The sequence below is a fragment of the Streptosporangium sp. NPDC004379 genome (assembly GCF_042873875.1).
GTDB lineage: Bacteria > Actinomycetota > Actinomycetes > Streptosporangiales > Streptosporangiaceae > Streptosporangium.
On the sequence record NZ_JBIAMC010000006.1, the window covers coordinates 56,436 to 171,778 of the forward strand.

General features: G+C 72.9%; 93 protein-coding genes, 2 tRNA genes and 2 pseudogenes (1 of these 97 only partly in view). 47 read left to right on the forward strand and 50 right to left on the reverse strand.

What is annotated here, in order from left to right; genetic code table 11:
• From hpt to dacB, 4 genes and pseudogenes are all read right to left on the reverse strand, one after another.
• Positions 1 to 444: the 5' portion of a hypoxanthine phosphoribosyltransferase gene (hpt, locus tag ACFYSC_RS14740; RefSeq protein WP_389961834.1), read on the reverse strand. It extends 99 nt beyond the left edge of the window; only the first 444 of its 543 coding nucleotides appear in the window; its start codon is at positions 442 to 444; its stop codon lies off the left edge, out of view.
• A gap of 26 nt (positions 445 to 470) precedes the next feature.
• Complete coding sequence (tilS, locus tag ACFYSC_RS14745) at positions 471 to 1,484, reverse strand: tRNA lysidine(34) synthetase TilS (protein WP_389961225.1); 1,014 nt, start codon at positions 1,482 to 1,484, stop codon at positions 471 to 473.
• A gap of 406 nt (positions 1,485 to 1,890) precedes the next feature.
• Positions 1,891 to 2,946, reverse strand: a pseudogene (locus ACFYSC_RS14750) (zinc-dependent metalloprotease); the annotation flags it as partial.
• A 191-nt stretch (positions 2,947 to 3,137) separates the two neighbouring features.
• Positions 3,138 to 4,481, reverse strand: a complete 1,344-nt coding sequence (gene dacB, locus ACFYSC_RS14755) for a D-alanyl-D-alanine carboxypeptidase/D-alanyl-D-alanine-endopeptidase (RefSeq protein ID WP_389961227.1) — start codon at positions 4,479 to 4,481, stop codon at positions 3,138 to 3,140.
• 141 nt (positions 4,482 to 4,622) lie between these two features.
• On the opposite strand from dacB, the gene ACFYSC_RS14760 reads away from it, so the two are divergent.
• Complete coding sequence (locus ACFYSC_RS14760) at positions 4,623 to 5,114, forward strand: inorganic diphosphatase (RefSeq protein ID WP_362933445.1); 492 nt, start codon at positions 4,623 to 4,625, stop codon at positions 5,112 to 5,114.
• 61 nt (positions 5,115 to 5,175) lie between these two features.
• On the opposite strand, the gene ACFYSC_RS14765 is transcribed toward ACFYSC_RS14760, so the two are convergent.
• The 5 genes from ACFYSC_RS14765 to ACFYSC_RS14785 all read right to left on the reverse strand — a co-directional run bounded on the left by ACFYSC_RS14765 (position 5,176) and on the right by ACFYSC_RS14785 (position 12,942).
• Positions 5,176 to 7,110, reverse strand: a complete 1,935-nt coding sequence (locus ACFYSC_RS14765; RefSeq protein WP_389961230.1) for an NlpC/P60 family protein — start codon at positions 7,108 to 7,110, stop codon at positions 5,176 to 5,178.
• Between the two features lie 126 nt (positions 7,111 to 7,236).
• Positions 7,237 to 9,090, reverse strand: a complete 1,854-nt coding sequence (locus ACFYSC_RS14770) for an RNA polymerase sigma factor (protein ID WP_389961232.1) — start codon at positions 9,088 to 9,090, stop codon at positions 7,237 to 7,239.
• Positions 9,091 to 9,314: 224 nt separating this feature from the next.
• Positions 9,315 to 10,118, reverse strand: coding sequence for a hypothetical protein (locus tag ACFYSC_RS14775; protein ID WP_389961234.1), 804 nt, complete (start codon positions 10,116 to 10,118; stop codon positions 9,315 to 9,317).
• 84 nt (positions 10,119 to 10,202) lie between these two features.
• On the reverse strand, positions 10,203 to 11,813 hold the full coding sequence (locus ACFYSC_RS14780) for an ABC-F family ATP-binding cassette domain-containing protein (protein WP_389961236.1): 1,611 nt from the start codon (positions 11,811 to 11,813) through the stop codon (positions 10,203 to 10,205).
• A 163-nt stretch (positions 11,814 to 11,976) separates the two neighbouring features.
• A complete protein-coding gene (locus ACFYSC_RS14785; protein ID WP_389961238.1) occupies positions 11,977 to 12,942 on the reverse strand; it encodes a hypothetical protein in 966 nt (321 codons plus the stop codon).
• Positions 12,943 to 13,306: 364 nt separating this feature from the next.
• Here ACFYSC_RS14785 and ACFYSC_RS14790 point away from each other — a divergent pair, with 364 nt between their 5' ends.
• The 3 genes from ACFYSC_RS14790 (at position 13,307) to ACFYSC_RS14800 (ending at position 15,030) form a co-directional block, all read left to right on the forward strand.
• The gene (locus ACFYSC_RS14790; protein ID WP_389961240.1) at positions 13,307 to 14,053 is read left to right on the forward strand and encodes an MBL fold metallo-hydrolase; all 747 of its coding nucleotides are present in this window, start codon (positions 13,307 to 13,309) and stop codon (positions 14,051 to 14,053) included.
• Positions 14,054 to 14,167: 114 nt separating this feature from the next.
• Positions 14,168 to 14,593, forward strand: coding sequence for an uL11 family ribosomal protein (locus ACFYSC_RS14795; protein ID WP_389961242.1), 426 nt, complete (start codon positions 14,168 to 14,170; stop codon positions 14,591 to 14,593).
• Positions 14,594 to 14,622: 29 nt separating this feature from the next.
• Complete coding sequence (locus ACFYSC_RS14800) at positions 14,623 to 15,030, forward strand: hypothetical protein (protein WP_389961244.1); 408 nt, start codon at positions 14,623 to 14,625, stop codon at positions 15,028 to 15,030.
• Between the two features lie 174 nt (positions 15,031 to 15,204).
• Here the strand turns inward: ACFYSC_RS14800 and ACFYSC_RS14805 are convergent, their stop codons facing one another.
• Positions 15,205 to 15,537, reverse strand: a complete 333-nt coding sequence (locus ACFYSC_RS14805) for a cupin domain-containing protein (protein ID WP_362933848.1) — start codon at positions 15,535 to 15,537, stop codon at positions 15,205 to 15,207.
• Positions 15,538 to 15,688: 151 nt separating this feature from the next.
• Here ACFYSC_RS14805 and ACFYSC_RS14810 point away from each other — a divergent pair, with 151 nt between their 5' ends.
• Entirely contained in the window at positions 15,689 to 17,290 is a 1,602-nt protein-coding gene (locus ACFYSC_RS14810; RefSeq protein ID WP_389961246.1) for a glycosyltransferase family 39 protein, read from the forward strand.
• Between the two features lie 156 nt (positions 17,291 to 17,446).
• On the opposite strand, the gene ACFYSC_RS14815 is transcribed toward ACFYSC_RS14810, so the two are convergent.
• Complete coding sequence (locus tag ACFYSC_RS14815) at positions 17,447 to 18,481, reverse strand: LacI family DNA-binding transcriptional regulator (protein WP_389961248.1); 1,035 nt, start codon at positions 18,479 to 18,481, stop codon at positions 17,447 to 17,449.
• Between the two features lie 189 nt (positions 18,482 to 18,670).
• Here ACFYSC_RS14815 and ACFYSC_RS14820 point away from each other — a divergent pair, with 189 nt between their 5' ends.
• From ACFYSC_RS14820 to ACFYSC_RS14845, 6 genes are all read left to right on the forward strand, one after another.
• Positions 18,671 to 20,317 (forward strand): ABC transporter substrate-binding protein, encoded by a 1,647-nt coding sequence (locus ACFYSC_RS14820; RefSeq protein ID WP_389961250.1) that lies wholly within the window; start codon positions 18,671 to 18,673, stop codon positions 20,315 to 20,317.
• 55 nt (positions 20,318 to 20,372) lie between these two features.
• Positions 20,373 to 21,320 carry an ABC transporter permease gene (locus tag ACFYSC_RS14825; RefSeq protein ID WP_389961252.1) on the forward strand — a complete coding sequence of 316 codons (948 nt, stop codon included), beginning with the start codon at positions 20,373 to 20,375 and terminating at the stop codon, positions 21,318 to 21,320.
• 46 nt (positions 21,321 to 21,366) lie between these two features.
• Positions 21,367 to 22,251 (forward strand): ABC transporter permease, encoded by an 885-nt coding sequence (locus ACFYSC_RS14830; RefSeq protein ID WP_389961254.1) that lies wholly within the window; start codon positions 21,367 to 21,369, stop codon positions 22,249 to 22,251.
• A gap of 106 nt (positions 22,252 to 22,357) precedes the next feature.
• On the forward strand, positions 22,358 to 23,359 hold the full coding sequence (locus ACFYSC_RS14835; RefSeq protein WP_389961257.1) for an ABC transporter ATP-binding protein: 1,002 nt from the start codon (positions 22,358 to 22,360) through the stop codon (positions 23,357 to 23,359).
• Positions 23,356 to 24,234 (forward strand): ATP-binding cassette domain-containing protein, encoded by an 879-nt coding sequence (locus tag ACFYSC_RS14840; RefSeq protein ID WP_389961259.1) that lies wholly within the window; start codon positions 23,356 to 23,358, stop codon positions 24,232 to 24,234. Before ACFYSC_RS14835 ends, ACFYSC_RS14840 begins: the two co-directional genes overlap by 4 nt.
• Positions 24,231 to 25,340, forward strand: a complete 1,110-nt coding sequence (locus ACFYSC_RS14845; protein WP_389961260.1) for a C45 family autoproteolytic acyltransferase/hydolase — start codon at positions 24,231 to 24,233, stop codon at positions 25,338 to 25,340. Before ACFYSC_RS14840 ends, ACFYSC_RS14845 begins: the two co-directional genes overlap by 4 nt.
• 177 nt (positions 25,341 to 25,517) lie before the next feature.
• Here ACFYSC_RS14845 and ACFYSC_RS14850 read toward each other — a convergent pair whose 3' ends face one another.
• A complete protein-coding gene (locus tag ACFYSC_RS14850) occupies positions 25,518 to 26,267 on the reverse strand; it encodes a response regulator (RefSeq protein WP_389961262.1) in 750 nt (249 codons plus the stop codon).
• On the reverse strand, positions 26,264 to 27,481 hold the full coding sequence (locus ACFYSC_RS14855) for a sensor histidine kinase (protein WP_389961264.1): 1,218 nt from the start codon (positions 27,479 to 27,481) through the stop codon (positions 26,264 to 26,266). The genes ACFYSC_RS14850 and ACFYSC_RS14855 overlap by 4 nt, the downstream gene beginning before the upstream one ends.
• A gap of 424 nt (positions 27,482 to 27,905) precedes the next feature.
• On the opposite strand from ACFYSC_RS14855, the gene ACFYSC_RS14860 reads away from it, so the two are divergent.
• Entirely contained in the window at positions 27,906 to 28,478 is a 573-nt protein-coding gene (locus ACFYSC_RS14860) for a hypothetical protein (RefSeq protein ID WP_389961265.1), read from the forward strand.
• A gap of 143 nt (positions 28,479 to 28,621) precedes the next feature.
• Here ACFYSC_RS14860 and ACFYSC_RS14865 read toward each other — a convergent pair whose 3' ends face one another.
• A complete protein-coding gene (locus ACFYSC_RS14865; RefSeq protein WP_389961267.1) occupies positions 28,622 to 29,131 on the reverse strand; it encodes a hypothetical protein in 510 nt (169 codons plus the stop codon).
• Positions 29,132 to 29,306: 175 nt separating this feature from the next.
• On the opposite strand from ACFYSC_RS14865, the gene ACFYSC_RS14870 reads away from it, so the two are divergent.
• Positions 29,307 to 30,083 carry a class I SAM-dependent methyltransferase gene (locus ACFYSC_RS14870; RefSeq protein WP_389961269.1) on the forward strand — a complete coding sequence of 259 codons (777 nt, stop codon included), beginning with the start codon at positions 29,307 to 29,309 and terminating at the stop codon, positions 30,081 to 30,083.
• 50 nt (positions 30,084 to 30,133) lie between these two features.
• Here ACFYSC_RS14870 and sigJ read toward each other — a convergent pair whose 3' ends face one another.
• Positions 30,134 to 31,018, reverse strand: coding sequence for an RNA polymerase sigma factor SigJ (gene sigJ, locus ACFYSC_RS14875; protein WP_389961271.1), 885 nt, complete (start codon positions 31,016 to 31,018; stop codon positions 30,134 to 30,136).
• A 104-nt stretch (positions 31,019 to 31,122) separates the two neighbouring features.
• Here sigJ and ACFYSC_RS14880 point away from each other — a divergent pair, with 104 nt between their 5' ends.
• Both ACFYSC_RS14880 and ACFYSC_RS14885 read left to right on the forward strand, forming a co-directional pair.
• On the forward strand, positions 31,123 to 31,908 hold the full coding sequence (locus ACFYSC_RS14880) for an SDR family oxidoreductase (protein ID WP_389961273.1): 786 nt from the start codon (positions 31,123 to 31,125) through the stop codon (positions 31,906 to 31,908).
• Between the two features lie 222 nt (positions 31,909 to 32,130).
• Positions 32,131 to 33,483 carry an erythromycin esterase family protein gene (locus ACFYSC_RS14885; RefSeq protein ID WP_389961275.1) on the forward strand — a complete coding sequence of 451 codons (1,353 nt, stop codon included), beginning with the start codon at positions 32,131 to 32,133 and terminating at the stop codon, positions 33,481 to 33,483.
• Between the two features lie 204 nt (positions 33,484 to 33,687).
• Here ACFYSC_RS14885 and ACFYSC_RS14890 read toward each other — a convergent pair whose 3' ends face one another.
• Entirely contained in the window at positions 33,688 to 34,836 is a 1,149-nt protein-coding gene (locus tag ACFYSC_RS14890; protein WP_389961277.1) for an alpha/beta hydrolase family protein, read from the reverse strand.
• A gap of 374 nt (positions 34,837 to 35,210) precedes the next feature.
• Between ACFYSC_RS14890 and ACFYSC_RS14895 the strand changes: the two genes are divergently transcribed.
• Together ACFYSC_RS14895 and ACFYSC_RS14900 are read left to right on the forward strand one after the other, a co-directional pair.
• A complete protein-coding gene (locus tag ACFYSC_RS14895) occupies positions 35,211 to 35,879 on the forward strand; it encodes a class I SAM-dependent methyltransferase (RefSeq protein ID WP_389961279.1) in 669 nt (222 codons plus the stop codon).
• A 206-nt stretch (positions 35,880 to 36,085) separates the two neighbouring features.
• On the forward strand, positions 36,086 to 36,526 hold the full coding sequence (locus ACFYSC_RS14900; RefSeq protein ID WP_389961281.1) for a nuclear transport factor 2 family protein: 441 nt from the start codon (positions 36,086 to 36,088) through the stop codon (positions 36,524 to 36,526).
• 80 nt (positions 36,527 to 36,606) lie between these two features.
• Here ACFYSC_RS14900 and ACFYSC_RS14905 read toward each other — a convergent pair whose 3' ends face one another.
• Together ACFYSC_RS14905 and ACFYSC_RS14910 are read right to left on the reverse strand one after the other, a co-directional pair.
• Entirely contained in the window at positions 36,607 to 37,242 is a 636-nt protein-coding gene (locus ACFYSC_RS14905) for a response regulator (protein WP_389961836.1), read from the reverse strand.
• 172 nt (positions 37,243 to 37,414) lie between these two features.
• The gene (locus ACFYSC_RS14910) at positions 37,415 to 38,641 is read right to left on the reverse strand and encodes a sensor histidine kinase (RefSeq protein ID WP_389961283.1); all 1,227 of its coding nucleotides are present in this window, start codon (positions 38,639 to 38,641) and stop codon (positions 37,415 to 37,417) included.
• A gap of 164 nt (positions 38,642 to 38,805) precedes the next feature.
• Here ACFYSC_RS14910 and ACFYSC_RS14915 point away from each other — a divergent pair, with 164 nt between their 5' ends.
• On the forward strand, positions 38,806 to 39,888 hold the full coding sequence (locus ACFYSC_RS14915; RefSeq protein ID WP_389961285.1) for a hypothetical protein: 1,083 nt from the start codon (positions 38,806 to 38,808) through the stop codon (positions 39,886 to 39,888).
• Positions 39,889 to 40,354: 466 nt separating this feature from the next.
• Here the strand turns inward: ACFYSC_RS14915 and ACFYSC_RS14920 are convergent, their stop codons facing one another.
• The 5 genes from ACFYSC_RS14920 to ACFYSC_RS14940 all read right to left on the reverse strand — a co-directional run bounded on the left by ACFYSC_RS14920 (position 40,355) and on the right by ACFYSC_RS14940 (position 45,193).
• Positions 40,355 to 41,395 (reverse strand): RDD family protein, encoded by a 1,041-nt coding sequence (locus ACFYSC_RS14920; protein WP_389961287.1) that lies wholly within the window; start codon positions 41,393 to 41,395, stop codon positions 40,355 to 40,357.
• Positions 41,396 to 41,513: 118 nt separating this feature from the next.
• Positions 41,514 to 41,590: transfer RNA gene (locus ACFYSC_RS14925), tRNA-Thr, on the reverse strand.
• Positions 41,591 to 41,837: 247 nt separating this feature from the next.
• Positions 41,838 to 42,182, reverse strand: coding sequence for a hypothetical protein (locus ACFYSC_RS14930; protein WP_362932777.1), 345 nt, complete (start codon positions 42,180 to 42,182; stop codon positions 41,838 to 41,840).
• 258 nt (positions 42,183 to 42,440) lie between these two features.
• Entirely contained in the window at positions 42,441 to 43,556 is a 1,116-nt protein-coding gene (locus tag ACFYSC_RS14935; RefSeq protein ID WP_389961289.1) for an NBR1-Ig-like domain-containing protein, read from the reverse strand.
• Between the two features lie 131 nt (positions 43,557 to 43,687).
• Positions 43,688 to 45,193: an alpha/beta hydrolase gene (locus ACFYSC_RS14940; RefSeq protein ID WP_389961291.1), complete on the reverse strand. Its 1,506-nt coding sequence runs from the start codon at positions 45,191 to 45,193 to the stop codon at positions 43,688 to 43,690.
• A gap of 495 nt (positions 45,194 to 45,688) precedes the next feature.
• Here ACFYSC_RS14940 and ACFYSC_RS14945 point away from each other — a divergent pair, with 495 nt between their 5' ends.
• On the forward strand, positions 45,689 to 46,966 hold the full coding sequence (locus ACFYSC_RS14945) for a DUF4407 domain-containing protein (RefSeq protein ID WP_389961293.1): 1,278 nt from the start codon (positions 45,689 to 45,691) through the stop codon (positions 46,964 to 46,966).
• A 70-nt stretch (positions 46,967 to 47,036) separates the two neighbouring features.
• On the opposite strand, the gene ACFYSC_RS14950 is transcribed toward ACFYSC_RS14945, so the two are convergent.
• From ACFYSC_RS14950 to topA, 11 genes are all read right to left on the reverse strand, one after another.
• Positions 47,037 to 47,813 (reverse strand): class I SAM-dependent methyltransferase, encoded by a 777-nt coding sequence (locus tag ACFYSC_RS14950; RefSeq protein WP_389961295.1) that lies wholly within the window; start codon positions 47,811 to 47,813, stop codon positions 47,037 to 47,039.
• Positions 47,814 to 47,882: 69 nt separating this feature from the next.
• Complete coding sequence (locus ACFYSC_RS14955; RefSeq protein WP_389961297.1) at positions 47,883 to 48,731, reverse strand: stage 0 sporulation family protein; 849 nt, start codon at positions 48,729 to 48,731, stop codon at positions 47,883 to 47,885.
• Between the two features lie 153 nt (positions 48,732 to 48,884).
• Complete coding sequence (locus tag ACFYSC_RS14960; RefSeq protein ID WP_389961299.1) at positions 48,885 to 49,568, reverse strand: permease-like cell division protein FtsX; 684 nt, start codon at positions 49,566 to 49,568, stop codon at positions 48,885 to 48,887.
• Positions 49,565 to 50,038 (reverse strand): SigE family RNA polymerase sigma factor, encoded by a 474-nt coding sequence (locus ACFYSC_RS14965; RefSeq protein WP_389961838.1) that lies wholly within the window; start codon positions 50,036 to 50,038, stop codon positions 49,565 to 49,567. Before ACFYSC_RS14965 ends, ACFYSC_RS14960 begins: the two co-directional genes overlap by 4 nt.
• A complete protein-coding gene (locus tag ACFYSC_RS14970; protein WP_389961840.1) occupies positions 49,999 to 50,097 on the reverse strand; it encodes a hypothetical protein in 99 nt (32 codons plus the stop codon). Before ACFYSC_RS14970 ends, ACFYSC_RS14965 begins: the two co-directional genes overlap by 40 nt.
• Before the next feature lie 133 nt (positions 50,098 to 50,230).
• A complete protein-coding gene (locus tag ACFYSC_RS14975; protein WP_389961301.1) occupies positions 50,231 to 51,385 on the reverse strand; it encodes a glycosyltransferase family 4 protein in 1,155 nt (384 codons plus the stop codon).
• Positions 51,382 to 52,125 carry a hypothetical protein gene (locus ACFYSC_RS14980; protein WP_389961303.1) on the reverse strand — a complete coding sequence of 248 codons (744 nt, stop codon included), beginning with the start codon at positions 52,123 to 52,125 and terminating at the stop codon, positions 51,382 to 51,384. The genes ACFYSC_RS14975 and ACFYSC_RS14980 overlap by 4 nt, the downstream gene beginning before the upstream one ends.
• A gap of 780 nt (positions 52,126 to 52,905) precedes the next feature.
• Positions 52,906 to 54,087 (reverse strand): DNA polymerase III subunit delta', encoded by a 1,182-nt coding sequence (locus ACFYSC_RS14985; protein WP_389961305.1) that lies wholly within the window; start codon positions 54,085 to 54,087, stop codon positions 52,906 to 52,908.
• Between the two features lie 21 nt (positions 54,088 to 54,108).
• Complete coding sequence (gene tmk / locus ACFYSC_RS14990; protein WP_389961307.1) at positions 54,109 to 56,202, reverse strand: dTMP kinase; 2,094 nt, start codon at positions 56,200 to 56,202, stop codon at positions 54,109 to 54,111.
• A 213-nt stretch (positions 56,203 to 56,415) separates the two neighbouring features.
• On the reverse strand, positions 56,416 to 57,762 hold the full coding sequence (locus ACFYSC_RS14995; RefSeq protein ID WP_389961308.1) for a metallophosphoesterase: 1,347 nt from the start codon (positions 57,760 to 57,762) through the stop codon (positions 56,416 to 56,418).
• A 360-nt stretch (positions 57,763 to 58,122) separates the two neighbouring features.
• Positions 58,123 to 60,786, reverse strand: coding sequence for a type I DNA topoisomerase (topA, locus tag ACFYSC_RS15000; RefSeq protein ID WP_389961310.1), 2,664 nt, complete (start codon positions 60,784 to 60,786; stop codon positions 58,123 to 58,125).
• Positions 60,787 to 60,943: 157 nt separating this feature from the next.
• Between topA and ACFYSC_RS15005 the strand changes: the two genes are divergently transcribed.
• Entirely contained in the window at positions 60,944 to 61,129 is a 186-nt protein-coding gene (locus tag ACFYSC_RS15005) for a DUF5703 family protein (protein ID WP_362932750.1), read from the forward strand.
• A 203-nt stretch (positions 61,130 to 61,332) separates the two neighbouring features.
• Here ACFYSC_RS15005 and ACFYSC_RS15010 read toward each other — a convergent pair whose 3' ends face one another.
• From ACFYSC_RS15010 to ACFYSC_RS15020, 3 genes are all read right to left on the reverse strand, one after another.
• Positions 61,333 to 63,594 carry a chaplin family protein gene (locus ACFYSC_RS15010; RefSeq protein ID WP_389961313.1) on the reverse strand — a complete coding sequence of 754 codons (2,262 nt, stop codon included), beginning with the start codon at positions 63,592 to 63,594 and terminating at the stop codon, positions 61,333 to 61,335.
• 239 nt (positions 63,595 to 63,833) lie between these two features.
• Positions 63,834 to 64,454, reverse strand: coding sequence for a hypothetical protein (locus ACFYSC_RS15015; RefSeq protein WP_389961315.1), 621 nt, complete (start codon positions 64,452 to 64,454; stop codon positions 63,834 to 63,836).
• Between the two features lie 111 nt (positions 64,455 to 64,565).
• Positions 64,566 to 65,873 (reverse strand): M20/M25/M40 family metallo-hydrolase, encoded by a 1,308-nt coding sequence (locus ACFYSC_RS15020; protein ID WP_389961317.1) that lies wholly within the window; start codon positions 65,871 to 65,873, stop codon positions 64,566 to 64,568.
• Between the two features lie 164 nt (positions 65,874 to 66,037).
• On the opposite strand from ACFYSC_RS15020, the gene ACFYSC_RS15025 reads away from it, so the two are divergent.
• Positions 66,038 to 66,123 (forward strand) — tRNA-Leu (locus tag ACFYSC_RS15025).
• Between the two features lie 206 nt (positions 66,124 to 66,329).
• Here ACFYSC_RS15025 and ACFYSC_RS15030 read toward each other — a convergent pair.
• Positions 66,330 to 68,180: an APC family permease gene (locus tag ACFYSC_RS15030; RefSeq protein WP_389961319.1), complete on the reverse strand. Its 1,851-nt coding sequence runs from the start codon at positions 68,178 to 68,180 to the stop codon at positions 66,330 to 66,332.
• Between the two features lie 360 nt (positions 68,181 to 68,540).
• Here ACFYSC_RS15030 and ACFYSC_RS15035 point away from each other — a divergent pair, with 360 nt between their 5' ends.
• The 10 genes and pseudogenes from ACFYSC_RS15035 (at position 68,541) to crcB (ending at position 76,161) form a co-directional block, all read left to right on the forward strand.
• Positions 68,541 to 69,524 carry an urea transporter gene (locus ACFYSC_RS15035; RefSeq protein ID WP_389961321.1) on the forward strand — a complete coding sequence of 328 codons (984 nt, stop codon included), beginning with the start codon at positions 68,541 to 68,543 and terminating at the stop codon, positions 69,522 to 69,524.
• 34 nt (positions 69,525 to 69,558) lie between these two features.
• Positions 69,559 to 69,867 (forward strand): urease subunit gamma, encoded by a 309-nt coding sequence (locus ACFYSC_RS15040; protein ID WP_389961323.1) that lies wholly within the window; start codon positions 69,559 to 69,561, stop codon positions 69,865 to 69,867.
• The gene (locus ACFYSC_RS15045) at positions 69,864 to 70,754 is read left to right on the forward strand and encodes a sirohydrochlorin chelatase (protein WP_389961325.1); all 891 of its coding nucleotides are present in this window, start codon (positions 69,864 to 69,866) and stop codon (positions 70,752 to 70,754) included. Before ACFYSC_RS15040 ends, ACFYSC_RS15045 begins: the two co-directional genes overlap by 4 nt.
• Positions 70,744 to 71,046, forward strand: a pseudogene (locus tag ACFYSC_RS15050) (urease subunit beta); the annotation flags it as partial. The gene ACFYSC_RS15045 and the pseudogene ACFYSC_RS15050, both read left to right, overlap by 11 nt.
• Positions 71,047 to 71,190: 144 nt before the next feature.
• On the forward strand, positions 71,191 to 72,912 hold the full coding sequence (ureC, locus tag ACFYSC_RS15055; RefSeq protein WP_389961327.1) for an urease subunit alpha: 1,722 nt from the start codon (positions 71,191 to 71,193) through the stop codon (positions 72,910 to 72,912).
• Positions 72,909 to 73,619, forward strand: coding sequence for an urease accessory protein UreF (locus ACFYSC_RS15060; protein ID WP_389961328.1), 711 nt, complete (start codon positions 72,909 to 72,911; stop codon positions 73,617 to 73,619). The genes ureC and ACFYSC_RS15060 overlap by 4 nt, the downstream gene beginning before the upstream one ends.
• A gap of 25 nt (positions 73,620 to 73,644) precedes the next feature.
• On the forward strand, positions 73,645 to 74,280 hold the full coding sequence (ureG, locus tag ACFYSC_RS15065; protein WP_389961330.1) for an urease accessory protein UreG: 636 nt from the start codon (positions 73,645 to 73,647) through the stop codon (positions 74,278 to 74,280).
• A gap of 5 nt (positions 74,281 to 74,285) precedes the next feature.
• A complete protein-coding gene (locus ACFYSC_RS15070; protein WP_389961332.1) occupies positions 74,286 to 75,227 on the forward strand; it encodes an urease accessory protein UreD in 942 nt (313 codons plus the stop codon).
• A 65-nt stretch (positions 75,228 to 75,292) separates the two neighbouring features.
• The gene (locus ACFYSC_RS15075; protein ID WP_389961334.1) at positions 75,293 to 75,808 is read left to right on the forward strand and encodes a fluoride efflux transporter FluC; all 516 of its coding nucleotides are present in this window, start codon (positions 75,293 to 75,295) and stop codon (positions 75,806 to 75,808) included.
• 8 nt (positions 75,809 to 75,816) lie between these two features.
• Entirely contained in the window at positions 75,817 to 76,161 is a 345-nt protein-coding gene (gene crcB / locus ACFYSC_RS15080; RefSeq protein WP_389961335.1) for a fluoride efflux transporter CrcB, read from the forward strand.
• A 42-nt stretch (positions 76,162 to 76,203) separates the two neighbouring features.
• Here the strand turns inward: crcB and ACFYSC_RS15085 are convergent, their stop codons facing one another.
• The 3 genes from ACFYSC_RS15085 to ACFYSC_RS15095 all read right to left on the reverse strand — a co-directional run bounded on the left by ACFYSC_RS15085 (position 76,204) and on the right by ACFYSC_RS15095 (position 79,286).
• A complete protein-coding gene (locus ACFYSC_RS15085; RefSeq protein WP_389961337.1) occupies positions 76,204 to 76,845 on the reverse strand; it encodes a YoaK family protein in 642 nt (213 codons plus the stop codon).
• 115 nt (positions 76,846 to 76,960) lie between these two features.
• On the reverse strand, positions 76,961 to 78,175 hold the full coding sequence (locus ACFYSC_RS15090) for an ammonium transporter (RefSeq protein WP_389961338.1): 1,215 nt from the start codon (positions 78,173 to 78,175) through the stop codon (positions 76,961 to 76,963).
• 193 nt (positions 78,176 to 78,368) lie between these two features.
• The gene (locus ACFYSC_RS15095; RefSeq protein WP_389961340.1) at positions 78,369 to 79,286 is read right to left on the reverse strand and encodes a LysR family transcriptional regulator; all 918 of its coding nucleotides are present in this window, start codon (positions 79,284 to 79,286) and stop codon (positions 78,369 to 78,371) included.
• A gap of 71 nt (positions 79,287 to 79,357) precedes the next feature.
• On the opposite strand from ACFYSC_RS15095, the gene ACFYSC_RS15100 reads away from it, so the two are divergent.
• On the forward strand, positions 79,358 to 80,374 hold the full coding sequence (locus ACFYSC_RS15100) for a YeiH family protein (RefSeq protein WP_389961342.1): 1,017 nt from the start codon (positions 79,358 to 79,360) through the stop codon (positions 80,372 to 80,374).
• A gap of 159 nt (positions 80,375 to 80,533) precedes the next feature.
• On the opposite strand, the gene ACFYSC_RS15105 is transcribed toward ACFYSC_RS15100, so the two are convergent.
• Positions 80,534 to 80,866 carry a hypothetical protein gene (locus ACFYSC_RS15105; protein ID WP_389961344.1) on the reverse strand — a complete coding sequence of 111 codons (333 nt, stop codon included), beginning with the start codon at positions 80,864 to 80,866 and terminating at the stop codon, positions 80,534 to 80,536.
• A gap of 296 nt (positions 80,867 to 81,162) precedes the next feature.
• Between ACFYSC_RS15105 and ACFYSC_RS15110 the strand changes: the two genes are divergently transcribed.
• A complete protein-coding gene (locus ACFYSC_RS15110; protein ID WP_389961346.1) occupies positions 81,163 to 82,023 on the forward strand; it encodes a 3-methyladenine DNA glycosylase in 861 nt (286 codons plus the stop codon).
• Positions 82,024 to 82,167: 144 nt separating this feature from the next.
• Here the strand turns inward: ACFYSC_RS15110 and ACFYSC_RS15115 are convergent, their stop codons facing one another.
• Both ACFYSC_RS15115 and ACFYSC_RS15120 read right to left on the reverse strand, forming a co-directional pair.
• A complete protein-coding gene (locus ACFYSC_RS15115; RefSeq protein WP_389961348.1) occupies positions 82,168 to 83,967 on the reverse strand; it encodes a glycoside hydrolase family 15 protein in 1,800 nt (599 codons plus the stop codon).
• A 206-nt stretch (positions 83,968 to 84,173) separates the two neighbouring features.
• Entirely contained in the window at positions 84,174 to 85,271 is a 1,098-nt protein-coding gene (locus ACFYSC_RS15120) for an enolase C-terminal domain-like protein (RefSeq protein WP_389961350.1), read from the reverse strand.
• A 197-nt stretch (positions 85,272 to 85,468) separates the two neighbouring features.
• On the opposite strand from ACFYSC_RS15120, the gene ACFYSC_RS15125 reads away from it, so the two are divergent.
• The 4 genes from ACFYSC_RS15125 to ACFYSC_RS15140 all read left to right on the forward strand — a co-directional run bounded on the left by ACFYSC_RS15125 (position 85,469) and on the right by ACFYSC_RS15140 (position 92,136).
• A complete protein-coding gene (locus ACFYSC_RS15125; protein WP_389961352.1) occupies positions 85,469 to 87,235 on the forward strand; it encodes a thiamine pyrophosphate-dependent enzyme in 1,767 nt (588 codons plus the stop codon).
• A gap of 5 nt (positions 87,236 to 87,240) precedes the next feature.
• Positions 87,241 to 90,279 carry an FAD-binding and (Fe-S)-binding domain-containing protein gene (locus ACFYSC_RS15130; RefSeq protein WP_389961354.1) on the forward strand — a complete coding sequence of 1,013 codons (3,039 nt, stop codon included), beginning with the start codon at positions 87,241 to 87,243 and terminating at the stop codon, positions 90,277 to 90,279.
• A 154-nt stretch (positions 90,280 to 90,433) separates the two neighbouring features.
• Positions 90,434 to 91,081, forward strand: coding sequence for a MarR family winged helix-turn-helix transcriptional regulator (locus tag ACFYSC_RS15135; RefSeq protein WP_389961356.1), 648 nt, complete (start codon positions 90,434 to 90,436; stop codon positions 91,079 to 91,081).
• Entirely contained in the window at positions 91,078 to 92,136 is a 1,059-nt protein-coding gene (locus ACFYSC_RS15140; protein ID WP_389961358.1) for a glucose 1-dehydrogenase, read from the forward strand. The genes ACFYSC_RS15135 and ACFYSC_RS15140 overlap by 4 nt, the downstream gene beginning before the upstream one ends.
• Here ACFYSC_RS15140 and ACFYSC_RS15145 read toward each other — a convergent pair.
• The 3 genes from ACFYSC_RS15145 to ACFYSC_RS15155 all read right to left on the reverse strand — a co-directional run bounded on the left by ACFYSC_RS15145 (position 92,120) and on the right by ACFYSC_RS15155 (position 94,648).
• Positions 92,120 to 93,103 carry a DUF5996 family protein gene (locus ACFYSC_RS15145; protein ID WP_362932692.1) on the reverse strand — a complete coding sequence of 328 codons (984 nt, stop codon included), beginning with the start codon at positions 93,101 to 93,103 and terminating at the stop codon, positions 92,120 to 92,122. The two genes, ACFYSC_RS15140 and ACFYSC_RS15145, sit on opposite strands and share 17 nt — an antisense overlap.
• 61 nt (positions 93,104 to 93,164) lie before the next feature.
• Positions 93,165 to 94,112: an NAD(P)-dependent oxidoreductase gene (locus ACFYSC_RS15150; protein ID WP_389961360.1), complete on the reverse strand. Its 948-nt coding sequence runs from the start codon at positions 94,110 to 94,112 to the stop codon at positions 93,165 to 93,167.
• Positions 94,113 to 94,246: 134 nt separating this feature from the next.
• Positions 94,247 to 94,648, reverse strand: coding sequence for a hypothetical protein (locus ACFYSC_RS15155; protein WP_389961362.1), 402 nt, complete (start codon positions 94,646 to 94,648; stop codon positions 94,247 to 94,249).
• Positions 94,649 to 94,850: 202 nt separating this feature from the next.
• Here ACFYSC_RS15155 and ACFYSC_RS15160 point away from each other — a divergent pair, with 202 nt between their 5' ends.
• Complete coding sequence (locus ACFYSC_RS15160; RefSeq protein WP_389961364.1) at positions 94,851 to 98,495, forward strand: BTAD domain-containing putative transcriptional regulator; 3,645 nt, start codon at positions 94,851 to 94,853, stop codon at positions 98,493 to 98,495.
• Between the two features lie 162 nt (positions 98,496 to 98,657).
• Complete coding sequence (locus ACFYSC_RS15165) at positions 98,658 to 100,226, forward strand: MFS transporter (protein ID WP_389961366.1); 1,569 nt, start codon at positions 98,658 to 98,660, stop codon at positions 100,224 to 100,226.
• A 575-nt stretch (positions 100,227 to 100,801) separates the two neighbouring features.
• Here ACFYSC_RS15165 and ACFYSC_RS15170 read toward each other — a convergent pair.
• Positions 100,802 to 101,164, reverse strand: a complete 363-nt coding sequence (locus ACFYSC_RS15170; protein WP_389961368.1) for a hypothetical protein — start codon at positions 101,162 to 101,164, stop codon at positions 100,802 to 100,804.
• Between the two features lie 43 nt (positions 101,165 to 101,207).
• Between ACFYSC_RS15170 and ACFYSC_RS15175 the strand changes: the two genes are divergently transcribed.
• From ACFYSC_RS15175 to ACFYSC_RS15205, 7 genes are read left to right on the forward strand one after another with little or no spacing between them, the layout of a single operon-like run.
• Positions 101,208 to 102,149, forward strand: coding sequence for a hypothetical protein (locus tag ACFYSC_RS15175; RefSeq protein ID WP_389961370.1), 942 nt, complete (start codon positions 101,208 to 101,210; stop codon positions 102,147 to 102,149).
• 30 nt (positions 102,150 to 102,179) lie between these two features.
• Positions 102,180 to 104,240 carry a hypothetical protein gene (locus ACFYSC_RS15180; protein WP_389961372.1) on the forward strand — a complete coding sequence of 687 codons (2,061 nt, stop codon included), beginning with the start codon at positions 102,180 to 102,182 and terminating at the stop codon, positions 104,238 to 104,240.
• Positions 104,237 to 106,303 carry a hypothetical protein gene (locus ACFYSC_RS15185; RefSeq protein ID WP_389961374.1) on the forward strand — a complete coding sequence of 689 codons (2,067 nt, stop codon included), beginning with the start codon at positions 104,237 to 104,239 and terminating at the stop codon, positions 106,301 to 106,303. Before ACFYSC_RS15180 ends, ACFYSC_RS15185 begins: the two co-directional genes overlap by 4 nt.
• A 50-nt stretch (positions 106,304 to 106,353) precedes the next feature.
• Entirely contained in the window at positions 106,354 to 107,346 is a 993-nt protein-coding gene (locus ACFYSC_RS15190) for a MinD/ParA family protein (RefSeq protein ID WP_362932676.1), read from the forward strand.
• Positions 107,346 to 108,122 (forward strand): hypothetical protein, encoded by a 777-nt coding sequence (locus tag ACFYSC_RS15195; RefSeq protein WP_389961376.1) that lies wholly within the window; start codon positions 107,346 to 107,348, stop codon positions 108,120 to 108,122. The genes ACFYSC_RS15190 and ACFYSC_RS15195 overlap by 1 nt, the downstream gene beginning before the upstream one ends.
• 46 nt (positions 108,123 to 108,168) lie before the next feature.
• On the forward strand, positions 108,169 to 109,980 hold the full coding sequence (locus ACFYSC_RS15200; RefSeq protein ID WP_389961378.1) for a hypothetical protein: 1,812 nt from the start codon (positions 108,169 to 108,171) through the stop codon (positions 109,978 to 109,980).
• Complete coding sequence (locus tag ACFYSC_RS15205) at positions 109,977 to 110,807, forward strand: glycoside hydrolase family 16 protein (protein WP_389961380.1); 831 nt, start codon at positions 109,977 to 109,979, stop codon at positions 110,805 to 110,807. Before ACFYSC_RS15200 ends, ACFYSC_RS15205 begins: the two co-directional genes overlap by 4 nt.
• Before the next feature lie 192 nt (positions 110,808 to 110,999).
• Here the strand turns inward: ACFYSC_RS15205 and ACFYSC_RS15210 are convergent, their stop codons facing one another.
• On the reverse strand, positions 111,000 to 112,760 hold the full coding sequence (locus ACFYSC_RS15210) for an ABC transporter ATP-binding protein (protein ID WP_389961382.1): 1,761 nt from the start codon (positions 112,758 to 112,760) through the stop codon (positions 111,000 to 111,002).
• Between the two features lie 134 nt (positions 112,761 to 112,894).
• Positions 112,895 to 113,407, reverse strand: coding sequence for a GNAT family N-acetyltransferase (locus ACFYSC_RS15215; protein WP_362932666.1), 513 nt, complete (start codon positions 113,405 to 113,407; stop codon positions 112,895 to 112,897).
• A 371-nt stretch (positions 113,408 to 113,778) separates the two neighbouring features.
• Between ACFYSC_RS15215 and ACFYSC_RS15220 the strand changes: the two genes are divergently transcribed.
• Positions 113,779 to 115,215, forward strand: a complete 1,437-nt coding sequence (locus tag ACFYSC_RS15220) for an LCP family protein (protein WP_389961385.1) — start codon at positions 113,779 to 113,781, stop codon at positions 115,213 to 115,215.
• Positions 115,216 to 115,343 lie beyond the last annotated feature (128 nt).

Genomic DNA, 115,343 nt, shown 5'->3' on the forward strand with positions numbered 1-115,343 from the left:
GGGGATGTCGAAACCGATGTATTTCACATCGATCGGAACCTTGACCGCGTCCGGCTTGCGCAGCGCGGCGCAGATCTCCACGGAGGCGGGGTTGCGCGACTTCAGGTTGTGGACCAGCCACGAAAGGGTCAGGCCGGAATCGATGATGTCCTCGACGACCAGCACGTGACGGCCCGCGATGTCGGTGTCGAGGTCCTTCAGCACCCGCACGACACCGGAGGACTTGGTGCCGGCGCCGTAGGACGACACGGCCATCCAGTCCATCTGGACCGGCAGGTGCAACGCCCTGGCCAGGTCGGCCATGACCATGACCGCCCCCTTGAGCACGCCCACGATCAGCAGGTCCTGGTCCGCGTAGTCCTCGTCGATCCGGGCCGCCAACTCCTTGATCTTGGCCTGGAGCTCGTCCTCGGAGATGAGGACCCGCGCGAGGTCCTTGTCCATGTCGGCTGCGTCCACCTGGGATTTCCTTACGAAGCGGGACTGGCTGGCTGTCTGGCGAACACCAGGGTGCCATACCGGCGGACCACCCCAATCCCCCCGGGGACCTCCACGCGCCGCTGCCCCCGCCAGCCGGTGACCAGGCCGTCGATCCGCAGGATGTGCCCGGCCGCGAGCGTGCCCGGGGGCGAGCCCGACTCGACCGCGGCCCGCCGCAGCACCCTCCGGCGGACCGCCGCGGGCGCCTTCTCCAGCTCCGGTACGGCCAGCGCGACCCCACCGATATCGCTAAGAGCGCAATCGGCGACGACGGCGCGGGCATAGACCTCGTCCGCCCAGCCGTCCAGGGCGTCGGCGTCGTCCCGGCACAGGGACGCGGTCCGGGCCAGCGCCTCGGCGACCCCGGGGCCGAGCTCCTCCTCCAGGGCGGGCAGCAGCCGCCGCCGGACCCGGACGCGGGCGTAGCGGTCGTCGAGGTTGTGCGGGTCCTCCCAGGGAGTGAGGCCCAGCGCGGCGCAGGCCGCCGCGGTCGTCCGCCTGCCCAGTTCCAGGAACGGCCGCCGGTACAGCCCGGCGCGGGCCGGCATGCCCGCCAGCGACCGGGTGCCGCTGCCCCTGGACAGACGGAGCAGCACGGTCTCGGCCTGGTCGTCCCTGGTGTGCCCGAGGAGCACGGCCGCCGCGCCCAGCCGCCCCGCCGCCTCAGCCAGCGCGCCGTACCGGGCCTCCCTGGCCGCGGCCTCCGGCCCCCCGGCGGTGCCGACGCGGACGGCCGGAGCCTCGGCGGGGTCGAGCCCGAGGGCGGGCGCCAGCCGTACGACGTCGGCGGCCCGCGCGGCGGAGCCCTCCTGCAGTCCGTGGTCGACGGTCACCAGACCGGCGCGCAGGCCCGCGCGGGGCGCGGCGAAACCCGTCGCGGCGGCCAGCGCCAGGGAGTCGGCGCCGCCGCTGCACGCGACGAGCACGAGGGAGCCGGGCGCGAGGTCGCCCAGCGCGTGCCGTACGGCACGGCGGACGTCGGCGACGGCCGGAGGCGGACCCATGCCCGCCATTGTCCGGCCTCGGGACGACCGGCGACGCCATCGGCCTCGCCGGAGTCCGCCCGGCGGGCCTGTCCCGCCGGAGCCGGCCTCGCCGGGTCCGCCGTCAGTCCTCGGCGCCGCCGGGCTTCTGGGCGTCCCCGGGCTTCTGGGCGTCCCCGGGCTTCGAGGCGTCCCCGGCGTCCGGAGCGCCGCCGGGCTCAGAGGTGTCCACGGGCTCCCGGGTGCTTTCGGGCTTCGGGATGTCGGCGGGCTTCGAGGCGCTCGCGGTGTCCGAGGTGCCTCCGCCGCCAGAGGCGCCGTCTCCGCCGCCCGGGGCGCTCACCCCGGTGTCGCCCGCCTCGGAGGCGGCGCCGTCGTCGCCCGCGGCAAGGGGCGTGACAGCGCCGGCCCCGGAGACGGCCCTCACCTCGGCCACCCTGGCGATCCACCGCTCGGGGTGGGCGATCTCGTCCGTGGTGGGGAGGGTCTCGGGAGACGTCCAGACCTTGTTGAAACCGTCCATGCCCACACGGTCGACGACCGCGCGGACGAAGGCGGAGCCCTGGGCGTACTGCTTCATCTTGAGGTCGATCCCGAGCAGCCTGCGAATCGTGCGATCGACCCGGGAGCCGCCCTCGCGGCGGTGGTGGAACTTGGCGCGGATCTCGGCGACCGAGGGGACCACCGACGGCCCGACGGCGTCCATGACGTAGTCGCCGTGCCCCTCGACCAGGGTCATCACCGCGGTGAGCCGGTCGAGGATCGCCCGCTGCTCGGGCGTCTGGATCGCGTCGATCAGGTTGCCCTCACCGCCCCGGACGGCGTCGGCCACCGCGTCGGCGGCCGAGCGGAACCGCTCCAGGAGCGTGCTCAGGTCGATGTCCGAGGCGAGCAGGAACTGCGTGGTCTGGGAGCGGACGTATTCGCGCAGCCACGGGACGCCGGTGAACTGCACCCGGTGGGTCTCCTCGTGCAGGCAGACCCAGAGCCGGAAGTCGTCCGGGTTGACGCCGAGCTCCTGCTCGGTGTGCACGATGTTGGGGGCGACCAGGGTCAGGCGGCCGGTGGGCGCCTCACCCCTGGGATCCGGCGGGAGGAACAGCTCGTACTGGCCGAGGACGCGGGACGCCAGGAAGGCCAGCACCGCGCCGACCTCGACGCCGGTGACGCGCGCGCCCATCGAGGTCACGATCGCCGGGGTCTGGGCGCCTCGGGCGGCCAGCCGTTCGGTCAGCGGCTCCAGCACCACCCGGAAACCGTCGACGTTGGCCTTGATCCAGCCGGGACGGTCGACGATCGTCGCGGGCTGCGGCGCGGTCTCGGTGTCGATTCGGGTGAACTCGCGGACGTGCCCCTCGGCCTCACGGGACAGCCGCCGCAGTTGCGCGACGGCCTGGCGGGCCTCCTCTCGGCTCACTTGCGGCCCGGGGCGCACCAGGCGCGTTCCGGTCGCTACGGCAAGATCCCAGTCGATCACCTGCATACCGTCCACCGTACGTGGTGAGCGTCCCGAGCGCGCCATCCGAGTCGTCCGCGCCGCGGGAAGCCGTGAAAGCCGGCCGCCGGCGTCGGCCCGGCCGTCCCCGGGCGGCCACGCACCGGCCGCCGGGGACGCCCCGGCCGCGGGAACACGGCCGGCGGCGGCAGGCGTCGGCCCGCGGCCGGCGGCGGGTGTCAGCTCGCGGCGACGGTCGCGGCGAGCCTGTCGAGGGCCGCCTCCGCCTTGCCCCATCCGGGCGGGACGTCGTCCGCCATGAAGGCGAACGCCACCAGCCGGCCCTCCCGCGTGGTGGTCACGCCGGTCAGCGCGTTGACGCCGTTGAGGGTGCCGGTCTTGGCGCGGATCAGGCCGTAGACGGAGTGGTCCTTGGTGAAGCGGTGGCCGAGGGTGCCCGTGAACCCGGCGATGGGCATGCCGCTGATCACCGAACGCAGGTGGGGGTTGGCCGGGGAGGCCGCCAGCGCGACCAGCCGGGCCAGGCTCGCCGGGGCGATGCGGTTCTTGGGCGACAGCCCGCTGCCGTCGAAGACCTGCACGCCCTCCACGCCCAGCCTGCCCAGCACCGTGCGCACGGCCTCCGACGCGCCGTCGACGGAGGCCGGCATGCCCTCCTTGAGGGCGACCTGCCTGGCCAGCGCCTCGGCGAGGTCGTTGTCGCTGAGCGTCAGCGCCCGTTCGACCAGGGCGTAGACGGGCGCGGAGTCGACCCTGGCGATCTCCTGGGCGCCGGCCTGGGCCCTGGCCCGCGTGGCGCCGCCGCCGGAGACCGCGACGCCGTACTTGGGCAGAAGGGCGGTGAACGCCTGGTACGCCGTCCGGGAGGGGTCGGCGACCCGCTGGCGGACGCCCGGCCTGACCCTGCCCTCGTCGATCATGAGGGCGGTGGTCGGGGCGGCCTCGCCGTCGGGGATGTAGTTGGGCTTCCAGGTCGGAGGGACGCGCGGGCCGGTGTAGAGGCTGTCGTCGTAGGCCACCGAGACCTTGGTGATCCCGGCCGCCTTGAGTGCCTTGGCCGTCCGCCGGGCGAGGACCGGCAGGGACGCCGGCACGGGGTAGACCGGACCGGCGAGCGGCTTGGGACCGGCGAGCGTGGGGTCGCCCCCGCCGACCAGGATGATCGAGTTCGCGGTCGCCCCCCGCACCACGCGCGTGCTCAGCCTGGTGTCGGGCCCCAGGGAGGCCAGTGCGGCGACCGAGGTGGCGACCTTGGTGGTGGACGCCGGGGTGACGCCCGCCTCGGCGTCGCCGTCGAAGATCACGCCACCGGTCCGGACGTCGAGGACCGCTGCACCCACCCTCTTGCCCAGTGCGGGGTCCCCCAGCGCCTCGGTGAGAGCCCCGGTCAAAGTACCCTTGGCAGGGAGAGGTCCGTTCCCCCCCGCGACCAACACCGGACCCGCGGTGACGACCGGGACGGGAGGCGGCTCGGCCGAAGCGGTCGATTCGGGCGCCTTCTTGGTCAGCAGGTCGCTGGTGAGCAGGTGGGCACCGGCCGCGACGACGAAAAGCTGCAGCAAGACGAGAGTGACCAAGGCCACTGACCGCTCGCGCCGCATCACGTCGCCGACCTTTCGCCAAACGGTACCCAACAGGTTCAACGCCTACGAGACACTAATGCCCATCCGGGTGTACCCGGGGGCTTGAGCGGAGGAACAGCGGTGGAGTTCGACGTTCTCGTTGAGATTCCCAAGGGACAACGGAACAAGTACGAGGTGGATCACGAGACCGGACGGATCAGGCTGGACCGGCTGCTCTTCACCTCCACGCAGTACCCCGCGGACTACGGCTTCATCGAGCACACCCTCGGTGAGGACGGCGACCCCCTCGACGCGCTGGTGCTGCTCCAGGAGCCGACCTTCCCCGGCTGCCTGATCAGGTGCCGCGCGGTCGGCATGTTCCGCATGACCGACGAGAAGGGCGGTGACGACAAGGTCCTGTGCGTCCCGTCCACCGACCCCCGGATGGAGCACATCCGCGACATCCACCACGTGGCGGAGTTCGACCGCCTGGAGATCCAGCACTTCTTCGAGGTCTACAAGGACCTGGAGCCCGGCAAGTCCGTCGAGGGCGCCAACTGGGTCGGCCGGGTCGAGGCCGAGGAGGAGATCGCACGCTCGATCAAGCGGGCCGAGACCTCCGGCGAGCACTGACCGGACGGCCGCCGGCCCGGCGACCACCGGGCCGGCGGCCGTCAAGCGTCACGCCGGGTCGTCACACCGGGCGGGTCACGCCGGACGAGCCGGCCGGGCGGGTCGCGCCGATGAGGTCACCGCGCCACATCGGCGCGATCCGCACGACGTCCCCGGTCTGCGGGGCGTGCACCATCAGCCCGCCGCCGATGTAGATCCCCACGTGCCGGACGTCCGCGGGGTTCCCGGTGAGCCGGCCGAAGAACAGCAGGTCACCCCGGTGGAGCCGGTCGAGCCGCACGCGCCGTCCCGACGACCACTGGGATCCCGTCCAGTGGTCCAGCCTGATCCCGGCCCGCTCCCACGCCCGCATGGCGAGCCCCGAGCAGTCGTAGCCGCGGGGCCCGCTGGCGGCCCAGACGTACGGCTTGTCGAGCTGTGTGAGCGCCCAGTCGGCGACGACGTCGCCCGCCGTCTGCCACGGAGCGGGGTCGAGCCACCAGTCCGGCTCAGGCCACCCGCCGTCCGCGCCCCGCCCCCAGGGGCCGCCCCCGGCACGCTCCCGCAGGCCACGGCCTCCGATGGCGCGTTCCCCGGCGACACGCTCCCCGGTCAGGCGGGTCCCGGCGAGGCGGCTTCCGGCGGCGTGGGCTCCGGTCACGCGGCCTCCCGCGAGACGGTTCCCGACGGCTCGGGCTCCGGCGGGACGTCCCGTCCTGAGCGCGCCCGCCGGCCGTCGGACCCACCGGTCCGCCCCGGCCCATCCGGCCGGACCCCCGGTACGGCCCAGCACCGCGCGCCGCACGAGCCTGATCCCGCCGTACGCCCACGGGCCCGCGGATCCACCCCGGACGAACCCCAGGGGACCCACCGGCCCCACGCCGGCACGGCCGCGCATCGCCGCTGCCGTGCCTCGGGCACCGCCGCGTGCCGCATGCCGTACGGTCCCGGTACGGCCCGGCCGCGCATGACCGGCGTGCCGGGTGCGGCCCGGGTCCACATATCCGGCATATCCGGTGTGCCCGGTGCGGCTCCGCGCGGCGCGCCACCGTCCGGAGAGGCGGGCCGCGGCGCTCCTGGCCGCGGAGGCCCGGTCACGCAGAAGGGTCCGCTCGGCGGCGATCCGCCGTACCTCCGCCAGCTGGGCGGCGGCGGCCGTCTCGGCCTCGGCCCGCTCCGCGGCGGTCCGGCTCGCCGCCGAGCGGTGCCGCGCGTGGACCTCCTCGGCGCGGGCTTCGAGCGCGAGGAAGAAGTCCAGGGCCCGCCGTAGCCCGTCGAGCCTCCCGGGCGACGACGGCGCGTCACCCGTCCCGGAGGGAAGGACCTCCCGGAGAAGGGGAACGGTGAACCCGGCCGGGAAGTCGTCCGCGAAGGGAGCGGCGGGCGACGTCGGAAGAGCCGCGCCGGTGGGAAGGGCACGCGCGGGGAGGTCCGCGCGGGAGGGGACGGGCCACGACGAGGGACCCGGACCCGAGGAGAGGGAAGGGCGCTGCGGGAAGCCCGCCGGAGGTGAGGCGGGGTCCGTCGGGGAGGCGACCGGGAAGGCGGACCGGGACGACAGGCCCACCGGGGGTCGGGCGGGGTCCGTCGGGGAGAGGGCCGGGAAGGCGGACCGGGAGGGGAGGAGAGCCGGGGCGAGAGCCCCGTACCGGTCGGGGAACCCGGCCCGTTCCAGCTCGGCCCCGGCCTCGCGGACCCGCTCGCCCGCCTGTTCGACCAGCGTCCGGGCCCGGGCCGCCTCGGCCAGCTCGCCGTCATGGATCTCGGTCAGCGTCTTCACCCTGGCGGCCAGTCCGGCGGATCTCTTCCGGGCGCTCGCGAGCCGGTCGGCGGCCGCGCGCGCCTGTTTACTTCGCTCGACGGCTCTGGACCGGGCCTCCGCCACCTCGTCGGCGGACGGGCCCGGCCTGCCCTGTCGCGCGTGGGCGGGCAGGCCCGCGCCGGTGATCAGGCAGCAGGCCAGGCCCGCCACGGCCACGGCGTGGCAGCGTCGTCGTCTCTTCCCCGCGGAACGCATGCGTCCAATCTCCGAATCACCGTGTGGCGCTGTGCGATGCACGTCACAGCGTGATCAGCGTGATCACCGATTGCCTCAGGATTCCCACTCGTCACTCTGTGCACACATTTCACTCACACACTGCGATCATTCCGGAGACCCGTGGGGCGGACCGGGGGCCGATGACCCGGGGGTGCCCGCGGGGCCCGCCCCGGACGGGGCCGGCGTGGCCGGGGTGGGCGGGGTGGGCGGAATAGGCGGAGTGGGCGGCGTGGACGGGGTGGGCCGGGAGCCGGGCGGGCAGGGCAGGTCGGGCCGGGCCGGGTGGTCATGCTCTCGCCGCTGGGGCTCCCGCGACCCGTCGTGGCGAGGAGGGCGTTCCCCGGACGCGGGAGGACCGGGCCGGTGAGGGCCGGACACGGGAGGATCGGGCCGCCCGCCCGACCCACCGGAGCCTCCCGGACCTCCGGGACTTCCGGGCCGTCCGCCCGAGCCGCCGTGGCCGCCAGAGCCGCCAGAGCCGCCCGGCCCGGTGACCGGTCCGCCGGCCGGGTCCTCACCGGACACGCCGGTCGGGGTGGGCCGAGCGGAGGGCGCCGCGGTGGGCCTTGTCGTAGGCCCTGTCGTGGGCCCTGTCGTGGGCCCTGTCGTGGGCGCCGAGGTGGGTCCGGTCGTGGGCGCGGGGACCGGCTCGCGGCCCCGGGTGGGAGCCGGGGTGGGGACCGGCGGCGGCAGGGGCTCCGGAACGGGGCCGCCGAGGTGCCGGCCGTCCGCTCCGCCGAGCCCGGTGAAGGCGATCGGCGCGATCGGCCGGGCCGGTTCGGATCCGGCCGGGTGCGCGACCTCCCGTCCGTCCAGGGAGCCCAGGGCCGCCGGGGGTCCGGCCTGGCCCGAGGCCCGCGGCAGGAGCAGTCCGGACGGCTCCCCGGTCACCGGCCGTGCCTCCGGGGCGCCGGCGGCGTCCTCCCGGAACTCACCGATGAGCTGGACGGACATCAGCGCCACGGCGGCCGTCGCCGCGAGCGCAGCCACCGCGCCGGCCACAGCGCGAGCCCTGCGGCCTTTCCGGAGATCCGGGCGGCCGGGAAACCCGGCGGCGTCGAGCAGGCCGGCCCTCCGGGCGACGTAGCGGCGGTAGGGGACGAGTTCGGGGTCGGTGAAGGAGCTCATCACCCGCACGCGCAGCGTCCCGGGCGGCACGACAGGCGGCAGGACCGCGAGGACCTTGCCCGCGGAGACCTGCCGGGCCCGGTGCGGGGCGCAGGCGTCGCAGCCGCTCACGTGGCGGGCGGCCCGCCGCCGGGCCTGCGGGGTGAGGCGGCCCGGCGGGCCGTCCAGCGACCGCGCCAGGTCCGCGCAGTCGTGGTGGTCCCGGCGGGCGAGGACCTCGATCGTGATCGCGTCGCGGAGCCGCTCCCGTGCCGCGTCGTCCATCGCGCCGGCTTTCCTGGCCGACACTCCCAGCACCCGCGCGAGGTCGGGGACGGACAGGCCGTGCCGGTTAAGGAGTTCGAGGACCTCCTGATCCTGCGGGGACAGACTCCGGACGGCGTTCCACGCCGACGCGGCCAGGCCGGCGGCGCCGTCTCCAGGGAGGACCGGAGCGGCGCCGCCGCCCGGGGACGCCGGAGCGGCCGTTCCGGGTCGGGGGGAGCCTGGCCGCGCGGTCTCCCGCCCCGGGGACGCCGGCCCGGAGGACGTCCGGTCCGCGGCCCCCAGACCGGGCATCCCCGGCTCCGGGACCGCCGCGGGGCGTCGCCGTACGCACTCCCCCCGAGCGAGTGCGTACAGCCACGCCCGCAGGCGGGCGGGGTCGGCGAGTTCGTGGATGCGGGCCTCCGCGGTGATCAACGTGTCGCGGAGCGCCACCTGAGTCCCGTCGGGGCCGCCGAGCATGAACCAGCAGTATTGGTAAAGGCCCGGGGCGTGGAAGTCGTACAGCGCGGCGAGAGCGCCGGGCTCGCGCCGGCGGAGGGCTTCGACCAGAACACCGTTGTCCATGTGACAGACGGTAAATGATTGGTAACTTAAAGTTCTACCGATTCTTGCACGTTGACGGCCGTTGTCAGCGTTCCGTCTGCGAGGCGGGCAGACGGTTCGCTCGGCACCGGGGTGGATTTCTCTGGCTTATGGGGGTTCACGGTGATCCGCCGGATCCGTGGCGCGGCCGGGCCCCGGTCACCGAGGCCGGGCCCGGACGGTCGGGACCGGGCCCGGCCCCGCGGTCAAGGGCGGGCGTCGGCGGTGAGCGTGGCGGGCCTGCCCCGGTCCTTGGCGAAGGGCGCCGTGGTCGGCTTGGCCGTGTTGACCGGGGCGATGCCACCGAGGGCCAGTACATCGTACGGGCGGCTGGTCGATCCCCAGGTGCCCGCGTGCACCTCGGCGCGGTCGATCTTCCCCGTGTCCGGGACGCTCTGGATGTTCAGGATGAACCTGCGTTTGGCGTCCGCCCGGACGTCGTCCACGAACGTGCTGCCCCCGCCGAGCAGCCTGCCGTTCCGGTCCCGCAGGAGCGCGGTGACCACCAGGTTCCCGGCCGGAAGGTGGTACGGCGAGCCGACGTACCCGGTGACGAGGTAGCCGTGTTCCTGCCGGGCCGTCAGGACGCCCGTGACGGGAAAACGCTCGAACGCCGAGGCGATCCGGGCGGCCGGGTGCCACTGGGCGGAGCTGTAGGTGACGCTGACCTGTGAGGGCTTGCGCGCGGCGGTCGTCTGGCCGCTGAAGGGGAGCGTCCCGCCCGGCGGCACCGCGTCGAGTTGCTGCTCGGTCCGCACGACCTCCCGGCCCAGGGCGTCCTTGGCGACCACCGTGGCCACCACGTGCTCCCCGAAGTGCCAGGGGTTGGCGTTGGAGAGCACGCCGGCCCAGTTCACGACGTAGCCGTCGTCGCCCTTGACGACGGAGGAGACCTGCTCCCTGACCGTGAGCGGCCGCAGAGGTGCCGCCTGCCGCTTCTCCGTGCCGGAGGAGCATCCGGCCAGGAGCAGCAGGGCTATAACGCCGACGATTCGGGTGCTGTGCGTCACCCCATGGTGATAACCCGTATTCGGGACGCACCCCCAGGGGACACGCGGGGAACGGCGGCATTCTTTACTCCGCCCCGGCGGCCCCTACCTCGCGCGGACCACCCGGCTCTCGTCCCAGACCGGCTCGGGGGTCTCGTAGACCTTGCCGTCGGAGCCGAACACCAGGTAGCGGTCGAAGTCATCGGCGAACCAGCGGTCGTGGGTGACCGCGACCACGGTGCCGTCGAAGGCGTCGAGCCCCTCCTGCAGCGCCTCGGCGCTGGCGAGGTCGAGGTTGTCGGTCGGCTCGTCGAGCAGCAGCAGCGTCGTGCCGGACAGCTCCAGCAGCAGGATCTGCAGCCGCGCCTGCTGACCGCCCGACAGCGTCTCGAACCGCTGCTCGGCGACGTCCCCGGCCAGCTCGTAGCGGGCCAGCGCCTTCATCGCCTCGTTCTTCAGCCGGGCGTGCTCGGTCATGACGATCTCGCACGGCGTCCGGCCGGTCAGCTCGGGACGGGCGTGGGTCTGGGCGAAGTGACCGGGCACGACCCGGGCCCCGAGCCTGGCCACGCCGGCGTGCCGGACGTCCTCACCGGCCATCAGGCGCAGGAAGTGGGACTTGCCGGAGCCGTTGGAGCCGAGGACGGCGACCCGCTCGCCGTACCAGATCTCCAGGTCGAACGGCTTCATCAGGCCGGTGAGCTCCAGGCCCTCGCAGATGACGGCCCGCTTGGCGGTCCGGCCGCCCGCCAGGCGCATGCTGATGAACTGCTCCTTGGGCGCGGCCTCGGGCGGCCCGGCCTCCTCGAACCTGCGCAGCCGGGTCTGCGCGGAGTGGTAGGCGGCGGCCATGGTGTCCATGTACTTCGCCTTGTTCTTCAGCGTGTTGACCAGCTGCCTGAGCTTGGCGTGCTCCTCGTCCCAGCGCCTCTTCAGCTCGTCGAGGCGCTCGTTGCGCTCCCGGCGCGCCTGGGCGTAGGTGCGGAAGCCCCCGCCGTGCACCCAGATGTTGCCCGACTCGACGGTGATGATCCGGTCGGCGGCGTTGGCCAGCAGCTCCCGGTCGTGGCTGACCAGCACCACGGTCTTGGGCGTCTCGCGCAGCGCCCGCTCCAGCCAGAGCTTCCCCGGCACGTCGAGGTAGTTGTCCGGCTCGTCCAGCAGCAGCGTCTGATCGGGCCCGCGCAGCAGCGCCTCCAGCACCAGCCGTTTCTGCTCGCCGCCCGACAGCGTGTTGACCTCGCGGTACTTGCACCGGTCGTACGGCACGCCGAGCGCGGCCATCGTGCAGGTGTCCCAGAGCACCTCGATGTCGTAGCCGCCCGCGTCGGTGTAGTCGGTGATGGCCTGCGCGTAGCGCATCTGGGCCTTCTCGTCCTCGCGCTCCATCATCACGAGCTCGGCGGCCTCCAGGCGCTCGGCGGCCCCCCGTACGCGTTCGGGGGCGACGCTGAGGAGCAGGTCGTGGACGGTCCGCCCGTCGCGGATGCCGCCGATGAACTGCCGCATGATCCCGAGCCCGCCGGAGCTCGCCACGCTTCCGTCGACCGGCTGGAGGTCGCCCGCGATCAGCCGCATGAGCGTGGTCTTCCCGGCTCCGTTGGGGCCGACGAGCGCGGCCTTGACCCCGTCGCCGATCCGGAACGACACGTCGTTCAGCAACGGCCGCCCGTCCGGCAGCACATACGTCAGATGCCCGACCTCGACGTGTCCCACGGCGTCTTCCCTCTCTCAAGTCCCCGGGAAGGGTACCCGCCAACCGGTCCGGCGGACATTCCGATTTTCGGCCGGTACGGCCTGACGGTCCGGTGGTCGCGCTCATGACGACACGGCGAGGGGTCGCCCGGACGACCGCGGCGGGCGAAGGGTTCCACAGAACCTAGCGGCCGCTGCCCGAGATGACGCCGCTGTAGGAACCGATCACCCTGACCTGGCCGGGTTCGGCGGTCTTCGGCGGAATGTGGGCGGCGACCTGGATCAGGTCGGTGAGCTTCATGTAGGTGTGGTACCTGCCGGGCAGGAGCCCGTTGTCGCGCTGCTGGACGTAGTAGCGCTCCGGCCCCTGGCGCACGTTGTAGAGCCTGGTCCGTTCGACGGTGGTGAAGGTGAGCGCTCCGCCGTCGGCCGTGCGCAGAGCGTAGGAGGGGTACGCGGTGGCCGGGCGGACGCTCTCGGTGAGCTTGGCGTACCGGTTCATCTCGATACGGCTGGACGCGGCGTTGGCGGTGAGCCGGTCGGCGGCGAAGCGCCTCTTGGACGTCGCGGTGCCCTTGCCGGCCAGGTGGACGGCGTAGCTCCTGGCGAACGCGGCGGGGGACATCATCAGTCCGGCGCTGTCGGACTGGGCCACCTCCGCGGTCGTTCCCGAGGCGTCCGTCCTGATCTCAGGGAGTTCGTCCGTGGTCAGGCCGTCGGAGACGTCGGGGGCGTACATCTGCCGCCAGGACTCTCCGTCATGGGCGAACAGCAGGTACGTCGGCTTCTTGGCGGTCTTGTCCTTGCTCTTCCAGTACGCCGTGGTCAGGAACCAGCGGCCCTTCTCGGCGGACGGCACGGTGTGGGTGAGCTTGGTGTAGGCGAACGGCAGATAGCCGCGGCCGCCGAGCTTGCGCTGGGAGGCGTAGCCCGCCTTGTCGATGGCGAAGCTGGATCCGCCTTCGTACCCGGCCAGCAGCTTGTCGCTCATGGCCTTGTTGGCGGCGTTGTTGCGCTTGATGTAGTTCTTCAGGACCGAGGCGGTCTCCTGTGCGGTGACGGGTGCGGCCGAGGGTGTCGGGGTGCCGGTGACCGGTGTGGGCGACGCCTGCTCCGGGCCGGCCCCCGGCAGGCCGGCGCATCCCGCCACGGCCAAGCATCCAACCAAACACACCAATCGCCGCATTAACTCCACCCCGTGTATTTAATGATTAAAGTGCACAAAGCTATCAGTTCTCGTCGGACGAAAACCCCGAGGACCGCACGGACGAAGAAACGCCGCCCGGCCTCGGCCCGTCCCACGGCGTCCGCCCTCCTGAGGTCTCCGAGCAGGGGACAGGCCGATCTCCCCGGGACGGAGGGCCGGTACCGCCATGGACCCGCGGTCCGCGGAGGGAGGCGCCGACGTCCCGCCACCGTCCAGGACACGGTCCGCGCCGCGCGCGAGGACATCTAACGCGCTTCCCGGCACCGGACCCGGCGGTCTTCCCAGAGATGCTTGTAGGGTCGGCGGAATGAGGATCACCGTCCTTGGAGCGTGCGGGGCGTGGCCGGAGGCGGGGTCGGCGTGCAGCGGACACCTCGTCGAGCACGACGGGTTCCGGCTGGTCATGGACCTGGGCTACGCCACGTTCCCCCGCCTGCTGGAGCACGTGGCGGCCGGGCGGGTGGACGCGGTGTGGATCAGTCACGGGCACCCCGACCACTGCGTGGACCTCAACCCCCTGCTCCGCGCCCGCGCCCTGGGGGACGAGCCGGTTCCCGCGCTGCCGGTGTTCGCGCCGCCCGGGGCGCTGGACGTCGTACTGGCACTGGACAAGCCGGGGATGCTGGCCGCCTCCTACGCCCTCCACGAGGTCGTCCCCGGCGACGCGTTCGAGATCGGGCCTTTCAGAGCCGGCACCCGCCCGCTGCCCCACCACGTTCCCAACGCGGGCATCCGGCTGGAGGCGGACGGCGCCGTCCTGGCCTACACCGGCGACACCGGGCCGAGCCCGGAGGTGGTCGAGCTGGCACGCGGCGCCGACCTGCTGGTGGCGGAGGCCACCTACGTCGACGAGGTGCCCGGCGGGGATGCGCCCTACCTCACCAGTGCCCGGCAGGCCGGCGCGCAGGCGGCCCGGGCCGGCGCGGGCCGCCTGCTGCTGACCCACCTGTGGCCGGGAACCGGTCGCGAGGCGGCCCGGCGGGCGGCGGAGGCGCGGTTCGACGGCGAGACCGGCGTCGCCGAACCCGGACAGGTCATCGACCTCGGCCGCTGATCCGGCGTGACGCGGCCGTTCCCCGCCCGGGTCCCCGGATTTCCCGCTTGAGTCTCCAGCGGCTGGAATTCGTAGCGTCCACCCGACGAACCGATCAGGACCGAGGGGTGGAGCATGCCGCCGAGAAACACGTTGTTCGAGACCACGATCCATCTCGACGCGGGCAACGCGGCCGTGGCCGAGCTGGGAAAGGCGCTCGGCCCGACCGGGGTGAACCTCGTCGCGGTCAAACGCGAGTACGACGAGAACACCGCGGCGCGGCGGGGCGAGGTCGTACCGGTCGTGATCACCGTGCTGGAGGATCGATCGTTCCGGCTGCGGTACAAGACGCCGCCGACGGCGTTCCTGATCCGGCAGGCGCTGGGGACGAAGGGCTCGGCCCGGCCCGGCCACGACCGGGCCGGCACGCTGACCGTCGAGCAGCTCAGGGCCATAGCCGTACGGAAGCTTCCCGATCTGAACACCACGGACGTCGAAGCCGCCATGCGCATCATCGCCGGTACGGCACGCTCGATGGGCGTGGCGGTCGAAGCGGGATAGCGGCCGTGCCCAGGAGGCCCCGGCCACCCGTGCTGCCGCCGTTCCGTGAACTGGACCCGGAGCTGGAGCGGGCCGAGCGGCTGCTGGAGGCCGGCTCCCTCGGCCGGGGCGGGCTGGCGTCCGTGCTGGCCGCACTGCCCGACGAGGACGCCGCCGCCGGCGAGCTGAACGAGACTCTGGCGCGCTACGGCGCGGTGCCGAGGCTGCGGAGGGAGGGCGGACGGTGGCGGCTGGTGGTCCTCACCGAGCGGTCGCCGTCCGGGGAGACGGCCGCGGCAGCCGCGGCGCTCGCCGCGCTGGTGGCCGCCGCCGGGTGGGAGCGGGTCAAGAGGTGTGTGGTGACCGGCTGTGGCCGGCCGTTCGTGGACCGCACCAACGGCCGCACCCGGCACCGCTGCGGCGAGCACGTCCGACATACCGGCTCCGGTCCCCTCTGACCGCCGCGCGACATGCCGCGAGACCGTCGGCTCCGGGTGGGACCGGCTGTGGCCGCAGGCGCGCCGCCACAGCCGACCCCGACCCATGGCGTGACCGGCCGCCCGTCCCACGGCCGTCCCGGTCCGTGCTCCGGCTCACCGGCGCCGGGAACCGGCCGCGAGGTGGCGGAAGGATCAGGGACGTTTGGCGACGGACAGCAGGGCCGCCGCGTCCTCCAGCGCCGTCACACTGTGCCGGGCCTGCGGGACGATGATCAGGTCGCCGGCGCTTCCCTCCCAGGAGGTCTCGCCGCTGTCCAGCCGCAGCCGTCCGCGCAGCACGAGCAGCGTCGCCTCGCCGGGATTGTCGTGCTCTGCCAGGGTGGTGCCCTCGGTCAGGGCGAGGACGGTCTGCCGCAGGACGTGTTCGTGCCCGCCGTACACGGTCGCGGCGCTGCGGCCGGTGGCGGCGGTCGCGGCGCGTTCGAGGTGTTCCCGGGCCAGGGCGTCCAGCGAGAGCTTCTGCATGGTCATCAGTCTGCCACCGGGGGGTGACGCGGCCGGGGACACGGCTCGCCGCGTCCGTGACCGGCCCGGCCTCCCGGCGCCTTCGCCGGGCCGGCCGTGCCCCGCGGTCATGACGGTTCCGGGGACGGGTCCGGGGGCGGATGATGGCGGGGTGCCGGAAACCCCCCGCTTCGCCCGCGTGCCCGTCGTCGTGACCGCCCTGGCCGTCTTCGCCGTGCTGCTGGCCGTGAGCCCCCGCTACGGCTACCACCGGGACGAGCTGTACTTCCGTCTGCTGGGCGAGCACCCGGCACTCGGGTACTTCGACACCCCGCCGCTGACCCCGATGATCGCCCGCGTCTCGATCGGGCTGTTCGGGGACGGCGTGACCTCGCTGCGCGTCCTTCCGGCCCTGATCGCGGCCCTCGTGGTGGTCCTGACGGCCCTGCTGGCCAGGGAGCTGGGCGGGGGACGGACCGCTCAGGTCCTCGCCGCGGCGGGCGTCGCCACCGCGACCATGGTCCTGGTCGCCGGGCACACCCTGCTCACCCTGAGCATCGACCTGCCGCTGTGGGTCTCGGCGGTCCTGTTCTGTGTCCGGGCACTGCGGGGTGACGGGCGCTGGTGGCTCGCGGTGGGGGCCGTCGCGGGCGTCGCGACCTACAACCGGCAGCTCGTCGTGCTGCTCCTGGCCGCCGTGGGCGTGGGCGTGCTGGCCGCCGGCCCGCGCGACGTGCTGCGGGACCGCCGGATCTGGTTCGGCGCGCTGCTGGCTCTGGCGCTCGCCGCGCCCAACCTGGTCTACCAGGCGACGCACGGCTGGCCGCAGGTGCAGATGGCCGCGGCGCTGGAAGCCGACGACGGCGCGGAGAACCGGGTCATGTTCGTGCCGCTGCAGGTCCTGCTGCTTGGGCCGGTCCAGGCGGTGCTCCAGGTGGCCGGCGCCGTACGGCTGTGGCGGGAGCCCCGCCTGCGGTGCCTCGTCCTGGCCTACGCGGTGGCCTGCGCGCTGATGCTGTACTCGGGAGGGCGCGCCGACTACGTCGTGGGCATGCTCGTGCTGCTCTTCGCGGCGGGCTGCGGCCCCGCCGAGCGGTGGATGTCCGGTGCGGGGCGTACGGCGGAGCATCCGGCGCGGCGGCCGGTGGAGCGGACGCCGGAGCGGACGGGGCGGCCGGCGGATCAGATGGCGGGGCGCCCGGTGGGGCGCCCGGTGGAGCGGGCGGTGGGGCGCCCGGTGGGGCGGGCGGGGCGGCGCGCGTTGCTCGGCGGGTCCCTGGCCGCCGGCGCGCTCGTTTCGGCCGTCGTCGCACTGCCGGTCGTCCCGCCCGCGTGGCTGGAGGGGAGCCCGGTCGCCGCGCTGAACGAGGTGGCGCGCGAGTCGGTCGGCTGGCCGGAGTTCGCCGCGCGGGTCGCCGCCGTGGTCCGGGATCTGCCGCCGGCGGACCGCGCGCGGGCCGTGCTCCTCACCGAGAACTACGGCGAGGCCGGGGTGCTGGCCCGCTATGCCCGGCAGTACGGTCTGCCCGCCGTCTACAGCGGCCACAACGAGCTGTACCGGTACGGCCCGCCGCCCGCCTCGGCACGGGTCGCGGTGGTCGTGACCGACGCCCCGGTCCGTTACGGGCGGTCGTTCGCCTCGTGCGAGCGGCGCGGCCGGATCGACAACGGCGTCGGGCTGTCCAACGAGGAGCAGCACCTGCCGATCCTCGTCTGCCACGACCCCGTGGCGCCGTGGGACCGGTTGTGGCCGCGGTTCCGCCACTACAGCTGACCCCGGTCCACGACCGCTCCGGGCCCGTGGCAGGGCCACCCGTCCACCGCGTGACCGTCCCGGGTGACCGGTCCGGGCGACGGGTACCGGCGACCGGCTCGGAAGCGACCGGACGGCGCGGCGGTCCGGCCGGTCCCGGCGGCGTGGGGACGGCGGTCAGGCCGGGCCGGTGGAGGCGCGGACGTGGAGCTGGGCGGGGACGACCACCGGCCCGGTGGCCGGCTCGCCGGACAGGCGGGCGATGAGCAGTTCGACGGCCGCCCGGCCGGTCTCCTCCGGCGCGAGGTCGAGCGCGGTGATCGCGGGAGAGGCGATGCGGGTCTGCTGCGCGTCCGACCCGGCCGTCACGAGCAGGTCGTCCGGCACGGCCACCCCGAGCAGCCGGGCCTCGGCGAGCAGGCCCGCCGCGTGGCGGCCCGTCTGGCAGTGGACGGCGTCCGGCCGCTCCCCCGTGCCGGTGAGCAGCCGCCGGGCGGCGTCGCGCCCGCCGTCCTCGCCGGCCGCCTCGGGGACGCGCAGCACCCGCGCCGCCATGGCGTGGCGGGCGGCCCACTTCCGGTAGGCGTCCTCGGAGTCGACGTTCCAGGCGTTGTCGTCCGTACCGGCCAGGAAGGTGACGCGCCGGGCGCCGCGCGAGCGCAGCAGGTCGAGCATGCGCCCGGTCTCGTCGGCGTCGTCGGTGCCGACCCAGTCGGTGAAGTCCGGCCGCCCGGGGTCGCGGCCCACCGTGACGACCGGCATGGACGCGTCGAGGAGCCGGGTGAGGACCGGGTCGTCGCGCGTCGGGTCGCCGATGACGTAGCCGTCCACGCCGAGGGCGGCCCGGGAGACGTCCGAGCGCGTCAGGTCGGGCACCAGCATGAGCCCGAGGCCGTGGTCGAGCGCGGTGACCGCCGCCGCGCCGGCGAACCGGACGAAGTAGTCGACGCCCTCGGGGATGTAGGAGCCGATGGAGTCGAGGGGGCGCATGTCGAGGCCGAGCACGCCGGTGCGCCCGCGGCGCAGGCCCCGCGCCATGGGGTGGGCGCGGTAGGCCAGCCGCTCGGCGACGGCGAGCACCTTGCGGCGGGTCTCCTCCGAGGCCGTTCCCTTGCCGTTCAGCGCGTGGGAGACCGTGGTGACCGAGACTCCGGCTTCGCGGGCGACGTCTCTGATCGTCGCGCGCACGGCGGGGAGCGCCTCCTTCGACATAGGTAAAGAGTAGGACACAAAACCTTTTACTAGGGGTTTTTCTCCGATACGGTCCAGTTTCCAAAACGTTTTGTGCGTGGTACCGCCGCCGATCGCGTCGCAGGGGCCACCCACCGCCCCGAGGCGCGGACGGTCACCCGCCGTCCCGCCGCGGGGCCAGACCCCCTTTGAAGTGTTCGGAGGACAAGGATGCGTATACGTGCGACGGCGGCCCTCGCCGTCACGCTCGGCCTGGGCCTGACCGCGTGCGGCGGCGGAGGATCCGGCGGCCCGGCCGCCCCCGCCGGTCCGGCGGCCGCGCAGAAGACCGGCGACCTGATCGTCACCACCCCCGCGGCGAAGGGCGAACTGGACAGGGCCACGTGGAACCTGCCGTTCGGCGAGCCCGCGTCGCTCGACCCGATCAAGGCGTTCAACTACCCCGAGAACACGGTCGTGGCCAACCTCTGCGAGGGCCTGATGCGGCTCGACCCCGACTACTCGGTGAAGCCCAACCTCGCCGAGAAGGTCGCCACCCCCGACCCGAAGACCTGGGTCTACACCCTGCGCGAGGGCGTGACCTTCTGGGACGGCGAGCCCATGACCGCCGACGACGTGGTGTTCAGCCTCCGCCGCCACCTCGACCCCGACGAGGGCAGTTACTGGGCGTCCGACCAGATCACCGGCAACATCGACTCGATCGGCAAGACCGGCGAGCACGAGGTCACGATCCGGCTGAAGAAGCCCGACGCAACGCTCAACTCCTACATGGCCACGCCCGTCGGCGTGGTCGTCGAGAAGGCCCAGCGGGAGAAGGCGGGCTCCAAGTACGGCACGCCCGAGGGATCGGTCATGTGCACCGGCCCGTTCAAGGCCGCCTCCTGGGAGAAGGGCTCCAAGATCACACTGGAGCGCAACGACGCCTACTGGGACGCGGCCCGCAAGGCCAGGACGAAGCAGCTCGACCTGCGGTTCATCGTCGACCCGGGCGCGATCGCGAGCGCGCTCGACACCGGCGCCATCGACGGGTCCTACGACGTGCCCGTCGGCGCGCTGGACCGGCTGTCGGCGTCGCAGAACGGAAAGCTCTACCTCGGCAGGTCGCTGCAGACGGTCGCCGTCATCAGCACCGGCAACGGCCTCCTCGGCGACCCCGCGGTACGGCGTGCGCTGGCGACGGCCACCGACCGCGAGGCGATCGCCCAGACCGTGTTCGCCGGGACCGCCCAGGCGTCGCGCTCGCTGGTGCCGCGCGGCGGCTGGTCCTACGGCGACGAGGTGTTCGGGCCCGCCTACGACGCCCTGCCGGACACGAAGAAGAACGTCGAGGAGGCGAAGAAGCTCGTCGCGGGCAAGACCGGCGGCGCGCCGATCACGATCGCCTACCCCAGCGAGCGCCAGTTCTACGCCGACATCCTGTCGGAGGTGGCCAACGCCGGCCGCGAGCTCGGCCTCACCATCCAGCCCAAGGGCGTGCCGAGCGCGCAGTACGGCGCCTTCTTCTCCGACGCCAAGGCGCGCGCCGGATACGACGGGTTCATGACGACGAACTACATGGACATCCCCGACCCGCTCGCCTTCCTGCGCACGATCGCCGCCAAGGGCGGGTCGCAGAACTTCAACGGCTACGAGGACCCGCAGGTGCAGGACCTCATCGGGAAGGCGGCGGCCACCGCCGACGACACCGAACGCGCGAAGATCACGGCGGAGATCCAGGCGAAGGTCATGGAGCAGACGCCCTGGATCCCGATCGCGGCCCCGGCCGTGCAGCTGTTCCTCAACAAGCGGGTGACCGGGGTCCCGGCCTCGTTCGTCTACCTCTACTACCCCTGGGCGGCGAGCCTGGGGGCGGCCTGACCACGACCGGCCCGGGGCGCGGCGGCGCGCCCCGGACCCCCGTAACGGAGTCCTCGTGCAACGCTTCGTGATCCGGCGGCTCGGTGCGCTGGCCGTCACCCTCCTGTTCTCCAGTTTCGTCATCTACGGTGCGATGTACCTCGCGCCCGGCACCCCCGAGAGCTTCCTCGTCCAGGGCCGGACGGTCAGCCCCGAGGTCCTCGCCTCCATCCGCGCCCAGTACGGCCTGGACGACCCCTTCCTGCTGCGCTACTGGCACTGGCTGACCGGCGTGTTCACCGGCGACCTCGGCGAGTCCCTCACCACCCGCCAGGACGTCGCCTCGCTGCTGGCCTCCCGCATCCCCACGACCGCCTGGCTCACCGCCTACGCCGCCCTGCTGATCGTGGTGTTCGGCGTCGTGGCCGGGGTGGTGGCGGGCCTGCGCGGCGGCCTCGCCGACACGGCCGTGCTGCTGGGCTCCAGCGTGGGCTTCGCGATTCCCACCTTCTTCGCGGCGCTGCTGCTGATGAGCGTCTTCTCCGTGACGCTGGGCTGGTTCCCGGTCTTCGGGGCCGGCTCCGGCCTCTCCGACCGGGTGCTGCACCTGACGCTGCCCGCGGTGGCGCTCGCGCTGCCCGCGGCGGCGGTGGTCGCCAGGATCACCCGCACCGCCGTGGTGGAGGAGCGCGACACCGAACACGTCTCCGTCGCGCTGTCCCGCGGCGTCCCCTGGCGTACGGTGGCCCGCCGGCACATCGTCCGCAACGCCATGCTGCCGGTGACGACGATCGTCGGGGTGAACATCGCCGCGCTCGTCGCGGGCGCGACGGTCGTCGAGCACGCCTTCACCCTCGACGGCGTCGGCGCGCTGCTCATCAACGCCGTGCAGCAGAAGGACTTCGCCGTCGTCCAGGCCGTCGCCCTGGTCCTGGTCGCGGTGTTCGGCGTGGTCAACCTCGTGATCGACGTCCTCTACGCGGTGATCGACCCGCGCGTCCAGCTCGGAGGTGAGAGCGCGTGAGCGCCGTGTCCCCCGTACCGGGTCCGTACGACGGAGGTGGGGCCGCGTGAGGACCACGACCCTCGCCCCACCCACCCGGCGGCCCGGCGGCCTGGTCGGCAGGCGGCTCGGCGGTCCGGCCGGGCGGCTCGGCCCGCTCGGCGTCGCCGCGGTCGCGGTCGCCGCGCTGCTCGTGCTGGCCGCGCTGCTCGCGCCGGTGCTCGCGCCGTACGACCCCGACATCGGCAGCATCGTCCAGCGCTACCTCCCGCCCGGTCCCGATCACCTGCTCGGCACCGACCAGTCGGGCCGCGACCTGCTGTCCCGGCTGCTGTACGGCGCGCGGACCAGCCTGCTCGGCGCGGCCGCCGTCGTGGTGATCGCCGGGGTCGGCGGCACCCTGCTGGCGCTCGTCGCCACCTGGTTCGGCGGGCGCGTGGACGCCCTCGTCGGCCGGGTGCTGGACCTGCTGTTCGCCTTCCCCAACCTGCTGCTGGCGATCATCGTCGTCGCGGTGTTCGGCACCGGCATGGCGCAGGCCACGGTCGCGCTCGCCATGGCGTACGTGCCCTACACCGCGCGGGTACTGCGCAGCGTCGCGCTGCGGGAACGGCGGCTCCCCTACGTCCAGGCGGCCGAGCTGCAGGGTCTGTCCGGGGTCACGGTGAGCGGGCGGCACCTGCTGCCCAACATCGCGCCGCAGATCCTCACCGGCGCCGCCATCAACTTCGGCTACGCGATGATCGACCTGGCCGCGCTGTCGTTCCTCGGCCTCGGCGTCCAGGCGCCGACCGCCGACTGGGGGCTGATGGTCTCCCAGGGGCAGGACTCCCTGCTGCAGGGACATCCGCAGCAGAGCCTGCTCGCGGGCACGTGCATCGTCGTCGCGGTGGCCGCGTTCAGCGTCATCGGCGAACGGCTCGGCGGCCGCGCCGCGGGAGGCAGGGCATGAGCGTTCTCGAACCCGGCACGGCGGAGCGCGGCACGCGCGTTCCCGAGCTCGGCACGGCGGGACGCGGCACGCGCGTTCCCGCACCCGGCGCCCCGGGAGGTGCGGCATGAGCCTTCTCGAACTCGATGACGTCCGTCTCGCCGTACCGCACCCCTCCGGGGACCGGACGCTGCTGCGCGGCGTCTCGCTGTCGGTGGCGCCCGGTGAGGCGCTCGGCCTGGTCGGCGAGTCCGGCTCGGGCAAGTCGATGACGCTGCGGACCGTGCTGCGTACCGAGCCGCGCGGCGCCCGCGTCACCGGCCGGGTGCTGCTGGACGGCCGGGACGTGCGCGGCCTCGGCCCGGCCGACCTGCGCCGGGTGCGCGCCGAGTCCATGGCGATGATCAGCCAGGACCCCCGGGCCGCGCTGAACCCGCTGCTGCGGGTCTCGCGGTTCCTCGTCGAGGGACTGTGCGACGCGCGGGGGCAGGACGAGCGGACGGCCACCCGCCTGGCCCGCGACCTGCTCGCGCAGGTCGGGATCACCGACGTGGACCGCTGCATGAACTCCTATCCCCACCAGCTGTCCGGGGGCATGCTCCAGCGGGTCGTCATCGCCGCCGCCGTGGCGGGCTCGCCGCGGCTGCTGCTCGCCGACGAGCCGACGACCGCGCTCGACGTGACCACGCAGTCGGAGGTCATGGCGATCCTCGACGAGCAGCGGCGCGAGCACGGCATGTCGATGGTCTTCGTGACCCACGACCTGGAGCTGGCCTCGGCGGTGTGCGACCGGATCGCCGTGATGTACGCCGGGGAGATCGTCGAGGTCTCGACCCCGGAACGGCTCCACGCGGCGCCGCGGCACCCGTACACGCGCCTGCTGCTCGACTCGCGGCCCAGCCTCACCGCGCGGGCCGCGGTGCTCCCGGTCATCCCGGGACGGCCGGTCGCCGCGTACGAGGCAGGCGAGGGCTGCGCGTTCGCCGGCCGCTGCCCCTGGTCGGAACCCGGGTGCACCGGCGGTGAGATCCCGCTCGTCCGGGACGGTGACCGCGCCGTACGGTGCGCGCGCGAGGAGGAGCTGGCGGGCGAGCTGGCCCACGCGACGGGGACGGAGGCGACGGCGTGAGCGCTTCGGACGGGAACGTCATCGAGATCAGCGGGTTGCGCAAGCGGTTCGCCACCGGCCGGGGCGCGGGACGCCGTACGGTCGACGCCCTCGACGACGTCAGCCTCACCGTGGCCGGCGGAAGCTGCCTGGCGGTGGTCGGCGAGTCGGGGTCGGGCAAGACGACCCTGGCCAGGATCCTCGTCGGGCTGGAGGCGGCGGACGAGGGAGAGGTCGTCCTCGCCGGGCGCCCGGTGGCCCGGCGACCGCGCCGGGCGGAGCGGCGGGCCCGCGCCCGGGACGTCCAGATGGTGTTCCAGGACCCCAACGGGTCGCTGAACCGCCGCCGCACCGCCGGATCGGCGATCGCCGAGGTGCTGACGGCCCACCACCGGGTCACCGGCGCCGAGGCGCGCCGCCGCGTCGAGGAGCTGCTGGAGCAGGTCGGCCTGCGCCCCGCGCACGCCCGGTCGCTGCCCGGTGAGCTGAGCGGCGGCCAGCGGCAGCGGGTGGCGATCGCGCGGGCGCTGGCCGCCGAGCCCCGCGTCCTCGTGCTCGACGAGGCGGTCGCCGCGCTCGACGTGTCGGTGCAGGCCCAGGTCCTGAACCTCCTGTCGGAGCTCCGGCGGGACCGCCGGCTCACCTATCTGTTCATCACCCATGACCTGTCCGTCGTACGGCAGGTGAGCGAGGAGGTCGTCGTCATGCGACAGGGCCGCATCGTGGAACGCGGGAGCACGGCCCAGGTGCTGGACGACCCGCGGCACCCCTACACCAGGCTGCTGCGCGACAGCGCTCCCCGGCCGGGATGGCGGCCGGTCCGCGCCGCCGGACGCGACGCCACGGACGGACGCGACGCCGCGGAGGGGCGTGACGCCACGGAGGTCGAGGCGTGAACCACCGCCCGCATCCGCTGCTGGAGGAGACCGGCCCCCGTGCCCGCGGCCGGGAGCGGGGACGCCGGACCGCCGCCGGGATGGCCCGGACATGGCGGACGTACGCCGACCTCTTCGACGCGACCGCCGCGACCGGCGGCAGGTCGCTCGACGTCCCCGCGCTCGCGCTGGCGAGCGTCGCGGCCACCCGCGCGTGGGCGCCGGACCTCGCCGAGGAGATGGAGGGCGTGGCCGAGGGCGCGGGTGTGCCGCTGTGGGTCGTCGCCGCGCTCAACGCCCGGACCGAGATCCTGTCCGAGGCCGCCGCGGTCCGCGCGGGCGAGTGCTCCACGCTGGTCCATGTGGGGACCTCCCGCACCGCAGGCGGGCAGAGCTGGGACTGGCACGAGGAGCTGGCCGGCGGCTGGCACCCGCAGTCGGTCCGCGGCGCGGCGGGCGACCCGGCGGACGGCGGCACGCTGGCGTTCACCGGCATCACCGAGTACGGCATCCTGGGGAAGATCGGGCTCAACGAGGCCGGGGTGGGCGTGCTGTTCAACATCCTCGGCCACACCGGCGACGGCGCGGGCGGCGTGCCCGTCCACCTCGTCGCCCGCAGGGTGCTCGGCTCCGCGGCGTCGTTCGACGACGCGATCGACCTCATCACCGGCGCCCCCGTCTCCGCCTCCACCGTGATGACGGTCGTGACCGCCGGCCGGGCCGCGTCGGTCGAGGTCAGCCCGGCGGGCGCCGCGGTGGTCCGTCCGGACGCCGGGGGCTGGCTGGTCCGCACCAACCACTTCCAGGACCCGGAGCTGGCAGCCGGGGAGCACCGGGGACGGCTGGAGCCGGAGACCTACGACCGGCTGCGCGTGCTGGGCGAGCGGGTCCGCGGGCGCGACGGGATCGGCGGCCCCGGGGACCTCGCCGCGCTGCTCACCGTCCACCCCGGCGACGGGGCCGAGGTCTGCTGTCACGCCCCGGCCGACGGACGGCTCGGCACCCGGTGGGCGACCCTCGCCACGGTGCTGGTGGAGCCGGCAGCCGGCCTGTTCCAGGTGCACGACGGCGGCCCCTGCACGGCGGGACCCGGGACATGGGAGACGCTCGCCGTCCCCGCGCGGTGATCCGGCCGGCCGCCCGTCCCGAGGTGATCGGTGCGGCGGATCACGCCGGACGAGCCGCCGTCCCGAGGTGATCGGCACGGCGGATCGCGCCGGACGAGCCGTACCGATCCGGCGGGAGCAGGCGGGCGGGGGCGGGACGAGCGGGAACGCGGTCGCCTGGACTCCGCCGGGGCGCGGTCAGGGGTTTCCCGGGCGGACCAGGCCACTGCGGTAGGCGATGACGACGAGCTGGGCGCGGTCGCGGGCGTCCAGCTTGGTCAGCAGCCGGCTCACGTAGGTACGGGCCGTGGCCGGACTGATGAAGAGCGCCTCCGCGATCTCGGCGTTGGAGCGGCCCAGCGCGATCTCGGCGAGCACCTCGCGCTCCCGCTCGGTCAGCCCCGCGACCAGGCCCGGATCGAGCCGCCCCGACGCCTCGGCCACCGCGTTCAGGACCCGCTGCGTCACCGCCGGGGACAGGAGCGCGTCACCGGACGCGACGGTGCGCACGGCCTCACGCAGTTCCTCGGGGCCGGTGTCCTTCAGCAGGAACCCCACCGCGCCCGCCCGGATCGCCGCGAACAGGTACTCGTCGGTGTCGAAGGTGGTGAGCACGACCACCCGGACCGGGCGCAGCCGGTCGTCCGCGACGATCCGCCGGGTCGCCTCGATCCCGTCCACACCGGGCATGCGCACGTCCATCAGCACGAGGTCGGGCCGTAGCGCCCGCGCCGTCGCCACGCCGGACGCGCCGTCGTCCGCCTCCCCCACGACCGTGATGTCCGGCGCCCGCTCCAGCAGCGCACTCAGACCGGTGCGGACGAGGTACTGGTCGTCGACGAGCACGACCCGGATGACCTGCCCACCGCCGGCCCGCCCGCCGCCGGCCCGTCCATCACCGGCCCGCCCATCACCGGTCTGCCCGCCGCCGGCCCGATCGGCGATCATCGGGCGGCCCCGGCGGCGTCCGCGCCGATCCGTCCCCGTGGCGCGAGCGGAAGCGTGACGGCCACCCGGAACCCTCCGTCCGGGCCGTTCCCGGTGCGCAGGGCGCCGCCGAGCACCGCCACCCGCTCCGCCATGCCGAGCAGCCCGCGGCCCTCCCCGGGCCTGCTCCCGTGCCCGGTGGCGCCCCGGCCGTCGTCGGTGACGGTTATCACCAGCTCGGCGCCGTAGCGGACCAGCACCTCGGCTGAGGCTGCGCCCGCGTGGCGCAGCACGTTGGTCAGCGCCTCCTGTACGACACGGTAGGCCGCCGTGTCGATGACGCGCGGCAGGTCCACCGGCTCGCCCGCGATCCGCAGCCGTACGGGCAGGCCGCTGTCGCCGGCCGTACGGACCAGCCGGTCGAGCTGGGCCAGCCCGCCGACCGGCGCGAGGACGCCGTTCCCGTCCGTCCCGCCGTCCCGGCCGTCTCCGGAGTCGCCGCGCAGCAGCCCGAGCGTCGCGCGCAGTTCCCTCATCGCCTCCCCGCCGGCCTCCCGGATCACCCCCAGGGCGGTGGCCGCCGCGGGCGGGTCGTCCTCCAGCGCCTCGGCCGCGACCGCGGCCTGAACCGAGATGACCGTGACGGTATGGGCGAGGACGTCGTGCAGTTCACGGGCGATCCGCAGCCGTTCCTCCTCCGCCCGCAGCGCCGCCGCGCGCTCCCGTTCCGCGGCGGCCCGCGCCTCCCGGTCGCGGATCTCGGCGCGCAGCAGCCGGCGCGCCCTGATGCCGTCGCCGAGAGCGATCATCGCGACCATCAGCGCCACGGTCGAGGCCAGTTCCAGCCCGAACAGGTAGGCGGGGTCGTCTCCCTCGCGGAACCGGAAGAAGGTGGACAGCGCGGTCACCGCCGCGGCCGTCCCGGCCGCCCACCTCCACCGGCCGTCCTCGGCGGCGGAGTACAGGGCGCCCGCCAGCGGCAGCGCCAGGCCGACCGGGGGGAACCGCAGGACGTAGTAGGCCACCAGCCCGGCGGCGGTGACCAGCAGGACCGCCACCGGGAACCGCCGGCGCGCGAACATCAGCGCGCCGAACGTCACCGCGAAGAGGTAGGCGGTCACGGGCGGCGCCGTCTCGCCGCCGACGTCGGCGCTGATCGCGACGGCGTTCACCGCGGCGACGGCCGCCCCGATACCGGCGTCGACGGCGACCGCGCGCATCCGGGATCTCCCCATGCGTGCAGTTTATGGAGGTCACTCCGGGTGCCGCCGCCGTCCGGAGGCGTATTCCGGCACCGGCCGGATACGCCGGGAGGCGACATCGGACGGCGATCGGAGCCGCCCGGAGGCGACACCCGGCGGCACTCCGAGCCGTCCGGGTGCGACACCGGCTGTCGCGTCCGGCCCGCTCGGGCACGACATCCGATGACGTTCCGATCCGCCCGGAGGCGACACCCGGCGGCGCTCCGAGCCGTCCGGACACGACACCCGATGACGCTCCGAGCCGGACGACCGCGAGCCCCGTGACGCCTAGGTTCTGTTCCGTGGGCCACCCGCCTGACCAGCCGTGACAGACGGAACGGGCCGGACGGCCCACGGACCCGGACCCGGCGTCCTCCCGTGCCGGAGACGCAGGCGAACACCACGAACGGAGCTCCCGATGACCCGCCTCTTCGACCTCCTGTCACGCGTCCCTCCGCGTGTCACGACGGTGATCCTGCTCGTCCTCGTATGGACGTCGCTGATCTCGTGGGGAGGCATCCTCGGCGAGACGGTGATGCTCTACCCGAACATCTTCCGCGATCCGCCCGCCTCGCTCGACCTCGCCCGCGAGTTCATCGTCGCCGGCGGGCCGTCCGACTTCTTCCCCCCGCTCGGGATGGCCTTCATCCTCGGCGCCGTGGTGACGTCGCTGCTCACCTGGCGGACGCCGGCGGTGCGCTGGTGGATCATCGGCGCCACCGTGGCGTTCGTGTGCGCGGAGTTCGTCTTCTCCGCCGTCTTCTTCTGGCCGCGCAACACGATCATGTTCGTGGACCCGGTCGGCACCCACCCCGCCGGCTACCTCCGCGCCGTCGCCGCCGAGTTCGTCGCCGGGCACTGGGTACGGGTCGCGGGCGGCGCGGTGACCTCGGCGCTGACGTTCACGGGGTTCCTGCGCTGGTACCGGAACCGGGTGACCGCGCCCACCGGAGGGACCGTCCGGGACCGGCGCGGAGTCCCCGCCGGGTGATCCGCGGGGGACCGGGGCAGGGTCGCCGCCCGAACGCGGCGTGAAGCCGTCGGCAGGAATCGGGGCGGAGCCGCCGCCCGGACTCGGCGCGGGGCCGCCGGCAGGACGCGGCCCGAGGTTTCACGTGAAACCTCGGGCCGTCCTCAGTCCTCCGCCTTCCTGCCGTTCACGCCGACGGCGTACCATTCGTCGCCGAAGCTCTCCACATCGTGACCGGTGACGTCACCCGGCCTCTGGTCCCTGACGTAGCGGTAGAGCGGGTGACCTCCGTAGGTCACCTGCCGCGTGCCGTCCGTCCGCCGGACGGTGCCGAGCAGCGACGCCCTGGCTCCGCTTCCGGCCCGCGGCCGGTCCCCGGTGAGGTACGGCGGCCACACCGTGGCGCAGTCGCCGTAGCAGGCGGACCTGCCCCTCCGGTCCTTCTCGAAGAGGTACAGGGTGCGGCCCCCGGAATCCGTCAGCACCTTCCCGAGCCTCGTGTCGCCCAGGCCGACCAGGGACCGGGTCGCCGGCGAGACGGACGGCCCGCCGTAGGTGGGTGACGCCTCGGCCCGTACCGCGGCGTCCGGCCCGGTCGCCCCGGCCTCGCCCGCGCCGCAGCCGGTCGCGAGCAGTCCGAGCGCGAGCACGCCGATGGGGAGTGTTCTCTTCATCTCCGGCCTCCAGGAGAGCGTGGTGGACACTCCCGCCAGGACACAGGTGATCATCCGTCTCCGGAGCCGCGACACGAACCGCTTGGCGATGCCTTTGCCCGGCCCCGCCACCGCTCCCCCGCGGATACGGCAATCGGCAAGCAACCCACGCGGCCTGCGCATCTACCCTGAATGCATGATCTCCAAGGCTGAGTTGTTCGCCGGTACCGCCGCCTACTACGCGCGACACCGTACGGACTACGGGCCGGAGGTCATCGACCACATCGCCGCCGCGTTACCCCTGGACGCCGCGTCGCGGGTTCTGGATCTGGGCTGCGGGCCCGGCACCCTGGCCATCCCCCTCGCGGCCGGGGCCGGCGAGGTCGTGGCCGTCGATCCCAGCGAGGAGATGCTCGCCGAGGGCGCCCGGCACGGCGTCCCCGGGATCCGCTGGGTGCGAGGCGACTCCTCGATGCTCGGCGGGCTGCCGCTCGGCCGGATCGACCACGTCGTCATGGGCCGCTCCTTCCACTGGATGGACCGCGAACGGGTGCTCGACGACCTCGACCGGCTCCTGCCCCCGCACGGCGCGGTCGTCGTCGTCGGTCCCGTCCACGACCCGGAGGATCCCTCCTGGGAACCGGTGGTGCGGGCCGTACGGCGGGACTTCGGGCTGGAGTGGCGGGCGAACAGCGAGTCGTACGAGCAGACCGGGCGGCACCACGACGACGTGCTGCGCGGGTCTCCGTTCCGCCGGATGGAGTCCCGGTGCTTCACCCGCGTGATCCGCCGTTCCACCGAGGACGTCGTGGGCCTGCAGCTGTCGTTCTCCTACTCCTCGCCCGCCCTCCTCGGCGACCGGCTGCCCGCGTTCACCGAGGCGCTGCGTGAGGCGCTGGCCGCGGCGAACCCGGGCGGTGCGGACTGGGAGGATGAGGACATCACCAACGTCCTCATCGCCCGCAGGCCCTGACGCGCCCCGCGGTCCCCGGCCGCCACGGTCCCTGCCGGGGATCCGGGGGATCAGCCGCCGAGGAGCGGAAGGTCGAGCCGGTTCAGCCGGTCGGGATCGGACAGCACGTCGATGGCGGCGACGCGCCCGCCGGTGACGGTGAACGCCATCACGGCCAGCGGCCGCCCGTTCGCGGCGACGACCACCCCGGCGGCCCCGTTGACCAGCGCCGGCCGTACGAACGGGGAGAACCGTCCGAAGGTGACCGCCTGCCCGGCCACGTTCCGCGCACCGCGGAACGTGACGGTGTGGCGGGTGCGTGCCGTGCCGCCGTCGGACCGCAACACGACCTCCGGGTCCAGCACGGCGACGAGCGCGTCGAAGTCGCCGTCGCGGGCGGCCGCGAAGAACGCGTCGACCACGTCGCGTTGCCGGGTGAGGTCGGGGTCGGGCGCCGGGGCCTGCCCGCGCACCCGGCGGCGGGCCCGGCTCGCGAGCTGCCGCGCCGCGGCCGGAGACCGCTCGATCACCGGGGCGATCTCCTCGAACGGCACGGCGAACATGTCGTGCAGCACGAACGCGAGCCGCTCGGCCGGTGACAGCGTCTCCAGCACGACCAGCAGCGCCAGCCCGACCGAGTCGGCCAGCACCGCCTCGCGTTCGGGATCGGTCCCGGACTCCGGGCCGACGATCGGGTCGGGCATGTGCGTCTCGAAGGGGTCCTCGCGCCGCTGCCCGCGTGAGCGCAGCACGTTCAGGCACACCCGCGCCACCACCGTGGTCAGCCACGCGCCGAGGTTATCCACGCCGTCGGCGCCGTCGCGGTCGAGGCGCAGCCACGCCTCCTGCACCGCGTCGTCGGCCTCGCTCACCGAGCCGAGCATCCGGTAGGCGGCCCCCCGCAACCTGGGCCGATGCTCCTCGAAACGCTCGGCCAGCAGATCGCGCCCGTCCACCGTGTCACATTCCTTCCTCGCGGCGTGTCACCACAGTAGACCCGCGGAAGCGGGCCGAAACGCCCGGGAGATCGCCTTCCGGACCGGACGAACGTGGAGAGATCATGACGTCACCCATCCTGGTCACCGGCGGCACCGGCACGCTCGGACGCCTCGTCGTGCCGCTCCTGCGCGACGCGGGCCGCGACGTGCGGGTGCTGAGCCGCCGCGACCGCGAGCCCGCTGACGGCGTCGAGTACGTGACCGGCGACGTGAGCACCGGCGAGGGGCTCGACGCGGCGGTGAAGGGGGGCGGGACCATCGTGCACTGCGCCGGGAGCGCCAAGGGCGACGAGGTCAAGGCCCGGAACCTGGCGCGGGCGGCGGCCGCGGCCGGCGCCGGGCACCTGGTGTACATCTCGGTCGTCGGCGCCGACCGGGTCCCGGTCGTCAGCGGCCTCGACCGCGCCATGTTCGGCTACTTCGCCGCCAAGCGGGAGGCCGAGCGCGTCGTGGCCGGGTCCGGCGTGCCGTGGACCACGCTGCGCGCCACCCAGTTCCACGACTGGATCCTGATGACGCTGGGGCAGATGGCCAAGCTGCCGGTGATGCCGCTCTGGGCCGGCGCCCGGTTCCAGCCGGTCGACGCGGGCGAGGTGGCGGCCCGGCTGGTGGAACTGGCGCTGGGCCGGCCCTCCGGTCTCGTGCCCGACATCGCCGGCCCCCGCGTGTACGGCATGGCCGAACTGGCCCGCGACTACCTGCGGGCCAGCGGCAAGCGCCGGTTGATCATGGAGGTCAGGACCCCCGGGAAGGCCGCGGCCGCCTACCGGGAGGGCGCCAACCTCGCCCCCGACCGAGCCGTCGGCCGCCGCACCTGGGAGGACTTCCTGGCGGAGCGGGTGGGTTAGGTGGGCTCCCGCCGGGGTCGGGCCGGGATCAGGTGGGCGGCGGCCGGGGGTGGTGCCTGCCCCACCCGGGACGCACCGGCCCGCCCGATCGAAAGACGCTGGTCAGCGTCATGGGAGGCGTGCTCGCACGCCCATACCTTCGACGTGTGGAGTCGGCCGTGAGGTCTGCTCCACCTCGATTGAGAACTCAAGCGAGAACACATACGTCAAGGGATGAACACCATGTCAGGTAACCGGAAACGCGTCAGCCGGCGGGGGCTGCTGGTCACGACCGCGATCGCGATGGGAGCGGTCCTCGCCCCCGTGGCGGCCCACGCGGCTCCGGCCGGCACGGCCGGCGGGCAGCAGGACCCGGTCCGCGCGCTGGAGCGGGCGGCCCACCCGCTGCGCTCGACCGAGCCCGGGAGGAACACGGCCGACCTGCGAGCCCTGGGCGCGATGATCGGTGACGCCGAGGTGGTCGGCCTCGGCGAGGCCACCCACGGCTCGCACGAGTTCTTCACCATGAAGGAGCGGGTCTTCCGCTACCTCGTCGAGAAGAAGGGCTTCACCACCTTCGCCCTGGAGCTGAGCTGGTCAGCGGGACTCCAGATCGACGACTACCTCCAGACCGGCAGGGGGAACGCACGCGAGATCGCGAAGAAGGCGCTGGCCGGCTCGCCGTGGGACCGGGAGGAGTTCGTGAGCCTCATCGAGTGGATGCGGGACCACAACCGCCGCCACCCCGGCCGCACCGTCCACTTCATGGGCGACGACCTCGGCGCCCCCAGGCTGGGCGACGAGTTCTTCGGCCGGGTGACCGGCTACGTGCGAAAGCACCACCCGGAGTCGCTGCCGCGGATCGACGAGCTCTACACCGGCCTGCGCCCGATCGACGACGTCTTCGCCTACCTGGGCAAGCCGCTCGCGGAACGACAGCGGCTCGCCGCCAGGGCACAGCGGGCTCTGGAACTGATCAGCAGCCGGAAGGGCCCCGGCGGGGACGAGTTCGAATGGGCCGAGCAGAACGCCCGATCCATCGCCCAGACCGCTGAATTCCTCACCATGGACGTCAAGGACCCGGGCTCGGTGGCCGCCTCCCAGCGTTTCCGTGACCAGGTGATGGCCCGGAACATCATCTGGTGGCAGCGGCGCACCGGCGACAGGATCCTTCTGTCGGCGCAGAACGACCACGTCGGATACGCGGCCGGCGATCCCAAGCTGTATCCCAAGACGCAGGGGTCGTTCCTGCGCGACACACTGGGCGGGAAGTACCTCTCCGTCGGCTTCACCTTCGGCCGGGGCTCCTTCCTGTCGAAGGACGCCGCTCTCGGCGGCGACTGGAAGAAGTTCACCGTGGGCGCGGCCAAGCCCGGCATGAACGAGTACACCCTCGACAAGGTCCGTCACCAGGACTACTACCTCGACATCCGCGACGCCCCGGCCGCGGCGCGCGCCTGGCTGGACGTCGCCCGCCCCACGCGCAACATCGGCACGCAGTACCCCTACCCGCTCGTCGACATCGCGGCCGCCCGCTCCTTCGACGCCCTCATCCACCTCCACGACGTCAGGGAGGCCGACAAGCCGAAGCCGTGACGGCCCGCTTCCGGATGAGCCGTCCGGCCCCTCCTGACGTGCGGGGAGAAGATCTCCCGCTTCGGGGGCGCGGGAGGCCGGGCCCCGCCGTACCGCCTCGGACCACGGCGGAGCCGGGCGGCGGCCGGCGCCGTTCCACCGGGCCGTTCAACCACTGCCGGACCGTTCAACCGTCGCCGGACCGTTCAACCGTCGCCGGACCGTTCAATCGCTGCCGGGCCGCTCCGCCGTCAGGTAGGCGCGTACCGCGTGGTCGTAGCGGGCCCGGTCGACGTTCCACGCCTCGGTGTGCTCGCCCCGCGCGAACTCCTCGAAGGTGATGTCCCAGTTCAGCCGGCGGCCCGTGGCCACCAGGCCCCGGGCCTCCTCGATCGGGTGATCGGTGTCAGGGGTGGTGTGGATCAGCAGCAGCGGCGGCCTGACCTTCGGCGGGTGGCGGATGAGGCTGAGCCGGTCCACCTCCACACCGGTCCTCCACCGGGTGACCTGGTTCGACAGCGGGACGACGAACGCGGGCAGGTGGTGGTTCTTCGCACCCTGCTCGGCCGTCATCCGCACATCGATCATCGGCGCGTCCATGATCACCTTGTTGACCAGGCCGGCCAGTCCCGACCTGGCCAGGAACTGGCCGATGATCTGTCCGCCCATCGACGTTCCGTACAGCACGAACCGCCTGGCCCCCAGCTGCCGCGCCCTGCGCAGCGCGGCCTCCAGGTCGCGCCACTCCGAGTCACCGAGGTGGAGGAGCCCGTCGGGGGAGGGCGGCGCGCCCTCGTCGTTGCGGTAGCTGATGTCCAGGAAGGGCAGTCCGAGGTCGTGCACGACGGGAAGGACCTTCAGTTCGGCCTTGCGCCGCCCGTTCTGCCCGTGCACGGCGACGAACCAGGTGGTCCCCCTGCCGGGCACGTACCAGGCGGGGGCGGGGCCCAGCTCGGTCGGGACCATGATCTCGGAGAAGCCGATGCCCCAGGCCACTTCGGGATCGCCCGGTGGGACGTTGCCGAAGTATCCCGGCGTCCCCAGGGAGGGCACGGGTCCGCGCAGCACCCGGCGCGTGACCTTCCCGGGTGACCGCGCCACGATGTCGCCCAGCATCGTGTGCGCGCCCGTCCACTCCAGCCAGTAGGTGCCGGGTTTGGTCGTCTGGTGCGTCTCGGTCAGCGTGACCGTCCCGCCCCCCACGGTTCCGTCCCCCACGGCGAGAACGCTGGTGTTGCTCTCGCCGTAGTGGACGACCTTCACGCCGGCCTCGCTGCCGAACCAGGCGCCGGACGCGACCGCGCCTGCCACCAGGACCAGCACGACGACCAGGGCCCCCCTGAACACCAGGGCCTTCCTAGACGCTGAGGCCATTGAGGTTCCTCCGTATGTTCCGCTCGCACAGGTCTTGCGAAGGCGGGCTCGTCCGGTCCGATGCGCCCCCCGAGGTAGAGCCGGACCAGCCCCTGGGTGGCCGAGGTCAATGCCAGGGCGGCCTCCAGCGGAACATCCGTACGCCGGGTTCCGCCATGTATACAACGTACACCATATGGTTAACGACGTATACCTCCGAGGGATCGGACGGCCGGGATCATGCGCCGCCACTCCGGCGGCCCGCCGCCGGCGCCCCGGCCCCCGCCAGGGCAGGAACCGGCACCGACGGCGGCACGTCCGCCCCGAGGCCGTTCCGTCCGCCCGCCGGAGTCGGAATCCTCGGTTCTGTCGGTGCCGCCTGCGAGGATCTCCCCATGCCGACGACAGACCTCGCACCCATCGCCGCCTTCTGGGACACCGTGGCGGACGCCTTCGACGACGAGGCCGACCACGGTCTCCGGGATCGGCGGGTGCGTGACGCGTGGACCCGGCGGCTCGCCGAGTGGCTTCCCGACGGCCCCGCCGACATCCTCGACCTGGGCTGCGGGACCGGCTCGCTGACCCTGCTCCTCGCCGAGCTGGGGCACCGTCCCACCGGGGTCGACCTGTCGCCCCGGATGATCGAGCAGGCCGGGCGCAAGCTGTCCGCGGCGGGCTTCGACGTGCCCTTCATGGTCGGTGACGCGGGCAACCCGCCCGTCGCCGCCTACGACACCTTCGACGCGATCCTCGTCCGGCACCTCGTCTGGACGCTCCCCGACCCGAGGGAGGCCCTCGACCGCTGGCTCGGCCTGCTCGCCCCCGGGGGGCGGCTCATCCTCGTGGAGGGCCGCTGGAACGCCTCGGGCGGCGACGCCCCCTACGCGTCCGACTCCCCGCCGCTGCCCTGGCTCGGCGGCGTCCCCGCCTCACGGCTGGTCGAGACGCTGGAGCCTCGGGCCCGGGTCGTCCACGTCGAGCAGCTCACCGATCCGGCACTGTGGGGCAAGCCGATCGACGACGAGAGGTACGTCGTGATCGCTCACCCGGGGCCCGCCGCATGAACCGGCCGGCGGGAGGGCCGGAAAAGGACTCCGCCGCGTGGGTTCCGGCCCTCATCCCCTCACCCGCGCAGAGCCGCACGATGACTTTCATCCGCGTACAGGCACCAGGCGCCCATGGGACCGAATTCTCGTTTGGGTAAAGGATCAGGTTCTGCCATGTTGGGGACGGCACACCGAACCAACCGTTCCACGATCGGGAGGCCCTCATGAGTCCCAGTCCGCGCGAGGTCTTCCTCCGTCTCGTCCACGGTGTGGCCGAAGGCCGCTCCGATGAACTGCCGGACCTGTATGCGGATGTCACCGACGTCCGGCACCCGATGGCGACACCTGAGTCCGAGCCGTTGACGAGCCGGAGTGCGCTCCGGGAACACTTCACCATCCCGGCCGGAGTGTCGCTCCCCGAGAGGCGGGTCGTCGACGTCGTCGTTCACGAGACCGCGGACCCCGAGGTGATCGTCGCCGAGTTCGCCTACGAGTTCCCGAAGGCCGACGGCTCGGCGACCAAGGTCCCCTGCGTCTTCGTCATGCGCGTCCGGAACGGCGAGATCATCGAGTCACGCGACTACATCGACCCGATCCGATCCGCCCGGGCGCGCGGTCGCGTCGACGCCCTGGCGGCGGCACTCCGTACGGACACGCCCGCGTAGCGGACGGCCGCCGGCCACCGCCCCGGCCCGCCGCTCATCGCGGCGGTCCGCGTGACCGCCGCGATGAGCGGCTGGTCATCCTATGAGGCGTCGTGGACGACCAGGGCCAGCTGGACGCGGTTGTCCAGGCCCGACTTGGTGAGGATGCGGGAGATGTAGCCCTTGACCGTGCCCACACTCATGTGCAGCTCACCGGCGATGACGGCGTTGGTCTTGCCCTGCCCGACCGCGAGCGCCACCTCTCGCTCGCGGTCGCTGAGCGTCGCCAGCACCCGCCGGGCGTCGGCCCGCCGGTGGTCGTCCTCCTCGGGCAGCAGACGGTCGATCAGCCGCCGGGTGACGCTCGGCGACAGGCTGGGCTCGCCCGCGACCACGCGCCGGATCGCCTCGACGATCCCCTCGGGCGGCGTGTCCTTCAGCAGGAACCCACTGGCTCCCGCGCGCAGCGCCCGGAAAACGTGCTCGTCGGCGTCGAACGTGGTCAGGATGATGACCTCCGGCGCGTCCTGACGGGCGCGCAACCTGCGGGTCGCGTCGATGCCGTCGACGCCGGCCATCCGGATGTCCATCAGCACCACGTCGGGAGAGTGCTCGCCGACCGCGGCCTGGACCTGCGCGCCGTCGGCCACCGCGCCCACCACCCGGAGGGAGGGTGCACCCCTGAGCATCAGCGCCAGCCCGGCGCGGACGAGCGCGTCGTCGTCGACGATGAGCACCCGGATCGCGGCGGGCTCGCCTCCAGGCCCGTCTCCGGGCCCGCCGGAGGACGCACCCGCGGATCCGCTCGCGGGCGAACCCACGGACGCACCGGCGGATCCGCTCGCGACCTCATCCACGGACCCGCTCGCATATCCGCTCCCGGACGAGACCGCGGGACCGTTCACCGGCTCACTCATGGGGCCGCTCACGTGGCCATGGTAACCGCGCCGCCAGCCGGAACCCGCCGTCGCCGGTGCGTCCCCGTTCCAGGCGCCCGCCCGCCAGCGAGACCCGTTCCTCCAGCCCGGCCAGCCCGGCTCCGGCCCCGGTGGCGGCCAGCCCCGCCGCCTCCCATCCGGCGGGCAGCGGGTTGCGCACCTCGACCGTCAGCTCGCCGCCGGCCGCGCCGGAGACCACGACGGTGACGGGCCTGCCGGGCGCGTGCTTGCGCGCGTTGGTCAGCCCCTCCTGCACGACGCGGTACGCGGTGCGCCGGGTCGTCTCCGGCAGGTCGGCGAAGCGTACGTCGTGTTCGCGCAGCTCGATGCGCATCCCGGCCCGCCGCGACTCCTCCACCAGCGGTGCGAGCCCGGTCAGCGGAAGCTCGGCCGACGGGCTCCCACGCAGCACGGAGATGACCGCGCGCAGCTCCTGTAGGGCCTGGTGGGCGCTGGCCCGGATCACTCCGGCCGCGTCGGCGACCTCGTCCGGCCTGGCGCCGGCGTTGAACTCCAGTGCCCCGGCGTGCACCGCCAGCAGCGACAACCGGTGGGCGAGCACGTCGTGCATCTCGCGGGCTATGCCGAGGCGTTCGGCGTGGCGGGCCTCCTCCTCGCGCAGCCGCTGGTCGGCCTCGGCGCGGCGGGCCCGTTCCGCCAGTGACGCCAGCAGTTCCCGCCGGGTCCTGGCCAGGATGCCCCAGCCGGTGATCGCCCCGCCGAACAGCACGCCGACCAGCGCCCACACCGGGTACGGCGCCAGCCCGGGTGGCCGCCAGGCGAACCTGACCAGCGTCGCCGCCACCCACGCCGCTCCCACCGCGACGGCCGCGGGCGGTCGCCGGTACAGCGCCGTGAAGATCGTGGCGATCCCCGCGGCCACCGACGCGGCCGCGGCCGGGACGGACAGCGCGATGACGGCCAGCGGGGCGGCCACCGGCCACCGGCGGCACAGCCATATCCCCGCGCACGCCAGGACCCCGCCGGCCACGTCGGCCCACAGGTGCCAGCCGGGTGCCCCCGGGGTCAGATCTCCCGACACCACCGCGACGGCCCCGGCCACGGCGAGCACCACGCCGCCGACCCTGACCGTCAGGTCACGCCGCGACCGCCCCGGCCCCTGCCGCCAGTCCTCCCCCGGGCGCAGGCGGCTCCCGGCCTCGCCGCGGCTCTCATTCCTGCCCTGCGCTGCGAACACAACCGCAGATCGTATTCGCCGCCCTTCCGCCTGGTAAGCAACCAAGGTCGCCGTCGCCGCCCCCGTCATGGCAACCAAAGTCACCGTCCGGGAACGACCGAAGAGGCCGAGGACCGGCCTGACGGCAGCAGCGCGCCGTACCCGCCGCGGGAGACCGTGGACGCATGGTCTCCTCACGAGCACGCGGCCGGTGGGCCGCACTCCTGCTGGCCGGGCTCACCCCGGTCGTCGCCGAGCTCACGCTCGGCAATCCGCCCCTCCGCCAGGCGTGGCTGCTCCTGCTGTGGGTGCCGATCTACGGCGCCGGCACCGTACTGATCCGCGAGCTGGTACGCCGTACCGGCCGGGGCCGGGCCGCCGTCCTGCTGCTCGGGGCGGCGTACGGGATCGTGGAGGAAGGGCTGGCGCTGCAGGCGCTCACCAGCCCCACCATCTACGGCGTGGCCGGCTGGGCGCCCAGGATCCTCGGCCTCAACAGCGCCTACATCGAACTGAACATCCCCTACCACGCGGTCTTCAGCGTGGCGCTGCCGATCCTGCTGGTGGATCTCGTCGTCCCGGATCTCCGCCGTCGGCCCTACCTGGGGCGTACCGGACTGGTCGTGGCGGGGGCGGTGTTCGTGCTGGGCGCCCTGCTGCTGCGGTGGACGACGGTCTTCATCGACCCCGGCTATCAGGCGCCGCCGCCGGTACTCGCGGCGTTCGCGCTGGCGATCGCGGTACTCACGCTGCTCGCGCTGCGGTTCGTCCCCCGCCCGCCGGGCCCGCCGCCCGCCGCGCCTCCGACGGTTTTCGCGTCACCGGCCGTCGCACCCCGGACGATTCCCGCGTCACCGGCCGTCGCGCCCCAGGTCGTTCCCGCGCCGCCGGCCGTCGCGCCCCGGGTCGTTCCCGCGCCGCCGATCGTGGCGTGCCTGGCGGGGGTGGCGGCGTTCGGATACCTCGCGTTGCTGTTCCCCTTCGGCGGCGCCCGGCATCCGGCCTTCACCGAGGGCGGCTGGGTGGTGGTCCCGATGGCGGCGGCGGCGCTCCTGGCGGTGGCGGCGGGGGTGCTGCTGCGTCGATGGACGGCGCGCGGCGAATGGCGCGACCGGCACAGCCTTGCGCTGGCCTCCGGGGCACTCGTGGCGCACACCGCGTTCGGAGTGATCGCCAACGGCGAGACCACCACCGACCGTGTGTCGCTGGCCGCGCTGGGACTCGTCATGGTCGGCCTGCTGGCCCTGCTCGCCCGGCGTACGCGGTGACCACTGCGACGGCGCCGGACACCCCGGACCCCGGGTGACGACCACCCCGCCAATCACGGCCTCGCGTCCCGCTCCGGATCAGGGCGTACGCCTGGATGGGATCTCCCCGTCGGCCGGCCGGGACGGCGCGGCGGTGACCGAACCGGTCCGCGGGAAGCGGGAAGCAGGTGCGGCCCCGTACCCCGGGAGAGCGCACATGGCCGGAGGTCGGACCCTCAGGAGATGAGATCAGAGGGTCTGAACGCCCAGAAGCCCCCCGCGATCCCGCGGAGGGCTTCTGGCCTGGAGCCGCCTTCGGGCTTCGAACCCGAGGTCCCTTCATCACGAGTTGGCACACGATCGTTCGGGAGCGTCCACCGCCGTCTTCCGGTCCTGGCCGGACAGGCTCTGTGAGGACTGTCGGTTCATGGCCGTCCAAACCTGCGGTCGGCATCCGCGTCAGCAAGGTCACGCAGATGATGTCGGGTCAGGTCTGAGGCTGAGCGTCCTTCACCCGGTCGCGCACCACCGCGGCGCCCAGCCAGCGGTCATGAAGAACCCGGCCTTCGGGATCGAAGAGCGTCCACAGCCCGACCGCGAGGAGACACCACAGCCCGACGTCGGGAACGAAGACGAGAAGGGGGAAGACCAGCGTGCGGAGCGCAGCTCTGCCCGCACCCAGCCGTCTGCCCGTCCGCGCGGCGACGACGCGAAGGCCCAGCAGTCGCTTTCCGAGCGTCCGCCCCCACAGAGCATGCTGCATCCAGACATAGAGGAACACTCCAGCCAGGACAGCCAGCTCCGCGGATCTCGGGTTGCTCCGGAACACGTACGCGTCGGCCCGCTCCAGAAGCCCGGCTCCCATATGGGCTTTGAAGCCCATGCCGATCAAGGGCCAGGCCGCCCCCACGACGACGCTGAGGAACAGGACAACGATCAAATAATCGGCCAGGGCCGCCACCGGTCGCCGCCACACCGTCCCGGCCTGCGACTCACCCGGCTCGTCCGCGGTGACGGACCGCACCGTCCGCGACGCGGCGAACACCAGCGCCGCGGCCACCAGAAGACACAGCTGGTTGATCCCCCACCCATCGGCCACCCCTGTGAACCAGTCGGCGCTGAACAGCGGGGTGTCATCACAGCCTCTCCGATCGCTGTGCAACGAGGCGAGAGGTTCGATGACCGCGATCAGGACGAGGAGCCCCGCAACCCGCCGGCCCGTCAACCCGGGTTCCCTGTGGCCCAGACACGCGAGGAGGCCGATAAGGATCACGAGGGCCGGAAACGCCCAGCCCTCCGTGATCTCCATGACCGCTTCGAGATCACGGCGCAGCGGAGCAAGCGGCGACAGCGTCGCTCCACCGTTGTACAGGCACACGAGCCCGTAGATGTCGTTTTCATGGGTCCGAGTGAGCTCTTCGAGCTCGAGCCGCTCAGACCGCAGCTCCCAGGTCGGGAAGGCGGCGATGGCGGCAGCCGTCACCCACGCCGACAGCGCTGGCCACGATAGCCGGGACAACTGCGGCAAGGTGATCCTTTCGCTCTGGGAGCGACACCTTACCGATGCGGCAGACATACGGTGACCGGGCCTGGCACCACAGTATTAGCAAGAGGCCCCCACCGGATACCGGTGAGGGCCTCTGACCTGGAGCCGCCTTCGGGATTCGAACCCGAGACCCCTTCATTACGAGTGAAGTGCTCTGGCCGACTGAGCTAAGGCGGCATGTCACGCAGGGATCGCATGACCTTTGACAGTCTACAGGTTTCGCGGAGCTCTCGCGCCCGCCGATTCGGCCGGCTCTCACGCGTCGTCGACGCCGTCCGGGCCGGTTCGGCACGGATGGCGGATCCTCCGGCCGCGCCGGTCCGGCGCGGGGGTGGGCCCGCGGCGGACCGGCGCGGTGTCCGGGTGCGGTGGGAGGCATCCGGACGCCGCCGCGACAGGCATGTGTCGCGAGAACCGGGAGGAATCAGCCGATCTGGAAGTAGGGGTTACGAGCCTTGAAGGTGCACTCGCCCACGAACTTGACCGTCTTGCCGGGCTTAATGCTCTTCCACCCGGTGTGGTACTGCTTCGAACCGTTGCCGATCGCGTTGACGCACCAGTAGACCAGGCGCGCCTTGCCGGTCTTGTTCCCCTTGTTCTTGCACTTGCCCCAGACGGTGGTGTTGCCGGTCCCGGGGGAGTTGCAGGACACCTTCGCGGCCCTGGCGGTGGACGCGCCGGTCTCCGCGGCCTGGGCGGTGCCGCCGAGCGGCACCAGCACGGAAATGACACCCGCCGCGACGGCCAGCGAACGGATCTTCTTGGTCATGACAGATTCTCCTTCGTGGTCGGATGACGACGTCTGCGATCCGGAGGCGCTCGATCTCACACGACCGGTGGAACGGCCGGGAACACGGCGGGAAGCACGGCCGGGAGCACGCTCCGGGTCACGTCGCACGGCATCCCGGAAACCTTGGGGTCCGGGATGCCGACCATCGTGGCACGCGATCCGCCGCCCACGGGAAGGATCTTTGTCCAATTCGGCCCCGCCACCGGACCGTGGACATTGGACAAAAGAAGCCGCAGGTCAGGAGCCCTCCACCTGGACATCCAGGAAGATCGGCCGCTTGGCCGGAAACAGCGCCCGCCCCTGCGCGTCGACCACCTTCCAGTAGATCCGGCAGTTTCCCGGCTCCTCCGGGGCCCGCACCCGCACCGCGATGTCCACGCTCTGTCCGGGAGCCGTGAACGGCATGTCCACCGTCTCCGGGGTCCGGCACGGCCCGGAGTTGATCCGCACCAGGCGTCTCCCCTTCCAGGGGATCCGCCCGGTGTTCCGTATCCGCCACACCTTCCTGAAGGAGGAGCCCCGCCGTACCGTCGAGCCGTCCGGATAGGTGATGTCGCCCATGAACGCGGAGTCGTCCCCGGCGATCGCGCCCTCCGTCGGGACCATGGTCGGCGGCGCGGCCGGTGCCGAGGTCGGAACCGGCGGAGGGTCGCCGTCGCCGCCGTTCGTCGCCGGCCGGGAGACCACCAGGTCGATCACGAAGGCGACGGCGGCGACGGCCGCGGCGACGGTGAGCGCGGCCACGACCCGGATGACACGGCCGCGCCGCGCGAGCCTCGGCGAACGCGTGGACGCGGCCGGAGCCGCCGCGTTCATCACGTCCTCCGCGTCCCCCATATCCCTCGTGTCCTCCGCGAACCCGTCGTCCGCCCCCCTCACGGATCCGCCGTCCGCCCTCACGAGCCCGTCAGCCGCCCGCACGGACCCGTCAGCCGTCTCCGCGCCGGCCGCGTCATCGGCGGCGCCGTCATCGGTGGCATCGGCGCCGGAACCGCCGGTGCCGCCGGCTTCATCGGAGTCGGCATCCCGTGCGCGCTCCCAGAGTTCCCGCCACTCGCGTTCGGTCTCTCCGGGGTCGCGTCCCAGCCGGTCGACCGCGAGGACCCGCACGAACTCCCAGGTCGTCTCCCAGCTCGGCAGCTTCCGCCCCTGTACGGCGCTGGCCAGCGACGACTTCGAAGCCGCCGCCCCGAGCCGGGCGGACATCTCCGCGTAGGAGGGGTCGCCCGCCTCCCGCCTCAGCCGCCAGAGCCGGTCGGCGAACGCCCCCGCCGCGCCCGCACCGGGATCCGGTCGCCTCGCCTGCCGCCCTCGCCGCTTCCCCCGGCCCTGGTCCCGTTCCTCCGGCTTCACGCTCCACCCCGTTCACCGCCGACCATCCGCACCCATACTCGCCGACGCGGCTGCGGCCGCCCCGGCGGGGAATGCCTCCAGAGCACTACAGCAGATCACCGCCGACCGGTTGAGGGCGGGCGCTCCCGCGTTCAGCCGATCCGCGGGCAGCGCGTCCCGTCCCGGGGGACCTTCAGGTCGATCAGGTAGTCGTCCACCAGACGGTCGACGCAGGACGAGCCGGTCAGGTAGGCGGTGTGCCCGTCACCGTCGAAGCCGACCAGCACGCCCGAGGAGAGCTCGTCGGCCAGTGCCCTGGCCCATTCGTACGGCGTGGCCGGGTCGCGCTCGGTGCCGATGACCATGATGGGGGCGGCGCCGGGGGCGTCGGTCCGGTCCAGGGGTTTCCCCTTGACCGGCCAGTAGGCGCAGGGCAGCGACCCCCACGTGACGTAGCGGCCGAACAGCGGCGCCTTCTCCGCCGCCCGGTCCGCCGCCCTGGCGAACGCGGCCGGACCGGCGGGGTAGCGGGCGTCGACGCAGTTGACGGCCATGTTGGCCTCGGTCTGGTTGGAGTAGTCGCCGTCCTCCTTGCGGTCGATCAGCAGATCGGCCATGCGCAGCAGCAGGCTCCCGTCACCCCTGCGCGCCTCGCCCAGCGCCTGGCGGAGCACCGGCCACGCCTGCCGGTCGTAGAGGGGGGTGATCAGGCCCAGTACGGCCCACGCCTCGTTGACCTGGCGGTCGTCGCCGTTCCGGTTCGCGAGCGGATGCCGGTCGGCGCGGTGCAGCAGGTCGGCGACCTCCCGCCGGGCGGACTCCGCCGTACCGGTGAACGGGCAGTCGTCGGCGGTGAGGCAGTCGGCCAGGAAGGCGTCGAGGGCGACCTCGAAGCCGTGGGCCTGGGCGGCGCTCATCGCCATCGGGGACAGCGAGGTGTCCACGGCGCCGTCCAGCACCAGGGCGCGGACCCGGGTGGGGAACAGGTCGGCGTAGACCGCGCCGAGCTGCGTGCCGTACGACTTGCCGAGGTAGGTGAGGCGGCTGTCGCCGAGTACCGCGCGCAGGCGGTCCATGTCGCGGGCCGCGTCGGCCGTGCCGACGTGCGGCAGGAGCCGTCCCGACCTGGCCCGGCAGCCGGCCGCGAACTTCCGCGAGCCCTCCTCCAGGGCCGCGACCTCGGCCGGGGAGTCGGGCGAGGCGTCCAGGCCGGTGTAGGCGTCGAGGTCGCCCGACGACAGGCACCGTACGGGTGAGGAACCGCCGACCCCGCGCGGGTCGAATCCCACCACGTCGAACCGGGCGCGGACCGCGTCGCTCAGCACGGAGCGCGCGCTGCGGGCGTACTCGACGCCCGAGGCGCCCGGACCGCCGGGGTTGACGAGGATCGAGCCGATGCGGCGGCCGGTGGCGGGGAGCCGGATCACACTGATCTCGATGCGCTCGCCGCCCGGCTTTCCGTAGTCCAGCGGCACGGGCAGCTTCGCGCACTCGAAGCCGTCGCCGCAGTCGTTCCACGCGAGGCCGGTGTCCGGCCTGGTCGTCCCGGCGCAGCCGGTGGCGAGGACGGCCAGCGCCGTGAGGACCGCGACGACGGCGGTGGCGGCGCGGGAGGCGGCTGGAACCTCGAAGGGCGGGCGCCCGGCGCGTCTACGCACTGCTTCGTCCTCCAGAACTGGGACGCCGGGTCACCCGGCGAGCCGCGCCCGCCCTCGGGGAAGGAGGATCGCCGCGCCGCGTCCGCACCCGCCCGGACGGGCGGCGAGGACCACGCTAACCCCGCCCGCGACGCCATGGAACACCCGCCCGCGCACCCGCCTTCCGGACCACCCCTTGAGAGGGCGCCGTACGGCGGGCCGGGCGGAGCCCACCACGGCGACGAACGCGGCGCCGTACGGCGGGTATCCCGGCCGATCCCCTGTTTGTCGAGCGATGAGGCGCTTGTTCGGCCCAAAGTAAGGTTTTCCCCAGCCACGCGGGTCACCCTGGGCCGATAACGATGACCGTGGTACGAACATGAACTAATGCATTCTGAGCCTCATTCTTCATAACCGGCGGGACACATTCCCCCTGACGCGGAGCGTCCCGCCCGTCACCCCATCCGGGTGACTCCGACCAGGCAGCGGCGGCGCGCGGGAAACCGGAAAGAGTCCATGGGAAGCAGCCATTTCACACGCCCCCTCGCCACTCCGGGCGGTTCGAGGGCCGCGGAAGAGGTGGTCCCCGGACGGCGCGGCCTGGGCCGGCGGCTGCGGACGCTGGCGGGTGTGGACGAGGGCGTCCTGAGCCAGATACCGCTGGAGCGGACCCGTTACGTCGGCCTCGGCGGCGTGGTCCTGGGAACCGCGGTCGTCGCCGGGATCTCGATGTGGTTCGCGCTGAGCCAGGTCCTGGGCGGCGCCCACGTCGCCATGCTCATCCCCGTCGTGGTGTGGGCGCTCATCGTGCTCAACCTCGACCGCTGGCTCGTCTCGACCGTCACCGGCACCTGGCGGGCCAGGCTGATGCTGCTGGTCCCGCGACTGCTCGTCGCCGTGGTGCTGGGCTTCATCATCGCCGAGCCCCTGGTCCTGCGGGTCTTCGAGACGGCCGTGGTCCAGCACGTGATCAGTGGCCGCGAGGCCGCGCTGGTCGCGGAGCGCGCCCGGCTGCTGGAGTGCAACTCGCGGGTGCCCGGCAGGACGCCCGGCCGCCGGGACTGCGCGAACGCCAGGCTTCTGACCTCGACGGCCGACGCCGACCTCACCCGGCTGAGCAACCTGGAGCGCGACGCCGACACGTTGCGGACGCAGGTCGCCGCCGACCGGAAGCGGTACGACAGGCTGGTGGACCAGGCGACGGCCGAGTGCGCCGGGGAGAGCGGTGAGGGCCTGAGCGGCAGGAAGGGCATGGGACCGCTCTGCAGGCGTCTCGACGCCGCCGCCAAGCGATTCATGGACCGCAGCGGGCTGGCGGAGAACCAGAAGAAGCTCCAGAAACTGGAGGGCCGGGTGTCGGCCCTGCGCGGCCCGCTCGCCGAGCGGCAGTCCGACTTCGAGCGGCGGCTGGACGCGCGCGTCGGGGAACGGCTGGCCGCGATGCCCGGCAAGGACGACCCCGTCGGCCTGCTGGAGCGCATGCGGGCGCTGCACGAGGTCACCGCGGCGAACATCTATCTCAGGCAGGCGACGTGGCTGCTCCGTCTCTTCCTGATCCTCGTCGACTGCCTGCCGGTCCTCGTCAAGATCATGAGTGGGACGACCGCCTACGACCGCATGGTGGACCGGACGAACCAGGCTCAGGAGACGGTCTACAACAGGCGTGTCCGGCTCGACACCGAGGCGCGCCTGGAGGAGCTGGAGCTGCGCGCGCGACGCGGCGCGGACCGGCGCCGCCGGGAGCACCGCGCACTGGACGCCGTCGCCGGCACCCGCGCCGGACTCCTCCCCTGACCCCTGCGGCCTTCGGGCTCCATGTCGGGTCCCGGGGTCGACCGGCCGGCTCGGCTCGGCGGGACGTTCCTCAGGCCGGAAGGGGCTTGCGGGCCTCGATGAGGAAGCGGGTCGCGTACGCGACGAAGGGCCCCTCGTCCTGGATGCGGTCGTGGAGCCGCCGGAGCTCGGCGCGGTAGCGGTCGGCGGAGAAGCCGGGGACGATCCAGATCACCTTGCGGAGGAAGTAGATCACCGCGCCGACGTCGTGGAAGACGGTGAGCAGCCGCTCCGGCCGGAGGTCGAGCACCGTGAGGCCGGCGTCCTCGGCGCGGGCCCGGGTCAGTTCGTGATCGCGGGCGGTGTCGCGCGGCTGCGGCCCCAGGAAGAACTCCGTCAGCTCCACGACGCTCCGCGGACCGACCTGCTGGGAGAAGTACGTCCCGCCGGGCCGGAGCACGCGGGCGATCTCCTCCCACCAGGTGGTCACCGGGTGGCGGCTCGTCACCAGGTCGAAGGCGCCGTCCCGGAACGGGAGCCTCGGCTCGTCGTCGTCGGCGACGACCGCGACCCCGCGCGGGCGCAGCCTCGCCGCGGCGCGGGCGATGTTCGGCGGCCAGGACTCGGTGGCGACCGTCACGGCGGGCAGCCGCGGAACGCCCGCGAGCACCTCGCCCCCACCGGTCTGGAGGTCCAGCGCGGCGTCGGCGCGCGCCATGCGCCCGGCCATCAGCCGCGAATATCCCCAGGAGGGCCGTTCCTCGGTCGCCCGGCCGTCCAGCCAGGAGAAGTCCCAGCCGTCGACCGAGACCGACTCGGCCTCCGCCACCAGATCGTCGAACGACCGCTTCGCCGCCTCCGCAACCATGGTTCGAGGCTGACAGGCTTCCGGGCGGATCGTCCAGCGGATTTCCCGCGCCGGCTTCCGGGACGCGCCTCAGCCGCCGGAGCCCGGCTCCGCCGCCGTGCCGTACATCGCGTCGTGCTGTTTGCGAGGTGAGCAGACCGAGGCCGACGGGCAGGCGCAGCGGCGGCCGCCCTCGTCCAGGCGGACCGTCACCGAGTCGGAGGGGACGTTGCGCCCGACGACGGTGCCCGTCCCCTCGGGGGTGTCCACCTTCGACCCGACCCGGGGCATCGTGCGGTTGGCCTCCATGTAGAGGGGGTGCTCGTACTTCAGGCAGCACATCAGCCGCCCGCACGCCCCCGCGATCCGCATCGGGTTGACCGGGAGGCCCTGGTCCTTGGCCATCCGCACCGAGACGGGCTCGAAGTCCTTCAGGAAGGTCGCGCAGCACAGGTCGCGGCCGCACGGGCCGATGCCGCCCTGCAGGCGGGCCTCGTCGCGCGGGCCGATCTGCCGCAGCTCGACCCGGGCGCGCAGGTTGCGGGCCAGGTCGCGGACGAGGGCGCGGAAGTCGACGCGGTGCGGGGCGGAGAAGTAGACGGTGTAGACGTTGTCGGCGTCGAGGTAGTCGACGCCGACGACCTTCATCGGCAGGGCGTGCCGCTTGATGAGCCGTTTGGAGACGCTCCTGACCTCGGCGCGCCGCCTTCTGTTGTTCTCGTCGCGCGCCAGATGCTCCTCGCCGGCGATGCCCGCGCACACCGGCAGGTCGCCGATCTCCTCGCTGGTCCACTGCGGAGCCCACACGCATTCGGCCACCTCGGGCCCGGCGTCGGTCGGCACGAGCACCTTGTCGCCGATCTTGGGGCTGTGCTCGCCGGGGTCGAGGTAGTAAAGACGGCCGTAGCGGGTGAAACTCACCGCCATGATCATGCTCATGTGGCTCCAAACGGCAGGGGGTACGGCTGGCGCCCACTCACGCCACCCTACGCGCCGCACCGCCGCCGCGGACCCCCGGATCCCCCGCGCCGCCGGTCTCGCCAGCGGCTTGGGGGCGCGGGCCGTACTCCTCCGTTCAGCCGGGACGGACGATCACCCACCGCCCAGAGGAGGGGAGTCCGGGAAGAAGCACTGCTGCGGACCGTCCGACCACGGAAGCCTGCTCTTGATCGCCTCCCACCGGGAGGTCCTCCTGAGAAGGCAGGGCTGGTCGATGGCATTGGACACTCCGGGCATTTCCCCCGCGGCCCTGGCCACGGCTCCGGAGTCCGCGTCCTCCCTGATCCCGACCCGGAAGGACTCCGGCATGTCCTCGGGGCGGATCGCGTCGATGAGCGCGGTGTCGTTCGTGTTCTGCCGCCGGAAGTTCTCCCACGCCTTCTGCTGATCCTCGAAGATGACGCCCTCCACCTCGGGCCGGCCCGCCAGCGTCCGGCGCAGTTCCTCCCGCTCCGCCTCGGTGATCCCCTTGCCCCCGCAGGAGGGGAACGGGTCCTGCCTCTTGCACAGGAAGACCGAGACCTCGGCCCTCCCCCACGGCCCGGCGCCGCCCGCGGCCATGGCCAGGACGACGTCATCCCCCGGCTGGGAAACGGGAGCGGCGAGGTTCGTGACGCCGACGGCGACGGCCGCGACGGCCAGCGCGGCGGCGCTCACCCGCAGCGGGAGCCGCGTGCGCCGGCGGGCGGGAACGACCAGCGGGGGGACGTCGGTGACGGTGTCGCCGGCAGCGGACAGGGCGCCTCGCAGGCGCTCCTCGGTGGTCTTCATGGTCATGACTCCTCCCCAAGCGTCCGGGCGAGGGCGGCCAGCCCGCGCGCGATGGTGGACCGGGCCGTACCGGCTCGGATGTCCATGACATCCGCGATCTCCTGGTCGGGCAGGTCGAGGTAGTAGCGCAGGATCAACGCCTCGCGCTGCCGCTTCGGCAGCCCGAGCAGCGCCGTCAGGACCTCGCGGCGCTCCTCGCCGAGCAGCGCCGCGTGCTCGGCCGACCAGACGGGCGGCTCGTACGGCACGGCCCGCCGGAACGCCACCGCCCGGCGCCGCAGCACGGAACGGGCCCCGTTGAGCACCGCCGAACGGACGTAGGTCAGCGCGCGCCCGGGGTCGCGCAGGCGGCGCCGTCCCGCGTGCGTCCGGGCGAACGCCTCCTGCACCACGTCCTCCGCCGTGGCCTGGTCACCCACCATGAGCAGGGCCAGCCTCACCAGGCCGAGGTGGTGTTCGGCGAACAGTCCCGCGATGTCGACACGGTCCCTCGCCAGGCGCTCCGCGTGCGGAGAGGCCTCGATCTTCGGTTCAGGGGTCGTCCCCGAGAATGACACGATCACATCACAGAGACGCCGGACCGAGCCGTCTGCTGCTCGGTCCGGCGCACGTTCTCCGGCGTTCTTCCCGGCGGGTCCCCGGCGGACCGCCCGCCGTACGGCTCCGTGTCACCCGGTGAGCTCGGCGAAGGCCCGCTCCCAGCGTTCGGCGACCACGGACATGTCGTAGCGCGCGGCCGTCTCCAGCGCGTTGCGGGCCATGCGGTGCCGGCCCTCCTCGTCGTCGATCATCCGGAGCAGCCCCTCGGCCAGCGCGTCGACGTCGTCGGGCGGGACGAGCAGGCCGTCGTGACCGGAGGTGATGATCTCACGCGGTCCCCTCGGGCAGTCGAAGCTGACCACCGGCACCCCGCAGGAGAACGCCTCGATGATGGTCATGCCGAAGCCCTCGAACCGGGAGCTGACCGCGTGAATCGACGCCTTGGCGAGCTCTCCCTCGATGTCCTCGGTCGGCCCCATGAACGTGACGTTGTTGTGCAGGCGCAGCTTGACCGACTGCCGGACCAGCTTGTCGCCGGAGCGGCCCTCGCCGTAGATCCGCAGCTTCCAGTCGGGCCGTTTCTGGACGACCTGGGCGAACGCCTTCAGCAGCCGGTCGTAGCCCTTGACCGGAACCAGCCGCCCAGCGGCCAGCACGATCCTGTTCTCCTGCCGGGAGCGGGGCCGCGGCGCGGCGGGCAGGCCGTTGCCGATGGTGATCACCCGTGTCCGGCCTTCACCAAGCATGTCGCGGTAGTCCCGTTCGTCGGCCTCGGTGAGGGTGACGACCGCGTCCAGGCTGGGGTACCACTCCCGGATCTCCTGGAAGATGCCGGGTCTGTGCGCCTCGAAGTGCAGGTGCTCCTGGGCGATGGTGACGACCTTCCGGCGCGCGAACCTGGCGGCCATGATGTTCAGCCCGGCCCGGGTGGTGACCAGCACGTCGGTGCGGAGCCGGCGCAGCTCGCGCCTGAGCACGTCGTCGCTCCAGGCGGTGAAGGAGGCGTAGGCGCGCTCCTCCGGGTGGATCAGCTCGCTCTCCTGTCCGCTCAGCCGTTCCGCCCGTTTCGTGTACGGCCAGCGGACCCTGGCCCCCTCCCGCAGGTCCACCAGCGAGCGCAGCCGCACCCGCGGGCCGAGCCGCAGGAAGGGCCGGTCGGCGTGCTGGAAGACGCTGATCACCTCGACGTCGTGACGGAGGGACAGCTCGGTGGCGAGGTCGAAGGTGGCGCGGATGGTCCCGCCCATGCCGTAGGCGTTGAGGATCAGGAAGGAGATCTTCACGCTTCCTCCTCCTCGATGGTCAGGGCCACGGCCAGGCTGTCGGTGTCGGTGTAGTACGGCCGCACCCGCACCCGTTCCACGTGCTGGGCGGGGAAGCGCACCTTGGTCTTCTTGTCGGTGACGTCGTCGAGGCGGGCCGCCAGCGGCAGCCGCGCCCCGCCGGCCTCGGCGTACAGGTCCCAGAAGGTCCGGCGCCGGCTCTGTCCCTCGGCCATCGGCTCGATCCGGACGCTTCCCTCGAAGCTCCGGCCGTGGAACGCTCCCGGACCGGAGACCGGCTCGGCCCCCTTCCTCGGCACGGCCACCAGCCGGGCCGGGCCCTCGACCGGCTCACCGTAGGCGATCACGCCCGTCACCCCGACCACGCCGTCGTCGGAGACGACACCGGTCACCTCGACGTACGGCAGGACCTCCCTGACGGCCAGCGCGAGCGTGCCGACCGAGGTGCGGAAGGCGCGGACCTCCCGTTCGCGGGGCATGGCGGCGTAGTCCATCAGGCCGTCCAGCGAGAAGCCCGGATCGTCGGTGGCGATGGGCTCCCCCCGGTACGACGCCACCCAGATGCCCGGCGCCAGCCCTGCCAGGACGGTGCCGGCACGCTCCTCACCGGTCTCCGCGTGCCGCAGGACGATGTCCCCGTCCTCCGCCGCGGACCGTCCGCCGTCCGGGCCCGGCCACTCGACCCTCAGGACGTCGTCGCCGTCCACCCTGCCGGTGACGGCCCTCCTGACTCCGGCCAAGGCCGCTCCGCCCCGTGTTCCCGTACCCACTGAGGAACCCCCGTCTTGCCCGCTCACCCCGTAGAGCACGCATAGAGATTAAAATGACAACAAGTCTGTATAAATTCGCTGGGAATTCTAACGATCCATGCTTCCCCTTCGAGGGGATTCGACGCGAAAAAATGCCGTCGAACAGTACGGCGCCGCGAACCGGTCCCCTGCCTGCGCGGAACCCCGAAGCCCGGATGCGGAATCCCGAAGCCCGGATGCGGCACCCGGACCACCAGGCCGCACACCGTGGAGCCGCACACCGCCGCGCCGCACACCGCGGGGCGGCGCCGTGCCGCCGGGCGTCTCGCGTCGAGGCCGGGTGCTCCCCACGGCACGGCACGCGCCGGCCGCGGCCCCGGTTTCCCGGGGCGGGAAGCCCGGAAAGTCATGCTGCATACCCTTAAAGACTCATAAACCATCCATAACGTTGCACGTCCCGGCGAACTTGAAACGGACGTCACCCGGCCACACGATCAGCCCCAGCCGCTGACCTGCGAAAACGATGACGAGACCGCCTGAATCACAGCGAAACCGTCTCAGCTCGAAAATAACGAGCAAGCCCGACATAGATAGAAAAACCGGAAATATGGTCAAAAACGGAGAGACGCTCCTGAGACGACCGCCGGGCGGCGGGATCGGCGACCGAACCGGAGACCCGGGACCGGCACCCGGATGGGGGCGGGGGTAGGGATCAGGACCCCGCTCCGGTCCCGAGCCGGGATCAGGATCCGGTTCGAGACCCGGACCGGATCAGGGAACGGGACGGCGCAGCGAGAGGGTCATCGCCTCGACCGCCATCTGCGGGTTGACGTTGGCCGCCAGCCGCTCCCGGCACAACATGATCGCGTCGATCCTGCGCAGGGTGTCCTCGGGGGCGGCGGAGCGAGCCTGGCCCTCCAGGTCGGCGCGGCGGTCGTCGTTGGCCAGCTCGACGGGGGCGCCCAGCTGCAACGCCAGCACGTCGCGGTAGAACACCACCAGGTCGAGCAGGGCCGTGTCGATGACGTCGCGCTTGGTCCGGGTGGCCCGGGACTTCTGCCGGTCCTCCAGATCCTTGAGCGCCCCGGCGCCGCCGCGGATCAGGCCCCTGTTGAGGCCCTTGCCCGAGGAGCCCTCGCCGTAGGCCTTGCGCAGCTCGGCGGTCTCCGACTCGTTCAGCGCCGAGGTCACGGCGGCGGCCTCCTCCTCGGCCGTCTTGACCAGCCGCTCCGCGGCCGTCACGCACTCCCCCACGCCGGTGAGCGAGGCGGGGATGGACAGCACCGCCTCGCGGCGCCCGCGCGCCTCGGCGTCCAGGGCCAGCCTGCGGGCCCGGTCGATCTGCCCCTGGGCGGCCCTGGCCGCGAACTCCGCCGTCGCGGGCGGCACGTTCTCGCGGGTGACCAGCATGTGGGCGACGGCGGCGGTGGGCGGGGTGACGAGCGTGACCACCCGGCAGCGGGACCTGATGGTGATCATCATGTCGTCCGGGGAGGGCGCGCACAGCAGCCAGACCGTCCGCGGCGGCGGCTCCTCGATCGCCTTGAGCAGGGCGTTGGAGGCGCCCTCGGTGGCACGGTCGGCGTCCTCGAACAGCACGACCCGCCAGCGGCCCAGCGTCGGGGCGCCGGCCGCGCGGAGGATGAGCCGGCGGGTGTCCTTGATCCCGTAGGAGAGCCCCTGCGGGCGGACCACCTCCAGGTCCGGATGGGAGCCGACGGCCACCTGGTGGCACATGTCGCAGTGGCCGCACCCCTGGTCGGGGCAGAACAGCGCGGCGGCGAACGCCCGCGCGGCCTCCTCCTTGCCGGACCCGGCCGGACCGGTGAACAGCCAGGCGTGGGTCATGCCCGCCCCGCGGCCTCCGGTCAGGACCTCGGCCGCCGAAGCGGCGACCCTGCGGAGCGTCTCGACCGCCCGCTCCTGGCCCACCAGGTCATCGAAGACTCCCACCCGGACAACCTACCGCCGGGGTCAGTCGTGGATGACCGGGATGGTGCTCGTGGCGTCCTCCGCCTCGCGGGGAACCGGGTCGGGCAGGATCTCGCGCACCCGGTCGTGCACGATCTCGGAGATCATCCTCTGGTCGAGGGTGCCGTCGACGACGAGGTAGCGGTCCGGGTGGGCGGCGGCCAGCGCGCGGAACTCGCGGCGCACCCGCTCGTGGAACTCCAGAGGCTCCGACTCGATCCGGTCGGCGGCCCCGCCGAGCCGGGTCAGCCCGATGGACGGCGGGGTGTCGATGAGCACGGTCAGGTCGGGGACCAGCCCGCCGGTGGCCCACTCGTTGACCCTCGCCACGTCCTCCTGCTTCAGGGACCGCCCGGCGCCCTGGTAGGCGAGCGAGGAGTCGACGTAGCGGTCGCAGACGACCATCGACCCCCGGTAGAGGGCCGGGCGGATGACCTTCTCGACGTGCTCGGCGCGGTCCGCCGCGTACAGCAGCGCCTCGGAGCGGGCCGACAGCCCCTGGTGCACGGCGTCCAGCAGGATCGCCCGCAGCCGCATGCCGACCTTGGTGGAACCGGGCTCGCGGGTCTGCACGACGTCGTAGCCCTGGTCGCGCAGCCAGATCGCCAGCAGCCGGGACTGGGTGGTCTTGCCCGAGCCCTCGCCGCCCTCGAACGCGACGAACATCCCGCGCGGCTGCTCGTGGGCCCCGGAGGCCTCGGGGACGAACCGCTCGCCGCGCACCGCCGCCAGCAGGTCGGTCAGGATCGGGACGCCCCTGCGGTCGTCCATCTGGCGCAGCGCGAGGAACCCGACGACCGTCGCGAGCAGCCCGCCGACCAGCAGCACCAGGTTGGAGCCGTCGAACTGGTACACCGTCTCGCCGCGCACCCGGACCACGTGCCTGCCGAACAGGCCGGCCAGGGTGGGCGCCACCGCGACCACCAGCAGCAGGGTGACCCGGGCGAGCGACTGCAGGAACGAGAACGTACGGCCCCGCAGGCCGTCCTCCACGTCCATCCCGATCATGGTGTAGCCGATGATCCAGGCGGTTCCGGCGCACGCCCCGAGGACCACGGTGAGCAGCACCACGATCACCAGGTTGTGGACGACCGCGATCGCGGCGAGCACCAGCCCCGCGACGACGATCGACAGCCCGAACAGCCTCGGCCGCGACAGCTCGCGCAGCAGCCTGGGCCCGAAGAACATGCCGCCGGCCATGCCGAGGAAGACCGCGCCGAACACCACGCCGTAGGCGGCGTCGCCGCCGCCCAGCGCCCCCACGTATATCTTGGCCACGCCGACCACCGCGCCGCCGGCCGCGAACGCGCCCAGCATGCCGATGATCAGCCCCCGGATGGCCCGGTTGCCGCCGACGAACCGCCAGCCCTCGACGATCTGCCGCAGCACCGACGGCGTGGAGATCACGATGTCCCCGGAGGGGACCTTCCGGATCTCCTTGAGCGTGAAGACGATGACGGCCGACACCAGGTAGGCGACGGCGTTGATGAACAGCGCCAGGTAGGTGTCACGGCCGGAGAAGTACGGGATGAACCGGCCCAGCGCGTCGTCGGCGACCGACAGCACCGCGAACAGCAGTGCGGCGACCGGGGCGGTGCCGTACGTGACCAGGAGGTTGAGCTGGTTGGCCGACTCCAGCCGGTCCTTGGGCACCAGGTTGGGGACCGTGGCGTCCTTGGCCGGGACCCAGAAGAGGTTGACGCACTCGACGAGGAGGGTGGCGATGAGCACCCACTGGTAGTTGCCGACCGAGGTGAGCGACAGCACCAGCGGGATCGACAGGATCAGCCCGAACCTGAGCAGGTCGCAGGTGAACATCGTCAGGCGGCGGTCGAACCGGTCGGCGAACGCGCCCGCGACGGGACCGAGCAGGACCGCCGGCAGCATCTTCGCGACGAACACGCCGCCGATGGCCAGGCTCTGCGTGGTGTACCCCTGCCCGGCGGTGAGGTTTCCCGCCAGGGCGGTCAGCGCGATGATGTTGAGCCAGTCTCCCAGGCTGCACACCGACATCGCCGTCCACAGCTTTCGGAACGGCGTGTGGGCAAGCACATGAGGCGGCTTGCGTCGTGCGGTGCTCGGGCCAGGGGTGGTCATGGTCCCAGCGTATCGAGGCGCCCGCCTGGCTGGGGCGAACACCGGTCGAGCCGATATGCCCATCTGAGCGATGAGCCGGGCGATACGCACCATTCGTCCGCCGCGGCCGCTTTCGCCCCGCCCAGCGTGACCGTTCTCGCCCCGCCCGCCGCGACCGCTTCCGCCCCGTCCGTCCCGTCCGCCGCGGCCGCTTTCGCCCGTCCGGCGGGCCGTTCAGGCGCGGAGCTCCAGCAGCGTGATCTCCGGCGGCGCTCCCACCCGGACCGGCGGCCCCCAGAAGCCCGCGCCCCGGGTGACGTACACCCGGGTGCCGCCCACCTGGCCGAACCCGGAGACGATCGGCTGCTGGAGGGAGACGAGCAGGTTGAAGGGCGCCATCTGCCCGCCGTGGGTGTGACCGGACAGCTGGAGGTCGACACCGTACCGGGCCGCCTCGGTCGCCTGGACCGGCTGGTGGGCCAGCAGGATCGTGGAACGGGAGCGGTCCCGGCCGCCCAGCGCGCGCTCGAAGTCCGGGCCGCCGGACGCGCCGGACGCCGGGCCGCCGGAGACGTCGTTGACCCCCGCGAGGTCCAGTACGGCCCCCGCGTGGGCGATCTCGACGCGCTCGTTCTGCAGCGGCCGGACGCCGAGCTGCCGGAGCTCCTCGATCCACTCGCCGGGGCCGTTCGCGGTGTAGTACTCGTGGTTGCCGGTGACGAAGTAGGAGCCGTAACGGGATTCGAGGCTCCGCAACGGCCTGGCCTGCGGGCCGAGCTCGGCCACCGTCCCGTCGACCAGATCGCCGACGATGGCGACCACGTCGGCCTCCAGCGAGTTGATCATGCGGACGATGCGTTCGGTGTGCCCGACCCCTGTGAGCGGTCCGAGATGGATGTCACTGACCACGGCCAGACGCAGCCCGCTCAACCGCGGGTCGAGCCGGGGCAGCCCGACCCCGGCGGTCTCGATCACCGGGTCGCCGAGCGCGGTGCGGACGCCGCCTCCGACGGCGGCCAGCGCGCCCACCCCGGCGACGGCGGCGACGGTACGGCCGATGAAGAGCCTCCGCCCCACCGGCGCCCCGCCCGGACCGCGAGCCCCGGCCGCGTCCCCCTCGGCATCCGGAACGCCCGCCGCGCCGGGCTCCCGCGCCGCGCCCGGGTGGCCTGACGCGTCCCGAGCGTCCCGAACGTCCGCGGACCCCGTGGACCCCGCGGCCGCGGACCCCGTGCTCGCCGGTACGGCCACGCGCTCCGGCTCCCGCTCCGGCTCCGGCGCTCTCCGCCCGGCCCGCCGTACGGTCAGCAGCGCCAGCGCCCGCGGGATCTCCAGCACCACCAGGAAGACGAACAGGTAGAACATCACGGCGAGCCAGAGGTAGCCCGGCCAGGCCAGCAGGTGGCCCCACGACAGCCGTTCACCGGCGCGCATCACGATGATGAGGGCGGCCAGACCCAGCAGCACCGCGGTGAGTGCGACGCGTGCCCGCCCGGGGGTCGTGGTGTCCCTGACCAGACGGCGCCACAGGTAGTAGTGGACCAGCACGACCACCGTCACGATCATCGCTATGAAACCCACGCCCGCCACCGCTCGCCCTCCGCGCCCGCCGCGCCGCCGTACTCCGCCGTGCCCGCACCGGGTCACATCGTCCCGGCAGCGCCCGCCGTGCCCACGCCGGGCCGCACCGTGACCGGCACGCCCGGCGGGCCCGCGCCGTACCGCACCGCGACCCGGGCGGCCATCGCGTTCGCACCGGATCGCGCCGCGGCTCGGCGCGCCCGGCGTGCTTTCGAGAACGCCGGGCGCGGGCGGCGCGTTCCCGCTTACCTGAGAACCCCCTCAGGTAAGCGGCGACCCCCGATGCGGCGGAACTCGGTGAGCGAGGGCGCGGAGAGCCCCCTCAGGTACGCGGCGGCCCCGGTGGCGCGACCCAGGCCGTCAGGTCTTGGTCTTGGCCTTCGGGCGGGCGGCGGGGCGCTTCTTCGGCGCCGGGCCCCGGGCACGGCGGTCCGCCAGCAACTCGGCGGCCCGCTCGGTGGTGATCTGCTCGACCTCGTCGCCCTTGCGCAGCGAGGCGTTCGTCTCGCCGTCGGTCACGTAGGGGCCGAACCGCCCCTCCTTGACCACGATCGGCTTGCCGGAGACCGGGTCCGCGCCGAGCTCGCGCAGCGGCGGCGCGGCGGCGGCGCGGCGCCCCCTGGTCTTCGGCTGGGCGAACAGCTCCTTGGCCTGCTCGATGGTGACCGTGAACAGGTCGTCCTCCGACGTCAGCGACCGCGAGTCGGAGCCCTTCTTCAGGTAGGGCCCGAACTTGCCGTTGTGCGCCCTCACCTCCTCGCCGTCCAGCTCACCGACGAGTCTGGGCAGCGTCAGCAGGCGCAGGGCGTCGTCGAGGGTGACGGTGTCGAGGGACATCGTCTTGAACAGCGACTCGATGCGCGGCTTGGGAGCGTCGGCCTTCTTCGTCCGCTTCTTCGCGCCCTCGGCCGGGGGCTCCTCGGGGAGGATCTCCGTCACGTACGGTCCGAACCGGCCGTCCTTGGCCACGATCGGGTGGCCGGTGACCGGGTCCCGGCCCAGCTCGCGGACGCCGGTCGGGCGGGAGAAGAACTCCTCGGCCATCTCGGCGGTGAGCTCGTCGGGCGCCAGGTCCTCCGGCACGTTCACCCGGACGCCGTCGCGGTCCAGGTAGGGACCGTATCGGCCCACCCGGATCATGATGTCGGTGCCGGAGATCGGGAAGGAGCTGATCTCCCTGGCGTCGATCTCACCGAGGTCGGTGACCAGCTCCTTGAGCCCCTCGTCGCCCTCGCCGCCGTCGCCGTAGTAGAAGCGGCGCAGCTCCGGCACCCGCTCCGCCCGGTCGTTGGCGATGTCGTCGAGGACCTTCTCCATGTCGGCCGTGAAGTCGTAGTCGACGAGGTGACCGAAGTGCCGCTCCAGCAGGTTGACCACGGCGAACGCCAGGAAGGACGGCACCAGCGCCGTGCCCTTCTTGAACACGTAGCCGCGGTCCAGGATCGTTCCGATGATCGACGCGTAGGTCGAGGGCCGGCCGATCTCCCGGTCCTCCAGCTCCTTGACGAGCGTGGCCTCGGTGTACCGCGCCGGCGGCTTGGTGGCGTGCGTCAGGGCCTTGAGCTCGGCCACGGTGAGACGGTCGCCCTCGGTGAGGTTGGGCAGGCGCCGCTCGGCGTCGTCGCGGGCGGCGGCCGGGTCGTCGGCGCCCTCGACGTAGGCCTTGAGGAAGCCGTGGAAGGTGATCGTCCGGCCGGAGGCGCTGAACTCCACCCGCTCGCCCGCGCTGGACGTGCCGCCCACCTTGACGGTGACCGACTCGCCGACCGCGTCCTTCATCTGCGAGGCGACGGTCCGCTGCCAGATCAGCTCGTACAGCCGGAACATGTCACCGGTCAGCCCGGTCTCGCCCGGCGTGCGGAACACCTCGCCGGAGGGGCGGATCGCCTCGTGCGCCTCCTGAGCGTTCTTGACCTTGCTGGTGTAGACGCGAGGCTTGTCGGGGACGTAGGCGGCGCCGTACAGGTTGATCGCCTGGTTGCGCGCCGCGGCCACGGCCGTCTCCGACAGCGTGATGCTGTCGGTGCGCATGTAGGTGATGAAGCCGTTCTCGTACAGGCGCTGGGCGATCTGCATGGTCGACTTCGCCGAGAAGCCCAGCTTGCGGCTGGCCTCCTGCTGCAGCGTCGTCGTCCGGAACGGCGCGTACGGCTTGCGGGTGTACGGCTTGCGCTCGACGGACCCGACCCGGTAGGCGGCGCCGTCCAGCCGCGCGGCCAGGGCGCGGGCGGCGGCCTCGTCCAGGTGGACCACGCCGGCGCTCTTGAGCGTGCCGTTGGATGCGAAGTCACGCCCCTGGGCGACGCGCTTGCCGTCCACGCCGGTCAGCGTGGCGGTGAACTCGTTCGGCGACTCGTCGCGGCCGGTGCCGAACAGCGCCTGCAGGTCCCAGTAGGTCGCGCTGGTGAAGGCCAGGCGCTCGCGCTCGCGCTCGACGACCAGCCGGGTCGCCACGGACTGCACCCGCCCGGCGGACAGGCGGGGCTTGACCTTCTTCCACAGGACGGGGCTGACCTCGTAACCGTAGAGGCGGTCGAGGATGCGCCGGGTCTCCTGGGCGTCGACCAGCCGGAGGTTCAGCGTCCTGGGGTTGGCCACGGCCTCCTGGATCGCCCGCGGAGTGATCTCGTGGAACACCATGCGGTGCACAGGGACCTTGGGGTTGAGCACCTCGCGGAGATGCCAGGCGATCGCCTCGCCCTCCCGGTCCTCGTCGGTGGCGAGGTAGAGCTCGTCGGCGTCCTTGAGCAGCTGCTTGAGCTTGCTGACCTGGGCCTTCTTATCCGGGTTGACCACGTAGAGTGGTTCGAACTCATGCTCCACGTTGACGCCCAGGCGGGCCCACGACTTGCCCTTGTACTTCTCAGGGATGTCATCGGCCTTCTCGGGGAGGTCGCGAATATGCCCGATGCTGGACTCCACGACGTAGCCGCGGCCGAGGTACCCGGCGATGGTCTTCGCCTTGGAAGGCGACTCGACGATCACCAGGCGGGTTCCGCCGGCGTTGCCGTTCTTGGCTGGCACGCTGCTTCCTACCTCGCTGTTCGCATTCGTTCCCCGTTCACTTCCCCTCGGGTTACCCGATCCAGATCGGGCGCACTCCCAAGGAGAGCCGCAAGGACGCACAATAAAGCCCTATGAGTGCTGACGTCCCCCAGCCCATCCTCGGAGACTAATCGCTGTGCTCGACTACTCCTACTTGGTTCTCCACCTTCCGCGCGGTACGACCCGGGACACGGCCCGCCAGATCCTGACCGAACACGCAGAATACGGCGGCTGGGAGCTCGACCGCCTGAGACTGTATCCCGACGGCCGCAGGGACGTCCGGCTGCGTCGCAAGATCATACGTGCGACCAGGACGATGTGACCGGCCGCGGCCCGCGAAGGCCGTGGACGGACATGGCTCTGCCCGCCCCGGGCCGCGCCCCCGGAACGGGCAGAGCACTGCCGCTCCGCCCGGCGACCGGAACCCGGGCCACCTGGGCCCGCGGTCCCTCTCACCGGCGGCGGAGCGCCTGCGCGTCTCCCCCGGTGGCTCCGAGGGGACATGACCAAAGAGTTACTGATGTATTACCTGTCGGCTCGACCGAGCCGGAAGCGGCGGGTGGCCGCGAACAGGGTGGCGGAGAGGGCGGCCATGGCGCCGACCAGAAGGGCGGCCAGCGCGCCGGAGTTCATGCCGGCCACGCCCGCCGGTCGGGCGGCGCTCATCAGGCCGAGGTCGCCGACGGGCAGCGTACGGCCGACCGGCGCGGAGGTGACCTCACCCGGAGCGGAGGTGACCGCGCCCGGAGCACCGGCCTTGCGGCCCGGGTGCTGGGCGACCTCGCGACCCGTGTTCAGCTCGGACCCGCGTCCCGCGTTCAGGCCGGTCCCGCGGCCCGGACGCGCGGCCCCGCGGGCGCCCGGCAGGACCGGGATCTCCGGCAGGAGCGCGGTACGGCCCGCCCGGCCGGCGGTCGGCATCGCGACGGCCGCGGAGCGCCCCGGCCCGCCGGCGTGGGAGCCGCCCAGGCAGCCTGCGGCGGCGTCACCGAGGACGGCGACCGCGTTGCCGCAGATGTTGATCGGAGCGGTGATCGGGGCCACGACCTGGTTGCCGCCCAGCACGGACCCGCGCCCGGAGGTCACATTGCCCCCCGCGCCCCCGGCCCCACCGGAACCGTGGACGGACGCACCACCCTGACACCCCGACACCGCCCTGCCCACGACCGCGACGGAGTTGCCGCACACGTTGACCGGAGCGGTGATCGGCGCGACCACCTGGTTACCACCTGCCACACTGTGATCACCGTTCGTACGGTTGCCACCCGCACCACCGCCACCACCGCCCGTGACGGAGGAGCCGCCCTGGCATCCGGCGAAGGCCCTGCCGATGACGGCGATCGCGTTGCCGCACACGTTGACCGGAGCGGTGATCGGGGCGACCACCTGGTTGCCGCCCAGCACGGACCCGCGCCCGGAGGTCACGTTGCCCCCCGCGCCCCCGGTGCCGCGGTCCCCACCGGAGCCGGGGACGGACACCCCTCCCGGGCAACCGGCCGTGGCGTTGCCGACGGCGTTGCCGCAGGTCTCGATCGGAGCGGTGATCGGCGCGACCACCTGGTTGCCGCCGCCGACGCCGGACCGGCCATCGGTGTGGTCACCGCCGGAACCCGGACGCGGACCGGAGCCGCCGTCACCGCCCGGAAGCCCCGGCTCACCGGGACGCCCAGGACCACCCGGCTGACCGGGGCCGCCAGGGCGACCCGGACCACCGGGCTGACCCGGACCGCCCGGCTGACCCGGACCGCCAGGGTGACCGGGACCATCGGGCTGACCCGGACCACCGGGACGGCCGTGCCCGCCCGGCTTACCGGGACCGTCATGCTCACCCGGGTAACCAGGCTTGCCGTGGCCGCCAGGCTTACCTGGACCACCGTGCCCACCCGGGTAACCGGGCTTGCCCGGACCGCCGGGGTGACCGGGACCACCGGGCTGACCCGGACCGCCCGGCTGACCCGGACCGCCCGGCTGACCCGGACCACCGGGCTGACCCGGACCACCGGGCTGACCCGGGTGACCGGGACCACCGGGACGGCCGGGTCCGCCGCCCACCTCGGCGCCGCCGGCACAACCGGCGAAGGCTCCGCCGAGGACGGCGACCGCGTTGCCGCAGATGTTGATCGGAGCGGTGATCGGGGCCACGACCTGGTTGCCGCCCAGCACGGACCCGCGCCCGGAGGTCACATTGCCCCCCGCGCCCCCGGCCCCACCGGAACCGTGGACGGACGCACCACCCTGACACCCCGACACCGCCCTGCCCACGACCGCGACGGAGTTGCCGCACACGTTGACCGGAGCGGTGATCGGCGCGACCACCTGGTTACCACCTGCCACACTGTGATCACCGTTCGTACGGTTGCCACCCGCACCACCGCCACCACCGTGCGAGACCGACGCGCCGCCCCGGCAGCCGGCCTCGGAGCGGCCGAACAGGGAGAGCGCGTTGCCGCAGGCGTCGACCGGCGCGGTGATCGGGGCGTTGACCTGGTTACCGCCCAGGACGCTGCCCCTGCCGGACGTCTCGCCGGGGACGCCGCCGGAACCGGAACCCGGGGTGCCCGCGGTGCCGGCGGACGCACCGCCCATGGAGCCCGCCCGGGACTTCCCGGCGACCGCGGCGGCGTTGCCGCTGATGTCGATCGGCAGGGTGATCGGGAGGTTGACCTGGTTGCCGCCGCCGATCGAGTGGTCGCCGGAGGTGTCCGCGAAGGCCGTACCGCTGCCGAGTGTCATGACACCCAGCGCGAGCAGTGCCGCGGGGGTCGAGCCCTTAACCCACGTACGCATGTTTGATGCTCCTTGCGGTTGTTCGGGGGGAATACCTGACGTCTCGTGGCGGGCATGCGAGGCCGCGCGAGAACCTGACGGGAACGCGTGCAGCGGAAAGCCCCGACGGCCGTCACGAGGAACTGGAGATCGCCGGTCATCCGGCGTGCGGAGCGACTCCCCACCGGGGGGAGGCCATGACGCGCTCCGCGACCAATGAGCGTGTCCGGTGGGGAAACCCGGGCACGCGGGACACGGCGTCAGTCAGGAGAGAAGGAGGGATCGTCCGCCGCTGTGCGGACGACAGGGGGAAGCACGCACGCCAGTGGGGCGCGCCGCGCCATCGGCCGCGGGTCGTAGACGAACCTCGCGACATCCCCCATGCCCGGCCCGGAGGGGCCGGAGCCACCATTGCCCTGGGGCAGGAACCCGTCGGTACCTGAGCCGTGGTCAACGACGGCGGGAGCCGGGGACACCGGCCCGGACTGGCTGGTGAGCCCGTCCACGCCTCGCCCGGCCATCGCTTCGGCGTCACCCGACGCCGACGGCACGCCGCTCTCCGCGGGGAAGACACCGGCCCTGACGGCCGGTCCGGAAGCGGCGGGGACGGGGGCAGGGGAACCGTCCGCTCCGGCCACCGCGGTGGTGTCCGCAGCGGCCGGAGCGGCGCCGAGAAGTCCGAAGACGACCGCGAGCAGCCATCCTGCGGCCAGCAGGCCGCCGATGGAGAGCAATCGTCTGACGATCAGCCGGGAGCCGGCCGCGAACCGCGCCATCCGGTCATCCCGCGCGAAGACCGCGCCGTCGGCGGAGACGGCCGCGGGCACGCGCCGGGCGGCGGGCGAGAACGCCCCCCACCGCCCATACGGCACGCGTGCCACGCAGCCTCCTCGAAGCCCTGGTGGGCCTGCTTTCCGCATGGCCCGCCCCCATCAACGGAAAGCTACGTTAGCACTACGCAGTGTCATCGCAATGCTTTTCCAAGGATCGGATCAGCAGGCGTCCAGGAAACGGTCAAGGACCCGCACCCCGAACCGCAGGGAGTCGACCGGCACCCGCTCGTCCACTCCGTGGAACATCCCGGAGAAGTCCAGGTCCGCCGGGAGCTTCAGCGGCGCGAAGCCGAACCCCCGCATGCCCAGCCTGCTGAACGCCTTCAGGTCCGTGCCGCCCGACAGCGTGTACGGCACCGCCAGCGCCCCCGGGTCCTCCGCGGCCAGCGCGTCGGCCATCGCGCGCACCAGCGGCCCGTCGAACCCGGTCTCCAGGGCGATGTCGTGGTAGACGAACTCCCTGGTCACGTTGGGGCCGAGCAGTTCGTCGATCGTCTTGAAGAACTCGTCCTCGTAGCCGGGCAGGAAGCGCCCGTCCACGTGCGCGGTCGCGGTCTGCGGGATGACGTTGGCCTTGTAGCCGCCCTGCAGCATGGTCGGGTTGGCGGTGTTGCGCAGCACCGCGCCGATCATCCGGGCCAGCGGTCCGAACTTGGCCACGGTCGCCTCGGCGTCGTCGAGGTCGAGTTCCACCCCCAGCACCCGGGAGGTCTCGGTGAGGAAGGTCTCGACCGTGGGCGTGAGCCGTACCGGCCACTCGTAGCGGCCGATCCGGCCGACGGCCTCGGCCAGCTCGGTGATCGCGTTCTCGGCGCTGAGCATGGAGCCGTGACCGGCCCGGCCGCGGGCGGTCAGCCGCATCCAGGCGATGCCCTTCTCCGCCGCCTCGATGAGGTAGAGCCTGCGGTCGCCGTCGATGGAGACGCTGAACCCACCGACCTCGCCGATCGCCTCGGTGCAGCCCTCGAACAACTCGGGGTGCTCGTCGGACAGCCACTGCGCGCCGTACGCGCCGCCGGCCTCCTCGTCGGCGGTGAACGCCAGCACCACGTCCCGCGGCGGGCGGCGGCCCTCGCTGAGCCGCTGCCGGACGACCGCGAGGATCATCGCGTCCATGTTCTTCATGTCGACCGCGCCGCGTCCCCAGACGCAGCCGTCGGCGATCTCCCCGCTGAGCGGGTGGTGGGTCCAGTCTTCGGCGTGGAAGGGGACGACGTCGAGGTGTCCGTGCAGGAGGAGCGCGCCGCGGGAGGGGTCCTCCCCCTCGATGCGGGCGATCACGCTCGCCCGCCGGTCGTCCGACTCCAGGATCCGGGGCTCCAGCCCCACCTCGGCCAGCTTCCCGGCGACGTACTCGGCGGCGTCCCGCTCCCCGGGGCCGGTGTTGTCCCCGGTGTTGGTCGAGTCGATCCGGATCAGGTCACGACACAGCCCGGCGACCTCGTCCTCACCATTGAGCACGGTCATGTCGGCTCCTTACGCTTGGTACGGCTTGCCCTCCCCATCCTGCCGCCGCCGGGACGCCAGGGCACCACCGGGAGGGCCGCCGGACAACCGATATGACGCACGCCCAAGAGTTTGCTAACCTAAGTCCGCCGACGAGCGATGACGGTCTCTCGTGCAGGCACCACGTCCGGGTGGCGGAATAGGCAGACGCGCTAGCTTGAGGTGCTAGTGCCCTTTGCGGGGCATGGGGGTTCAAGTCCCCCCTCGGACACATTCGATGGCTCAGGAGTCCTGGTCGCTGGAAGAGCGACCAGGACTTCGTGTTTTCCGGTCGTGAACCGGTCGAGGACCCGGGATGCCGTGGGTCACGGTCTTTCCGACGAGGCCCGCCGCCCGGAGCGTTTCCGGCGGCGTCCGGCGGGGCGGGCGCACCGGAAGGGGCGGCTCATGGCGGGAAGCCGCCGGCTCTCCGTCCGGTCACATCCTGAGCCGGAAGGGCAGCAGGGCGACGACCACGTCGAGGTGCTCCCGCAGCACGAGGGCCATGAAGAGGCCGCGCTGGTTGTGCAGTATCCGGTAGCGGAAATGCCTCGGCTCGATGAGAGGGATGAGGACGATCACCCGCCTGCCCGTGGCGTCCGCCGCGCGGACGTACTCCAGAACGGGATGCACCACCGTGCGGTGGGGGTTCACGATGGTCTCGAGCCGGACGCCCGGATCCCACCTCGCCCACTGTTCGCGCATGCGGTCCGCGCCCGCGGAGTCGAAGCACACCGTGACGGCGACGACCTCTCCGCCGAGCGCCAGGGCCGCGCTCAGTGCCCGCTCCGTCATGGCGGTGACGGCGGCGACCGGGATGATGACCAGCTTCTCAGGGCCGGCCGTCCCGGCGGGTCCGGAGGGTTTGGCCGGTGTCCGGCCTGTCCCCAGTTCGGCGCCGACCTCGGTGTAGTAGCGCTGGATCCGGGCGAACAGCAGCATGAGCAGGGGGACGACGATGACGACGACCCAGGCGCCCTCCCGGAACTTGGAGACGAGCAGCACCAGGGCGGCGACGCAGGTGAGGATGGCGCCGATGCCGTTGAGCACCGCGTTGCCGAGCCAGCGGGGCGGACGCAGGCGCCACCAGCGCTCGACCATGCCGACCTGGCTGATGGTGAAGCCGATGAACACCCCGATGGCGAACATCGGGATGAGTTTGTGGGTCAGTCCGCCCACCGCGATCAGCAGCACGGCGGCCAGGACCCCCACGACCGCGACGCCGTAGCGGTAGACGGGGCGTTCGGTCCGCAGTGCGAACAGATGCGGGAGGCGGTTGTCGCGGGCCAGCAGGCTCAGCAGGACCGGCAGTCCTCCGAAGCTGGTGTTCGCGGCCAGGGCGAGGCCGAGTGTGACCACGATGTTGGTCGCGTAGTACGCCCAGCCGGTGCCGTAGGAGCCGGCCACGAGCTGGGAGAGGATGGTGACCCCTTCGCGAGGCTGCACGTGGTCCCGGCGGATGAGCAGTGCCAGCCCGAGCAGCATCGAGCCGAGCAGCAGTCCGAGGATCAGCTCGGCCCGCCGTGCCCGCCCGGTCCTGGGCTCGCGGAACATGGGGACGCCGTTGGCGATGGCCTCGATGCCGGTCAGTGAGGAGCAGCCGGAGGAGAACGCCTTCAGGACCAGCAGCACCCCCAGCGTCTCGGTCACGGGAACGGCCATGGGCGCCCCCACCACCGCCGCCGACTGGGAGCGGGCCAGTCCGAGGATCACGACGCCGACGACGCACACCACGAACAAGGCGGTCGGCAGCATCAGCACCCGTGCGCTGTCGGAGATCCCGTACAGGTTGACGGCCGTCAGCAGCGCCAGCCCCACCAGGCAGGTCTCCGTGAGGTACGGGGCCAGGACGGGGAAGGCCGAGGCGAGGCTGGCGGCCCCGGCCGCGAGGCTGACCGCCACGGTGAGCACGTAGTCGACGATGAGCGCCGCGGCGGCCAGCATGCTCACCCGTTCTCCGAGGTTCTCCTTGGCCACCCCGTAGGAGCCGCCGCCCTGGGGGTGCGCGGCGATCACCTGCCGGTAGGAGAACACGAGCACCATGAGCAGCCCCACGATGACCAGGGTGATCGGCAGTGTGGCGCCCACCGCGAGCGCGCCGGCGCCCGCCAGGACGAGTGCGATCTCCTCTGGCCCGTAGGCGACCGAGCTGAGCGCGTCGAGTGACAGCGCGGCCAGTCCCTGCAGGCTGGTCAGATGCCGCCTGTCCCCTTCGCCGTGGCGCAGTTGGAGCCTGCGGGCGACCGGGGTCCTGGAGTCCCGGCGTTTCCACCGCGGGAGTGAGGACATGTCACGAGGCCTTCATGACGCCCCCGGAGCCCGTCCCCCGGCCGGCCGTTCTCTTGGCCGTGGAACCAGCGGCAGAGGAGGACCGGGAAGAGCTTCCGTTTCCCACCGGCACGGGCGTTCCTGAATTCTCACTGGTTGACATTTTCCCACTTACGTTTCGACGTCCGCCCGGATTCTCTGAATTCTTCGGCTACTTCAGTCGGGGTTAATACCCGCATATCCGGTCAATGCAGTGAATAAAATGGTTGACCAGATCATGACGTTTTACGGTTTTGTTGATCCGAAGGTCCGGGAATCATCGCCGCAGCGTGCGGGGCCCCATGCCCTGGCACACCGTCGGAACTCAAGGGGTTGGCGTCTTTGTCCTCGGTACCCGCACCACCGGATCCGGCGGAGCAGACGACCCACCCGGATAGGCCGCGAGGCCTCGACTTCCTGCTCACCGTTCCGAAAGGTGTCGCGCAGGTCGACTTCCAGTCGAATCTCTGGACCGGCCTGGTGTTCATCATCGCGTTGTTCGTGGGGGGCTGGCAGTTCGGCGTCTTCGGGCTGCTGGGGACGGTGGTCGCCACGCTCACCGCCTACCTGTTCGGCGTCTCCTGGACGGACCGGGTCTGGCCGGGCCTGGAGGGCTTCTGCGGCACGCTGATCGGTGTCAGCCTGGTGCTCTATCTGGATGTCCGCTGGATGACGGTGGCGCTCGTCGTCGTCGGCGCGATCGCCGGAAGCGTGCTCACCTCGGCGCTGAACGTGCTCCTCACGCCGTATCGCCTGCCGACCCTCACAGCGCCCTTCTGCGTGATCACCAGCGTGATGGTGATCGGAGGACCGTCCTTCCACCGGATCTGGGCGAGCCACGCGGGCGCGGCCCCGCCGTCCGCCACCGCTCCCGGCACCGGGATGACCTGGAACCACTTCTGGCAGGGCACGTTCAACGGCGTCGGCCAGGTGTTCTTCCAGAACAAGTGGTACGTCGGCGTGATCTTCCTGGTCGGGCTGTTCGTCAGCGGATGGATGACCGGACTGGTGGCGCTCGTGTCCAGCGTGATCGGCCTGCTCACCGGCTGGGCGCTGGGCGCGCAGGCCGCGGACCTGGGAGCGGGACTGTACGGCTACAACTCCACGCTGACCGGGCTCGCGTTGTTCGGCACCTTCGTCGCGGTCGCCCCGGCGAGCGCCGTCTACGCCGTGATCGGCACGGTGTCGGCGGCGGGGCTGACGGCCGGTGTCGGCAATCTGTTCCAGGTGGTCGGAGGCCACACCCTCACCTGGCCGTTCGTACTCGTGACCTGGGCTTTCCTCGCCGCCATCCCGATGCTCAACAAGATCAAGCGCGCCGGGTGACCGTCGATGGCCGCGGCCGCGGAAAGGACCGTCAATGAACCTCACACCGCGAGAGATGGACAAGCTGATCATCTTCACCGCCGCGCAGATGGCGCAGCAGCGCCGGGACCGGGGTCTGAAGCTCAACTACCCCGAGGCGGTGGCGCTGATCAGCGCGGCGATCGTGGAGGCGGCCCGGGACGGCAAGACCGTCGCGGAGTGCATGGAGCTGGGCAAGCAGATCGTCGGGCCCGACGACGTCCTGCCCGGCGTGCGCGGCATGCTGAAGCTGATCCAGGTGGAGGCGGTCTTCGACGACGGCACCAAGCTGGTCTCCTGCCACGATCCGGTGGGCGGGAAGTGAGGCCGGACCGTCGCAGGGTCCTGCTGATCGGCGGGCACGAGAGCCGGGACGGCCGGTGCCTGCCCGGCCTGGTGGGGCCGGACGGTCCCGAGGTCCGCGCCGTGGGCCGCGATCTGCACGCGGCGCTCACCGGCCGCGACCGGATCGTGGCGGTGCCGATGACGCTGGGGCGGGACCCGGAACTGCCGGCCGTCGCCGCGCAGACCCTGAGGTGGGCGGCTCGTGAACGTGCGCCGGGGGACCTGCTGCTGGCCGGGCCGCTGGGCACGACCGGGCATCTGGTCGGCTGGATCAGGGGGGCGGTGACCCGGGCGCTGCGCGACGGGCCGCCGCGGCAGGCGGTGCTGCTGGTGGCGCCGGCGGCCGGGCCCGAACCGGACGCGGAACTGTTCAGGGTGGCACGGCTGGTGCGGCAGTACACCTCCGTGCGCTGGGTCGAGGTCGCGCTGACCGACGGTGACCCGGACGTGGACGAGGGCGTGGAACGCTGCCTGCGGCTGGGAGCCGACGGTGTCGTGCTGGTGCCCGCCTCGTTCGTTCCGGTGGCCCCGCGGCCCGGCGTCCGGACCGCGGGGCCGCTCCTGGGGCCCGCCCCGCTCGCCACGCTGATCCGTGAACGGGTGACCGAGGCGGAACAGCGGTGGGACCGGTACGGCGACGACGGGCTGGCGACCGTCCACCACGGGCACGGGCACGGCCACGGCAACCGCGACGGCCACGAGCACGAGCACGGCGATGTCCACGGCCGAGGTCACGGCCATCGCGACGAGCGCGAGCGCGACCACGACCACGAGCACGAGCACGAGCACGAGCACACAGATCGTCACCGGAACCCGTCCGTGCCGGTGGCGGCGAACCTGAAGGGGGCGGCATCCCATGTCGGATGACGTTTACATGTACGGCGAAGGGCAGATCGAGCTGAACGCCGGCCAGCCCAGGGTGACCATCACGGTCCACAACACCGGCGACCGCGCCGTCCAAGTGGGTTCACACTTCCACTTCTTCGAGGTCAACCGGGCGCTGAGCTTCGACCGTGACGAGGCGTTCGGCAAACGCCTGGACATCCCCGCCGGGACGGCCATCCGGTTCGAGCCCGGGGACACCAAACAGGTGACCCTGGTCGAGTACGGCGGCGGTCAGCGGCTGGTGGGCTTCGGCGGTCTCCTCAACGGCAGCGTCCGCTCCGGCGAGGCGCACCGCGAGGCGCTGAAGAGGATGCGCGAACGCGGCTACCACGACGAGCCCGGCACGTCCGGCACGTCCGAGGAGAAACCGGCCAGGAAGTCGAAGTCCCAGAGCTCCAGGAAGAAGGGCTGAACCGCCATGGCCACGATGAGCCGCAAGCAGTACGCGACGATGTACGGGCCGACGGTGGGCGACAGGCTCCATCTCGGGGACACCAACCTCATCGCCGAGGTGGAGAAGGACTACACCGAGGGGCACTACGGGGACGAGACCCAGTACGGCGGCGGCAAGACCGCCCGGGACGGGATGTCGGCCGACCCGGCCTCGGACAGCTCGGTCGCCCTGGACCTGGTGATCACCAACGCGGTGATCATCGATCCGGTGCTGGGCATCGTCAAGGGCGACATCGGCGTCAAGGACGGGAAGATCGCCGGGATCGGCAAATCCGGCAACCCGCACACCCAGAACGGGGTCGACCGGCGCCTGATCGTCAGCGCCAGCACCGAGGTGCTCTCCGGCGAGAACCTCATCGCCACGCCCGGAGGGATCGACACGCACGTCCACTTCCTCACCCCCCAGCAGGCCCAGCACGCGCTGAGCAACGGGATCACCACGCTGGTCGGCGGCGGCACCGGCCCGGCGGACGGCTCCCGCGGCTGCACCACCACGCCCGGCCCGTGGAACATCTCCCGCATCCTCCAGGCCTACGAGGCCGTCCCGATCAACATCGCGGTGTACGGCAAGGGGAACAGCAGCCTGCCGGCCCCACTGGAGGAGCAGATCCGGGCCGGGGCGGCCGGCCTGAAGGTGCACGAGGACTGGGGCACCACCCCCGCCGTCATCGACTGCGCGCTGTCGGTCGCCGACGAGCTCGACATCCAGATCAACATCCACACCGACACGCTGAACGAGGCGGGCTACGTCGAGGACACCATCAACGCGATCAACGGCCGTACGATCCACACCTACCACTCCGAGGGCGCCGGCGGCGGGCACGCCCCCGACATCCTGCGGGTCACCGGCGAGCCCAACGTGCTCCCGGCCTCCACCAACCCGACGCTGCCGTACACCGTCGACTCGGTGGACGAGCTGCTGGACATGACGATGGTCTGCCACCACCTCAGCTACGACGTGCCCGAGGACGTGGCGTTCGCCGAGAGCCGGGTGCGCGCCGAGACCATCTCGGCCGAGACCGTGCTGCACGACCTGGGCATCATCAGCATCATCGGGTCGGACTCGCAGGCGATGGGCCGGGTCGGCGAGACGTTCACCCGGGCCTTCCAGGTGGCCCACCACAACAAGGACAAGCGGGGGACGCTGCCGGAGGACTCCGCCCGCAACGACAACTTCCGGGTGCTGCGCTACCTGGCCAAGGTGACCATCAACCCGGCCCGTGCCTCCGGGATGGCGGACACGATCGGCTCTCTGGAGGATGGGAAGCTCGCCGACATCGTGCTGTGGCCGATCCACTCCTTCGGGGCCAAGCCCGCCATGGTCGTCAAGGGCGGCCTGATCAGCTGGGCCCAGATGGGCGACCCGAACGCGTCCCTGCCGACACCGCAGCCGGTCTACTACCGCCCCACGTACGGGGCCTTCGGCAGGGCGCTGTCGAGCACCTGCGTCACCTTCATGTCCGCCGCCGGGATCGAGGCGGGCGTGCCGGAGAGGCTCGGCCTGCAGCGGCTGATCCGGCCCGTACGGCAGTGCAGGACCGTCGACAAGCGCCACATGATCCGCAACACGACGCTCGCCCGGATCGAGGTCGATCCCGAGACCTACCGGGTGACCGTCGACGGGGAGCCCGCGCACATCGAACCGGCCAGGAAGCTGCCGCTGAACCGGCTGTACTTCCTGGCATGAGCGCGGCCCCGGGCACCGGCGACCTGGGCCCGCTGCTGGCCCAGTTCCAGCTCACCGACTCCGGTTTCCCCGGTGGGATGTACACGTTGTCGCACGGGCTGGAGGGGTACGTCCAGCTCCGGATCACCGGTCCGGAGAACCTGCGTGAGCTGCTGACAGACCTGTTGTACAACGCGGTGGGCCCGGCGGACGCGGCGGCCCTGGTGCTGGCGCACCGCGCCGCCGGCGAGGGGGACTGGGAGCGGCTGGTCCAGGTCGACCGGCGGCTGCACGCGATCAAGTTCAGCCGCGAGCAGCGGACCGCCTCGGTGCGGACCGGCCGTCAGGTCCTCGACACGGCGGCCTTCGCCTTCCCGGTGCCGGAGGCCGCGCGGCTTGCGGAGCTGGTGACGGAGAAGACCACACCGGGCAACCACGCGGTCGTGGTCGGCGCGCTCTACGCGGGGCTGGGAGTGCCGGTGGCGCACGCGGTCGCCGCCGACCTGTACGCCTTCGCCGCGAGCTGGACGATGGCGGCGGTGCGGCTGGGCCGTACCGACTTCCGCCGCGCGCAGGGGCTGCTGCGCGAGGTCCGCCCGGATCTCGCGCGGGTCGCGCGGACGGCGCTCACCGCCGGGGATCCGCGGGACCTGCACGGCGCGGTGCCCCTCGCCGACATCGTCTCAGCCGCGCACGAGCGGGCGGAGGCCCGCCTGTTCGCCACCTGATCCGTTCGTACGTGGGAGGAACGAGATGGAGCTGGAGAAGGTCTTCAAGGTAGGGATCGGCGGCCCCGTCGGATCCGGCAAGACGGCGCTGATCGAGGCGCTGGTCCCCCATCTGCAGGCCCGGGGGCACCGCATCGGCGTGATCACCAATGACATCTACACCCAGGAGGATGCCGAGCACGTCCGCCGTACGCTGGCCGGGACGCTCGATCCCGAGCGGATCGTGGGTGTCGAGACGGGGGCCTGCCCGCACACCGCGGTCCGGGACGATCCGACCATGAACCTGGCGGCGGCCGCCGAGATGCTCGACCGCTTCCCCGACCTCGACATGCTGCTGTTCGAGAGCGGCGGCGACAACCTGACGCTCACCTTCAGCCCGGCGCTGGCCGACGTGTACATCTTCGTCCTGGACACCGCCGAGGGCGAGAAGATGCCGCGCAAGCGCGGGCCGGGCACCACGGACTCCGACCTGCTGGTCATCAACAAGATCGACATCGCCCGGTACGTCCGCACCGACCTGGGGGTCATGGAACGGGACGCGCGGGCGGTGCGCGGCGACGGCCCGGTCGTGCTGACCGACTGCCTCACCGGCACCGGGGTCCCCCAGGTCGTCGACTTCATCGAGGCGCGGGCGGGAGCGGCGTGCACCTCGCCGGCGTAAAGACGGTGGACGACCCGCGGACGACCGGCGACCGCCTCTCGCCGGAGTGGTACCTCCCCGGCTGGGTGCCCGAACCGGTGCGGCGGCACGCCGGTGTCCCGGACATGCTGCCGGTCGGCAGCCCCGGCAAGGTCGGGATCCTCGACCTCGCGTTCGAGCGGATCGGCGACCGGACGGAGCTGACCGGCCACTACCAGAAGGCGCCGCTGCACATCACCCGGCCGCTCTACCCCGATCCCGAGGCCCCGGGCCTGCCGTACGTCATGGTCATGTCGTCCGGGGGCGGGGTCCTCCAGGGGGATCGCTACCGTGTCGACGTCTCCTGCGGGCCGGGAGCGGCCGTGCGCCTGACCACCCAGGGCGCCACCCGGCTCTACCGGATGGAGCAGGACTACGCCACGCAGCTCGTCCGCCTCACCGTGGGACCCGGCGGTCACCTGGAGTACCTGCCGGACAAGACGATCCCGTTCGGCGGCACGCGGTACTACCAGCGGATCGACGTCACCGCCCACCCCGATTCCACCGTCGTGCTGGGCGAGACGTTGCTGGCCGGCCGGCTCGCCCGGGGAGAGCGGCACGCGTACACGGCGTACTGCGGCGACGTCGAGGTACGCGACACCGTTGGGCGGCTGCTGTTCGCCGACCCGCTGCGTCTGGTGCCGGAGGAGCGGGCGGTGACGGGACCGGCGGTGATGGGTCCGTACGGGGTCCTGGCATCCCTGTACGTCGTCACCGGCGCGGAGCCCGCGCGACCCCTGGCCGACGCGATGCACGGCGTGCTCATCCGCACCGGGCTACGGGCCGGAGCCGGGGTCCTGCCTGGAGAGCGGGGCGCCTGGGCCCGTGTCCTCGGGGAGCGGTCACCCGAGGTCGAGACCGCCTTCGGGCAGGTCCTGGACACCGTCCGCGGGCTGTTGCCGGGAGCGTCCGCGCCGCGCGGACGCTGACACCGGCCCGGCGCTCTCGACGTCGGGAAGACTCGGAACGTCGGGAAGACTCGGAGGAGGAGGCTGTGGGATCCCCAGGAGGCGCGGAGGGGCGTCTGCTCCACCGTGAAAGAGCCGAGGCGTCCGTCCTGGACCGGCGCGGGGAGGGGCCGCCCCGCCATCCGGGGGTCCGGCCCGGCGCGCTCCTCGACATCGCCGTCGGAGGAGCGGTCGGGGCCCTGCTGCGTTATCTGATCACCGAGGCGATGCCTGGGGGGCGAGGAGGCTTCCCCTGGGGGATCCTCCTGGTGAACATCCTCGGCTGCCTGTTCATGGGGGTGCTGACGACATACCTGCTCAAGGGCCGGCCGCGTGCTTTCGTCCGCCCGCTGCTGGCCACCGGTTATCTGGGCGGTTTCACCACGTTCTCCCATCTGATCGACGGGGTGCACGCCCTCGGCCGCGCCGGGAGCTGGGATCTGGGCGTCGTCTACGCGGTGGTCAGCGTGGCGGGCGGCTGGATCGCGATCGTGGCGGGGCTCTGGCTCGGAGGGCTGGTGCCGCACCGCACGGGCGGGTCCGAGGGCGGTGCGCCGTCATGATCCTCCTGATGGTGCTCATCGGAGGAGCGTTCGGCGCCGTGCTGCGCCACGTCCTCGACAGGGCGGTCAAGGCGCGGTTCGGCAAGACGTTCCCGTGGGGGACCCTGACGGTCAACCTCCTGGGCGCGGGGGTCCTGGGGGCGCTGCACGGAGCGGGCGTGGGGATCGGGGCGGAGGCTCTGGCCGGCACGGGCCTCTGCGGCGCGCTGACGACGTTCAGCACCTTCGAGCTGGAGACCGTCCACCTCCTCCAGGACGGGAAGTACGTCAGAGCGGCGGCGAACGTGCTCGTCTCGCTGGTGCTCGGCTTCGCCGTCCTCGCGCTTCTGTTCACCGTGTTCCGGGCGGTGTGACGGCTTCCGGGCGGACCCGCGCCGGTCGGCGGGCAGGCGCCCTCAGCGCCAGCGCTCCGCGCCGGGACGCGTGGCGGCGACGTACACGATCAAGGTGCATCCGGTGAGGATGAGAACGGCCGTCCACAGCGGGGCCGTCGGAAAGAGCGCCCACCGCAGCAGGCCCGAGACCAGGGCACCGGCCAGCAGCGCGCAGATCGAGACGAGTCTCCGGCCCTGCCTGGAGGGCATGACGGACTCGGCGAACAGCGAAGTGAGCGTGGTCGTGACGACCGTGGTGTTCAGGTCGGGCACCCTGATCCCGCGTACGACCGCGTACTGCCAGCCCAGGGAGAGGGCGAGCGTCATGATGACCGGCCACCGCGTCCGGAGGTCGGCGAACCCGTACCGGGAGGCCAGGATCGACGCGCCGCAGACCAGCGCCGCCTGGACCGCGGTGCCCGCGGCCAGCAGCAGGCCGCGGTGCCTGCGCCCGGACCACGACAGGACGACGACGCCACCGCCGGTCGCTCCCGTCGCGAAGGACACGAGCGACAGCGCGGAGGGCAACGGCGTGCCGTGGCCGGCCAGGCCGAGGCCGAGGATGATGACGTTCCCCGTCATGGCGGCGACGAAGACCTGGCCGAGGTCCAGGAAACTCGACGCGTCGATCATCCCGGTGGTGAAGGCGAGCGCGGCGAGCACGTACGGCAGGGGCCCGTCGGTCCGCGTTCCGCCACCGCCCCGCGTTCCGCAGTTCCGCCCGCCGCCGGCGGCGGCCCGCCGGCCTCCGCCGGTCACGGCCTCGCGCCGGCGGGTCTCATCCGATCCGCAGCTCGGTGTCGAGGCCCGCGGTCTCCTCCCGGGGGCTCGGGCGGAAGGTGCACAGGGCCTCCACGGCCTTGCCGATGAGGTAGGTGAGCACGAAGGTGTAGCAGGCGACGGCGAGGACGGCGACCACCTGCTTGCCCAGCAGGGAGACCGAGCCGCCGTAGAAGAGACCGGCGATGGGCTTGGCGTACTTGCCGGTGGCGAAGAGCCCGAGGAGCACCACGCCGACGATGCCGCCGGCCCCGTGGATGCCGACGACGTCCAGGGTGTCGTCGTATCCGACGGTCGTCTTGACCTCAACGGCGTAGGTGCAGACGATGGCGGCGACGATGCCGATGATCGTCGCGCCGAAGAGGTTGACGTACCCGCAGGCCGGGGTGATGGCCACCAGACCGGCGAGCGCGCCGGTCGTGCCGCCCAGCCGGGAGAACCGCCCGAACCGGATCCGTTCGAACATCATCCAGACCAGCATCGCGACGCAGCCGCACATCATGGTGTTGACCACCGCGTTCGCCGCCAGGGCGCCGTCCGTCAGGGCCGATCCGCCGTTGAAACCGAACCAGCCGAACCACAGCAGCCCCATGCCCGCCATGACCAGCGGGATGTTCTTCGGCTCCGGGGGTCCCTCCCTGCGGAAGGACAGGCTCGGCCCGAGCACCAGTGCCAGCGCCAGGCCGGCGATCCCGGAGTTGAGCTCGACGACCAGGCCGCCGGCGAAGTCCAGCACCCCCCACCTGTTGAGCCAGCCGTCCTTGGAGAACACCCAGTGGGCGACCGGCAGGTAGACCAGGGTCACCCAGACCGCACCGAAGACCATCCAGGGGCCGAGCCTGACGCGGTTGGCGACCGAACCGCTGACCAGCGCGAGCGTGATGATGGCGAAGACGAGTTGGAAGAGCGAGAAGACATACATCGGGATGACGCCCCGCAGGACCGACGGCGTGGTCCTGAAGAACTCCCATTCGCCCCAGCCGATCAGGCCGAGTCCTCCCACGTCGTCGCCGAACGCCAGGCCGAACCCGTAGACGAACCAGATGACGGTCACCACCGCGATCGCGACGAAGCTCATGTACAGAACGCTGACGAGGTTCTTCGCCCGGGCCATCCCGCCGTAGAAGAGGGCGAGGCCCGGTGTCATGAGCAGCACCATGGCGAAGCTGACGAGCACCCATGCGGAATCTCCGGTATTCAGCCCATATTTCATGCCCGAGCTCCTGGTATTCGATCGATACCATTAGAAATGAGCATTCAATGAACCCATGAAACATTCTCGCGAAGCGTTTCGAACAAAGCTTCGTTCATCGGGTCTTTACCCCTCCCGATATCGCCCGAATGCCTTGTTTGTCTTTTGATGGGGCCACGGGCTTTCCCCCTCGGATGACTCCGGGGAGTCACGGTCAGAGGGGCGGGGCGGAGCGGGCGGAGGCCGCGGCGAGGCGGACGAGTTCGGCGGCGGCGCCGGAGAGGCGCGTCCGCCTGCGCCAGACCGCCAGCAGCGGCCGGCGCAGGTCGAAGCCCTCGACGGGGACCTCGACCAGCCGTCCCTCGCGGAGTTCGGCCGCGACGGCGAGCGCGCTGAGCACGGCCGGAGCGGCCCCGGCCTCCACCGCCACCTTCACCGCGGCGTTGGACGACAGCTCCAGGGCGGGCGGAACGGTGACCCGTCCGGCCATGACGCGGTCGAGGGCGGAGCGGGTGCCCGAGCCCGGCTCGCGTACCACCAGCGGGGTGGCGGCCAGGTCGGCGAAACGCAGGCGGACCGGGTGGCGCGCCCATGGATGGCGGGGTCCCACGACCACGATGAGGCGGTCGTAGGCGACGTACCGGGTGCTCAGCCCCCGCGGCAGGAACGGCGACTCGATGAAGCCCACGTCGATCTCACCGTCCCGCGCCAGTCCGCAGACCATGTCCGAGTTGACCACGCGCGGCCTCACCTCGACGCCGGGAAGGGTACGGCGGAGCGCGGCCAGCCAGCCCGGCATGAGGTATTCGGCGATCGTCATGCTCGCCGCCACCCGCACGAGCGCGTCGCCTTCCCGGCGCAGGGTCCGCACGCTCGCCAGCAGGCCGTCCGCCGCGGCCAGTGCCGTCCGGGCCTGGTCGGCGACGATCCGGCCCTGCGGGGTGAGGCGGGAGCCGGTGGTCGAGCGGCGCAGCAGGGGCAGGCCCAGTTCCCGCTCCAGGGTGTCGAGCCGGCGGCTGGCGGACGCCTGGGTGATGCCGTGCAGCCTGGCCGCCTTGCCGAGGCTGCCCTGCTCGGCGACGAGGAGCAGGAGTTCGAGGCTCGCCAGGTCGGGCCAGCGCGTGTTGCTCATGCGGTCACCGTATGACCTGCTACGAAATCGGTGGCTACCGGGCCGATCGTGCACCTGGCAGAAATGCTGGCATGACCCCGTCCACCGTGCCGGCGCCGGCCACCGGCGTCCGCTCCCTCCTGCCAGGGCTCGTCGTGTCGGCCGCCGGTGTCGCGGCGGCCACCGGGGTCAACGCCCTCCTGCCCGCCGTGAGCCCGCTGATGGCGGCGGTCGTGCTCGGCGCCCTCATGGCGAACCTCGGAGCGCGCCCGGCGGCCCTGCGGCCCGGTCTCTCGTTCGCCTCCAGGCGGCTGCTCCGGCTCGGCGTCGTGCTCCTCGGCGCGCAGCTCGCCGTACGGGACGTCCTCGCCCTCGGGCTGCCGGTGGTGCTGCTGGTGGTGGCGACGGTGGCCGTCACCTTCTCCGGCACGTGGTGGCTCGGACGCCGGCTCGGGCTGGGCCGCGACCTCTCGCTGCTGACGGCCACCGGCTTCTCCATCTGCGGCGCGGCCGCGGTCGCCGCGATGAACGGGGTCACCGACGGCGACGAGGAGGACGTCGTGACCGCGGTCGCCCTGGTCACCCTGTTCGGCTCCCTCTGCATCGTCGCCCTCCCGCTGGCCCAGGGGTTCCTCCGCCTTCCCCCGGAGGGCTTCGGCGTCTGGAGCGGGGCGAGCGTGCACGAGGTGGCCCAGGTGGTCGCCACGGCGCAGACGGCCGGTACGGCGGCGCTCGCGACGGCCGTGGTCGTCAAGCTGACCCGGGTCGTGCTGCTGGCCCCGCTGATCGCCGGCGTCGGCGTCCTGCGCCGCCGTACGGCCGGGCCCCAGGCGGGCGGGAAGCCGCCCCTCGTCCCTCTCTTCGTGGCCGGTTTCCTCGGGATGGTCGCGCTGCGCAGCCTCGGCGCCCTGCCGGACGCCTGGCTGGATCCGCTCAGGACGGCCGAGACCCTGCTGTTCACCGCCGCGTTGTTCGCCATGGGGGCCGCGGTCGACCTGCGGGCGCTGACGCGCACCGGCCGCCGGGCCGTCGTGCTCGGCGCGCTGTCGACGGCCCTCGTCTCGCTGGTGGCGCTGGGCGGCGTGCTGATCCTGACGTCCCCGGGCTGATCGTCCCGGCGCCGATGCGCCGCCATCACCGGTGGCCCGGCGCGTCGCCGTAGGCCGCTCGCGCCGGGCGGGTCCCCTGTCCGCCGGCGAGGATCACCGGCGGACAGGGGACGGGGGACACGGGCCTCCGGGCCCGGTCACCCGCGGGCCGATCCCGGATCAGCAGCACACGGCGGCGGTGGTGAAGGTGGTGAAGGCCGGGAGCGTACAGGCGACGCCCCCGACGAAGGTCGGGCCGCCCCAGCCGACGAAGCCGCCCCACGGACGGACGAAACCGAAACCGGGCCGGATGAAGCCGCCCCCGGGAACGCCCCAACCGGGGCCGCCCCAACCTGGACCGCCCCAGCCGGGGCCGCCGGCCACGAAGCCCGCCTGGGTGAGACCGACCGGACGAGCCGGAACGGCGGTGGCCGCCGAAGCGGCGACCGGTGCCGCGACGGCGAGCGCGGCGCAGACGGAACCGGCCAGAAGAAGCTGACGGATCATGGTCATATAACCTCCTGTCCATATATGATCACTCTCTGTGACAATCGCCAGGTTATCGAACCGTTCATCGGGAAGCCGGACATGCGGGTCAACGTCCGGCAATCAATGACGGCGATATGGACGATGTCCGCGACGGTGCTCCGGGACCCGGCGCCGTGGTGGAGGCGAACCCGGAAGCGTACGGCGGGCACGCGGCCGGGGCGGCGCGGCGGGCGCAGCCCGTGGCCATGCGGCGGGTGGGGCCCCGGGGCCGCGCGGCGGGCACTGTCCGGACGCCGTCCGGGCGCGCATACCATGCAGCGGTGGAGGTTCTGGAGCCGGAGGAGTGGCGGGCGCGGGCGGCGGCCTACGAGCGGCGCGTCGAGGCGTGGGTGGCGCCGCACCTGGCGCGCAGGTCGCGGGGCGAGGCGCACCCGGTCGAGGACTTCCTGTTCACCTACTACGGGCACCGGCCCGGACGGCTGCGCCGCTGGCACCCGGGCGCGGACGTCCTGCTCAGGGGCGCGCGCGACCTCGGCCCCGACTACGTCGACACCCCCGAGGGGGCGACGCTCGACGTGGCGGCGCTGATGGACCGGCGCGGCTCCTCCGTCGAGTGGACCGCGCGGCTGCTGTCCGCCACCGCGTCGCGGCCGGCGTTCCTCGGCTGCTTCGGCCTGCACGAGTGGGCGATGGTCTACCGGGCGGAGGAGGTACGGCACGGCGCCTGGCCGCTGCGGCTGCCCGGGGAGGAGATCGCGCGGATCGTGGAGCAGCGCGGGGTGCGGTGCAGCCACTACGACGCGTTCCGCTTCTTCACCCCCGAGGCCCGTCCGCTGAACGCGTTGCAGCCGACGAGGGAGCGGCAGCCGGAGCTGGAGCAGCCGGGCTGCCTGCACGCCAACATGGACCTGTACAAGTGGTCCTACAAGCTGTCGCCGCTGGTCTGCGGGGAGCTGGTCGCCGACTGCTTCGAGCTGGCCCGTGACGTGCGCGCCGTGGACATGCGTGCCAGCCCGTACGACCTGGGCCGGCTGGGTTACCGGCCCATCCGGATCGAGACGGCCGAGGGGCGGGCCGAGTACGCCGCCGAGCAGCGGGGGTTCGCCGAGCGGGCCCGGCCGCTGCGCCGCCGGCTGCTGGACGCCTGCGAGCGGCTGCTGTCCGGCGCCGGCCGTACCTGACTCCTCCGGCTCCGCGCCTGTAAGGCCGGTGCCTCCAGCCGGTGCGGCGGAGCGTGCCGGCCCTCCGGCTCCGCGTGCCCGTACGGCTGGCGCCGGCCGTACGGAAAGCGGGGGCCCGCCGGTCGGAGCGGGCCGTCCGGGGGATCAGGAGCGGCCCGGGTGTCCGCGGGCGCGGCGGGTGCGGTTGTCGCCGGCCAGCGCGGCCGCGGTGTTGACGATCGACACGTGGCTGTAGGCCTGCGGGAAGTTGCCGAGCTGGCGGTGGCGGGCGGCGTCGTACTCCTCGGCGAGGAGGCCGACGTCGTTGCGGACCGCGAGCAGCCGGTCGAACAGCTCCCGGGCCTCCTCCCGGCGGCCGATCAGTGCCAGGGCGTCGGCCAGCCAGAAGGAGCAGGCGAGGAAGGCCCCCTCTCCTCCGGGCAGGCCGTCCGCTTCCTCGTCGGAGCGGTAGCGATGGACGAAGCCGTCCTCGGACAGCTCGCGCCGTACCGCGTCCACCGTCCCGGCGACGCGGGGGTCGCCCGGTGGCAGGAAGCCGAGTCTGGGAATGAGCAGGAGAGCGGCGTCCAGTCCCGTCGAGCCGTAGTACTGGGTGAAGGTGTTGCGGCCGGGGTCGTAGCCGCGCTCGCAGACGTCCCGGTGGATCTCCTCGCGCAGCGCCCGCCAGCGGTCCGCGGGGCCGTCGCGGCCGTGGTTCTCGACGGCGGAGATCATGCGGTCCGCCGCGACCCACGCGAGGATCTTGGAGTGGACGAAGTCGCGGCGCGGGCCGCGCGTCTCCCACAGCCCGTTGTCGGGCTTGCGCCAGGCGCCCTCCAGATAGTCCATGAGGACGAGCTGGAGGTCCCACGCGTCGTCGTCCGGTCTGAGCCCGGCGTCGCGCGCCAGCTCCAGGCAGTCCATGATCTCGCCGTAGACGTCGAGCTGGAACTGGGCGGAGGCGGCGTTGCCGATCCGCACCGGCTGCGCCCCCTCGTAGCCGGCGAGCCAGTCGGGGTTCCACTCCGGGATCCGGCGGCCGCCGTCGAGGGTGTACATGGTCTGGAGGTCGGCGGGCTCTCCGGCGACGGCCCGCAGCAGCCAGTCGCGCCAGGCGGTGGCCTCGTCGTCGTACCCGGCGTGCATCAGCGCCTGCAGGGTGAAGGTCGCGTCCCGCAGCCAGCTGTAGCGGTAGTCCCAGTTGCGGGTGCCGCCGGGCCGTTCGGGCAGGGAGGTGGTGGGGGCGGCGACCAGGCCCCCGGTGGGGGCGTAGGTCAGCGCCTTGAGGGTGAGGAGGCTGCGCCGGACGGCCTCGCCGTACTCCCCGTCGTAGCGGCAGCCTGTCAGCCAGCGGTTCCACATCCGTTCGGTGGCGGTCAGGGACTCCTCGGCGTCGGTCCGCTCGGGGCGGGGCAGCCACGACTCCCGCCAGGTCAGCACGAACGGCACCCGGTCCCCGGCGGAGACGGTGAAGGCGGCGGTGGTGCGGTGGGCCTCCTTGTCGGGGCACAGCGGGACGGGACACTGGAGCCAGGCGGCGTCCGGACCGGCCACGACGGCGAGCCGGCCGCCCTCGTGGCGGAGCCAGGGCACGATGTGGCCGTAGTCGAAGCGCAGCGTCAGCTCGGTGCGCATCTCGACCCGGCCGTGGACGCCCTCGACGATACGCACCAGGTCGGGCGCCTGGCCGCGGGCCGGCATGAAGTCCACGACGCGCACGCACCCGTCCGGGGAGTCCCATGTCGTCTCCAGCACCAGGGTGTCGCCACGGTAGCGGCGCCCGGTGCAGGTCTCCCGGCCGGTCGGCGCCAGCAGCCAGCGTCCGGCGCGCGGGCCGTCCAGCAGCGCGGCGAAGCAGGCCCCGGAGTCGAACCGCGGCAGGCACAGCCAGTCCACCGAGCCGTCCCGCCCGACCAGGGCGGCGGTGTGCATGTCGCCGATCAGCGCGTAGTCCTCGATCCGCATCCCGTGCTCCCTACCGATCCGTCTCTCTGCCTCCCGCCGGTCCGTTCTGTGCGTCCTGCCGGTTCGTCCGGTTCCTCCCGCGGCTCCGTCCTGTTCCTCCAGCCGGTCTCCGACGGCTCCGACGGCTCCGACGGCTCCGACGGCTCCGACGGCTCCGACGGCTCCGACGGCTCCGACGGCTCCGATGGCTCCGATGGCTCCGATGGTCAGGCGACACGGTGGCCGGCGGCGGCGCCGGGCCGCAGGGTCAGGCCGTGGCCGGGTGTGTCGGCGCGGGGGCGCGCGGTCCCGCCCGCGGGGTCGGCGGCGCCGTCGAACAGCTCGGCCTCGATGCGCGCGTGGTCGTGGAACCACTCGACGTGGCGCAGGCCGGCGGTGGCCGCGGCGGCGGGCAGGTGCAGGTTGGGCGCGCAGTGCGCGGACACCTCCAGGTGGTGCCCGGCGGCGATCGCCGCGGCGCCGAACCAGCCGGTGTAGCCGCCGCAGCGGGTGGCGTCGATCTGCAGGCAGTCCACGGCGCCCGCCTGGCACATCCGGGTGAAGTAGGTCAGGTCGCTCCCGTACTCGCCGGCGGCGACGTCGGCGCCGATCCGTTCGCGCACGAGGCGCAGCCCGGCCAGGTCGTCGGAGGAGACCGGCTCCTCGAACCAGCTCACGCCCTGGCCCTCGAGAAGCGGGGCCAGCCGTACGGCCTGCTTGGCGGTGTAGCCGCCGTTGGCGTCGACGTACAGCTCGGCTCCGGGGCCGACGGCCTCCCGGGCGACGGCGACGCGGTGCAGGTCGCGGCCTGCGGCGGTACCCCGGGACTCGCCGATCTTGATCTTCACCCGGGGGATGCCCAGCTCGTGGGTCCAGTGCCGGAGCTGGGCGCGGGTGGTGTCGTCGTCGTAGGTGGTGAACCCGCCCGACCCGTAGACCGGCACGTCCGGGCGGGCGGCGCCGAACAGGCGGGTGAGGGGCGTGCCCAGCAGCCGGGCCTTGAGGTCCCACAGGGCGACGTCCACCGCGGAGATCGCGTATCCGGCGATCCCGGGGCGGCCGGCGTTGCGCGCCCGGCGGGTCATCGCCGTCCAGGTCGCGGGGATGTCCATCGCGTCGGAGCCGGTCACCGTACCGGCCAGGACCTCGGTGACGAAGGCCGCGGCGGCCGCGGGCGCGTAGGTCCACCCGGTGCCGACGGCGCCCTCCGCGCCGGCCTCGACCACCACCAGCGTCGTCGCGTCCCAGGCCAGCGTGCCGTCCGCCTCGGGGCGGTCGGCCGGCACACGGTAGGCCGCGGCGCGTATCTCCTTGATCGCCGTCATCACGTCCCCTCTCCGCCGGACGTTCCGCCGGACGCCCTCCTCCGTGGGCGTCACAGCGGCCCTCTCTGCCGAGCCTCCCGCCGGAGACCGAGCCGCCATATCCCCGGGATATTTGATTAACGGCAAATTTCAGTAAAAAGCGATATTTTCCGTCCGGTGAGTGTTTGGCGGCACCCGCCCGGCGCACGCTCGCAGGTATGACCGACATCGCCTCGGAAGTCCTCATCGAGCGGCTGGCCGCCTGGGGAGTCGACACCGTCTTCGGGCTGCCCGGCGACGGCATCAACGGGATCATGGAAGGGCTGCGCCGCCACGCCGACCGGGTCCGGTTCGTCCTCGTGCACCACGAGGAGGCCGCCGCGTTCATGGCCGCCGGCCACGCCAAGGCGACCGGCCGGATCGGGGTCTGCCTGGCGACCTCCGGGCCCGGCGGCATCCACCTGCTCAACGGCCTCTACGACGCCAAACTCGATCACCAGCCCGTGCTGGCGATCACCGGCATGCAGGAGACCAGCGTGCTGGGCACGGGCTACCAGCAGGAGGTCCACCTCGACCGGCTGTACGCCGACGTCGCCGACTACAACCTCGTCGTGGACAACCCGGCGCAGCTCCCCGGGGTGGTGGACATCGCGATCCGCACCGCCTACGCCCGGCGCGGCGTGGCCCACCTGTGCCTGCCCAACGACGTGCAGGTGGCCCCGGCCGACGCCGACCCCTACCGGCACGTCGCCCCGGCGCGGCCCCCCGCGACCGCGCCGATCTACCTGCCCGCGCCCGGCGTGCCCCGCCGCGAGGACCTGGAGGCCGCCGCGGAGGTGCTCGACGCCGGTGAGCGGGTCGCGATCCTGGCCGGCGCCGGCGCCCTGCACGCGCGGGAGGAGGTGCTGGCCACCGCCGACGTCCTGGGCGCCCCGGTGATCAAGACGCTGCCCGGCAAGGCCGTCATCCCCGACGACTCGCCCTACTCGGTCGGCGGGATCGGCCTGCTGGGCACCCGGCCCGGGGAGGACCTCATCGAGGACTGCGACACCCTGCTCATGGTCGGCACCAACTTCCCCTACACCAAGCACCTGCCCGAGCCGGGCGAGGTGCGCGTGGTGCAGATCGAGGCCGACCCGTCGCGGGCCGGCGTGCGCATGCCGACCCAGGTGCCGATGATCGGCGACGCGAAGGAGGGGCTGGCCGCGCTGCTGCCGCTGCTGAGGCGCAAGGACGACCGGAGCCACCTGGAGAAGTACCGGCGGGCGATGGACCGCTGGCGCGCCGACATGGCGGCCCTGGAGTCGCCCGACCGCGACCCGATCGCCCCGCAGTACCTGATGGGCTGCGTGGACCGGGCCGCCGCCGGCGACGCGATCCTCACCTGCGACTCCGGCACGATCGCCACCTGGGCGGCGCGGCACTGGACGATCCGGGGCGACCGGCGCTTCTACCTGTCGGGCAACCTCGCCACGATGGCGCCCGGCCTGCCGTACGCGATCGCGATGCAGCACGCCTTCCCCGGGCGGCAGGTGATCGCGTTCGTCGGCGACGGCGGCTTCGCGATGCTGATGGCCGAGTTCCTCACCGCCGCGCAGCACCGGCTGCCGATCAAGGTCGTGGTCAACAACAACAACTCCCTCGGCCAGATCCTGTGGGAGCAGATGGTGCTCGGCTACCCGGAGCACGGCGTGCGGTTCGCCGAGCCGGCCTCCGACTTCTCCGCCTGGGCGCGTTCCTGCGGGGCCTACGGCCGCAAGGTGAAGGCCCCCGGCGACGTCGAGGAGGCCGTACGGCAGGCGCTCGCGCACGACGGTCCCGCCCTGGTGGACGTGGACGTCAACCCCAACGAGCCGCCGATGCCCGGAAAGGTCGGCCACGACCAGGCGGTCAAGTTCGCCGAGGCGTTCCTCAGGGGGCAGCCGCACCGGGCGGCGATCGCCACCACCCTGTTCAAGGACAAGATCTCCCAGCTGGGGAGGTGAGCGCGATGAGTCCGGTCGTCCCGATGCCGTCGCCGGTCACGGCCCGCCCGGCCCAGCCGTACGTGCGGGTGCGCGACCTGGAGCGCGACCTGACCGCCCGGGTGGACGGCGAGGTGCGGTTCGACCCCGGCAGCCGCGGCGCCTACTCCACCGACGGGTCCAACTACCGACAGGTGCCGCTGGGCGTGGTGGTGCCCCGCACGGTCGAGGCCGCCGCCGAGACCATCGCGGTCTGCCGGGAGCACGGCGCGCCCGTCACCTCTCGGGGCGGCGGCACCAGCCTGGCCGGGCAGACCTGCAACGTCGCCGTGGTGATCGACTGGTCGAAGCACTGCGACCGCCTCGTCTCCGTGGACGCCGACGCCCGGACCTGCGTCGTCGAACCGGGCATCGTGCTCGACGTCCTCAACGCGCGGCTCGCGCCGACGGGGCTGATGTTCGGGCCCCGGCCCTCCACGCACTCCCAGTGCACGCTCGGCGGGATGATCGGCAACAACTCCTGCGGATCGACCGCGCAGGCGTACGGCAAGACCGCCGACAACGTCGGCCGCCTGGAGGTCCTCACCTACGACGGCGCCCGGATGTGGGTCGGCGCGACCGACGAGGAGGAGTACGCGCGGATCCTCGCCGGGGGCGGCCGGCGCGCGGAGATCTACCGCGAGCTGCGGGAGATCGTCGCCGCCGACGCCGGGGAGATCCGCCGCCGCTTCCCCGACATCCCGCGGCGGGTGTCGGGCTACAACATCGACCAGCTCCTGCCCGGCGGCGACTTTAACATGGCCAGGGCACTGGTCGGCTCCGAGGGCACGCTGGTCACCGTGCTGCGGGCCGAACTGCTCCTGGTGCCCGCCCCGGCCGCCGAGAGCCTCGTCCTCCTCGGCTACCACGACATCGTCACCGCCGCCGACGCGGTGCCGCGCATCGCCGCCCACCGTCCGCTCCAGCTTGAGGGCGTCGACGACAAGCTGATCGACTACGAACGGCGCAAGGGCATGCACCCCGAGGCGGTGAAACGGCTGCCCGAGGGCGGCGGCTGGCTGATGGTGTCCTTCGGCGCCGACTCCCAGCGCGAGGCCGACGAGCGGGCCCGCGCCCTCACCGACGACCTCAGCGGCACCGGGCACGAACCGCACATCGCCTTCTTCGACGACGAGAAGACCGAGAAGCAGCTCTGGGAGCTCCGCGAGTCCGGCCTGGGAGCCACCGCGCGCGTCCCCGGCATGCACGAGACGTGGGAGGGCTGGGAGGACTCCGCCGTACCGCCGGAACGGCTCGGCGGCTACCTGCGGGACCTGCGCGCCCTCCTGGAGGAACACGGGTACGGCGCCGCCTCGCTGTACGGGCACTTCGGTCAGGGCTGCGTGCACACCCGCATCCCGTTCGACCTGGTCACCGCCGACGGCGTCGCCGCCTTCACCTCCTTCCTCGACCGGGCCGCCGACCTGGTCGTCTCCTACGGCGGGTCGCTGTCGGGGGAGCACGGCGACGGCCAGGCGCGCGGGCAGCTGCTGCCCAGGATGTTCGGCGACACGGTCATGGCGGCGTTCGGCCGGGTCAAGGCGGTGTTCGACCCCGATGACCGGATGAACCCGGGGAAGATCGTCGCCCCCTACCGGGTGGACGAGAACCTGCGGCTGGGCACCGGCTGGACCCCGGCCGACCCGCGCGTCCACTTCGGCTACCCCGACGACGACGGAAGCTTCCAGCGCGCCGTCATGCGCTGCGTCGGCGTCGGGAAGTGCCGCAGTCACGACGGCGGCGTCATGTGCCCCTCCTACCGCGCCACCCGCGAGGAGGAGCACTCCACCCGGGGCCGTGCCCGGCTGCTGTTCGAGATGCTCGGCGGCCACGCCGACTCGCCGATCGGCGACGGCTGGCGCTCCGAGGCCGTACGGGACGCCCTCGACCTGTGCCTGGCGTGCAAGGGCTGCAAGCACGACTGCCCGATGAACGTCGACATGGCCACCTACAAGGCCGAATTCCTCTCCCACCACTACGCCCGCAGGCTCCGCCCGGCCGCCCACTACTCGATGGGCTGGCTGCCGCTGTGGGCGCGCCTGGCCGCGCTCGCCCCGCGGGCGGCCAACGCGCTCGCCCACGGGCCCGGCACGGCGGCGCTGCTCAAGCGGCTGGGCGGTGTGGAGCCGGCCAGGAGCCTGCCGGTCTTCGCCGGCACCCGTTTCAGCGACCGGTACCGGCGGCGCGGCCCGCGCGGCGACGGGGAGCGCGGGCCGGTGCTGCTGTGGCCCGACACCTTCACCGACAACTTCGCCCCGGGGATCGGCCTCGCCGCGGTGGACGTGCTGGAGGACGCCGGGTACCGCGTCCTCGTCCCGCCCCGCACCCTGTGCTGCGGGCTGACCTGGATCTCCACCGGCCAGCTCGGCGTGGCCCGGCGGGTGCTGCGCCGTACCGTGGGCGCGCTCACCCCGCTGCTGCGCCGCGGCGTGCCGATCGTCGCACTGGAGCCGAGCTGCGCCGCCGTGTTCCGCGACGACGCCGCCGGACTGTTCCCGCACGACCGGGACGTGACCAGGCTGGCCGAGCAGACCCGCACGCTGGCCGAGCTGCTCGCGGGGACCGAGGGGTGGGAGCCGCCGCGGATCGGCGGGACGGCGGTCGCCCAGCCGCACTGCCACCACCACTCGGTCCTCGGCTACGACACCGACCGCCGTCTGCTGGAACGCGCCGGGGTCGAGCTCGGCGTGGTCGGCGGCTGCTGCGGCCTCGCCGGGGACTTCGGTTTCACCGCCGGCCACCACGAGGTGTCGATGGCCTGCGCCGAGCAGGAGCTGCTTCCCGCGGTGCGCGCGGCCGGGCCGGACACGCTGATCCTGGCCGACGGGTTCAGCTGCCGGACCCAGCTCGAACAGGCCGGAACCGGCCGCCGGGCGCTGCACCTGGCGGAGGTCCTCGCCGCCGGTCGGGACCGGGAGCGGAATCAGGACCGGGGCCGGGACCGGGCGGAGGGGGTACGGGCGGACGGGACGCCGCCGGACGGGACACGGGCAGACGGGACACGGCCGGTTCGGGGCGGGAGGTGAGAACCGTGGACCACGGGGAACGCACCACGTCAGTGACCGCCACGGGCCGCGCCCCCGGGACCGCGGAGAACGCGCCGCGCGGACGGTCGCCCGGGGCCGTATCCGCCGGGAGGCCCCGGCGCCCGCGACCGGCGGACCACCCGAGAAAGGCGCGATGAACACCGACGAAGCCCGCGACGCCGCCGCCGGACCCCGGAACGGCCTGGCCACGGCGGTCTGGCGGGTCGAGGAGGCGTCGCTCGCCCTGGTGGAGATGACGCTCAACGCCGTCGCCGAGGACAGCGACCTGTCGGTCACGCAGCTGCGTGTACTGCTGGCGGTCGACCGGCACGGCCCCCTCAACCTCAGCGCGCTCGCCGCCCACCTCGCCATGTCGGTCTCCGCCGCCGGCCGGCTGGTCGCCCGGCTCGACGACGCCGGGCTGCTCACCCGCCTGCTGGCCCCGCACAGCCGCCGTGAGATCAGCATCGGCGTCACCGAGGCCGGCCGCCGGGCCATCGGACGTCTGCGCGCCGCCCGCCGTCGCCGTATCGCCGCCGCGCTGACCCGCCTGCCGCCCGGCACCCGGCAGGCGCTCGCCGGAGCCCTCACCGAGTTCACCGCCGCCGCGCGGACCGGCGAGGAACCCGGCGGCGGGGCCGCGCGAGATCCCGGTGACGGAACCGCGCAGGACCCCGGTGACGGGGCCGCGCGGGACCCCGGCGGCGGGGCCGCGCGGGACCCGCTTCCGCCACCCGAGGACGCCGCCGGGTACGCCTCGGACCCGACGCGTACCGACCGGACCACCAGGAGGAACCAGTGACCACGCGAGCGCTGACCGTCGTACCGCAGCAGAAGGACTCGCTGGCGGTGACCGACGTCCCCGACCCGGAGCCCGGCGAGAACGACCTCCTCGTGGACGCGCTCGCCCTCGGGGTGTGCGGGACCGACCGGGAGATCGCCGCAGGTGACTACGGCACGGCGCCGGACGGACGGGACCGCCTCGTGATCGGGCACGAGTCCCTGGGCCGCGTACGGCGGGCGCCGGAAGGCAGCGGGTTCTCCGAGGGTGATCTCGTGGTCGGCGTGGTGCGGCGCCCCGACCCGGTGCCCTGCGGCGCGTGCGCGCGCGGCCAGTTCGACATGTGCCGCAACGGCCGCTACACCGAGCGCGGCATCAAGGATCTCGACGGTTACGGCAGCCGGTCCTGGACCGTGGAGGCCGACTACGCGGTCAGGCTCGATCCGGGGCTCGGCGAGGCCGGCGTGCTGATGGAGCCGACCAGCGTGGTGGCCAAGGCGTGGGAGCAGATCGAGAAGGTCGGCGGCCGGTCGTGGTTCGATCCGGAGACGGTGCTGGTCACCGGTGCCGGGCCGATCGGTCTGCTGGCCGCGCTGCTGGGCGTGCAGCGCGGCCTGGACGTCCACGTCCTGGACGTCGTCACCGAGGGACCCAAGCCGCGGCTCGTGGCCGACCTCGGGGCCACCTACCACTCCGGCGACCTCTCCGACGCGGCCGCCGCCGCCAAGCCCGACATCGTGATCGAGGCGACCGGGGTCAGCAAGGTCGTCTTCGACGCCATCACCGCCACCGTGCCCTACGGCGTCGTCTGCCTGACGGGCGTCTCCCCGTACGGGCGGCGGCTGACGGTCGACGCGGGCGGCCTGAACCGGGAGATCGTCCTGGAGAACGACGCGGTGATCGGGTCCGTCAACGCCAACCTCGGCCACTACGCCGCGGCAGCCGAGGCGCTGGCCAAGGCCGACCGCGACTGGCTGGGACGGCTCATCACCCGGCGGGTGCCGCTGGAGCGGTTCGCCGAGGCGTTCACCGCCGAACCCGAGGACGTCAAGGTGGTCATCACCTTCGAGGACTGATCCGCGAACCCGAGGCGGCGGGCGCCCGGCCCGCGGCCCTGCGGGGCTGTGGGGGCTGGACCCGCTGGAGCGCCTCGGCCGGCCAGTCCTGCAGGCTCGCCGCGGCCTCGAAGGTGGACTGGGCGAAGTCGAGGATCGCCCCGCGAGGGTCGGGGGCGTTCCTGACGTCGTCGTAGCGCAGCACGAACTCGCCGAAGGCGTCGTCGTAGCGGGCCGCCTCGGGCAGGACGGGCCGGTCACGGAAGCCGGGAGGCTCGGGGTAGGCGTAGGAGTAGAACACCGGCTGGTCGATCCGGGCGCCGTTGATCCACGTCCCGCCCGGCCAGAAGCCGAGGTCGCTCTGCTCGGCGTTGAAGCTCAGCCTGGTGACGGGATCGGCGCCGGACGGCGGCTCGGCGGGCCGGCCGGAGTAGCGGGTCGTGGACAGGTCGAACGCGCCCCAGTAGAACTGCACCGGGCTGCACTTGCCGGCGAACCGGGCCCGGAACTCGGTGAAGACCTCCTCCACCCGCAGGAGCACCTGCCAGAACCGCTGGACCTGCGCCGCCTCGTAGGTGGCGTGGCGGTCGTCCCGGTCGAACCGTACGGGGTCGGCGAACTCGACCGGCATCGTGCGGATCTCGACGTCCACCCCGAGGTGGGCCAGGGAGCGCAGGACCTCGGCGTAGAAGTCGCGCACCGAACCGCCCAGCGCGATCGTGCGGCGCCCGCCGTCGGAGGTCTCGATGTGCAGGGAGTGGTCGAGCAGGTCGAAACAGATCTCGAAGGTGCGCTCGCCGTACGGGATCGGGCCGGTGGAAAGGCCCCGGGCCGTGAGGTGGAAGGCCACCTGCCACCAGTGGTTGACCATCGGCCGCAGGGCGAGCGAGATCTTCCCGACCACCTGCGCGTACATGTGCAGCGTGTCGTAGGTGTGCTGCCATCCGCTCACCGGCAACGCCGGCCAGCCGTTCCCACGTTCGGCCATCGCACCGTTCCTCTCTTCCTCTCGTCCGCCCGCCCCGGATGCCCGGGACGCCGGGGTCGCGTCACCGAGCCTCGGGTTCCGGGGGCTCGGGTTCCGGGGGGCCAGGTTCCGGGGTCGCGGCGCCGGGGGCCGGGTTCCCGGGGCGTCCGGGGCCGTGCTCCGCGCGGAGCAGTTCCACGACCGCGCCGATGTCGGCGTCCCCCCAGCCGCTCGCGGCCGCCTCCTCGTAACGGCGCTCGACCGTCCGGGCGATCGGCAGGTCGAGGCCGAGCGACCGGGCGAGCCCGATCACGAGCCGCAGGTCCTTGGCGCCGAGGCGCGTCGTGAACCAGCCCTCGTGGTCGCCGTGGAAGATGTCGTCGAGCCGGTTGTGCACGCCGGGGGCGACCGTCGGCCACTGGTAGAGGAAGTCCTGCATCATCCTCTCGTCGAGCCCGGCCGCCTGCCCGGTGGCGACCACCTCGGAGAGCAGCGCGACGCCGGACATGAGCAGGTGGTTGTTGAGGACCTTGTAGATCAGGCCGGCGCCCGGGTCCTCCCCGCAGTACCACTGGACCGAGAAGACGTCGGGCCACAGGGACCGGATCCGGTCCATGACCTCCCGGTCCCCGCTCAACAGCCCCATGGCCTGTCCGGCGGCGAGCGCGGCCGGTCCCCCGACGACGGGAGCGGCCACGAACCGGTGCTCCGGCGTCATCTCCCGCAGTTCCCGGGCCGTGTCCGGCGACACCGTGCTCATGTCGACGACGACCGGCGGGTCGGGGCCCATGTGCGCCGCGAGACGGGTCAGGACGTCGCGGCACGCCCGGTCGTCGGTGAGCGTCATCAGGACGGCGTCGGCGTCACGGGCGGCCGCCTCGGGGCTGGACGTCTCCTCGGCGCCCGCCCGGACCAGCTCCCCGGTCCGGCCCCGGGTACGGTTCCAGACCCGCACCGTGTGTTCGCGGGCGAGCAGCCGCCGGGCCAGCGCCGTGCCCATCCGCCCCACTCCCAGCACCGCCACCCGCATGTGCCGCTCCCCCCAGGCCGCCGGTTCCGCGGCCGTCCGGTCGTCCCGCCCGTTCCGTCACCTGTCGCTCCGTCGTCCGGCGGCCACCGCTCCCGGGTTCCGCCGTCCCGTCCCGCCGTGACCGCCGGTGGTCGTCAGGCCGCCTTCTCCACCTCGTGCCCGTGCACGATCAGGGCGTAGATCACCAGGACGTCGATCGCGATGACGATCAGGGACCACCAGGGATAGGCGGGAATGAAGAGCATGTGCTCGATGGCGTTCAGCGCGACGAGCACGACCGCCACGACGCGGGCCCACGTCTGCCCGGTGACGAGGGCGATGCCCACCGCGATCAGGAGGATGCCGAGGATCAGGTGGATCCACCCCCACGCCGGCAGGTTGAGGAACACCACCTGGTCGCCCGTCTGCACGTAGAGTGCGCCCCGGAAAATGGCCGACAGGCCCGTGATGACGTTGAAGACGCCCACCAGGATCATCATCACCGCGGCGAACCATATCCAGCCGAGCCAGCCGCTCGCCCGCGCGCCGTATGCCATGCCGACCCCCGTTTCCCGCGGGTCCCCGTGAGGGCCGTTCCCGCGCGGCGTCCGTCCCCGGCACAACGAAGACGTCGATGCCGGTGAACAGCATCTGCTAAGGGATAATCCCCCGTTTTTCATCGTTTCACCGTTTTGTCGGGTTCTTTCCGATTCCCTGACGTCCGACCCGTCCGGGCGCTCATGACGGAGAATCGGAGTCGTGCGGTTCGGCATCCTCGGCCCAACGGAGGTACGGCCCGCCGACGGGCGTCCGGTGCCCGTCGGCGGACCACGGTTGCGCGCGCTGCTGGCACTCCTGCTCCTCGCCCCCGGCCGGGTGGTGACCACGGCCCGGCTCATCGAGGGCCTGTACGGCGACGACCCGCCCGCGGGCGCCGGCAACGCGCTCCAGGCACAGGTCTCCCGGCTCCGCCACCTGCTGGACACCGCCGGCGCGGCCGGAACCGCGAGCGGCGGCACGGACGGCGGCGCGGACGACACCGCGGGCGGCGGCGCGGGCGGCGGCGCGGGCGGCGGCGCGGGCGGCGGCGCGAACGGTGGCCGCGGAATGGTGACGCGCCATCCTGCGGGCTACCGGCTCGCCGTACCTCCCGAGGCCGTGGACGCGCACCGTTTCGAACGGCTCGCCCGGCAGGGCCGCGCCGCCCTGGCATCGGGGCGTCATGAGCGGGCCGGGGAACTGCTCGGCGAGGCGCTGGGCCTGTGGCGGGGACCCGCTCTGGCCGACGTCCTGAACGCGCCGTTCGCCACCGCCGCGGCCGCCCGCCTGGAGGAGGCGCGGATCGCCGCCGCCGAGGACCACGCCGAGGCCCGGCTCGCCCTCGGGCGACATCGCGAGCCGGTCGCGGGCCTCCGTATGCCGGTCACGGACCTCCAAGCACCCGTTGCAGACCTCCAAGCATTGGTCACGGACCGCCAGGCACCGGCCGCGGACCTCCATACGCCCCCCGCGGACCTCCGTACGCCGGCCGCGGACCTCCGTACGCTGGTCGCGGATCTTCATGAGCTGGTCGCGGCCCACCCGCTGCGCGAGCGGCTGCGCGGCCAGCTCATGCGCGCGCTGTACGCGTGCGACCGGCAGGCCGAGGCGCTCGCGGTCTACGAGGACGTTCGCGCGCGGCTGGCCGACGAGCTCGGCGCCGACCCGTCACCGGAGCTGAGGGCGATCCACCTGTCGGTGCTCCGGGGCACCCTGCCCGTTCCCGGACCGGACGTCCCACCGGCCGGGGACCGGAGCCCGCGTTCCGGAGACGGCGCGAGCACGCGGGCCGGCGTGCCCGCGCAGCTCACACCCCTGGTGGGCCGGACGGACGAACTGGCGCGGATCGGCGGTCTGCTCGCCGGGTCCCGCCTCGTCACGCTCACCGGGCCCGGCGGCACCGGCAAGACCCGGCTGGCGGCCGAGGCGGCCGCGCACGGTCACGACGATGTCTGCTTCGTCGAGCTGGCGCCGCTCACCGACGGCTCCGACGTGCCCCGCGCGGTTCTCGGCGCGCTGGGGCTCCACGAGCCCGGGATGCTGCCCGCCCCGGGCGGAGCCGTGCCCGACCCGGTCGTGAGGATGGTCGCCGCGCTCGCCGAGCGGCGGACGTTGCTCGTCCTGGACAACTGCGAGCACGTGGTCGAGGCCGCCGCCGCGCTGGCCGCCCGGCTCCTGAGCGGCTGCCCCGGGCTGCGCGTCCTCGCCACCAGCCGCGAGCCGCTCGGCATCACCGGTGAGACGCTGTGCCCCGTCCCCCCGCTCACGCTCCCGCCCCCGGATGTCCCCGCCGCCGAGGCGCTCGGCTTCCCCGCCGTCCGGTTGTTCGCCGAGCGGGCGGCGGCCGTACGGCCCGGGTACGCGGTGGAGTCCGAGGCCGACGCGGTCCTGCGCGTCTGCCGGGCCCTCGACGGCCTGCCGCTGGCGATCGAACTGGCCGCGGCCCGTCTGCGGTCGCTGACGGCCGCCGAGGTCGCCGCCCGGCTGGACGACCGTTTCCGGCTGCTGTCCCGAGGCAGCCGCACGGCCCAGCCGCGCCACCGGACGCTGCGCGCGGCGGTGGAGTGGAGCTGGGACCTGCTCGACGAGGACGAACGGACGATGGCCGGGCGTCTCACGGTCTTCGCGGGCGGCGCCACGCTGGAGGCCGTCGAGCGGGTGACCGGGATGCCGGACGCGGTCGACCTGCTGGCCGGCCTGGTGGACAAGTCGCTGGTGGAGGTGGTGGGCGACCGCTACCGGATGCTCGACACGATCCGCGCCTTCTGTGCCGAACGACTCGCCGACGCGGGTGAGGAGGAGGCGCTGCGCCGGGCGCATGGCGAGTACTTCCTCGGTCTGGCCGAGTCCGCCGACCCGCACCTGCGCGACGCCGAGCAGCTCGAGTGGTTGCGGCGGCTGGACCGGGAGTACGAGAACCTGCGCGCCACGGTGCACCGGGCCGTCCTCCCCGCGGAGGTCCCGGGGACGGTGGGATCTCCCGGTTCCCCGGGCTCCCCGGGTTCCCCCGGCGCTTCCGGTCCCTCCACCCCCGCTCATGACTCCGGCTCCTTCGGATCCCCCGGCCCCTCCGGTTCCGGTTCCGGTTCCACGCGTTCCTCCGGCCCCTTCGAGCCGGTGTTCGCGCTGCGGCTGCTGTCGGCCCTGACCCCGTACTGGTGGCTGCGGGGGCTGCGGGGTGAGGCGGCGGCCCCGGCCCGGCGGCTCCTCGATCGGATCGGCCTTCGCCCTCCGGCCGGCGCGGAGGAGGAGTACGCCCTGTGCGTGTTCCTCGCGGCGTCGGCGGGCAGGCATGATCCGCGGCTCAGGCCGTACGTCGAGGTCGCCGAGGCGATCATCGCCGGTCTCGACGGACCGCCCCGGCAGCCCTTCACCCTCGTGGTCCAGGCGGTGGTCCTGGGCATGCCGCAGGGGGACCTCTACCTGCGGTCCATCCGGCGGTTGGACCGGCTCGGCCTGGATCCGTGGACCCGCGCGCTGCTCGACTTCGGATACGGCTACCACTGGTGGTCGAACGGACGGCCGGTGGAGGCCGAACACGACTTCGAGGCGTCCCTGAAGAGGTTCCGGTCCCTCGGCGACCGCTGGGGAACGGTCACCGCGCTCACCTCGCTGGCCGAGCTCGCCATCTGGCGAAGGGACGACGGCAGAGCCGCCGGGCTGGTCGGCGAGGCCATGTCCCTCGCGGAGGAGCTGGACGCCACCACCGACCTGGCCGACCTGCTGTGCCGCCGTGCCGAGCTGGACGTACGGGCGGGAGATCTGGACGGCGCCCGGGACGGGTACGAGCGCGCGGCCGGGTTCGCCCGCCGGGCGGGCGATCCGGCGACGCTGGCCGGCGCCCGTCTCGGTCTCGGCGAGGTCGCCCGGATCCGCGGAGATCTCGCCGGGGCCCGCGCCTGTTACGAGACCGCTCTCGCCGGATGCGACCTGGAGGGGTACCTCGCCGAGGAGGTGCGCGGGCGGCTGCGCGTCGCCCTGGGCAGGCTCGCCGAGATGGAGGGTGACGCCCGCGAGGCACTGGACCGGCACCTCTCGGCGCTCTCCGGTACGGCATGGCGGCGCAACCCGCCGCTGGCCGCCCTCGCCACGGAAGGTCTGGCGGGTGTGGCCCTGCTGGAGGGGGACGGTGAACGAGCCGCCTTCCTGCTGGGTCTCGGCGAGGCCCTGCGCGGCGTCTCCGTACCGGCCGGTCCGGACGACCCGGACGTCGCCCGGGTCGGAGCCGGAGCCCGCGCCCTGGCCGGTGACGCGGTGTTCGAGGCGGCCCACCGGCGGGGAGGCGGCCTCACCATCGGCCGGGCGCTCGACGCCCTCGACCGGATCCGCACGGGCGCCGGGGAGCCGTCCACGCCCGGACGATGAGCCGCACGGGCGCCGGGCAGCCGTCCATGTCCCGACGATGAGCCGCACCGACCCCGGGCGGCCGTCCACGCGTCCGCGCCCCGGCGATGAGCCGCACCGCCCGTCGGGAGCTCGTCAGCGTCCGGTCAGCGAACCGTCGGGGAGAACGGCGACGCTGCGTCCATGACCTCCCCCACGATCTCCCCGACGCGCAGGTGGGGCACGCTGGTGATCGCCTGCCTCGCCGTACTGCTTCTGTCCATCGATCTCACGGTGCTGCACCTGGCCGCGCCCAGGCTGGCCGAGGACATGCGGCCCTCCGCCCCCCAGTTCCTGTGGATCGCCGACGTGTACGGCTTCGCGCTGGCCGGTCTCCTCGTCACCATGGGCAACATCGGTGACCGGATCGGGAGGCGGCGGTTGCTGCTGATCGGCATGACCGCCTTCGGAGCGGCCTCGGCGCTGACCGCGTACGCGCCGGCCCCGGGATGGCTCATCGCGGCCCGGGCGCTGCTCGGCGTCGCGGGCGCCACCGTCATGCCGTCCACGCTGTCGATCATCCGGAACGTCTTCACCGACACGAGGCAACGAGCCACCGCCGTCGGCGTCTGGAGCAGCGTCTCGGCGCTGGGGTTCGCCGTCGGCCCGCTGGCCGGCGGGCTCCTGCTCGACCACTTCTGGTGGGGCTCGGTCTTCCTGATCAACGTTCCGGTGGCCGTATTGATCGTGGTGGCCGGCGCCTTCGTGCTTCCCGAGTCGCGCAACCCCCGCCCCGGACGAATCGACGCGGTGAGCGTGCCGTTGTCCGCCGTGGGCGTCGTCGCCGTGATCTACGCGCTGAAGACCGCCGCCCACGACGGCGTCACCGGTGCGGGCGTCTGGGCGGCGGGGGCGTTCGGCGTCGCAGCCCTCGTCATGTTCACCCGGCGCCAGACGCGGCTGGCCGAGCCCCTCATCGACGTCCGGCTCTTCCGCCACCGCGCCTTCTCCGGGGCGATCGGGGCCAACATGGTCGGGATCTTCGCGATGCTCTCGTCGTCCCTCGCCTTCGCCCAGTACTTCCAGCTCGTCCGGGGCTGGTCGCCCCTGGTCTCCGGGCTGGCGAGCCTCCCCGGCGGCCTGGGGGCGGCGCTGGGCGGCGCCCTGGCCTCCAGCCTGATCATGGCCGTCGGCCGGGCCCGGGTCACCGCCCTGGGACTGGCGATGACCGCCGCGGGGTTCCTCATGTACAGCCGGATGGACGCCGGCACCGGTTACGCGTACATGCTGGCCGCGATGCTGGTCGCCTCCGCCGGCACGGGTCTCGCCTTCGCGGTGACCAACGACACCGTTCTGGCCTCGGTGCCCAGGGAGCGGGCGGGCGCGGCGTCCGCGATCGCGGAGACCGCCCAGGAGATGGGCGGCGCGCTGGGCATCGCCGTACTGGGAAGCGTGCTGAACGGCGTCTACCGCGATCGCCTGGAGCTGCCCTCCGGGGTGCGGCCGGAGGACGCGCGTCAGATCGGCGAGTCGCTCGGCGGGGCACTGGAGACGGCGGCCTCCCTGCCTCCGGCGCTGGCCGGAGCCGTCGCCGAGGCGGCACGGAGGACGTTCGTCACCGCCATGCAGCTGACGGTGCTGACCGGCGCCGCTCTTCTCGCTCTTCTCGCGGTGGCGGTGCTCTTCGCCCTGCGCGGTGTCCCGAAGGTGATCCCCGAGGTGGTCCTCGACGACCGGGGCGGGGCGCACGAGAAAGCCGCGACGGCGGGATGACGGGTCCGCCGAGGTGCTCGGCGGCGCAGGGATCCCGGACGGGCCGCCTCCGCTGCGGCTCCGCACGGGTTCGGGACGGACCGCTTCCCCGCGACTCCGCGCGGTGGCGGTCCGCAGCCGGCGGAGCGGAATACGAAGGCCGTTCATATCGGCCACCGGCCGGGGAGCCGAGGCCGGAACCGTGAATGCGACGTCGTCCACCGGCGCGGCGATCCCCCGCAAGAGCGGCAATTCACCACAAGAGCAACGTCAAACCTGTCGTAGATGAATGTTGGATAACAAGAAAGGCCGGACCCCGGGGATGACGCACCCGCCGAGGCCGTCCGCAGGGATTCGGACGGCCTCGCCATCCATGGAACAGGCCAGCGGACCGGGGTTTCGGACAGCCATTTATTGCGATTATAAGCTAATTAAAACCTAATAACCATAAGTGATGATTACCCGGCCCCTTTACCTTCCCTAGGGATCACGGTCAGTCTAATATTTGGACCTATGTCATGGCGCGCATCAGATTTCCCAGATAGGAACGCTGGTTCCGCCTACCCCGCAGGATCTTCCCGGGCAGACGAATTCGATCACCTGTCGGACTGGCATCCACCGCGGCTGCTCGCATTCGACCCTCGGAAGCTCATTCTGTTCAGCGCAATTCTGGTGATCTTGATCGGCGCGGGGGTCTGGTTGACCACCTCGAACGCCCCCAGCCCCGGCGCGCTGGCCGCGGACCCGTCATCCGCGCCACCCGACGCGGACTGGAGGACGGCGTCCCCCTCGGCTTCCGCCTCGGTCTCCGCCACCCCGTCCACTCCCATCTCGTCCCCCTCCGCCCCCGTCTCCTCCCCGGAGCCGGACGCTCCCAGCGCGTCCGGTGCGCCGGAGAAACCGAAGAAGAACGACAAGCCCGGCAAGGCCGACGTGAAACCCACGGTTCCGCCGTCCACTGCGCCCAGGACCGGCGCCGGTGAGCGGACGGAGACCAGGGCGGTGGTGCCTCCTCCTCCGCCCGTCTCCTCTCCCTCCTCCGCCGACTCCTCGGCGAACTCCTCGGCCAAGGGAGGCTCGGCCCAGCTCACCGCCAAACAGGCGTACCGCATCCACAGCGACTACCAGCGCGGGCTGTCGGTGGCCCAGCGGGACCTCGACCAGGTCGCGATGGGCAAGCTGGAGAGCGGTCTCGCGGTGCAGATGACACGGGCCGGTTTCAGGACGGCGGAGATGGAAGGCGGCTCGGTTGCCGCAGGAATATGGCCCAACCCGCGTGTGTGGATCCCCCGCCACGTCGAGGGCCGCCCCGACTGGTTCGTGGCGATCTCCACCAAGCCCGGAGTGGGTCGGGTCGCCGACCTGATGAGCTCCACCCCCGCCGGCTGGCGGCTGGTGGCCTCCGCCGCCGACACGCGGGCCACCCCCGACCGGTTCCCCGTGATCGCGACCGACGACGACGGCTACGCCATGAGCCTGTCCGAGAACGCCTCGGGCCTGGTCGCCACCCCGCGCCAGGTCATCGACGCCCACCTGGCGAGCATGGAGCGGGCCGAGACCAACCCGATGTTCGCCGACGGGCCCTGGACCAGCGACGTCGCCCTGTTCTGGCAGGAGGAGCGCGCCCAGTTGGAGGACGCAGGGTGGAGCCTGACGCTGTCGTACCTGCCCGAGGGCCCGGTGCGCGCGTTGCGGACCGCCGACGGTGGCGCCCTGGTCTGGTACGGGGCCCGCTCGACCGACACGCGCAAGGTCGAGCAGCCGGGGGCGCGGGTCGGGCTCAAGGGGGCGGCGGCCGTGCGCACCCGCAACAGGTCCTTCGCGCACTCGGCGCGGGCTTCCTACGGACGCATGTACGTGACCTACATCCCCCCCGCCGGCTCCCCCGATCCCGTCCGCGTGCTGGGCGACTGGAGCGAGGTTCTGGAGAGCCACGGCGACTGACGTAGCACCGAAAGAAGAGGAACGTTCATGATGACACCCTCACGTAGGGCCTCACGCGCGACGGTGGTCACCGCCAGTGTCGCGATCGGCGTGTTCGGCGCCGGCGCCGGGCTGGGAGCCGTCATCGCCGCTCGGTCCAACTCCGCGGACTCCCCCGAAGCAGGAGGGATGCGCCTGGTCGCGGGCACGTACCGCCTGGACGACCGGGTAGGCGCCTGGACGGCGCTGGGCGCGTCCGGCGCGGGCCGGCTCTCCGGGAGCGGCCAGGCCGCCCGGGGCGCAGCCACCGGCAGCACGAAGGTCTGCCTGGCCGCGACCACCGACGGGCACGCGATCGCCGGCGGGGCGAGCGGCTGCGTCGCGCTCCCGGCCGTGGCGGGAGCGGTCGGCGCACTGCTGCGGCCGGGCACTCCGGAGAACGCCGACAAGCCGGCTCCGCCGCCCAAGGAGAACGCCGCCCCGAAGGCCAGCGAGAAGACCAAGACGCAGCCCGTCGCGAATCCGCCGGCCGCCCCGCGCGCACAGCAGCAGGACGCCGCCCCGGTGCAGCAGCCTCCCGCGAACACCCGCCAGGTGGCTCCCCCGCCTCCGGCCCCCGCTCCCAAGGCGCCGGCTCCCAAACCCGCCCCGACGGAGAAGGTGGGCCGCGACCTCTCCGAGAACGGCAGCCGGATCCAGCAGCAGCAACAGCCCGCCGCCGAGCAGAAGCAAGAGGTCGTCGCACCCCCTCCGCCGCCGCCCTCCCCGAGGAACGACGCCCGTCCTTCGAACGGACCCGGCGCCCAATCCTCGAACGGGCCCGCCACCCGTCCCTCGAACGGACCCGACGCGGCGCGGCCGTCCGACGGCTCCCGGACCCCACCGCCGTCGGCGTACCCGCGGTCCCCCCGGAAGGGCGACCACGACCACCGGACCCGTTCCCCGCATGACGGTTACTCGGTCCGTACGGCGCAGCCGACGCCTGACGACCGGTCGCGGTGGAACCGGCGGCACGGCCGGCCGTCGGCCGACCCGCGCGTGAAGGCATGGCCCTCGGGGGACCCCCGTACGGCGTCCCAGCCGCCGAGCGCCCCCCGGACGGAGACCCAGCCGCCGGCCGACCGCCGCATGGCGACCCGGCCGCCGGCCGATCCGCGTACGGCGGCCCGGCCCTCCGACGCGCCCATCGGCGCGCGGCCGACCGGCATCCTCACCCCGGCGGCGCCCAACAGCACCATGAAGCCGCTCGTTCCCTCGGGCCCGTCCGCGCCGGCGAACCCGGCCCCGCAGCCGACGAGCTCCGCCCGGATCACCCCGGTTCCCCTGCCCTCTCCCCAGGACCGGCTTCCGTCCGCCGACGGCACGCAGCTCCCGCCGGTCGACCAGAACGCGCTCCCGCCCACCGGCCAGGACGCGCAGCCTCCGGCCGAACAGTCCCCGGCGGACCGGTCCGCGCCCCGCGCCGAGACCCCCGACCTCTCCACCCTGCCGATCTTCCGTGACCCGGAGCTCATGCGGCGGGCCCAGGAGGCCCTGGGGCTGGACAAGAACATGCGGTACACCGACGAGAACGGTGTGTGGGACCTCAACATCGCCCCGCCCGGCACCCCCGAGTGCCGGAACTACTCCGAGGACGAGCTCGCGGACCTGGGCGCGTCCCAGGGAGGCTTCTCCGTTCCGCGTGACTCGTGCGCGTGGCCCGCGTTCATCCGCTGGCTGTACGCCGACCCGGCGCCCGGTCAGGTCAGCAACTGGACCAAGTTCACCGGCCTCTCCGAACGCAACCTGGAGCTCGTGGTGAGCGATCCGTCCGACGTCCGGCAGGCTCCGCCCGCCACCGGCCAGGCCGAACCGGGTCAGGTCGGGCAGGACCAGAGCTCGGACCAGAGCTCGGGCCAGAACTCGGACCAGGGCGGATACCAGGGCTCGGACCAGGGCTCGGATCGGCGCGAGTATCCGGACCCGGACCAGGGCTCGGATCGGCGCGAGTATCCGGACCCGGACCAGCGCTCGGGCCGGCGCGGATACCCGGACTCGGGTCAGCGTGATTATCCGGGCTCGGACCAGGGCGAATACCAAGGCTCAGGTGAGGGCGAGTACTCGGGCTCATGAGCACGTCCCCCGGAGCGGGGCGCGCCGTGCTCGGTCCCGGCCAGGCCGCGGCCTGGGTGGGCGAGCACGGCGCACACCTGATCGACTACGCCGCCCGCCACCTCCCGCCCACCCGGGCGATGGCGGCGGCGGCGTCCGCGCTGGCCGCGTGCCGGAGCGGACCGGCGCCCCGGGGCGTGACGCCCCGGGGACGCCTGCTGGCCTTCCTCCGGCGGGAGTGCCGTATCTCGCCCGGTTACCGGGCGGGATACGTGCCGGAAGCCGACATGCCGGGGATGCCGGAACGCCGGCTGATCGAGCGCGCCTGGACGATCGTCGATCCGCTGGGCGCGGAGGCGCTCCGGCTGATGTACCGGCACGAGCTGACCACCGAGGACCTCGCCCACGCGCTGTCGATCTCCGTCGAGGAGGTCCCCGGGCTCACGACCCGCACCCAGGACCTGATCGAGACCCTCGTGAGCGGGCTGGACGCCCTCGCCCATCGTCGTTCCACCTGCCGCGACCTCGCCCCGCTGGCCGAGCGCGTGTTCCCCGGCGAAGGAACGGTCCCGCCCGCCGCGGAGTTCGCGGAGGCCCGCGAGGACCTGCTGTCCCACATGGTGCGGTGCACCGTGTGCACGCGACCGATCAACATCCGCTACACCGTCCCGCAGATGATCTCCCATCCCCGGGTCACGCCGCTGACCGACGAGGTCAGGCAGCGGCTCCTGGACTCCCTCCGGCCCGCCACGCGGCCGCCTGCGCCGAGGACCGCCTCCGCGCCCCCGTCACCGGGCGGAGGGACCGCGACGCCCACGGCGGGCGCGACACCCACGGCGTCCACGACCGGTACGGCGGGCGTGACACCCACGGCCTCCACGACACCCGCGGCGCCCACGGCGCCCACGGCGCCCGCCGTTCCCATGCCCGCGCCGACCCCGCCCGCCGCACCGGCCGCGCCCGCCGTACCGGCCGTGTCCGGCACGCCCGCCACGCCACCGCCCGCGGAGACCGCCGGAACCGATGCCGCCGGCCCCGGCCCGGCGTCGAGGTCGCAGGAGGACACGATGCCCGGCATCGCCGTACGGCGTCCCCGGCCGGGTCGTGCCAGGCCCCCCTACATGCCGGCCGGCCCCGAACGGCAGCAGGCCGACCGCGCCGCACCGCGCGCCGACCGCACCGCGCCGTATCCCGACCGCACCACGCCGCGCGCCGACCGCGCCGCGCCGTATCCCGCGCGCCAGGACCGCTCCAGGAATCCCTACCGGCCGGTTCTCCCGGACAGCTCGGCGACCACACCGCCGTCGCCACCGAAGGCCCGGCCGCCCTCCCCGCCCCCGCCCACGCCCGGTCAGGACACCCCGCTCTACAACGCCCTGCTCTCCCAGTCGAGGGCGCGGGAGACCCGCGAACAGGACGCGGCGGCCACCGTCCCCTCCATGCCCGCGATCACCCGCCGGACCCCGCCGGGCGGGCGTGGCGCGCGGGCGGGAACGGGCTCCGGGACGCACGACGGACACGACGGACCGGACGACGGGCCGGAGGGGATCCGGTTCGGAGCCGGTGTCCGGTTCGCCGAGGCGATGTCATGGGCCGGGAGGAGGTTCCGCACCACGACGATCAAGGTCATCATCGTCGCGGTCGCGGGCACGGCCGGCACGCTGGCCGGGATGAGCCTCCTCGGCCCGGTCATCGGCACCGAGGATCCGGCGGGGCCCCTGCAGTCGTCCGCCGCCACCGGGCCCGAGACCGCCCCGTCCACGGCCGATGGAACCGCCCCGGCCGTCTCGGGCGGACTCGCCGGCCGGCTGCGCGTCCCGCCCGTCGTGACACTGGACGAGTTCGGCCAGGGAAGCCTGCTCCTCACCCTCACGGGCGAGCCGCTGGAATGGCGGATCTCGGCTCCCGGGCTGGCCGTGACCCCGTCCAGCGGCACGCTGCGGCAGGGCCAGACGGGCGTGATCGTGCTGCGCGCCCTCAGGGTCCGCCAGTGGTGCGGGGTCCCCGCCTCCGTCTCCGCTCCCCTGACCGTGTTCGGCCCCGACGACTCGGTGACCACGACGGTGCGCTGGCGTACCTGCTGACCGCCCCGTCCCCCAGCCTCGTGCAAGTTCTACGCGAAAGGACCCCGGCTATGACGGAGACGCCCCCGAGGACGCAGCGTTCGCCGCACGGCCCGGCCGAACAGTTCCAGGACGCGATCCCACTCACCGCGGAACACCTGCTCACCAACCGCCGCCCCGAGCCCGCGGGCGGATGGCGGCGGCTCGTCTGGCGGCTGTCCGGCGGCCGGATCACCCCGTCCGAATCCTCCGCCGAACTGGAACGCCGCACACTGATGGCCCAGGCCCAGACCCCCGTCGCGAGCGGGCACCACCGGATCGCGGTCATGAGCCTCAAGGGCGGGGTGGGCAAGACCACGACGACCGTGGCCCTCGGCAACACGCTCGCCTCGCTGCGCGGTGACCGGGTCATCGCCATCGACGCCAACCCCGACCGCGGAACCCTCGGGCTGAAGGTCAAGTCGGAGACGGCCGCGACCATCCGCACCATGCTGGCCGAGGCCCCGCACATCCTCCGTTACGCCGACGCCCGCGCCTTCACCTCCCAGTCGTCGGCCCGGCTGGAGGTCCTCGCGTCCGACACCGACCCCGCGGTGAGCGAGGCGTTCAACGCCGACGACTACCGTACGGTGGCCGGGATCATCGAGCGCTACTACTCGATCTGCATCACCGACTGCGGGACCGGCCTGCTGCACGGGGCCATGGACGCGACGCTGGAGCTGGCCGACCAGATCGTGCTGGTCACCCTGGTCGCGGTGGACGGGGCCAGCTCGGCCGCCGCCACGCTCGACTGGCTCACCGCCCACGGGCACGCCGACCTGGTCAGGAACGCCATCGTCGTGCTGAACGCCGTGGAGCCGAAGACCGACGTGGACCTGTCGCTGCTGGAACGGCACTTCGCCTCCCGCTGCCGCGCGGTGGTCCGCATCCCCTACGACCCTCATCTCAAGGAGGGCGCGGAGGTCGATCTCGCCCGGCTGCGGCCCACGACCCGGGGGGCGTACCTGCGCCTGGCGGCGGCGGCCGGCCAGTCCTTCGGCCAGCGTCCCGACCGGAGCCGCTAGTGCCGCCCGTTCCCGAGGACGTCGATCTCGACTGGGACCTCGGACCGCCGTCCCGCTCCCCCCGACGGATGATCATCGTGGTCGTCTCGATCGTCGGGGCGATCCTCATGGCGGTCTGGGTGTGGCACGTGCTGCGGCCCGAGGCCGAACCCCCGACGGTGCGGGTGACGAACGCCGCCACCGACTCCGTCGTGCTCGCGACCCCCGCCGGGTACGAGGGCGAGGCCGGCTACCCCGTCGGGTTCCCCCGCACCGAGCTGGGCGCGGTCTCGGCGGCGGCGGCCACCCTGGAGGCGGCCTGGACGCTGGACACCGCCCAGGCCGAGCGGGCCGCGGTCCTGTACGTCCCGCCCGACCAGCAGGAGGCGGCCCGCGCCGGCGCCCGGGACACCGTCGCGAGCTGGCGTGAGACGCTCGGCCTGCCGAAGACCGGCGCGCTCCCGGACGGCGCCGCCATGCGGACGCGGACGATCGGGGTCCAGTGGCGGGTCCGCGCCCAGGACCAGATCCAGGTGTCCGTGCTGGTGCAGGTGACCGCCACCAAGGGCACCCAGGACACCGACCCGATCTACTCCAGCCCGTACGCCATGAACCTGCTCATGACCTGGCACCCCGACATGCGGGCCAGCGGGAAGGGCGACTGGGTCAACGTCCCGGACCCGTCCCCCGGCGCCCTGCCCGCCGTCGCCCTGCCCGGGACCCCGGAGTTCACCGCCGCGGGCTGGAAGTCCCTGTCCGCACCCGATTCCGCGCCCACTCCCGACTCCACCCCGTAGAACACGCAGAACGCGTAGAACGCCCATGGAACGAGGAAGACCGCACATGTCCCCACGCAGCTCACCTCGCCGCGTCACCCTGGTCTCCGGCCTCCTCCTGGCGGGGGTCTCCGCGACGGCCGGCGCGGTCGTCGCCCAGCCCTGGTACGCCAAGGCCGACCAGGAGTGGACCGGCGCCTCGTCGTCCGACCCGGCCGGCGGTTCCGCCATCGCCCCGGGTGAACCCGCTCCCGGCGGCGGCCGGGAGCACGCGCCCGCGCCTCAGGACGACTCCTCCCGCGACGAGTCGTCCACCGTGGAGGGGAGGCCCCGGAGCGGAGGAGGCGGCTCCTCCGGTGCGGAGAGCGGCACGTCCTCGCGCTCCCATGAGAGCGGCACGTCCTCACGCTCCCGCGAGGGCGGCGGGTCAGGCGGGGCCCGCGAGTCGGACACGGCGTCCCGGTCCGGCTCCGACCCGGCGCCACGGTCCCGTCCCGCACCCGAGTCCCGTTCGGCGCCCCGGTCCGAGCCGACCGACCGGTCCGAGCCCGCGCCGAGAAGAGCGAAGGGCTCCTCCGGCACCTCCGACTCCAGCCAGAGGAGGACGGACGACTCCGGCCGCGCCTCCGATCGTGACGCCGACCGCGACACCGGGCGGGAAGGGAAGAACTCCTCCGGCACCACAGTCCGAAAAATCACTCCAAAACCGGATATCAGGCGCAGGGACAAGCCCGACGCCGAAACCAGGAGCGCGCCCGACACCGATGACAAGGTCAAGGACGCGCCGCGGTCCGACGCCAAGCGCAAGGACGCACCCGATTCCAAGACCAAGGACACGCCCGACGTCACGACCAAGGACGCGCCCGGCACCGATGACAAGGGCGGGAAGGACTCCCCCGCTCCGGCGCCCAGCGCCGCACCCGAGGCCACGGCGCAGCCCCCGTCCTCGGGAGGCGAGTCCCCCGCCCCGCAGACACCCGAGCAGCCCCGGGGACCGGAGACCAAGCCGTCCCAGGGCGGCGAGGGTCCCACCGGCAAGGACGACCCGGAGAAGGGCGACTCGGGGAAGAAGGACGAGGAGAAGGGGAAGTCCGGGGAGAAGGGCAAGGACGAGAAGGACAAGGACGCCGGTAAGAACGCTCCGAAGGATGACGACCGGAAGAAGGACGAGAAGGGCACGAAGGAGTCCTCCGGGAAAGAGTCCGGGAAGAAGGACTCCGGGAAGGGCGCCAAGGAGTCGTCGAAGAAGGCCACGTCAGGGGACGGCACCCCGGACAGGTCCGGCAGGACGCCCAGGAAGGCTCCCAGGGACGTGGCGAAGCCCTCTCCCGTCCCGACCGCCGATGAGTCCGGCGTCACCGACGACGTCCCCGCCGTCCCCGACCCGGCCCCGACCGCGCGTACGGAACGTCCCACGGCCGATCCGACCGCGGCGCCCGTCCCCGCCGTGACCCCCACCGCCGTGGCTCCCACCGACCCCGCGTTCTCCACCGGTCAGCCGGCCACGGAGTCCGGTGACCACTCGGCCGCGGCTCTCCTCGGAGTCCCCGCCACCAGGCCGGTCCTGCCGCTGCCTCCGCTGGCGCGTTCCTTCTTCACCTCGGGGGTCGCGGGTTCCGGTGACTGCGCGTCGTGGCGGGATTCGGCATGTTGGAGTCTCGCGCCCTGGCATGGCCGTACGATCGGCTCTGCCGCGCCACCGCAGGCCACCGGCCGTCAGGCGCCGTCCTGGGCGCCCCGGTGGGCCTTCGCACCACCCGCATACTCCGTTCCGCTCGCGCCGGGCGGGTCCGCCCCGCGGCCCGCGACCCCGGTCAAGGCCGGTTGCTGGGGCTTCAGCCCCTCGGCGCTCTGTGCCAGTTCCAAGGAGCAACGATGATCCATCGATTACCGGCGCGGACGGCCGTACTCGGCCTGGTGGCCGTGCTGGCGGCGGGCACGATCGGCGCCGCCCCCGGTCAGGCGGCGTCCGGTGCCGCGAGAGCCGTCTGCGGCCCGGCCCAGGCCGGCCAGGCGAACACGACCGGCCAGGCGAGCGCGGCCGGTCAGGCGAGCGCGGCCGGGACCCTCCGCTGGGGCACGCCCTCGTGGTGCGCGGAGTTCGACCGCGTCCTCGACCCGGCCGACTGGGTGGTCTACAACTCGCCCGGCCATGCCGGCAAGGGCCGCCGTTCCCCCGACCAGCTCTACATCGGCAACGGCTCGCTCTACCTCTACGGCCGCGCCGACGGCACCACGGCCGGGATCGGCGCGCGTCACGAGCAGGCGTACGGGCGCTGGGAGACCCGGGTCCGGATGTACGAGGGCGGGGCGACCGCCTACCGCCCCCTCGCCCTGCTGTGGCCGCGCGACGGCGGGGGCGACGTGCGGAGCACCACGAACGAGGAGATCGACTTCCTGGGGGTCTACGACTATCCGGGCAAGTGGCGTCCCAACTTCTACCTGCAGACCCCGCAGGGTGAGTACCAGTCCTATTCCGACGTGGAGGTGACCGCCTGGCACACCTACGCGGTCGAGGTCAGCCCGCAGGGCACGGTCGGCTACATCGACGGCAAGGAGTGGTTCCGCTCGGCCAGGCACACGACCGGTGTGATGCAGCCGTGCCTGCAGCTCGACTGGTTCCCCGGCGGAGGCACCGAGGGAGAGGCGTGGATGGAGGTCGACTGGCTGCGGATCTATCCGCTGAACGCCGTCGGCACGGGCTGATCCCGCCGGGTGACCTCACCGGACGACCTCACCGCCGGGCGGGCCGGCCGATGGACGATCCGGTCGGCGAAGGGCGCGGGACGGCGAGACCGTCCCGCGCCCTTCCTTCTTCCGGACTCCCGGAACCCTCCGTTCCCGGCTCCGCCGTTGCAGGCTCCGTTCTTCCCGGCCGTTCTCCCCGGCTCCGCCGCGTCAGGCGAGCTGGGCCTGCTGGAGCCCCGCGTAGACGCCGCGCAGCCGCATCAGCTCCTCGTGGGTGCCGGCCTCCGCGATGCCGCCGTCCCTCATGACCGCGATGCGGTCGGCGTTCCGGATCGTGGACAGCCGGTGCGCGACGACGAACACCGTACGGCCGGCGACCAGCCGGGCCAGTGCCTGCTGGATGAGGGCCTCCGACCGGGAGTCCAGGGCGGAGGTCGCCTCGTCGAGGATCAGCACGCGCGGGTCGCGGATCAGGGCGCGGGCGATGGCCAGCCGCTGCCGCTGGCCGCCGGACAGCCGGGCCCCGCGTTCCCCGACGACCGTGTCGAGCCCGGCGGGCAGCCGTTCGACGAACTCCAGCGCGTTGGCGTCCCGCAGGGCCCGCATCAGCCGCTCCTCGGAGACGTCGGCCAGGCCGTAGGTGACGTTCTCCCTGATGCTGCCCTCGAACAGGATCGACTCCTGCGGCACGACCGACATGAAGCGGCGGTAGGTCCGCATGTCCACCGTCTCCATGTCGCGGCCGTCGAGCAGGATCCGTCCGGAGGTCGGCCGCAGGAAGCCGATGACGAGGTTGAGCACGGTCGACTTGCCCGCGCCCGAGGGTCCGACGAGGGCGATCGTCTCTCCGGGCACCGCTCTGAGGGTGAGGCCGGTGACCGCGGGGGGTTCGCCGGGCTCGCCGTAGGAGAACCCGACGTCGCGGAACTCCACCTCTCCGCGCACCGAGTCGACCTTCACCTTGCCCTCGTTGTGCTCCAGGTCGGGGGCCTGGAGCACCTCGCCGATCGACCGGACCGACGCCAGTCCCCTGCTGATCACCGGGGTCAGGCTGAGCAGGGAGGTGACGGCGGAGGTGAGGGTGGTGAAGAAGGTGGTCAGCATGACCACGTCACCGGCGGTGATCGGGATGACCTGGTAGTAGGCGATGAGCGCGGAGCCCGTCAGGAAGGCGACGCCCAGCGCGTTGAGCAGGATCCAGGCGAGGGCGCCGAAGCTGCCGTTGAGCAGGTCGAGTCTGAGTCCCTTGCTCAGCACCTTGGTCAGCGTGCCGTCCACGCGGTGCAGGGCGTCGCGTTCCAGGCCGTGCGCCCGGGTGATGGGGATGAGGGTGGTCATCTCGCTGATCCGGCTGGAGAGCGTCTCGACCTCGCGGCGGAAGCTCTCGTTGTCCTCCCGCAGGCGGGTGCGGAGCCGCATCACCAGGAAGGCGGCGGCCGGCACGATCACCAGGAGGACCGGGATCGCGGCGGGCACCCGGAAGGCGATCACCGCGAGGCCGCCGACCAGCGTGGTGAGGGCCGAGAGGCCCATGTCGCTCGCCTGCTGGCTGGTCTGCTCGATGCTCTCGACGTCCCGGATGACCTTGGTCTGGAGTACGGCGGCGCTGACCCGGGAGTGGTAGCCGATCGAGAGCTGCTGCATGCGGCGGCAGAGCGCGGAGCGCAGGTCGACGCCCACCCGCCGGATCGCGCCGTGCATCCAGCGGACGTAGAGGAGGTGGAAGGGGTGGTTGAGGAGCAGCAGGGCGAGCAGGACGGCCGTGTTGGCCCACAGCTCGACGATGGGGCGGTGGCCGACCACGATGTTGATGACGTTGGCGGTGATCAGCGGCAACAGCCAGGTGGGGCTGTGCTTGAGGAGGAAGGCGAAGACCGCGGCGACCAGCTTGAGACGGTCTTCCTTGAAGAGGTAGGCGAGGGTACGGACGGGATGTTCGCCCCGATAGGAATGATCGAGAGCAGTGTTCACGAAACCCCCATAAGACGGTAAACCCAGTCCCAATCCTCTCTTGTCGATATTTCCTACGCATGACCGCCCCGCCGCGGAAACACGGCGGCCCGCGGGCGCACCCGGGTGCGACCCGGGTGCGCCCGGCCGCCCGGTCAGCCCGTCGTGACGGGAAGCCTTCGCTCCAGGATCTGACCGGGCCACTCGCCCACCGTGAACGTCTCGGTCCTGGTGAACCCCTGGCTCTCGTAGTAGCGCACCAACCGGCCGTCGTCCCCGGCGTAGCAGTCGACCCGGACCAGCGAGACGCCCAGCTCCGCCGCCTCCGTCACGGCCCGCTCCAGCAGCGCGGAGCCGACGCCCCGGCCGTGGAACCGCCGGTCGTTGATCAGGACCCGCACGTACAACTCGGGTTCGGCGGCCTGGGGGACGTACTCCATCGCGGGGCCGACGACGAGGCAGCCGGCGGGCCGGCCGTCGATCTCGGCGATGCGCATCCCGCCCGAGGCGGCCCATTCGGCGGCCTTCTCGGCGCGGGCGGGATTGGTGGAGAAGGGCTCGCTGCCCCACTGCCCGGTACGGCCCCGCGCGGTCAGCCACGCCACCGCACCGTCGAACATCGCCAGCACCGCCGGGACATCGGCGAGACCGCCGACTCGGATAATCATCGGCGGATCATAACAAGACCGGCTTCCCCGGCCTCACCCCCGATCGGCGCACCGCACGGGGAAGCCCCTCATGGGCACGCCGACCCACCCGGAATCCGCGTGGGCAAGCCGGTCACCGGGCATCCCCACGGGCGGCATTCGCCCGGAACCCTCACCGGGCGCACCGGCCCGCGGAGACCGCCCTCCGGCACCCGTCCCGCCCGGGCCCACGACCAGCCGAAACGCTTAGAGCGTCATGAAAGCGTATCTATGGGGCAAAAGGCTATATGCGCAATCCTTACTTGACTTTTACCTGGGATCAGTACACTCCCTCTGCCGGAATCCGGCCCCAGCCGAGGGCGCGCGCCCCGGCCAGTCCCCTTGGGAGTCACGTGAGCAACGGGTCGATGGACGCGCCCGCGGAGCCCCCCGCGCAGCCCGCGCCCGCGAAGCCCCCGGCGCGGGCCGTACCGCGTCGCCGCCGGTGGCTCCGGTGGACGGTGGCCGGCGGCACCGCCGTCGTGGTGGCGGTGGCCGGGACGGCGGCCGCCGCCTACGTCAAGCTGAACGGGAACGTCAAGCGGGTCGAGGTCGGAGCCGAGGAGCTGGGCCCGCGACCCGCAAAGATTGCTACCAAGGCGCTGAACGTCCTGGTGGTCGGCTCCGACCAGCGCAACGGCAAGAACGCCAAGTACGGCCCGGCCGTCGGCGAGCGGACCGACACGATCATGCTGGCGCACATCTCGCCGAAGCGGGACAACGCGATGATCATCAGCTTCCCCCGCGACTCCATGGTGCAGCTCCCCGACTGCAAGGCCACGGGGGGCCTCCAGGGTCAGCGGGCACACATCGGCATGATCAACGAATCGTTCAACTTCGGCGGGATCGGCTGCACCTGGAAGACCGTCGAGTCGCTCACCGGGATCCGCATCGACCACTTCGTGAAGGTCGACTTCACCGGCTTCAAGAGCATGGTGGACGCGGTCGGCGGCGTCGAGGTCTGCATCCCGGAGCCGATCCACGACAAGAAGGCCCTGCTCACCCTCCCCGCCGGACGGCAGCTCCTCAAGGGCGAGCAGGCCCTCGGCTACGTCCGCGTCCGCTACAGCCTCGGCGACGGTTCCGACATCGGCCGCATCCAGCGGCAGCAGATGTTCGTCGCGTCCATGGTCAAGAAGGTGATGAGCGGCGACACGCTCACGGATCCCGCCAGGCTCTTCGGCTTCCTGGACGCGGCCACGAAGTCGGTGACCACCGACTCCGGCCTCACCACGGGCGTCATCAAGGACCTGGCGACGAGCGCCAAGGGCATGGCCGCCGGGCAGATCCGCTTCGTCACCACGCCCTGGAGATACTCGGCCACCTATCCCGGCCGGGTGGAGTGGACGCAGCCGCAGAGCAAGGCGCTGTTCCAGATGGTCGCGCGGGACAGGACGCTCGCCGGCTCCGGGATCAAGGGCGGGCAGACGAAGGTCTCCCGCTCGAAGATCCAGGTCGAGGTCCGCAACGGGACGAGCCGCTCCGGCCTGGGCTCGCAGGTGGCCGTCCAGCTGGAGGAACGGGACTACCACATCTACAAGATCGGTGACGCGCCGCGCAAGCCGTACCCGAAGACCACGATCGCGTACTCGCCGAACGGCGAGCCCGGCGTCCCCACGCTCACCCGCGACCTGCTCGTCTCGACCGGCCTGGCGGTGCCCCGGGCGACCACGCCGAGGCTCATCCTGACCGTCGGCGACGACTGGAAGGGGCTCAAGCCGATCAGGAAGAACGACACGGACAGCCTGAAGGGGTTCGACGCCACCCACGACTCCTGCGCGGGCGCCTGACCTCTCCGTCCGGCCGGCGCCGCCCCCGGTACACGCCGGGTCCGTCGTCCCGATCCGGGACCGTGGCCGCCCCGCCGGCCGGACCGCATGACACTTCACGGCCCAGCAGGGCGAATGAGTAGGGTTTC

Excerpts from the sequence above, each read along its gene's own strand:
- ACFYSC_RS14915 (WP_389961285.1), top strand. The coding sequence starts at position 38,806 with ATGGTCTCCTCACGAGCACGCGGCCGGTGGGCCGCACTCCTGCTGGCC.
- ACFYSC_RS15215 (WP_362932666.1), bottom strand. The coding sequence starts at position 113,407 with ATGATTATCCGAGTCGGCGGTCTCGCCGATGTCCCGGCGGTGCTGGCG.
- ACFYSC_RS15115 (WP_389961348.1), bottom strand. The coding sequence starts at position 83,967 with ATGCGGATCGAGGACTACGCGCTGATCGGCGACATGCACACCGCCGCC.
- ACFYSC_RS14865 (WP_389961267.1), bottom strand. The coding sequence starts at position 29,131 with ATGAAGAGAACACTCCCCATCGGCGTGCTCGCGCTCGGACTGCTCGCG.
- ACFYSC_RS14885 (WP_389961275.1), top strand. The coding sequence starts at position 32,131 with ATGTCAGGTAACCGGAAACGCGTCAGCCGGCGGGGGCTGCTGGTCACG.
- ACFYSC_RS15190 (WP_362932676.1), top strand. The coding sequence starts at position 106,354 with ATGACGGAGACGCCCCCGAGGACGCAGCGTTCGCCGCACGGCCCGGCC.
- ureG (WP_389961330.1), top strand. The coding sequence starts at position 73,645 with ATGGAGCTGGAGAAGGTCTTCAAGGTAGGGATCGGCGGCCCCGTCGGA.
- ACFYSC_RS15185 (WP_389961374.1), top strand. The coding sequence starts at position 104,237 with ATGAGCACGTCCCCCGGAGCGGGGCGCGCCGTGCTCGGTCCCGGCCAG.
- ACFYSC_RS14805 (WP_362933848.1), bottom strand. The coding sequence starts at position 15,537 with ATGCAGAAGCTCTCGCTGGACGCCCTGGCCCGGGAACACCTCGAACGC.
- ACFYSC_RS14820 (WP_389961250.1), top strand. The coding sequence starts at position 18,671 with ATGCGTATACGTGCGACGGCGGCCCTCGCCGTCACGCTCGGCCTGGGC.
- ACFYSC_RS15145 (WP_362932692.1), bottom strand. The coding sequence starts at position 93,103 with ATGGCCGAACGTGGGAACGGCTGGCCGGCGTTGCCGGTGAGCGGATGG.
- ACFYSC_RS14945 (WP_389961293.1), top strand. The coding sequence starts at position 45,689 with ATGGGAAGCAGCCATTTCACACGCCCCCTCGCCACTCCGGGCGGTTCG.
- ACFYSC_RS14860 (WP_389961265.1), top strand. The coding sequence starts at position 27,906 with ATGACCCGCCTCTTCGACCTCCTGTCACGCGTCCCTCCGCGTGTCACG.
- ACFYSC_RS15040 (WP_389961323.1), top strand. The coding sequence starts at position 69,559 with ATGAACCTCACACCGCGAGAGATGGACAAGCTGATCATCTTCACCGCC.
- tilS (WP_389961225.1), bottom strand. The coding sequence starts at position 1,484 with ATGGGTCCGCCTCCGGCCGTCGCCGACGTCCGCCGTGCCGTACGGCAC.
- ACFYSC_RS14790 (WP_389961240.1), top strand. The coding sequence starts at position 13,307 with ATGAGGATCACCGTCCTTGGAGCGTGCGGGGCGTGGCCGGAGGCGGGG.
- ACFYSC_RS15095 (WP_389961340.1), bottom strand. The coding sequence starts at position 79,286 with ATGAGCAACACGCGCTGGCCCGACCTGGCGAGCCTCGAACTCCTGCTC.
- ACFYSC_RS15030 (WP_389961319.1), bottom strand. The coding sequence starts at position 68,180 with ATGTCCTCACTCCCGCGGTGGAAACGCCGGGACTCCAGGACCCCGGTC.
- ACFYSC_RS15060 (WP_389961328.1), top strand. The coding sequence starts at position 72,909 with ATGAGCGCGGCCCCGGGCACCGGCGACCTGGGCCCGCTGCTGGCCCAG.
- tmk (WP_389961307.1), bottom strand. The coding sequence starts at position 56,202 with ATGACCACCCCTGGCCCGAGCACCGCACGACGCAAGCCGCCTCATGTG.
- ACFYSC_RS14950 (WP_389961295.1), bottom strand. The coding sequence starts at position 47,813 with ATGGTTGCGGAGGCGGCGAAGCGGTCGTTCGACGATCTGGTGGCGGAG.
- ACFYSC_RS15180 (WP_389961372.1), top strand. The coding sequence starts at position 102,180 with ATGACACCCTCACGTAGGGCCTCACGCGCGACGGTGGTCACCGCCAGT.
- ACFYSC_RS14955 (WP_389961297.1), bottom strand. The coding sequence starts at position 48,731 with ATGAGCATGATCATGGCGGTGAGTTTCACCCGCTACGGCCGTCTTTAC.
- ACFYSC_RS14870 (WP_389961269.1), top strand. The coding sequence starts at position 29,307 with ATGATCTCCAAGGCTGAGTTGTTCGCCGGTACCGCCGCCTACTACGCG.
- ACFYSC_RS14960 (WP_389961299.1), bottom strand. The coding sequence starts at position 49,568 with ATGACCATGAAGACCACCGAGGAGCGCCTGCGAGGCGCCCTGTCCGCT.
- ACFYSC_RS14815 (WP_389961248.1), bottom strand. The coding sequence starts at position 18,481 with ATGTCGAAGGAGGCGCTCCCCGCCGTGCGCGCGACGATCAGAGACGTC.
- ACFYSC_RS15090 (WP_389961338.1), bottom strand. The coding sequence starts at position 78,175 with ATGAAATATGGGCTGAATACCGGAGATTCCGCATGGGTGCTCGTCAGC.
- ACFYSC_RS15100 (WP_389961342.1), top strand. The coding sequence starts at position 79,358 with ATGACCCCGTCCACCGTGCCGGCGCCGGCCACCGGCGTCCGCTCCCTC.
- ACFYSC_RS14855 (WP_389961264.1), bottom strand. The coding sequence starts at position 27,481 with ATGGGGAGATCCCGGATGCGCGCGGTCGCCGTCGACGCCGGTATCGGG.
- ACFYSC_RS15120 (WP_389961350.1), bottom strand. The coding sequence starts at position 85,271 with ATGACGGCGATCAAGGAGATACGCGCCGCGGCCTACCGTGTGCCGGCC.
- crcB (WP_389961335.1), top strand. The coding sequence starts at position 75,817 with ATGGTGCTCATCGGAGGAGCGTTCGGCGCCGTGCTGCGCCACGTCCTC.
- ACFYSC_RS14930 (WP_362932777.1), bottom strand. The coding sequence starts at position 42,182 with ATGACCAAGAAGATCCGTTCGCTGGCCGTCGCGGCGGGTGTCATTTCC.
- ACFYSC_RS15205 (WP_389961380.1), top strand. The coding sequence starts at position 109,977 with ATGATCCATCGATTACCGGCGCGGACGGCCGTACTCGGCCTGGTGGCC.
- ACFYSC_RS15135 (WP_389961356.1), top strand. The coding sequence starts at position 90,434 with ATGAACACCGACGAAGCCCGCGACGCCGCCGCCGGACCCCGGAACGGC.
- ACFYSC_RS15200 (WP_389961378.1), top strand. The coding sequence starts at position 108,169 with ATGTCCCCACGCAGCTCACCTCGCCGCGTCACCCTGGTCTCCGGCCTC.
- ACFYSC_RS14880 (WP_389961273.1), top strand. The coding sequence starts at position 31,123 with ATGACGTCACCCATCCTGGTCACCGGCGGCACCGGCACGCTCGGACGC.
- ACFYSC_RS14770 (WP_389961232.1), bottom strand. The coding sequence starts at position 9,090 with ATGGACAACGGTGTTCTGGTCGAAGCCCTCCGCCGGCGCGAGCCCGGC.
- ACFYSC_RS15130 (WP_389961354.1), top strand. The coding sequence starts at position 87,241 with ATGAGTCCGGTCGTCCCGATGCCGTCGCCGGTCACGGCCCGCCCGGCC.
- ureC (WP_389961327.1), top strand. The coding sequence starts at position 71,191 with ATGGCCACGATGAGCCGCAAGCAGTACGCGACGATGTACGGGCCGACG.
- ACFYSC_RS15105 (WP_389961344.1), bottom strand. The coding sequence starts at position 80,866 with ATGACCATGATCCGTCAGCTTCTTCTGGCCGGTTCCGTCTGCGCCGCG.
- ACFYSC_RS14900 (WP_389961281.1), top strand. The coding sequence starts at position 36,086 with ATGAGTCCCAGTCCGCGCGAGGTCTTCCTCCGTCTCGTCCACGGTGTG.
- ACFYSC_RS14765 (WP_389961230.1), bottom strand. The coding sequence starts at position 7,110 with ATGCGTTCCGCGGGGAAGAGACGACGACGCTGCCACGCCGTGGCCGTG.
- ACFYSC_RS14795 (WP_389961242.1), top strand. The coding sequence starts at position 14,168 with ATGCCGCCGAGAAACACGTTGTTCGAGACCACGATCCATCTCGACGCG.
- ACFYSC_RS15155 (WP_389961362.1), bottom strand. The coding sequence starts at position 94,648 with ATGGCATACGGCGCGCGGGCGAGCGGCTGGCTCGGCTGGATATGGTTC.
- ACFYSC_RS14835 (WP_389961257.1), top strand. The coding sequence starts at position 22,358 with ATGAGCCTTCTCGAACTCGATGACGTCCGTCTCGCCGTACCGCACCCC.
- ACFYSC_RS15020 (WP_389961317.1), bottom strand. The coding sequence starts at position 65,873 with ATGACCGTGCTCAATGGTGAGGACGAGGTCGCCGGGCTGTGTCGTGAC.
- ACFYSC_RS15010 (WP_389961313.1), bottom strand. The coding sequence starts at position 63,594 with ATGCGTACGTGGGTTAAGGGCTCGACCCCCGCGGCACTGCTCGCGCTG.
- ACFYSC_RS15125 (WP_389961352.1), top strand. The coding sequence starts at position 85,469 with ATGACCGACATCGCCTCGGAAGTCCTCATCGAGCGGCTGGCCGCCTGG.
- ACFYSC_RS15165 (WP_389961366.1), top strand. The coding sequence starts at position 98,658 with ATGACCTCCCCCACGATCTCCCCGACGCGCAGGTGGGGCACGCTGGTG.
- ACFYSC_RS15150 (WP_389961360.1), bottom strand. The coding sequence starts at position 94,112 with ATGCGGGTGGCGGTGCTGGGAGTGGGGCGGATGGGCACGGCGCTGGCC.
- ACFYSC_RS14890 (WP_389961277.1), bottom strand. The coding sequence starts at position 34,836 with ATGGCCTCAGCGTCTAGGAAGGCCCTGGTGTTCAGGGGGGCCCTGGTC.
- ACFYSC_RS14895 (WP_389961279.1), top strand. The coding sequence starts at position 35,211 with ATGCCGACGACAGACCTCGCACCCATCGCCGCCTTCTGGGACACCGTG.
- ACFYSC_RS14850 (WP_389961262.1), bottom strand. The coding sequence starts at position 26,267 with ATGATCGCCGATCGGGCCGGCGGCGGGCAGACCGGTGATGGGCGGGCC.